This window comes from Pseudomonas cichorii, assembly GCF_003700275.1.
GTDB classification, from domain to species: domain Bacteria; phylum Pseudomonadota; class Gammaproteobacteria; order Pseudomonadales; family Pseudomonadaceae; genus Aquipseudomonas; species Aquipseudomonas cichorii_B.
In genome coordinates this window covers 1-110,920 of record NZ_RBRE01000069.1, presented here as the reverse complement: position 1 = coordinate 110,920, position 110,920 = coordinate 1, and the positions used below count along the sequence as shown (strand labels likewise).

Annotated in this window: 89 protein-coding genes and 2 pseudogenes; 34 read left to right on the top strand and 57 right to left on the bottom strand. The window is 59.3% G+C overall.

Annotated features, from left to right (window positions below; translation table 11 throughout):
* Positions 1-225 precede the first annotated feature (225 nt).
* Positions 226-1,653: a GntR family transcriptional regulator MpaR gene (gene mapR / locus ALQ04_RS19055; protein WP_122317299.1), complete on the top strand. Its 1,428-nt coding sequence runs from the start codon at positions 226-228 to the stop codon at positions 1,651-1,653.
* A 3-nt stretch (positions 1,654-1,656) separates the two neighbouring features.
* Here mapR and ALQ04_RS19050 read toward each other — a convergent pair whose 3' ends face one another.
* From ALQ04_RS19050 to ALQ04_RS19010, 9 genes and pseudogenes are all read right to left on the bottom strand, one after another.
* A complete protein-coding gene (locus ALQ04_RS19050; RefSeq protein WP_122317298.1) occupies positions 1,657-2,403 on the bottom strand; it encodes an SDR family oxidoreductase in 747 nt (248 codons plus the stop codon).
* Between the two features lie 259 nt (positions 2,404-2,662).
* Positions 2,663-4,726, bottom strand: a pseudogene (locus ALQ04_RS19045) (putative bifunctional diguanylate cyclase/phosphodiesterase); the annotation flags it as partial.
* 180 nt (positions 4,727-4,906) lie between these two features.
* Complete coding sequence (locus tag ALQ04_RS19040; RefSeq protein ID WP_122317296.1) at positions 4,907-6,367, bottom strand: efflux transporter outer membrane subunit; 1,461 nt, start codon at positions 6,365-6,367, stop codon at positions 4,907-4,909.
* Positions 6,364-9,468, bottom strand: a complete 3,105-nt coding sequence (locus ALQ04_RS19035) for a multidrug efflux RND transporter permease subunit (RefSeq protein WP_122317295.1) — start codon at positions 9,466-9,468, stop codon at positions 6,364-6,366. The genes ALQ04_RS19040 and ALQ04_RS19035 overlap by 4 nt, the downstream gene beginning before the upstream one ends.
* Positions 9,465-12,563, bottom strand: coding sequence for an MdtB/MuxB family multidrug efflux RND transporter permease subunit (locus ALQ04_RS19030; protein WP_122317294.1), 3,099 nt, complete (start codon positions 12,561-12,563; stop codon positions 9,465-9,467). The genes ALQ04_RS19035 and ALQ04_RS19030 overlap by 4 nt, the downstream gene beginning before the upstream one ends.
* Complete coding sequence (locus ALQ04_RS19025) at positions 12,560-13,873, bottom strand: MdtA/MuxA family multidrug efflux RND transporter periplasmic adaptor subunit (protein ID WP_122317293.1); 1,314 nt, start codon at positions 13,871-13,873, stop codon at positions 12,560-12,562. The genes ALQ04_RS19030 and ALQ04_RS19025 overlap by 4 nt, the downstream gene beginning before the upstream one ends.
* Before the next feature lie 151 nt (positions 13,874-14,024).
* Positions 14,025-14,525: a thiol peroxidase gene (tpx, locus tag ALQ04_RS19020; protein WP_122317292.1), complete on the bottom strand. Its 501-nt coding sequence runs from the start codon at positions 14,523-14,525 to the stop codon at positions 14,025-14,027.
* 102 nt (positions 14,526-14,627) lie between these two features.
* On the bottom strand, positions 14,628-18,308 hold the full coding sequence (locus ALQ04_RS19015) for a translocation/assembly module TamB domain-containing protein (protein WP_183142225.1): 3,681 nt from the start codon (positions 18,306-18,308) through the stop codon (positions 14,628-14,630).
* Between the two features lie 5 nt (positions 18,309-18,313).
* Positions 18,314-20,038, bottom strand: coding sequence for an autotransporter assembly complex family protein (locus tag ALQ04_RS19010; RefSeq protein ID WP_122317290.1), 1,725 nt, complete (start codon positions 20,036-20,038; stop codon positions 18,314-18,316).
* Between the two features lie 301 nt (positions 20,039-20,339).
* Between ALQ04_RS19010 and xthA the strand changes: the two genes are divergently transcribed.
* Together xthA and ALQ04_RS19000 are read left to right on the top strand one after the other, a co-directional pair.
* Positions 20,340-21,152 (top strand): exodeoxyribonuclease III, encoded by an 813-nt coding sequence (xthA, locus tag ALQ04_RS19005; RefSeq protein WP_122317289.1) that lies wholly within the window; start codon positions 20,340-20,342, stop codon positions 21,150-21,152.
* A 140-nt stretch (positions 21,153-21,292) separates the two neighbouring features.
* Entirely contained in the window at positions 21,293-22,636 is a 1,344-nt protein-coding gene (locus ALQ04_RS19000) for a substrate-binding domain-containing protein (RefSeq protein ID WP_122317288.1), read from the top strand.
* 25 nt (positions 22,637-22,661) lie between these two features.
* On the opposite strand, the gene ALQ04_RS18995 is transcribed toward ALQ04_RS19000, so the two are convergent.
* Positions 22,662-23,873, bottom strand: a complete 1,212-nt coding sequence (locus ALQ04_RS18995; RefSeq protein WP_122317287.1) for an acyl-CoA dehydrogenase — start codon at positions 23,871-23,873, stop codon at positions 22,662-22,664.
* Between the two features lie 164 nt (positions 23,874-24,037).
* On the opposite strand from ALQ04_RS18995, the gene ALQ04_RS18990 reads away from it, so the two are divergent.
* The 3 genes from ALQ04_RS18990 to ALQ04_RS18980 all read left to right on the top strand — a co-directional run bounded on the left by ALQ04_RS18990 (position 24,038) and on the right by ALQ04_RS18980 (position 26,441).
* A complete protein-coding gene (locus ALQ04_RS18990) occupies positions 24,038-24,976 on the top strand; it encodes a LysR family transcriptional regulator (protein WP_122317286.1) in 939 nt (312 codons plus the stop codon).
* 134 nt (positions 24,977-25,110) lie between these two features.
* Positions 25,111-25,524, top strand: a complete 414-nt coding sequence (locus tag ALQ04_RS18985; protein ID WP_122317285.1) for a MerR family DNA-binding transcriptional regulator — start codon at positions 25,111-25,113, stop codon at positions 25,522-25,524.
* Between the two features lie 17 nt (positions 25,525-25,541).
* Complete coding sequence (locus ALQ04_RS18980; RefSeq protein WP_122317284.1) at positions 25,542-26,441, top strand: hydroxymethylglutaryl-CoA lyase; 900 nt, start codon at positions 25,542-25,544, stop codon at positions 26,439-26,441.
* A gap of 282 nt (positions 26,442-26,723) precedes the next feature.
* On the opposite strand, the pseudogene ALQ04_RS27500 reads toward ALQ04_RS18980, so the two are convergent.
* Positions 26,724-26,974 (bottom strand): annotated as a pseudogene (locus ALQ04_RS27500) (hypothetical protein).
* Between the two features lie 176 nt (positions 26,975-27,150).
* Here ALQ04_RS27500 and ALQ04_RS18970 point away from each other — a divergent pair.
* The 6 genes from ALQ04_RS18970 to ALQ04_RS18940 all read left to right on the top strand — a co-directional run bounded on the left by ALQ04_RS18970 (position 27,151) and on the right by ALQ04_RS18940 (position 34,937).
* Positions 27,151-28,314: an isovaleryl-CoA dehydrogenase gene (locus ALQ04_RS18970; protein WP_122317283.1), complete on the top strand. Its 1,164-nt coding sequence runs from the start codon at positions 27,151-27,153 to the stop codon at positions 28,312-28,314.
* A 15-nt stretch (positions 28,315-28,329) separates the two neighbouring features.
* Complete coding sequence (locus tag ALQ04_RS18965) at positions 28,330-29,937, top strand: carboxyl transferase domain-containing protein (RefSeq protein ID WP_122317282.1); 1,608 nt, start codon at positions 28,330-28,332, stop codon at positions 29,935-29,937.
* A 14-nt stretch (positions 29,938-29,951) separates the two neighbouring features.
* Positions 29,952-30,773, top strand: a complete 822-nt coding sequence (locus ALQ04_RS18960; RefSeq protein ID WP_122317281.1) for a gamma-carboxygeranoyl-CoA hydratase — start codon at positions 29,952-29,954, stop codon at positions 30,771-30,773.
* Positions 30,770-32,734, top strand: coding sequence for an acetyl/propionyl/methylcrotonyl-CoA carboxylase subunit alpha (locus ALQ04_RS18955; protein WP_221033411.1), 1,965 nt, complete (start codon positions 30,770-30,772; stop codon positions 32,732-32,734). The genes ALQ04_RS18960 and ALQ04_RS18955 overlap by 4 nt, the downstream gene beginning before the upstream one ends.
* Before the next feature lie 442 nt (positions 32,735-33,176).
* Positions 33,177-33,722 (top strand): DUF4880 domain-containing protein, encoded by a 546-nt coding sequence (locus tag ALQ04_RS18945; protein ID WP_122317279.1) that lies wholly within the window; start codon positions 33,177-33,179, stop codon positions 33,720-33,722.
* Positions 33,723-33,800: 78 nt separating this feature from the next.
* Positions 33,801-34,937, top strand: a complete 1,137-nt coding sequence (locus tag ALQ04_RS18940; RefSeq protein WP_122317278.1) for a M14-type cytosolic carboxypeptidase — start codon at positions 33,801-33,803, stop codon at positions 34,935-34,937.
* A 44-nt stretch (positions 34,938-34,981) separates the two neighbouring features.
* On the opposite strand, the gene ALQ04_RS18935 is transcribed toward ALQ04_RS18940, so the two are convergent.
* Positions 34,982-36,199, bottom strand: a complete 1,218-nt coding sequence (locus ALQ04_RS18935) for an MFS transporter (protein ID WP_122317277.1) — start codon at positions 36,197-36,199, stop codon at positions 34,982-34,984.
* A 105-nt stretch (positions 36,200-36,304) separates the two neighbouring features.
* Here ALQ04_RS18935 and ALQ04_RS18930 point away from each other — a divergent pair, with 105 nt between their 5' ends.
* A complete protein-coding gene (locus ALQ04_RS18930) occupies positions 36,305-36,850 on the top strand; it encodes a TetR/AcrR family transcriptional regulator (RefSeq protein ID WP_122317276.1) in 546 nt (181 codons plus the stop codon).
* A gap of 70 nt (positions 36,851-36,920) precedes the next feature.
* Positions 36,921-38,225 (top strand): leucine-rich repeat-containing protein kinase family protein, encoded by a 1,305-nt coding sequence (locus ALQ04_RS18925; protein WP_122317275.1) that lies wholly within the window; start codon positions 36,921-36,923, stop codon positions 38,223-38,225.
* 21 nt (positions 38,226-38,246) lie between these two features.
* Here the strand turns inward: ALQ04_RS18925 and ALQ04_RS18920 are convergent, their stop codons facing one another.
* Positions 38,247-38,951, bottom strand: coding sequence for a YebC/PmpR family DNA-binding transcriptional regulator (locus tag ALQ04_RS18920; protein WP_122317274.1), 705 nt, complete (start codon positions 38,949-38,951; stop codon positions 38,247-38,249).
* A 310-nt stretch (positions 38,952-39,261) separates the two neighbouring features.
* Between ALQ04_RS18920 and ALQ04_RS18915 the strand changes: the two genes are divergently transcribed.
* On the top strand, positions 39,262-41,184 hold the full coding sequence (locus ALQ04_RS18915; protein WP_259645049.1) for a type VI secretion system Vgr family protein: 1,923 nt from the start codon (positions 39,262-39,264) through the stop codon (positions 41,182-41,184).
* Here ALQ04_RS18915 and ALQ04_RS18910 read toward each other — a convergent pair.
* Together ALQ04_RS18910 and ALQ04_RS18905 are read right to left on the bottom strand one after the other, a co-directional pair.
* Complete coding sequence (locus tag ALQ04_RS18910) at positions 41,171-41,944, bottom strand: enoyl-CoA hydratase (protein ID WP_122317272.1); 774 nt, start codon at positions 41,942-41,944, stop codon at positions 41,171-41,173. The two genes, ALQ04_RS18915 and ALQ04_RS18910, sit on opposite strands and share 14 nt — an antisense overlap.
* Before the next feature lie 74 nt (positions 41,945-42,018).
* On the bottom strand, positions 42,019-43,224 hold the full coding sequence (locus ALQ04_RS18905; protein ID WP_122317271.1) for an acetyl-CoA C-acyltransferase: 1,206 nt from the start codon (positions 43,222-43,224) through the stop codon (positions 42,019-42,021).
* A gap of 150 nt (positions 43,225-43,374) precedes the next feature.
* Here ALQ04_RS18905 and ALQ04_RS18900 point away from each other — a divergent pair, with 150 nt between their 5' ends.
* Positions 43,375-43,854 carry an LEA type 2 family protein gene (locus ALQ04_RS18900; RefSeq protein ID WP_122317270.1) on the top strand — a complete coding sequence of 160 codons (480 nt, stop codon included), beginning with the start codon at positions 43,375-43,377 and terminating at the stop codon, positions 43,852-43,854.
* 3 nt (positions 43,855-43,857) lie between these two features.
* Here the strand turns inward: ALQ04_RS18900 and ALQ04_RS18895 are convergent, their stop codons facing one another.
* Positions 43,858-44,784, bottom strand: a complete 927-nt coding sequence (locus tag ALQ04_RS18895) for a carbon-nitrogen hydrolase family protein (RefSeq protein ID WP_122317269.1) — start codon at positions 44,782-44,784, stop codon at positions 43,858-43,860.
* A gap of 83 nt (positions 44,785-44,867) precedes the next feature.
* On the opposite strand from ALQ04_RS18895, the gene ALQ04_RS18890 reads away from it, so the two are divergent.
* The gene (locus ALQ04_RS18890) at positions 44,868-45,773 is read left to right on the top strand and encodes a LysR family transcriptional regulator (RefSeq protein ID WP_122317268.1); all 906 of its coding nucleotides are present in this window, start codon (positions 44,868-44,870) and stop codon (positions 45,771-45,773) included.
* A gap of 2 nt (positions 45,774-45,775) precedes the next feature.
* Here the strand turns inward: ALQ04_RS18890 and ALQ04_RS18885 are convergent, their stop codons facing one another.
* A complete protein-coding gene (locus ALQ04_RS18885) occupies positions 45,776-46,030 on the bottom strand; it encodes a hypothetical protein (RefSeq protein WP_122317267.1) in 255 nt (84 codons plus the stop codon).
* 182 nt (positions 46,031-46,212) lie between these two features.
* Here ALQ04_RS18885 and ALQ04_RS18880 point away from each other — a divergent pair, with 182 nt between their 5' ends.
* On the top strand, positions 46,213-46,530 hold the full coding sequence (locus ALQ04_RS18880) for a YqjD family protein (RefSeq protein ID WP_122317266.1): 318 nt from the start codon (positions 46,213-46,215) through the stop codon (positions 46,528-46,530).
* 50 nt (positions 46,531-46,580) lie between these two features.
* On the opposite strand, the gene ALQ04_RS18875 is transcribed toward ALQ04_RS18880, so the two are convergent.
* Positions 46,581-46,931, bottom strand: a complete 351-nt coding sequence (locus tag ALQ04_RS18875; protein ID WP_122317265.1) for an SPOR domain-containing protein — start codon at positions 46,929-46,931, stop codon at positions 46,581-46,583.
* A 381-nt stretch (positions 46,932-47,312) separates the two neighbouring features.
* Here ALQ04_RS18875 and ALQ04_RS18870 point away from each other — a divergent pair, with 381 nt between their 5' ends.
* From ALQ04_RS18870 to ALQ04_RS18850, 5 genes are all read left to right on the top strand, one after another.
* A complete protein-coding gene (locus ALQ04_RS18870; protein ID WP_409077276.1) occupies positions 47,313-47,924 on the top strand; it encodes a paraquat-inducible protein A in 612 nt (203 codons plus the stop codon).
* Positions 47,921-48,535, top strand: coding sequence for a paraquat-inducible protein A (locus ALQ04_RS18865; RefSeq protein ID WP_122317263.1), 615 nt, complete (start codon positions 47,921-47,923; stop codon positions 48,533-48,535). The genes ALQ04_RS18870 and ALQ04_RS18865 overlap by 4 nt, the downstream gene beginning before the upstream one ends.
* Positions 48,528-50,204: an intermembrane transport protein PqiB gene (locus ALQ04_RS18860; RefSeq protein WP_122317262.1), complete on the top strand. Its 1,677-nt coding sequence runs from the start codon at positions 48,528-48,530 to the stop codon at positions 50,202-50,204. The genes ALQ04_RS18865 and ALQ04_RS18860 overlap by 8 nt, the downstream gene beginning before the upstream one ends.
* On the top strand, positions 50,201-50,824 hold the full coding sequence (locus ALQ04_RS18855) for a membrane integrity-associated transporter subunit PqiC (protein ID WP_122317261.1): 624 nt from the start codon (positions 50,201-50,203) through the stop codon (positions 50,822-50,824). The genes ALQ04_RS18860 and ALQ04_RS18855 overlap by 4 nt, the downstream gene beginning before the upstream one ends.
* A 325-nt stretch (positions 50,825-51,149) precedes the next feature.
* The gene (locus ALQ04_RS18850; RefSeq protein WP_122317260.1) at positions 51,150-51,590 is read left to right on the top strand and encodes a helix-turn-helix domain-containing protein; all 441 of its coding nucleotides are present in this window, start codon (positions 51,150-51,152) and stop codon (positions 51,588-51,590) included.
* Between the two features lie 69 nt (positions 51,591-51,659).
* On the opposite strand, the gene ALQ04_RS18845 is transcribed toward ALQ04_RS18850, so the two are convergent.
* The 8 genes from ALQ04_RS18845 to ALQ04_RS18810 all read right to left on the bottom strand — a co-directional run bounded on the left by ALQ04_RS18845 (position 51,660) and on the right by ALQ04_RS18810 (position 61,230).
* Positions 51,660-54,095, bottom strand: a complete 2,436-nt coding sequence (locus tag ALQ04_RS18845; RefSeq protein WP_122317259.1) for a TonB-dependent siderophore receptor — start codon at positions 54,093-54,095, stop codon at positions 51,660-51,662.
* 65 nt (positions 54,096-54,160) lie between these two features.
* Positions 54,161-55,135 carry a FecR domain-containing protein gene (locus ALQ04_RS18840; RefSeq protein ID WP_122317258.1) on the bottom strand — a complete coding sequence of 325 codons (975 nt, stop codon included), beginning with the start codon at positions 55,133-55,135 and terminating at the stop codon, positions 54,161-54,163.
* The gene (locus tag ALQ04_RS18835) at positions 55,132-55,650 is read right to left on the bottom strand and encodes a sigma-70 family RNA polymerase sigma factor (RefSeq protein ID WP_122317257.1); all 519 of its coding nucleotides are present in this window, start codon (positions 55,648-55,650) and stop codon (positions 55,132-55,134) included. Before ALQ04_RS18835 ends, ALQ04_RS18840 begins: the two co-directional genes overlap by 4 nt.
* A gap of 147 nt (positions 55,651-55,797) precedes the next feature.
* Positions 55,798-56,763 carry an L-arabinose ABC transporter permease AraH gene (gene araH / locus ALQ04_RS18830; protein WP_183142223.1) on the bottom strand — a complete coding sequence of 322 codons (966 nt, stop codon included), beginning with the start codon at positions 56,761-56,763 and terminating at the stop codon, positions 55,798-55,800.
* Positions 56,764-56,804: 41 nt separating this feature from the next.
* The gene (araG, locus tag ALQ04_RS18825; protein ID WP_122317255.1) at positions 56,805-58,331 is read right to left on the bottom strand and encodes an L-arabinose ABC transporter ATP-binding protein AraG; all 1,527 of its coding nucleotides are present in this window, start codon (positions 58,329-58,331) and stop codon (positions 56,805-56,807) included.
* 52 nt (positions 58,332-58,383) lie between these two features.
* Positions 58,384-59,388: a substrate-binding domain-containing protein gene (locus ALQ04_RS18820; RefSeq protein WP_122317254.1), complete on the bottom strand. Its 1,005-nt coding sequence runs from the start codon at positions 59,386-59,388 to the stop codon at positions 58,384-58,386.
* 122 nt (positions 59,389-59,510) lie between these two features.
* Positions 59,511-60,329: an SDR family oxidoreductase gene (locus ALQ04_RS18815; protein WP_122317253.1), complete on the bottom strand. Its 819-nt coding sequence runs from the start codon at positions 60,327-60,329 to the stop codon at positions 59,511-59,513.
* Positions 60,330-60,357: 28 nt separating this feature from the next.
* A complete protein-coding gene (locus tag ALQ04_RS18810; protein WP_122317252.1) occupies positions 60,358-61,230 on the bottom strand; it encodes an SMP-30/gluconolactonase/LRE family protein in 873 nt (290 codons plus the stop codon).
* Positions 61,231-61,438: 208 nt separating this feature from the next.
* On the opposite strand from ALQ04_RS18810, the gene ALQ04_RS18805 reads away from it, so the two are divergent.
* Positions 61,439-62,587: an aldose epimerase family protein gene (locus ALQ04_RS18805; protein ID WP_122317251.1), complete on the top strand. Its 1,149-nt coding sequence runs from the start codon at positions 61,439-61,441 to the stop codon at positions 62,585-62,587.
* Between the two features lie 69 nt (positions 62,588-62,656).
* Here ALQ04_RS18805 and ALQ04_RS18800 read toward each other — a convergent pair whose 3' ends face one another.
* The 12 genes from ALQ04_RS18800 to ALQ04_RS18745 all read right to left on the bottom strand — a co-directional run bounded on the left by ALQ04_RS18800 (position 62,657) and on the right by ALQ04_RS18745 (position 75,630).
* Complete coding sequence (locus tag ALQ04_RS18800; protein WP_122317250.1) at positions 62,657-63,541, bottom strand: metal ABC transporter substrate-binding protein; 885 nt, start codon at positions 63,539-63,541, stop codon at positions 62,657-62,659.
* A 12-nt stretch (positions 63,542-63,553) separates the two neighbouring features.
* Positions 63,554-64,423, bottom strand: coding sequence for a metal ABC transporter permease (locus ALQ04_RS18795; RefSeq protein WP_122317249.1), 870 nt, complete (start codon positions 64,421-64,423; stop codon positions 63,554-63,556).
* Positions 64,420-65,169 (bottom strand): zinc ABC transporter ATP-binding protein AztA, encoded by a 750-nt coding sequence (gene aztA, locus ALQ04_RS18790; RefSeq protein WP_122317248.1) that lies wholly within the window; start codon positions 65,167-65,169, stop codon positions 64,420-64,422. Before aztA ends, ALQ04_RS18795 begins: the two co-directional genes overlap by 4 nt.
* A gap of 280 nt (positions 65,170-65,449) precedes the next feature.
* Positions 65,450-68,209, bottom strand: coding sequence for a cystathionine beta-lyase (metC, locus tag ALQ04_RS18785; RefSeq protein ID WP_122317247.1), 2,760 nt, complete (start codon positions 68,207-68,209; stop codon positions 65,450-65,452).
* Positions 68,210-68,275: 66 nt separating this feature from the next.
* Complete coding sequence (locus ALQ04_RS18780) at positions 68,276-68,869, bottom strand: cysteine dioxygenase family protein (protein ID WP_122317246.1); 594 nt, start codon at positions 68,867-68,869, stop codon at positions 68,276-68,278.
* Between the two features lie 44 nt (positions 68,870-68,913).
* The gene (locus ALQ04_RS18775) at positions 68,914-69,750 is read right to left on the bottom strand and encodes an amino acid ABC transporter ATP-binding protein (protein WP_122317245.1); all 837 of its coding nucleotides are present in this window, start codon (positions 69,748-69,750) and stop codon (positions 68,914-68,916) included.
* Positions 69,737-70,525, bottom strand: coding sequence for an amino acid ABC transporter permease (locus ALQ04_RS18770; RefSeq protein WP_122317244.1), 789 nt, complete (start codon positions 70,523-70,525; stop codon positions 69,737-69,739). The genes ALQ04_RS18775 and ALQ04_RS18770 overlap by 14 nt, the downstream gene beginning before the upstream one ends.
* The gene (locus ALQ04_RS18765; RefSeq protein ID WP_122317243.1) at positions 70,515-71,249 is read right to left on the bottom strand and encodes an amino acid ABC transporter permease; all 735 of its coding nucleotides are present in this window, start codon (positions 71,247-71,249) and stop codon (positions 70,515-70,517) included. Before ALQ04_RS18765 ends, ALQ04_RS18770 begins: the two co-directional genes overlap by 11 nt.
* Positions 71,246-72,463 carry an aminotransferase class I/II-fold pyridoxal phosphate-dependent enzyme gene (locus ALQ04_RS18760; RefSeq protein WP_122317242.1) on the bottom strand — a complete coding sequence of 406 codons (1,218 nt, stop codon included), beginning with the start codon at positions 72,461-72,463 and terminating at the stop codon, positions 71,246-71,248. The genes ALQ04_RS18765 and ALQ04_RS18760 overlap by 4 nt, the downstream gene beginning before the upstream one ends.
* A complete protein-coding gene (locus ALQ04_RS18755; RefSeq protein ID WP_122317241.1) occupies positions 72,460-73,881 on the bottom strand; it encodes an FAD-binding oxidoreductase in 1,422 nt (473 codons plus the stop codon). Before ALQ04_RS18755 ends, ALQ04_RS18760 begins: the two co-directional genes overlap by 4 nt.
* Positions 73,878-74,717, bottom strand: coding sequence for a transporter substrate-binding domain-containing protein (locus tag ALQ04_RS18750; RefSeq protein ID WP_122317240.1), 840 nt, complete (start codon positions 74,715-74,717; stop codon positions 73,878-73,880). Before ALQ04_RS18750 ends, ALQ04_RS18755 begins: the two co-directional genes overlap by 4 nt.
* Before the next feature lie 70 nt (positions 74,718-74,787).
* On the bottom strand, positions 74,788-75,630 hold the full coding sequence (locus ALQ04_RS18745; RefSeq protein WP_122317239.1) for a transporter substrate-binding domain-containing protein: 843 nt from the start codon (positions 75,628-75,630) through the stop codon (positions 74,788-74,790).
* A 247-nt stretch (positions 75,631-75,877) separates the two neighbouring features.
* On the opposite strand from ALQ04_RS18745, the gene ALQ04_RS18740 reads away from it, so the two are divergent.
* The 4 genes from ALQ04_RS18740 to ALQ04_RS18725 all read left to right on the top strand — a co-directional run bounded on the left by ALQ04_RS18740 (position 75,878) and on the right by ALQ04_RS18725 (position 79,862).
* Positions 75,878-76,750 carry a LysR substrate-binding domain-containing protein gene (locus ALQ04_RS18740; protein WP_122317238.1) on the top strand — a complete coding sequence of 291 codons (873 nt, stop codon included), beginning with the start codon at positions 75,878-75,880 and terminating at the stop codon, positions 76,748-76,750.
* Positions 76,751-76,818: 68 nt separating this feature from the next.
* Positions 76,819-78,039, top strand: a complete 1,221-nt coding sequence (locus tag ALQ04_RS18735) for a putative DNA modification/repair radical SAM protein (RefSeq protein ID WP_122317237.1) — start codon at positions 76,819-76,821, stop codon at positions 78,037-78,039.
* Positions 78,036-78,875 (top strand): TIGR03915 family putative DNA repair protein, encoded by an 840-nt coding sequence (locus ALQ04_RS18730; RefSeq protein WP_122317301.1) that lies wholly within the window; start codon positions 78,036-78,038, stop codon positions 78,873-78,875. The genes ALQ04_RS18735 and ALQ04_RS18730 overlap by 4 nt, the downstream gene beginning before the upstream one ends.
* Before the next feature lie 129 nt (positions 78,876-79,004).
* The gene (locus ALQ04_RS18725) at positions 79,005-79,862 is read left to right on the top strand and encodes an NAD-dependent protein deacetylase (RefSeq protein WP_122317236.1); all 858 of its coding nucleotides are present in this window, start codon (positions 79,005-79,007) and stop codon (positions 79,860-79,862) included.
* An 18-nt stretch (positions 79,863-79,880) separates the two neighbouring features.
* Here ALQ04_RS18725 and ALQ04_RS18720 read toward each other — a convergent pair whose 3' ends face one another.
* Together ALQ04_RS18720 and ALQ04_RS18715 are read right to left on the bottom strand one after the other, a co-directional pair.
* A complete protein-coding gene (locus ALQ04_RS18720) occupies positions 79,881-80,627 on the bottom strand; it encodes a YkgJ family cysteine cluster protein (RefSeq protein WP_122317235.1) in 747 nt (248 codons plus the stop codon).
* Positions 80,628-80,641: 14 nt separating this feature from the next.
* Complete coding sequence (locus ALQ04_RS18715; RefSeq protein ID WP_122317234.1) at positions 80,642-81,739, bottom strand: Gfo/Idh/MocA family protein; 1,098 nt, start codon at positions 81,737-81,739, stop codon at positions 80,642-80,644.
* 91 nt (positions 81,740-81,830) lie between these two features.
* Here ALQ04_RS18715 and ALQ04_RS18710 point away from each other — a divergent pair, with 91 nt between their 5' ends.
* Positions 81,831-82,466, top strand: coding sequence for a TetR/AcrR family transcriptional regulator (locus ALQ04_RS18710; RefSeq protein ID WP_122317233.1), 636 nt, complete (start codon positions 81,831-81,833; stop codon positions 82,464-82,466).
* Positions 82,467-82,515: 49 nt separating this feature from the next.
* Here ALQ04_RS18710 and ALQ04_RS18705 read toward each other — a convergent pair whose 3' ends face one another.
* Positions 82,516-84,879 (bottom strand): DNA polymerase II, encoded by a 2,364-nt coding sequence (locus ALQ04_RS18705; RefSeq protein WP_122317232.1) that lies wholly within the window; start codon positions 84,877-84,879, stop codon positions 82,516-82,518.
* A gap of 262 nt (positions 84,880-85,141) precedes the next feature.
* On the opposite strand from ALQ04_RS18705, the gene ALQ04_RS18700 reads away from it, so the two are divergent.
* Both ALQ04_RS18700 and ALQ04_RS18695 read left to right on the top strand, forming a co-directional pair.
* Positions 85,142-87,646, top strand: a complete 2,505-nt coding sequence (locus ALQ04_RS18700; protein WP_122317231.1) for a TonB-dependent siderophore receptor — start codon at positions 85,142-85,144, stop codon at positions 87,644-87,646.
* A gap of 104 nt (positions 87,647-87,750) precedes the next feature.
* Positions 87,751-88,191 carry a CBS domain-containing protein gene (locus ALQ04_RS18695; protein WP_122317230.1) on the top strand — a complete coding sequence of 147 codons (441 nt, stop codon included), beginning with the start codon at positions 87,751-87,753 and terminating at the stop codon, positions 88,189-88,191.
* Between the two features lie 59 nt (positions 88,192-88,250).
* Here ALQ04_RS18695 and ALQ04_RS18690 read toward each other — a convergent pair whose 3' ends face one another.
* Together ALQ04_RS18690 and ALQ04_RS18685 are read right to left on the bottom strand one after the other, a co-directional pair.
* On the bottom strand, positions 88,251-88,784 hold the full coding sequence (locus ALQ04_RS18690; protein WP_122317229.1) for a DUF4174 domain-containing protein: 534 nt from the start codon (positions 88,782-88,784) through the stop codon (positions 88,251-88,253).
* Between the two features lie 126 nt (positions 88,785-88,910).
* Positions 88,911-90,113, bottom strand: coding sequence for an aspartate aminotransferase family protein (locus ALQ04_RS18685; protein WP_122317228.1), 1,203 nt, complete (start codon positions 90,111-90,113; stop codon positions 88,911-88,913).
* Between the two features lie 103 nt (positions 90,114-90,216).
* Here ALQ04_RS18685 and ALQ04_RS18680 point away from each other — a divergent pair, with 103 nt between their 5' ends.
* Positions 90,217-91,140: a LysR family transcriptional regulator gene (locus ALQ04_RS18680; protein WP_122317227.1), complete on the top strand. Its 924-nt coding sequence runs from the start codon at positions 90,217-90,219 to the stop codon at positions 91,138-91,140.
* Between the two features lie 45 nt (positions 91,141-91,185).
* Here the strand turns inward: ALQ04_RS18680 and tssM are convergent, their stop codons facing one another.
* The 14 genes from tssM to tssA form a co-directional block, all read right to left on the bottom strand.
* Complete coding sequence (gene tssM / locus ALQ04_RS18675; protein ID WP_122317226.1) at positions 91,186-94,698, bottom strand: type VI secretion system membrane subunit TssM; 3,513 nt, start codon at positions 94,696-94,698, stop codon at positions 91,186-91,188.
* A complete protein-coding gene (gene icmH, locus ALQ04_RS18670; RefSeq protein ID WP_122317225.1) occupies positions 94,695-95,576 on the bottom strand; it encodes a type IVB secretion system protein IcmH/DotU in 882 nt (293 codons plus the stop codon). The genes tssM and icmH overlap by 4 nt, the downstream gene beginning before the upstream one ends.
* The gene (gene tssK, locus ALQ04_RS18665; RefSeq protein WP_122317224.1) at positions 95,573-96,907 is read right to left on the bottom strand and encodes a type VI secretion system baseplate subunit TssK; all 1,335 of its coding nucleotides are present in this window, start codon (positions 96,905-96,907) and stop codon (positions 95,573-95,575) included. The genes icmH and tssK overlap by 4 nt, the downstream gene beginning before the upstream one ends.
* Complete coding sequence (tssJ, locus tag ALQ04_RS18660; RefSeq protein WP_122317223.1) at positions 96,900-97,394, bottom strand: type VI secretion system lipoprotein TssJ; 495 nt, start codon at positions 97,392-97,394, stop codon at positions 96,900-96,902. The genes tssK and tssJ overlap by 8 nt, the downstream gene beginning before the upstream one ends.
* 5 nt (positions 97,395-97,399) lie before the next feature.
* Positions 97,400-98,200: a type VI secretion system-associated FHA domain protein TagH gene (gene tagH / locus ALQ04_RS18655; protein WP_122317222.1), complete on the bottom strand. Its 801-nt coding sequence runs from the start codon at positions 98,198-98,200 to the stop codon at positions 97,400-97,402.
* An 18-nt stretch (positions 98,201-98,218) separates the two neighbouring features.
* Entirely contained in the window at positions 98,219-98,359 is a 141-nt protein-coding gene (locus ALQ04_RS18650) for a type VI secretion protein (protein ID WP_122317221.1), read from the bottom strand.
* Positions 98,360-98,410: 51 nt separating this feature from the next.
* Positions 98,411-99,928, bottom strand: a complete 1,518-nt coding sequence (locus tag ALQ04_RS18645; RefSeq protein ID WP_122317300.1) for a sigma 54-interacting transcriptional regulator — start codon at positions 99,926-99,928, stop codon at positions 98,411-98,413.
* Between the two features lie 10 nt (positions 99,929-99,938).
* A complete protein-coding gene (gene tssH / locus ALQ04_RS18640; RefSeq protein WP_183142224.1) occupies positions 99,939-102,524 on the bottom strand; it encodes a type VI secretion system ATPase TssH in 2,586 nt (861 codons plus the stop codon).
* 6 nt (positions 102,525-102,530) lie between these two features.
* On the bottom strand, positions 102,531-103,532 hold the full coding sequence (tssG, locus tag ALQ04_RS18635) for a type VI secretion system baseplate subunit TssG (protein ID WP_122317219.1): 1,002 nt from the start codon (positions 103,530-103,532) through the stop codon (positions 102,531-102,533).
* Positions 103,496-105,268, bottom strand: a complete 1,773-nt coding sequence (gene tssF, locus ALQ04_RS18630; protein ID WP_122317218.1) for a type VI secretion system baseplate subunit TssF — start codon at positions 105,266-105,268, stop codon at positions 103,496-103,498. Before tssF ends, tssG begins: the two co-directional genes overlap by 37 nt.
* Positions 105,269-105,377: 109 nt before the next feature.
* Positions 105,378-105,785: a type VI secretion system baseplate subunit TssE gene (gene tssE, locus ALQ04_RS18625; RefSeq protein WP_122317217.1), complete on the bottom strand. Its 408-nt coding sequence runs from the start codon at positions 105,783-105,785 to the stop codon at positions 105,378-105,380.
* Positions 105,786-105,811: 26 nt separating this feature from the next.
* On the bottom strand, positions 105,812-107,287 hold the full coding sequence (tssC, locus tag ALQ04_RS18620; RefSeq protein ID WP_122317216.1) for a type VI secretion system contractile sheath large subunit: 1,476 nt from the start codon (positions 107,285-107,287) through the stop codon (positions 105,812-105,814).
* A 26-nt stretch (positions 107,288-107,313) separates the two neighbouring features.
* On the bottom strand, positions 107,314-107,820 hold the full coding sequence (gene tssB, locus ALQ04_RS18615; RefSeq protein ID WP_122317215.1) for a type VI secretion system contractile sheath small subunit: 507 nt from the start codon (positions 107,818-107,820) through the stop codon (positions 107,314-107,316).
* Positions 107,821-107,853: 33 nt separating this feature from the next.
* Entirely contained in the window at positions 107,854-109,401 is a 1,548-nt protein-coding gene (gene tssA, locus ALQ04_RS18610) for a type VI secretion system protein TssA (protein WP_122317214.1), read from the bottom strand.
* 514 nt (positions 109,402-109,915) lie between these two features.
* Between tssA and ALQ04_RS18605 the strand changes: the two genes are divergently transcribed.
* A complete protein-coding gene (locus ALQ04_RS18605) occupies positions 109,916-110,431 on the top strand; it encodes an Hcp family type VI secretion system effector (protein WP_122317213.1) in 516 nt (171 codons plus the stop codon).
* 78 nt (positions 110,432-110,509) lie between these two features.
* A partial coding sequence (locus tag ALQ04_RS18600) for a contractile injection system protein, VgrG/Pvc8 family (RefSeq protein ID WP_259645048.1) occupies positions 110,510-110,920 on the top strand: 411 nt, incomplete at its 3' end.

Genomic DNA, 110,920 nt, shown 5'->3' with positions numbered 1-110,920 from the left:
AAAAAGTTGACCACTACAAACAGAGGTGGGCCTATATAGAATGAGGGCTTCGCAAATGAATTGGCTCTCACCCAGACGGTGTGGGAGCCAATTCATTTGCAATCAGACAGCGTGATGCAGTCTCTGTCACGCGGATGATCTGATCCGGCCTTCAGGCCACAACCTGCATCTGTTCTGAAAGCAGTCTCGCCTCTATAGTGCCGCTACCTGAACAGCGGTGATGCCATGAAGCGTTACGAGAAATATGCCGACGATGTAGCCGAGTTGATCCGCACTGGCGTATTGGGCCCGGACCAACGGGTGCCTTCGGTGCGCTATGCGAGTCAGACCCATGGCATCAGCCCTTCGACCGTGTTCCAGGCGTATTACTTGCTGGAGCGGCGCGGGCTGATCCGGGCGCGGGCGCGTTCGGGGTATTTCGTCAATAGCATTGTCGGCAAGACGCCCAAGCCATTCAACGAGCCACAGGCCAGCCAGCAGGTCAACGAATCCACCGAAGTGGACGTCAGTGAGCTGGTGTTTTCTGTGCTTGACTCGATCAAGGACCCCAATACCGTGCCCTTCGGCTCGGCCTTTCCCAGTCCGGTGCTGTTTCCGCTACCGCGGCTGTCCCGCTCGCTGGCCAGCGCCAGCCGCGAGATGGATCCGCGCATGGTGGTCACCGACATGTCGCCGGGCAATCCACAACTGCGGCGCCAGATTGCCTTGCGTTACATGGTCAATGGCCTGGTGCTGCCGATGGAGGAATTGCTGATTACCAATGGTGCCCTGGAAGCCTTGAACCTGTGCCTGCAGGCAGTCACCGAGCCGGGCGACCTGGTCGCCATCGAAGCTCCGGCCTTTTACGCCTGTCTGCAAGTGCTGGAGCGCCTCAAACTCAAGGCTGTGGAAATCCCCACTCATCCGCGCGACGGTATCGATCTGGACGCACTGAAGCAGGCGCTGGAGCGGCATCCGATCAAGGCCTGCTGGTGCATGACCACCTTCCAGAACCCGAGCGGCGCTCTGGTGCCCGAAGCCCGCAAGCAGCAACTGGTGGAGTTGTTGCGCGAGCATCAGGTGCCGCTGATCGAGGATGATGCCTACGCCGAGTTGTATTACGGGCCGCAGGCACCCAAACCGGCCAAGGCCTTTGATAGCGATGGCCTGGTGATGCATTGCGGCTCGTTTTCCAAAAGCCTTGCACCCGGCTACCGGATCGGCTGGGTTGCCGCAGGCCGTTATGCGCAGAAGATCGAGCGGCTGAAACTGATGACGTCCCTTTGCGCTTCGATGCCCGCTCAAGCGGCGATTGCCGATTATCTGCAACATGGCGGCTATGACCGGCATCTGCGCAAGCTGCGGTACGCCCTCGAAGACCAGCAGCGCGCCATGCTCGGCGCCATAGGTCGCTACTTTCCGGCGCAGACCCGAGTCAGCCAGCCGCTGGGCGGTTATTTTCTGTGGGTGGAGTTGCCGGAACCGCTCGACTCATTGAAAGTCTTTCAGGTGGCGCTGGCGCAGGGGATCAGTATTGCGCCGGGGCCGATCTTTTCGCCGACCCGCCGCTTCGGCAACTGCATCCGCCTGAACTACGGCAGCCCCTGGACCACGGCATCCGAGAAAGCCATGGAAACCCTGGGGCGCATCATTCGTTCGCTGCTGGATAATTGAGCCTCAGCGACCACCGGCCACATCGATGAATGTACCGGTGACATAGGAGGCATGGTCCGACAGCAGCCAGACGATGGTTTCGGCCACCTCTTCAGCTTTACCGCCGCGGCACATCGGCAAATCGCCTTCCAGCTTGCTGACCCGGAACGGATCGCCGCTCAGGGCGTGAAAGTCGGTGAAGATGAAACCCGGCCTGACCGCATTGACCCGAATCCCCTCGCCTGCGACTTCCTTGGACAAGCCGATAGTGAAGGTATCCAGCGCGCCCTTGGACGCTGCGTAATCGATATATTCACCCGGCGCACCCAGGCGCGCAGCCGCCGATGTCACGTTGACGATGCTGCCACCATGGCCCCCGTGACGCGGTGACATGCGCAGCAAGGCGTGCTTGCTGCACAGCATCGGGCCGACCACATTGGTCATCATGATCTTGAGCATGCGAAATTCGGAAATGTCGTCCAGTCGCGAGGTGTGCGCAATGGTCCCGGCGTTATTGACCAGATGGGTAATACGCCCCAACTCCGCATCCACCCGCGCATAGAGGCGAATGATCTCGTCCTCGTTGCTGACATCGGCCTGTACCGTAATGGCCTGCGCGCCCAGTTCCCGGACCCTGGCACATACCTTCTCGGCAGCGGAATGGTCAGACAGGTAATTGATGCAGATGCGATAACCTTGTGAAGCAGCAAGAAGCGCTGTAGCTGCACCGATCCCGCGGGAGCCACCAGTGATGAGGAGGACTTTTTCCATGAATGTCTCTCGTGCGTTTTCAGAGGCCAGGCTCTGTAGGGAAAGTTGGCGAGCGAAGGTCAGCCTGTTTTTAATGCAGCATCACCGAGCGCAACCACTTTTCGTACATAGCCTAAGGATAACGGTATGGTGTCATTGTTCATACAGAGCCTAGCGGACCCTGAGAGCCCGCATGCAGAATCGATCCTGCCAGCGTTTTGGCATGAACGCCATCCTGTATTTCCGTTATCGTTGCACTTACCCTCGATTGCGTACGCCCCTCAATTGAGTGGATATGACTCATGAATTGCTGTGCCGGCAACGGATGCCCCAACAGGAATCCCTGCAGAGCATTGCAGCCCAGATTGGTCAGGAAATTCTGCTGAACGCGATTTTCGACGCCTTCGGCAACAATGCGCAAATCGAGCGCACGCCCCACGGCCACAATGGCCGCGACTATGGCGGCGTCGTCGCTGTCATGGTCGAGATCACGGACAAAGCCCCGGTCGATCTTGATTTCATTGGCCGGCAGATGCTTGAGGTACATCAGGCTCGAATAGCCGGTGCCAAAATCGTCAATCGACAGGTCGACGCCCATTGCCGACAGCTTCTGCAGCACCCCCATTGTCACTTCGGCATTGCTCATTGCCGTGGTCTCGGTGATTTCCAGCGTCAGGCAATTGGGTGCAAGCCGATGTCTGGCCAGTGTATTGGCGACCGTAGTGACCAGCGAGGCGTGACAGAACTGCAAGGCCGACAGATTCACCGCAATGCGCCAATGGGTGTGACCCTGGGCATACCATTCGCTCATCTGGCGACAGGCTTCATCGAGGACCCACTCACCGATCGGGATAATCAGCCCGGTCTTCTCCGCCAGATCGATGAAGGTATCCGGCCCCAGCAGGCCTTGTTCCGGATGATTCCAGCGCAGCAAGGCTTCGGCGCCTACCGGTAAACCACTCACGGCATCGAACTTGGGCTGGTAATGCAGGCAGAAATGCGCATGTTTGATGGCGGCCCGCAAGCCCTGCAGGAGTTGCATCTGATTGCGGGCATTGGTGTTCATCGAGGCATCGAAGAAACTGTAGCCGTTCTTGCCCGCGGCCTTGGCGTGATACATCGCGGCGTCGGCATTGAGCAACAGTTCGTGCTGAGTCTCGCCATTGCCCGGATAAATGCAGATACCGATACTGACCGAAACCTGAAGGGTGTGCCCGGTGATATCGAACGGCTGGGCAATCACATTGACCTGGCGAGACGCCACGGCCAGTGCATCCTCGATATCCTGCAATTCCATCAGCAGCACGAACTCATCGCCACCGATGCGCGCCAGGGTGTCATGCCGATGCAGGTTTTCCCGCAGCCGCAATGCCACCTGACGCAGCAGTTGATCGCCGATATGGTGGCCGAACGCATCGTTTACCGGCTTGAAGCCATCCAGATCCATGAACATCAATGCAAAACAGCCACCATTCTGGTTGGCCTTTTTCATCGCCTGTTCGATACGATCGGCCAGCAGCACGCGGTTCGGCAGGCTGGTCAGGCTGTCATGCAAAGCCAGATGGGTCAGTTCGCGGTTGGCTTCCAGCAGCGAATTGGCCAGCACGGCGGTACGCGCTTCCAGGCGGGCATCGAGAATTGATGTCAGCAGCACAATCGTCAACACCGCCAGGCTGGTGACCAGCACCAGCTTGTCCAGCCCGTCGCTCATCAGGCCGTTGCCCACCGCACCACAGAAGCTGCCCTCGGGAAAACTGGCGGCCGCCATGCCGGTGTAGTGCATGCCGACAATCGCCAGGCCCATGACCATTGCGGCTCCCGCCCTGACTGAAAAGACATTGGAGGTCTGGTGGCGCAGGCGGAAAGCAATCCAGATGGCAACCGCCGAAGCGCCCACGGCAATCAGCAGGGAAAGAACGAACAGCAGTGGGTCGTACTCGATGCCCGGCTGCATGCGCATCGCTGCCATGCCGGTGTAGTGCATGGCGCTGATACCGCCGCCCATCAACAAGGCACCCAGCGCCAGGCGCGGCAAGGGCAGCTCGGGCAGGTTGACCAGCCACAAGGCAACTCCGGAAGCCAGCATGGCAATCAGCAATGACCACAGGGTCAGCGGGATATCGAAACCCAGTTCGATCGGCAGTTGGAACGCCAGCATCCCGATGAAGTGCATGGAGCAGATGCCGATGCCCATGGCAAAGGCGCCGCCGCTCATCCATATGTAGACGGCACGGCCTTTGGCAGAAGCGATGCGGCTGGCCAGATCGAGCGCGGTATACGAAGCGAGAATCGCCACGAAGATGGAAATGAAGACCAGCGTGGGCGTGTAATGACCAGTCAACATGGGCGCTCCTGTGACACGGATCGAGTTAACGCATCCATGCCAAACAGTTGCCGCCGAGTTTACGCAAAAACAGGAAAATGTCGCGTCAGAGTCACATAAAAATGGCTATTGGCCATATATAAAATATCTATTTCAGACGGACAGCACATTAAGCTCTCTCTGCCCGCCCCTGCAGCTCGATCAGTCCCTGATTTGCAAGCCGCTCTGCGCCTCCCAGCCGCCACCCAGCGCGGCAATCAACTGCACGCTGGCAATCAGCCGGCTTTGCAGCACATTCAGCACGCTGCGTTCGTTGCTCAGCGCGGTGGTCTGCACATTGACCACATCCAGATAACCGATCAACCCGGCCTTGTACTGATTGCTGGTCAGGCGCAGGGATTCGCGGGCGGCATCCAGGGCTTCCTGGCGCACCGCCGCTTCTTCTTCATAGACCTTGAGCTGGATCATGTAGTTTTCGACTTCCTGGAAACCGCTCAGGACCGTCTGCCGATACTGCGCCACGGTCTGGTCATAGACCGCTTCGATCCGGTCGACTTCCGCCGTGCGGCGGCCGGCATCGAACAGGTTCAGAGCCATCTGCGGCCCGACCGACCAGAAACGGTTCGGCAGGCTGATCCAGTTGGAAAACGAATTGCTGTTATAGCCGCCGCTCAGGCTCAGGGTGAAATCCGGGTAGTAAGCTGCCTTGGCGACGCCGATATTGGCGTTGGCGGCCATGATCGAGCGCTCGGCGGCGGCGATGTCGGGGCGGCGCTCCAGCAATTGTGAAGGGATTGCAAGCGGAATCTGCGGCAATTCGGGGATCGAAGTCGTGGCCGCCAGATTGAACTCGGCAGGTGCCATGCCCATCAGCACTGCGATGGCATTCTCGAACTGGGCGCGCTGCCATGCCAGATCGATCAGGTCGGCCTTGGTGGTCTTGAGCTGGGTCTGTGCCTGAGCCACGGCTTCGCGCCCGGAAATCCCGGCCTGGTATTGATTGCGGGTCATGGTCAGCGAGCGTTCGTAAGCCTCGACAGTCGACTCCAGCAAACGCTTCTGCTCATCCAGCACTCGCAATTGCAGGTAGTTCTGTACCAGTTCCGATTGCAGACTCAACTGCATGGCGGCCAGGTCGGCAAGGCTGGCCTGGGCACTGGCGGTGTCGGCTTCCAGGCCGCGGCGCAGCTTGCCCCACACATCGGCCTCCCAACTGACGCCCAACTGGGCATTGTAGGCGTTGTTGACGCTGCTGGAATTCGAGAGGTTATTGCTCGAAGAACCCTGGCTGGAGCGAGTCTTGCCGGTGGTCAGGTCCAGAGTGGGAAACAACGCACCCCTGGAGCTGCGCACCAGCGCCTTCGCCTGGCGATACTGGGCTTCATATTGTGCAACCGTCTGGTTGGAGCTGTTGAGGCGTTCCACCAACGCATTGAGTTCACTGTCGCCATACACCTCCCACCATGCACCACGCGCCATGGCATCGCTCGGCGTCGCCTGACGCCAGCCTTCGGCGGCCTTGAACTGCACAGGCGTGGTTACTGACGGCTTGTGGTAGTCAGGCCCCACGGTGCAGGCGCTCAGTAACAGGACACAAAGCCCTGTCGCCAGTGGCCGGACAAGCCACTGCGGGTTGGATTTGATTGCCAGAGGGTCGGTCATAGCGGGGTTTCCAGAGCAGCATCGGTGCGCACGCCGCGCCAACGGTTGAAACGATGGCGCAGGCTGTCGAGATAGAGATAAACCACGGGTGTGGTGTAAAGGGTCAGAATCTGGCTGAAGACCAGCCCTCCGATAATGGTCAGGCCCAGCGGACGGCGCATTTCCGCACCTTCGGCAGTGCTCAGCAACAGCGGCAAGGCGCCGAGGATCGCAGCCATGGTGGTCATCAGAATCGGGCGCAGCCTTTGCAGGCAGGCGCTGCGGATCGATTCCTGCGGCGTCATCCCGGACTCGCGCTCCAGATGCAGGGCCAGATCGATCATCATGATGGCGTTTTTCTTCACCACCCCGATCAACAGGAACAGTCCCAGCAGGGAAATCAGGCTGAATTCGCTGCCCAGCACATAGATGCTCAGCAAGGCGCCGACACCGGCCGACGGCAGGGTCGAGAGAATCGTCAGCGGATGAATGTAGCTCTCATAGAGAATCCCCAGCACCAGATAAACCGCCAGCAGCGCTCCGAGAATCATCCACGGCTGGCTCTTCTGGGTCGCGGCAAAGGCATCGGCGGCGCCGGCCATCTTTGAAATGACCTCCGAAGGCAGTCCGACCTTGGCAACGGCACGCTCGATTGCGACCGTCGCCGTGTCGAGGCTGGTACCTTCAGCCAGATCGAAGGAAATGCTCTCCGAGGCGAACTGGCCTTCATGGGATACCCGGTCGTTGGCCAGGCTGCGCTCATAGTGCGCAATGCTGGACAACGGCACTCGCTGCCCGTCGGCGGTGATCACCTGGACCTGCTCCAGCGTGGCCGGGTCCTGGGAATAGCGGGGATTGACCTCCATCACCACCTGATACTGGTTCAGCGTGTCATAGATGGTGGAAACCTGGCGCTGGCTATAGGCATTGTTGAGCACGGTGGTGACCATGTTCATATCGATGCCCAGACGCTTGGCTGCGTCGCGATTGACCACCAGCGTCACCTGCTGTGCGCCGCGGCCTTCGCGGGCGTCGATGGCGGTCAGTTCCGGAAGGGCCTTGAGCGCCGCCACGACTTTCGGATACCACTCGCGCAGGCTGTGCAGGTCACCGCTTTGCAGGATGTACTGATACTGCGAACTGGCCTGTTCACGCCCACCACCCAGTTGCAGGTCCTGATCCGGCGCCAGGAACAGACGCCCGCCCGGCACATGCGGCAGGTTCTTGCGCAGGCGCTCGACGACCTGGGTGGCCGACAGCTTGCGTTCGGAAACCGGTTTCAGGCGAACGATCATGAACGCATTGTTGGTACCGCTGCTGCCACCGATGAAACCGGCAACACTCTGGACCGCCGGGTCCTTCAACACAGCGCGGCGGAAGATTTCCATCTTGGGCTGCATCACGTTGAACGACAGACCGTCGTCGCCCCGAATGAAGCCCATCAGTTGTCCGGTGTCCTGCTGCGGCAGAAAGGTCTTGGGCACCACGACGTACAGGGCGACATTCACGACGATGGTAATCAGCAGGCTCAACAGCGTCAGGCGCGGATGACGCAGTACCCAGCCAAGCGTGCGGTCATAGCCGGCCACCATCCGCTCGTTGACCCGCTGGCTCCAGCGTTGAAAGGCCGTCTGCTCCTGGGCCTGGGGCTTGAGCCAGCGGGCGCAGAGCATCGGGGTCAGAGTCAGGGACACCAGCAGCGAAACGATGATCGCCACCGACAGGGTGATGGAAAACTCGCGGAACAGGCTTTCCACCAGACCGCCCATGAACAGGATCGAGATGAATACCGCCACCAGCGATACGTTCATGGACAGCAGCGTGAAGCCGACTTCCTTGGAGCCCAGATAAGCCGCCTGCATCGGCGGCACGCCCTCGTCGATGTGCCGGGAAATGTTTTCCAGGACCACGATTGCATCGTCCACCACCAGCCCGGTGGCCAGGATCAGGGCCATCAGCGACAGGTTGTTCAGCGAGAAGCCGCACAGATACATGATGGCGAACGTGCCTACCAGGGAAACCGGCACCGCCAGCGTCGGGATCAGCGAAGCCCGCAAGCTGCCCAGAAACAGGAACACCACCAGAATCACCAGCACCACGGCAATCAACAGGGTCATTTCGGCTTCATGCAGCGTAGCCTTGATGACCGGCGAACGGTCCATGGCGATGTTCAGTTTCACGCTGGCCGGCAATACGCCCTGCAAGGCCGGCAACTGCTCCTTGATCTGCGCCACCGTTTCGATGATGTTGGCGCCGGCCTGACGGTTGATGACCAGCAGCACCGCCGACCTGTCATTGAAGAAACCACTGTTGTAGCGGTTCTCCACGGCATCGCTGACCTTGGCCACATCCTTGAGGCGCAGTGCCGCGCCGTCCTGGTAGCGAATGATCAGTGGCGCGTAATCCTTGGCTTTTTCCAGTTGGTCATTGGCCTGCACCTGCCAGTTATGCTGGCTGTCTTCCACCGAGCCCTTGGGGCGGCGCACGTTGGAGCCGGTAATGGTGGTGCGCACTTCGTCGAGGGAAACGCCGTACTGATCGAGCAGGTTCGGTTCAAGCTCGATACGCACGGCAGGCAGCGAACTGCCGCCGATCTGCACCTCTCCCACGCCAGACACCTGGGACAGGCTTTGGGACAGGATGGTAGAGGCCAGATCGTAGAGCTGGCCCTTTTCCAGCACATCGGAAGTCAGGGTCAGCACCATGATCGGTGCCTGGGAAGGATTGACCTTCTTGTAGGTCGGCATGCTGCGCATGCCGCTGGGCAACAGGTTGCGCGAAGCATTGATCGCGGCCTGGACTTCGCGAGCCGCGCCGTTGATGTCGCGGTCAAGATCGAACTGCAGGATCACCCGGGTCGAACCCTGGCTGGAGCTGCTGCTCATGGTGGTGATGCCGGCGATGGAACCCAGCGAACGCTCCAGCGGCGTCGCGACACTGGAAGCCATGATCTCCGGGCTGGCTCCCGGCAGGCTGGCCGAAACCACGATCACCGGGAAATCCATGTTCGGCAGCGGCGCCACAGGCAATAGCCGGAAGCTGACCGCGCCCAGCAACATGATTGCCAGACTCAGCAGAACGGTAGCGACCGGCCTGCTGATAAAGGGTGCGGACAGATTCATGCTTCGACCTGTCTGGCGTCAGGCTTGCGAGCCCAGCGGCGGCCCAGGCGATCGAAGTACAGATAGATGACCGGCGTCGTGAACAGCGTGAGGACCTGGCTGAGCAACAGGCCGCCGACCATCACCAGCCCCAGCGGCTGACGCAGTTCGGCACCCGATCCGCTGGCCAGCATCAGCGGCACGGCACCGAACAGCGCTGCCAGGGTGGTCATCAGAATGGGCCGGAACCGCAACAGCGCCGCTTCGTAGATGGCCGTTTCGGGATCGATGCCGCGATTGCGTTCGGCGTCCAGCGCGAAGTCGATCATCATGATGGCGTTTTTCTTGACGATGCCGATCAGCAGGATAATGCCGATGATCGCGATCATGCCCAGATCGTTGCCGCTGATCATCAAGGCCAGCAATGCCCCGACCGCTGCCGATGGCAGGGTCGAGAGAATGGTGATCGGGTGAATGTAACTCTCGTAGAGCACACCCAGCACGATGTACATGGTCACCACCGCCGCCAGGATCAGCAACAGCGTGCTCGACAGCGAAGCCTGGAAAGCCGCGGCGGCACCCTGGAACTGAGTCTGCACGCCAATCGGCATGCCGATGTCCTTCTGCACCTGCTCGATGACCTTGACCGCTTCCCCCAGCGCCACATCCGGCGCGAGGTTGAACGACATCATGACTGCCGGGAACTGGCCCATATGGGCAATCGCCAGTTGTGCCTGACGCTGCTCGACCCTTGCCAGGCTCGACAGCTTGACCTGCGCACCGTCGGTGGTCTTGACGTGAATCTGCTCCAGCGCCCGCGGCCCTAGCTCACTGCCGGACGCGGCCTGCAACACCACCCGATACTGGCTGGCCTGGGTGTAGATGGTGGAAATCTGCCGCTGGCCAAAGGCGTCGTACAGCGCGTCGGTGATATTCGCCACGCTGACGCCAACCCGGCTGGCAGCATCGCGGTCGATCATCAGGTAGACCTGCAGGCCCTTGTCCTGCAGGTCACTGGCGACATCGGTGAGTTCCGGGCGCTGGTTCAGCGCATCCACCAGCTTGCCGCTCCACAGGCTGAGCATTTCGGCATCCGGTGACGACATGCTGAACTGGTACTGGGTGCGACTGACCCGGTCCTCGATGGTCAGGTCCTGGACCGGCTGCATGAACAGACGGATGCCCGACAGGCTGTCCAGTTGCGGTTGCAGGCGCTGGATGATCTGCATCGCGGTCAGGTCGCGCTCGCCATGGGGCTTGAGGTTGATCAGCAGGCGGCCGCTGTTGAGCGTGGCATTGTCGCCATCGACACCTATATAGGAAGACAGGCTGGCAACGTCCGGGTCCTTGAGGATGATGTCTGCCAGCGATTGCTGGCGCTCGCTCATGGACGCGAACGACACCGACTGCGGCGCCTCGGAAATACCCTGGATCACGCCGGTATCCTGCACCGGAAAGAACCCCTTGGGCACGGCCATGTAAAGCACCACGGTCAAGCCCAGCGTAGCGATGGCCACCAGCAGTGTCAGTGGCTGGTGCTTGAGCACCCAGCGCAGCTTGTCGGCGTAGATCCTGATCAGCCAGTCGATCCAGGCACCGCTGGCGCGATAGAAACGGCCCTGCTCTTCTTCCCTGGGCTCACGCTTGAGCAGCCGGGCACACATCATCGGGGTCAGGGTCAGCGAAACCACCAGCGAAATCAGGATCGCCACCGCCAGGGTAATCGCGAACTCGCGGAACAGGCGTCCGACCACATCGGCCATGAACAGCAGCGGAATCAATACGGCAATCAGCGACAGGGTCAGCGAGATCAGGGTGAAACCGATCTGCTTCGCGCCCTTCAAGGCCGCCTGCAAGGGTGTTTCACCCTCTTCGATATGCCGGGAAATGTTCTCCAGCATCACGATGGCATCGTCCACCACGAAGCCGGTGGCGATGGTCAGGGCCATCAGCGTCAGGTTATTGATAGAGAAACCGGCCAGATACATCACGCCAAACGTACCGATCAGCGACAGTGGCACGGCAATCGACGGAATGATGGTGGCGCTGACCCGGCGCAGGAACAGGAAAGTCACCAGCACAACCAGAACGATTGCGATCAGCAGCTCATGCTGCACGTCAGTGACCGAAGCGCGAATGGTCTGCGTGCGGTCGGTGAGCACCATGACATCCAGCCCGGCCGGCAGGTTGTCGGTGATACCGGGCAGCAGGGCCTTGATACGGTCTACCACCTCGATGACGTTGGCGCCGGGCTGGCGCTGGATATTCAGCAGCACGGCCTGGTTGCGGTTGGCCCAGGCGGCCAGACGCTCGTTTTCCGCGCCATCGACGATCTGTGCCACATCCTTCAGGCGCAGCGGCGCGCCATTGCTGTAGGCCAGGATGAGGTTGGCATATTCCTCGGGCGACTTGAGCTGGTCGTTGGCATCGAGCATCGATACCCGCGTCGGCCCGTCGAAATTACCCTTGGGCTGGTTGACGTTGGAGGCGCTGACCAGCGTCCGCACATCGGCCAGATTCAGGCCATTGGCGGCCAGCGCATCGGGGTTGACCTTGATCCGTACCGCCTGCCGCTGACCGCCGGCGATGCTGACCATGCCGACGCCGCTGATCTGCGAGATCTTCTGCGCCATGCGCGTATCGACCAGATCGTTGAGCTTGGGCAGCAGCATGGTTTTCGAGGTGATTGCCAGGGTCAGGACCGGCGTATCGGCCGGATTGACCTTGTTATAGACCGGCGGTGCCGGCAGGTCGTTGGGCAGCAGATTGGTCGCGGCATTGATCGCCGCCTGCACTTCCTGCTCGGCCACATCCATATTGATTTCAAGGTTGAAGCGCAAGGTAATGACCGACGCGCCACCGGAACTGGTCGAGGCCATCTGGTCCAGCCCCGGCATTTGCCCGAACTGCCGCTCCAGCGGGGCCGTCACGGCACTGGTCATGACCTGCGGACTGGCGCCCGGATACAGGGTCATGACCCGAATGGTCGGATAATCCACCTGCGGCAGGGCCGAAACCGGCAGCAAGGTGTAGGCAATCAGACCGGCCAGCACAATCGCCAGCATGCTCAGGGTGGTGGCTACCGGACGCAGGATGAACAGGCGCGACATGTTCATACTTGAGGTTTTTCCGCCTTGTCGACCGAAGCCGATTTGTCAGTGGCCTTGTCAGGCTTGCCTTGCAGTTGCTGACCCGGACTGGACGGCACGTCCTTGCTGTCACTGACCACTTCCACTTCGGCGCCGTCGCGCAGGCGGTCGGTGCCTTCGAGCACGACTTGCGAACCTGCGCTCAGACCTTCGAGAACCACGGTCGACGTCTCATCGCTCGGACCGGTCTTTAGCAGGTTGACCTTGACCTTCCTGTCGCCGTCCAGGGCATAGACGAAGGTGCCGTTGGTGCCGAACTGCACGGCGGCCGTCGGGACCAGCACTGCTTGCTTGAGGGTGTCGGCACGCAGTCGCACATTCACGAACTGATTGGGAAACAGCACTTCGTCGCGATTCTCGAAGCGAGCCTTGAATTTAAGGGTGCCTGTGGCGACATCGATCTGGTTGTCGAGGCTGGCCAGTACACCGGTGGCCTGCAGCTTGAGGTCACCGCGATCCCAGGCTTCCACCGGCAGTTTGTCAGCGCTGCGATAACGGCTGATGACCGCCGACAGGTCTTTTTCCGGCAGGGTGAAGTTGACCGAAATCGGCTGGGTCTGGGTAATCACCACCAGGGCGGTGGTGTCGTTGGCGGCGACCAGATTGCCGACATCCAGTTGCTTGAGGCCGACGCGCCCGGCAATCGGTGCCTTGATGCGGGTGAAGTCCATATTGAGCCTGGCTTCGGCCACAGCCGCCTGATTGGACTTGATGGTCCCCTGATACTGGTTCACCAGCGACTCGGCGGTATCCAGGGTCTGCTTGGCGATACTGTCTTCGGCGAACAGCCCGCGATAGCGTTGTACATCGAGCTGGGCGTTCTTCAGCAGCGCCTGATTGGTGGCGAGAGTGCCTTCGGCCTGCTGCAACGCTACCTGATAGGGACGTGGATCGATTTCCGCCAGCATGTCGCCGGCCTTGACCATCTGGCCTTCCTGAAAGTGGATCTTGACCAGTTCGCCAGCCACCCGGCTGCGCACATTGATGGTGTTGGTCGCGGTCACCGTGCCCAGTGCCTTGTAATAGATCGGGAAGTCGCCCTGGGTCACCGGTGCAACCCGCACCGGAACTGCCACCGCCGAACCGCCGAACCCGGGGCGCGCCATGCCTCTGCCAGGGGCCGCCGCAGATGCCTTGCCAGCCTCGGCTCCCTTGTCGGGCGAGGACGTCGGCCAGAACCACCAGCACGAAACGACGATAACCAACAGGACCAACAGACTGATCAGCCAGCGACGGGAATTACGGGGGCCAGACGATTGCATGAATAAATCAACCATTACGGGTGGGGCTTCTTCAGGAGGCTGAACAATAAGCACAGATGAGCTGCAAGCAAAGCGCCTTTACCAAGCGCTTACTTTTGTTAAACGGTTGAAGCACAAATAAAAAAACGGCCTGAACGGATTCAGGCCGCTTAAGTGTTGCAGCGTATTACTTCAGAACAGCCAGAGCGGCTTCATAGTTCGGCTCTTCGGCGATTTCCGAAACCAGCTCGCTGTGCAATACGTTGTTGTTTTCGTCCAGTACCACAACGGCGCGAGCGGTCAGGCCGGTCAGCGGACCATCGGCAATCGCGACACCGTAGTTCTTGCTGAAATCGGCGCTGCGGAAGGAGGACAGGTTGCTGACGTTTTCCAGACCTTCCGAACCGCAGAAGCGAGCCTGGGCGAATGGCAGGTCGGCGGAGATGCACAGTACAACGGCGTTGTTCACGTCATTGGCCTGGGCATTGAACTTGCGCACGGAAGTGGCGCAGGTCGGCGTATCGACACTTGGGAAGATGTTCAGCACTTTACGCTTGCCGGCGAAGTCGGCCAGAGTCACATCGGCAAGACCGGCACCAACCAGCGTGAAAGCCGGAGCAGCACTGCCGGTTTTCGGCAGGTCGCCAGCGATTTGTACAGGATTGCCTTTGAGTGTTACTTGAGCCATGGAACCAAGTCCTTTTTCAGAGTTTTGGAAGAACCGGAAGTTAACCACGAAAGTGTCCGACTACCTATATCGGATGTTTCTGAATCAATTGTGAAACCCGGCCTAAAAATCCCGTTTGTAGAAAATATCCAGTGAACTGGCAATCCCGCTGGCAGCCTCCAGATAGACCCTTTTGCTCAGCATGTAGCGCAACGCAATGGTATTGGCCGGCTCGAATACCCCGACGCCATAGCGCAGACTGAGCTTGTCGGTGATCTTGCCGCTGGCCACGACATTGGTCTTGTCGCCGGTGCCGGTGGTGTCCAGCTCGAAATCCTTGATCCCCAGGTTGTCGGCCAGCTTGCCGGTCGTCGATGCGCTCCCGGCCACACCCAGCGCCAGCGCTGCCTGGGCAACCATATTGTTGTCTTCCCCGTTATTGGCCAGCGGCCTGCCCATCACCAGATACGACAGCGCCTGTTCCTGACTCATGGCCGGCTCGGAAAACACTTCGGTGGTCGGCTGATCGGCACTGCCGGTCAGGCGGATACCGGCGATGATGTCGTCGGTCTGGCGAATCGCTTCGATGTCCAGATAAGGCTGATCGATGGGACCGGCAAACAACAGCCGGGCCTTGCGGATGGTCAGCCGCTGACCATAGGCGCGGTAACGCCCGTCATTGAGGTTCAGTTCGCCACGGGTATCGAGGTTATCGCCAATGTGCACGCGGCCGACAAGATTCGCCGTCAGCCCGAAGCCGCTGAACGCCAGTTGTTCCTGCCCGACCTCCACATCGATATCCATCGCCATGGCCATCGGCGGCGCGCCCTCTTCGGTCTGCTGCCCGACGATGACCGTATCGCCTGACAATTTCACTGTCGAGGGCGGCAACTCGCGCACCGTGATCGTGCCCTTGGGCACCAGCACCTTGCCGGAAATACCCAGCCGATCGTCATGCATGGAGATTTTCAGGTCGGGGGCCGCTTCCACGGCAACATAAGGCTCAACGGTGATCGGCAGGCGCGAGCCCTTGATATTGATATCCACCAGCAGCGCCTGCCCCCAGGCTACCTGACCGCTCACAGAGCCCTGCCCTGTCGCACCACTCTTCCAGCCGCCGTTGAGTTGCACGCTCTCGCCGGCGATCAGCGCCTGCACGTTCAGGTCCTGCAACTCCAGCGGCAGTTCGGGGCCGGACACCTCACCGCCGTCGAGGGCAAGGCTACCATTGACCTGCGGCGCCAGCAGGCCACCGGACAGTCGACCACTGCCACTCAGGCGGCCATTGAGCTTCTGCACCATGGGTACAAAGGGCCGCGCCACCGACACATCAAGGCCGGACAGGCTGAAATCGCCAGTCAGGTTCTTGTTGCGTGACAACGGATCGAGCTGCGCCGTGAGCAACAGCTTGCCCAGTCTGGCCCCCTCGAAATCCAGGCGCGTGTCGATACGACGAGGCTTCAGGGTGCTGCTGAGTTTCAGGCTCTGATAAGGGAAATCCAGCCACTGGTCCTTTTCCCGGATCCGCAGCGTGCCGTTGCTGGCATCGACCGTGATTTGCCCGTCAGGGCCGGCTGCGGGCAAGTCGAGTTTCAGATCGGCGTTGAGCGCGCCTTTCCAGGCAAAATCCCTGGGCAGCCATTGGGCCAGGCTTTCGAGCGGGAAGTTCTTCAGGTGATAGCGCAAGCGCGGCTCGGGCAGCAATCGCTGATCCTCGCCACACAGACTGGCCTGCCCGGATATCCAGCAATGCGCGCCGAAGTTGATCTTGCCGTCGGCCAGCCGCTCAAGCTTCGCCGGGCGCTGCAATTGCCAGTCCTGGCCTCCGCTCTGAATATCGCCGCTGGCCAGACGCCCTCGCCAGTTGCCCTGATCCAGCGCGCCATCCACTGCCAGGGCCAGTTTCAACAGCGGACCTTGCAGGTCGAGCTTCAACTGCTGGTTCCTGAGCGTGCCCTGGCCATTGACGGTCAAGGTTCCCAGCCCGGTATCACCGACCTGGATTGCGCTGCCTTTCAGATCGACCGTGGCCCGCTGGGCCTGATCGAGCTTCGCCGCCAGAGTCAGGTTCTGCAGGCGATTGTCCTGGAGCGCCAGTTGACTGCCCTGCACATCAAGCTGGCCTTGCGGAGCCTCAAGCGTGCCGGCCAGTGCCAGACGCCCGTTGATCCGGCCTTGCAGCCTTGGCCACAGTTGCCCAAGGCGCGGCAGGTTCAGGTCCAGTTGGCCATCGAGGCGCTGACGCAAGCTGCCACGCCCCTGAATCCGGTTATCACCCAGGCGTATCTCCAGCGCAGCGAGGTTCCATTGCTCGCCGCCACCATCGGCCTTGGCCAGCAACACGGCAGGTTGCCCGCGCAGACGTCCCTTGAGGTCCAGGTCGGCATTCAGCTCAAGCCGTTCATTGCGCAATTGACCCTTGCTGCGCAGCGCACCGGCCAGGGTGCCGGGCAACTCGGCGACCCAATAGGACGGATCCAGCGAGCCCAGCTCCAGCGCCGTGTCCCAGCCGATGCCATCGGCGAATTGCAGATTCAGATGACCGCTGGCCTTGCCCTGCCCGGCAACCAGTTCCAGTTGCGGCAGAAACACTTGCTGCAGATTGCCACTGAACGGGCTGCCCAGGCTGAATGCGCCGGCAGGACCATCCAGGTCCGAGCTGAAATGACCCAGGTACTGGCCGTCGGTGTAGGAAATCTCGCCATGGAACTTGCGCAGGCTGACCTGAGGCTCAGTCGCCAGCGGATAAAGCCGCTGCCAGGGAAAATCCAGCCAGTCGATTTTCGCATCGGCCTTGAAGCCGCTTTGCCAGTTCAACTGGCCGTTGAGTGTAAGACGTTGTTGATCGCTGGCCGTCAGTTGCAGCGCAGCAATATCTGCGCCCCTGGCATCGACCCGGCCTTGCAGCGCCAGGGCGACAGGCCCCTGTTCGGCTGGCAGGCTGGCGCTGCCGGTGATCCGATAGCCACTGTCGAGATTGCCTTCGGCGTTGAGCAGCAGTTGTTCGAGCTGCAAGGTATCCGGCAATCCGGCACTGGGCTTGAAACGTTCCGAGGTAATGCTGAGCCGGGCTGGCAGATGCTCCGCCAGCGGTTGCAGCTCACCGGTCAATTGTCCTTGCAGGTAACCGCTGCTGTCAGCCTTGAGCTGCAGGGTCTTGAGCAGCTCGCCCGAAATATCCAGCGCCAGCAGCCAGGCTTGCCCGTCCTGTGCCGGCAGTTGCAGTTGCCCCTTGGCCGTCAGCGGCCAGTCGCCTTCGGGACGCAAAAGGCCGGTCAGATCGAGAATCAACTCATCACGCTGCAGGTGGGCAGTGTCGATCTGCATACCTTCGGCGGTCCAGTGTGCAGACAGTTTCAAGTCGCTCAACTGCTCGACCCCATCCAGTTGCAGGCTGCCCAGCTTCACGTCATTCAGGCGAATCGCCAGCGGCAGCTTCAACTGCGGTAAACTCAGCGGGCCATCGCTGACCGGTTCTTCACTGGCGGCAAAGCTCATGCGAACCTGCCCGGCATGCAACTGCTCGACACACAGGGTCATCTTCAACAGACAGGCAGGCGACCAGTCGAACTCGGCAGCGCTGACCTCGACCCGATCACCACCCTGTTGCCAGAGCACCTGATCGGCGCGCCACTGCCCGGCCAGTCGTCCGCTGAAATTGTCGACCTGCAAACCCGGTATTCGCGCCAGCAGCCATTGGCTGCCGCCCTGGGTAGCCACTATCAGCCAGACGCTTAGCAGCAAGAACAGCATGAACGCCAGCAGGCTCAGGGCGGTGATCTTCGCCGTGCGTTTCATGTTCAGACGCTTCACAGTTCCGGTCCCATGGAGAAGTGCAGACGGATCCCGCCGTCATCGTCCAGCGCCTTGGCCAGATCGAGGCGCAACGGCCCGACCGGAGAAACCCAGCGCACCCCGAAGCCTACGCCGGTCTTCATGCTCGGCAGCTCAAGGTTATTGAAGGAGTTGCCCTGATCGACAAACGTCGCCAGCCGCCACTTTTCGGCGATCGAATACTGATATTCGGCGCTGCCGGCCACCATGTAGCGGCCGCCGATGCGGTCACCGTCGGAGTTGGTCGGCGACAGAGTCTGATAGTCGTAGCCACGCACGCTCTGATCGCCACCGGCAAAAAAGCGCAGTGAAGGCGGTATGGATTTGTAGCCATTGGTCAGGTTGCCACCGAACTGCAAGCGGCCGAGAAAGCGATGATTCTGCGCCACGGTGGTCAGGCCCTTGAGCAGTACGTTGCCATGGAACAGGTTGGCGTCCGACAACACACCTTCCTTGGCCACCTGCGCATCGAACTGCAGGCGATAGCCTTTGCTCGGATCGATGCGATTGTCACTGCGCAGGAACGAATAGCTGATGCCGGGCATCAGCAAGGTACTCAGGCCACTGTCATCGCCCAGGCGATACTCTTCGCGCTGCCACTTGAGGGAGATGACCCGCTCCCAGCCACTGGGCAACTTGCTGTGCCATTCAGGGCCGACCGTGAGCAGCTTGCTGAGGCTGTCGGTGCCGGCGATTTCTTCATATTGGTAGCCACCGGCATAGCGCAGTTTGTCGGTCAGCGGCGGATCGAGAGGCACGTCGTACCACAGCCCGACGTTCTGCCGGGGTGCGGACAGTTCGGTTTCAAAGCCATAACTGTGCCCTTGCGGGTTGGCCCAGTGCCGGGTCCAGTTGGCTCTGCCGCGCGGCCCGACGTCCGTGGAATAGCCCAGCCCCAGGCCCATGGTGCGCGGCTTGCGGATTTCCAGTTGCACGGTCACCGGGATGACCTGCGCCACGGCGGCGGTCGGTGCCGCATCCACCCGCACACCCTCGAAATAGCCGCTGGACTGCATGGCCTGATTGAGTTCGGCGATCAGTTGCGAGTCATAAGGCGTGTTTTCCTTGAACGGCACCATGCGCTTGAGCAGATCATCGTCGAGTGGCGTATCGCCGCTGAACTGCACCTTGCCCAGCGTATAGCGCGGACCGCTGTCATACACCAGTTCGATGTCAGCCACGCCGGCCCGCGGGTCAATCGCCAGACGCTGGCTGGTAAAGCGTCCGCTGAAGAAGCCGTAGCGTGACGCCTGATTCTGGATCAGGCGCTTGGCATCTTCATAATGACCATGATTAAGCACCGCGCCGGGCGCCAGCGTCTGACTCTTGGGTACCTGAAAGGCCTTGAGGGAAGCGGCCGGGCCGTCGATGCGCACCGTGACATTGCGCAGGCGGATCGGCTCGCCCGGCTGGATATTGATCACCAGCTTCGGGTCCTTGTCGCCTGTCACCTGGCTGTCGATCTGCGCCTGATAGTAGCCCAGCGCCTGCGCCGCCTTCTGCGCCTGTTCTTCGGCGCCCAGGCTGAAGTGCTGCAGGGCCTCGGCGTCACGCTCGCCAAGGCTGCCCACATATCCTTCGACGTTGGCTTTGAGTTGCGGATTCGCGGGCTTGATCCTGACATCCAGACGCGCCTGGGCAAAAGCCGTGGCACTCAGAGACATCAGCAGCACGCTGCTGAACGTTGTTAAAAGCTTCATATGGATACGGATGCTAACACGACCGACAGGCTTCACTGGAACCCGTCAATAGCTAGAACTTTCAATCCCTTACGTCATGATTGGTAATAAAACCTGAAGATCCGGTCAGAAAAAACCGGCTTTCGGCCAGGTCCTGCGGTGATTTCGGTGTTTCCTGTCATCCAGATCGTGCAAAGGTGAGAACAAAGGGATAAAGGACAGTTCCAGCCATCCATCCAGCGTAGCAGCCAACGGCAGGCTGGCCGTAAACCGGTCGGTCGGCTAGGATCGCTGTTTTGTATGACTTCAGGACTGCCGCTTTATGAAAATTGTCTCTTTCAACATCAACGGTCTGCGTGCCCGACCGCATCAGCTCGCGGCGCTGATTGAAAAACACCAGCCTGACGTGATCGGTTTGCAGGAAACCAAGGTCTCCGACGAGCAGTTCCCCCAGGCCGAGATCGAAGCCCTTGGCTACCATGTGCACTTCCATGGCCAGAAAGGCCATTACGGAGTCGCCCTGCTCTCGCGCAACATGCCGCTGGCCCTGCACAAGGGTTTCGAGGGCGACGACGAGGAAGCCCAGAAGCGTTTCATCTGGGGCACTTACGCCGACAGCAATGGCCAGCCGGTGACCATCATGAACGGCTATTTCCCACAAGGCGAAAGCCGCGACCATCCGACCAAGTTTCCTGCCAAGCAGCGCTTCTACAGCGATCTGCAGGCGCTGCTGGAAAGCCGTTTCAGCAATGACCAGCCGCTGATCGTCATGGGCGATGTGAATATCTCCCCGCAGGATTGCGACATCGGTATCGGCCCGGACAATGCCAAGCGCTGGCTGAAAACCGGCAAGTGCAGCTTTCTGCCGGAAGAGCGCGAATGGATGGAACGCCTGAAGAACTGGGGCCTGGTCGACAGCTTCCGTTACCTGCACCCGGAAGTCGCCGATCAGTTCAGCTGGTTCGACTATCGCAGCCGCGGCTTTGAAGACAGCCCCAAGCGCGGCCTGCGCATCGACCTGATCATGACCTCCAGCGGCCTGCAGCCGCGAATCAAGGCGGCCGGCGTGGACTACGAATTGCGCGGCATGGAAAAACCGTCGGATCACGCGCCTATCTGGCTGGAATTGAGCTGATAAATCCTGCGATAGCGGCTTGCCGGTAAATTCTCCGGCAAGCCGGATCATGCGAATCTTCAGCACCTTCGCAACTGTCATATTTCAGTAAACTTTCTGACTTATTCTGCCGTCACTTCCAGTTATACAAGGTGACGCAGATGCTGCGCGCTCTGCTTTCGGCGCTGACGTTGTCTTGTGCCCTGCTGCCCGGCCTTTCCCTCGCCGCGCTGCCAATACCCGCCGATGGCGCACCGGTCCTGCGCATCCAGGGTTCCAATACCATCGATGCACAACTGGGCCCGGCGCTGGTCCAGGGACTGATGCACGAGCAAGGCCTACAATCCCTGCGAATATTGCCCGGCGCACAGCCCAACGAAACCCGAGTGACCGGCCTGACTGCAGCCGGCCAAGCCGTTGGCGCAGAGATTGCCGCCCATGGTTCAGGCACCGGATTCAGCGCCCTGAGGGCAGGCAGCGCCGATATTGCCGCCTCTTCCCGGCCAATCAAGGATCAGGAAGCGCTGGAACTGAAGGATCTGGGCGACCTGAAAAGCCCTCAAGGCGAACAGGTGATTGCCATCGACGGCGTGGCGGTCATCCTGCATCCAGGTAACCCGTTGCGGCAGCTCAACATCCAGCAACTGGCGCGTATCTTTTCAGGTGAAATCCAGGATTGGGAAGAACTCGGCGGCAAGGCTGGCGCGATCCATCTGTATGCCCGCGACGAGAAATCCGGCACTTATGAAACCTTCAAGGAACTGGTCCTGACTCGCAACGGCAAGAGCCTGGCACGCAACGCCAGGCGCTTCGAGTCCAGCGAACAGCTTTCCGATGCCGTCAGCCAGGATCGCAACGGCATCGGCTTCATCGGCCTGCCCTATGTACGCCATGCAAAGGCTATCGCGCTGGCCGACGGTGATTCAAAACCGATGCTGCCCACCGCCAGCCTGATCGCAACCGAGGATTATCCGCTTTCACGCCGCCTGTATCTGTACCTGCCGCCCAGCAACAACCATGAATGGGCCACGGCACTGGTGCAGTTTGCGCAAAGCCCCGAAGGCCAGGCCATTGTGGCCAGCAGTGGCTTTGTTGCCCAGACCGTGCAGGCCATGAAAGTCCCGACCACCGCACAGATGCCCGAGGACTATCAGGCTCTGACCCGCCAGGCCGAGCGCCTGTCGGTCAATTTCCGTTTTGCCCAGGGCAGCGCCAGGCTGGACAGCAAGGCGCAACTCGACTTGAGGCGCGTGGTTGACTATCTCAAGGCCCATGACAAGCTCAATCAGCAGGTGACCCTGGTGGGCTTTGGCGATGCCAAGAACGATTCGGCACGCGCAACCCTGCTTTCCCGGCTACGCGCCATGGCGGTACGCCGGGAATTGCAGAAAAGTGGCGTGACCTTTCATGAAATCCTTGGTTTTGGCGATGAAATGCCGGTAGCGGGCAACGATGCCGACGATGGCCGGATCAAGAACCGCCGGGTCGAGGTCTGGGTCAACTGACCCGCGACCTCGATACCCTCACGCCCTACTTCTCGGGCAGATATTTGCCCAGCTCGAACTTGGCGACAGCCGCACGGTGCACTTCGTCAGGCCCGTCTGCCAGGCGCAAGGTGCGCTGCATGGCGTACATGTAGGCCAGCGGGAAGTCATTGGAGACCCCGGCGCCGCCATGCATCTGGATCGCCCGATCAATGACTTTCAGCGCCACATTCGGCGCAACCACCTTGATCTGCGCAATCTCGCTTTTGGCCACCTTGTTACCCACGGTGTCCATCATGTACGCGGCCTTGAGGGTCAGCAGGCGCGCCATGTCGATTTCCATCCGTGAGTCGGCAATCTTGTCGACATTGCCACCCAGCCTCGCCAGCGGCTTGCCGAACGCCACGCGACTGACCGCTCGCTGGCACATCAACTCCAGTGCCCGCTCCGCCATGCCGATCGAACGCATGCAGTGATGGATACGCCCCGGTCCGAGACGCCCCTGGGCAATTTCAAAACCGCGCCCTTCACCCAGCAGGACATTTCCATAAGGTACCCGGACATTCTCGAACAGCACTTCCGCATGGCCATGGGGCGCATCGTCATAGCCAAACACCGGCACCGGGCGAACGATTTTCACGCCGGGCGTGTCGGTCGGCACCAGAATCATCGAATGCTGCTGATGACGCGGCCCGTCGGGATTGGTCAGGCCCATGAAAATCAGGATTCTGCAGCGCGGATCACAGGCGCCCGAGGTCCACCACTTGCGGCCGTTGATCACCCACTCATCGCCATCCCGTTCGGCGCGGGCGGCCATGTTGGTCGCATCCGAGGACGCCACATCCGGCTCGGTCATGGCGAAGGCCGAACGGATCTCGCCGCGCAGCAGCGGCTCCAGCCATTGCTGCTTCTGCGGCTCGGTCGCATAGCGGACCAGCACTTCCATATTGCCGGTGTCCGGAGCCGAGCAGTTGAAGGGCTCGGGACCGAGCAGCGAGCGGCCCATGATCTCGGCCAGCGGCGCGTATTCGAGGTTGGTCAGGCCCGCACCCAGTTGCGATTCGGGCAGGAACAGGTTCCATAGGCCTTGCTGCCTGGCGCGGTCCTTGAGTTCTTCCATGATTGCCGTGGGCTGCCAGCGATCACCCTCCGCCACCTGGCGCTCGAACACCGGCTCGGCAGGATAGACATAGGCGTCCATGAATGCAGTGACGCGCTCGCGCAGCTCCTGCACCTTCGGGGAATATGCAAAGTCCATGGGGCAGTTACCTTCTCATCAGAGTCATGGCAAGGATGCTAGAGAACCCCTCGACATTTATCTAATCTATTCTCGGCGTATATAAACATTCATAACCAATATATGATCGAGCTACGCTGCGGCATAAGCAGCGATCCTACAAGAACGACAAGAGGCGCCCTCCAATGAACCTGAGCAAGGTTGATCTCAATCTTTTCATTGTCTTCGACGCCATTTATACCGAAGCCAATCTGACCCGCGCCGGACAGATCGTGGGCATTACCCAGCCCGCTGTATCCAACGCACTGGCGCGCTTGCGCGAAACCTTCAACGACCCGCTGTTCGTACGCACGGCCCAGGGCATGGTGCCGACGCCCATGGCCCAGAACATCATCGGCCCGGTACGCAATGCCCTGTCGCTGCTGCGGGTGTCAGTACAGGAAAGCCGCATCTTCAACCCGCTGCAGGCCAACAAGAACTACCGCATCAGCATGACCGACCTGACCGAGGCGGTGATTCTGCCGCTGCTGTTCCAGCGCCTGCGGCGCCAGGCACCTGCGGTGACCATCGAAAGCTTCCTGTCCAAACGGCGCGAAACCACCAAGGAACTGGCGGCCGGGCGCCTGGACTTTGCCGTCGACGCGCCGCTCAACACCGATCCTCAGGTACGTCACGTCAAGCTGATGGAAGACCGTTACGTGTGTGCGATGCGCAAGGGGCATCCACTGGCCGGCAAGAGCATGCTGAACCTGGATGACTATCTGGCGCAGGCCCACATTCATATCTCCAGTCGCCGCAGCGGGCTGGGTCACGTGGATCTGGCGCTGGGCAAGATGGGCATCCAGCGCAAGATAGCCCTGCGCTCCCAGCACTACCTGATGGCGACCCAGGTGCTGCAACAGACCGACATGGTCATGACCGTGCCGGAACGCTTCTCCCGACGTCACGACCTGCACTACGTGCAGTTGCCGGTCAATGATGTACCAGCGGTGGAAACCCATCTCTACTGGCACGAAAGCACCGATCAGGATCCGGCCAATCGCTGGATGCGCGAGCAGTTGATCGAGCTGTGCCAGCGGGTAACTGCGCAGGAAAACAAGCTTGAAAAAGAATTAACAATTTAAATTAAGATACTGAAATAAAAGAGTTTTTATATAAAACTTAAAGTCATTTCTAGATAACCCGCTCTCGGCACCGGCTTGACGTATACGTCAAGCCGGCCTTAGGTTAAACCACAGGTCTACTGCCGAGCCGCGCCATGAGCAACCCTACCTACAGCATCTCCGACCTCGCCCGCGAACTGGACATCACCACCCGCGCGATTCGTTTCTATGAAGAGCAAGGCATGCTCAGCCCCGAAAGACGTGGCCTGGAGCGCATCTACTCGGCTCGCGACAAGGTCACCCTCAAGCTGATCCTGCGTGGCAAGCGCATCGGTTTCTCCCTGGCCGAATGCCGGGAACTGATCGAGCTGTATGACCCGCATGGCGGCAATCAGAAGCAGTTGCATAGCATGCTGGGCAAGATCGAAGAGCGCCGCAGCCAATTGGAACAACAGCTTCTGGATATCCGGCAAATGCAGCTGGAACTGGATACCGCTGAAGAACGCTGTCGCCTTGCTCTAGGTAAAACCCTTTCATATCAAATAGTTGAAGATAAAATCTCGACATGACCTGAGGTTAAAGCACCATGTCATTACCGCAACGTGTTCGTCTGGTAGAGGTCGCCCCACGCGACGGCCTGCAAAACGAAGCCCGCCCGGTAAGCAGCGCGGACAAGGTGCAGCTGGTCGAAGACCTGGCAGCGGCCGGACTCAAGCACATCGAAGCCGGCAGTTTTGTATCCGCCAGGTGGGTACCCCAGATGGCCGACTCGGCACAGGTGTTTGCCCGCCTCCAGCAGCAGCCGGATGTGATCTATTCGGCCCTGACGCCAAACCTGAAAGGTTTCGAGAATGCGCTGGCGGCCGGGGTCAGGGAGGTCGCGGTATTTGCCTCGGCCTCGGAAACCTTTTCCCGGCGCAACATCAACTGTTCCATCAGCGAAAGCCTGGAGCGCTTCCTGCCGGTGATGGCCGCCGCCCAATTGCATGGCATCCGGGTTCGCGGTTATGTCTCTTGCGTGCTGGGTTGCCCTTATGACGGCTATATCGCGCCTCGCCAGGTTGCCAGCGTCGCCAATGAACTGATTGCCATGGGCTGCTACGAAGTTTCGCTGGGCGACACCATTGGCACCGGCACCCCCGAAGCCACCCGCGAACTGTTCAATGCCGTCGCCGGGCAGATTCCACGCGGCAGGCTCGCCGGACACTTTCACGACACTTATGGCCAGGCGCTGGCCAATATCTACGCCAGCCTGCTGGAGGGCATAGCGGTATTCGACAGTTCTGTCGCCGGCCTGGGCGGCTGCCCGTACGCCCAGGGCGCCAGCGGCAATGTCGCGACCGAGGACGTGCTTTACATGCTGAGCGGCCTGGGCATTGAGACCGGTATCGACCTGCAACGGCTGATTGTCGCCGGTCAGCGGATCTGCGCCGTGCTGGAGCGGCGCAACGGCTCCAAAGTGGCCACGGCCCGGCAGCCTGCATGAGCGCGGTCGTTGGTCGGCCAGTCGGTGCGACAAGTTGTCACAGAGTGTTACCCTACACACAAAGTATTAATGAAAACGGGTAACACGGAAACAATCAGCGACTGAAGGCTTCGCCTCTCTATCTGCCGAATGCCCTCAACACCCTGTTTTCAAAGGACTTGGCAAAACTGGCACGGGTCCTGCTATATCTCGGATACAACAAAAACAAGAAAATGCAGTAATCCAATAAAAACAACACGTACCGGCTCTGACATAACAAGAACAACACGTACAGAGGCGTAGCTAACAGATTTTTTTGGAGTGGATAGCTTTTCAGAGGCCTTGCAAGACCGGGCACTCGCAACCGGGCAGAGAACAATAAAACTGCTTTCAGGCAGCTCCCGTACTGGTTGGATCGACATGATAAAAGTGACATCAGCGCTCAAAAAAATACGTTTGCTCTTGATCCCGCATGGGGATCGCTCAAAAAAGATGTGAAGGGCCAGGTCGCCAAAAACAACAACAGGCCTCCCGACAAACAAAAAAGAGCATATGAAGAAACCTTGAAGGGGAGCCCAGGCTCCCCTTCGTGCTTTCCGGCATTCCCGCTCGCCACTCTCCTGCCTCCTCCTCGGTTGCCCTCCAACATTGACACCTGGCCAATTACAGGCTTACGTTAACGTAAAGGTCATAGCCAATCCGTCCAAGAATAAAACTGGGAGCGCTATTCATGATCTACCCCAGCCTCAACTTCGCCCTGGGCGAAACCATCGACATGTTGCGCGATCAGGTTCAGGCCTTTGTCGCAGCCGAACTTTCGCCCCGCGCCGCGCAGATCGACCGGGACAATCTGTTCCCTGCCGATATGTGGCGCAAATTCGGCGAAATGGGCCTGCTGGGCATCACCGTCAGCGAAGAATATGGCGGTGCCGGCCTGGGTTATCTGGCACATGTGGTCGCCATGGAAGAAATCAGCCGCGGCTCGGCTTCGGTCGCCCTCTCCTACGGCGCGCACTCGAACCTGTGCGTCAACCAGATCAACCGCAATGGCAGCCCGGCCCAGAAAGCCCGCTACCTGCCGAAGCTGATCAGCGGCGAACAGGTCGGCGCACTGGCCATGAGCGAGCCAAATGCCGGTTCCGATGTGGTTTCGATGAAACTGCGTGCCGACAGGCGCGGCGACCGTTTCGTGCTCAATGGCAGCAAGACCTGGATCACCAACGGCCCGGACGCCAACACCTACGTGATCTACGCCAAGACCGACCTGGAAAAGGCCGCGCATGGCATCAGCGCCTTTATCGTCGAGCGCGACTGGAAAGGCTTCAGCCGCGGTAACAAGTTCGACAAGCTCGGCATGCGCGGCTCCAATACCTGCGAGCTGTTTTTCGATAACGTCGAAGTCCCGGAGGAGAATCTGCTCGGCACGCTCAATGGCGGCGTGAAAGTGCTGATGAGCGGCCTGGATTACGAGCGCGTCGTGCTCTCCGGCGGTCCGACCGGGATCATGCAGGCCTGTCTGGACGTGGTCCTGCCCTACATCCACGACCGCAAGCAGTTCGGTCAGAGCATCGGCGAATTCCAGCTCATCCAGGGCAAGATCGCCGACATGTACACCCAGCTCAATGCCAGCCGCGCCTACCTGTATGCCGTCGCGCAAGCCTGTGAACGTGGTGAAACCACCCGCAAGGATGCCGCCGGGATCATCCTCTATAGCGCCGAACGGGCCACGCAAATGGCGCTGGACACGATCCAGATCCTCGGCGGCAACGGTTATATCAATGAGTTTCCGGCTGGCCGGTTGCTGCGCGACGCCAAACTCTACGAGATCGGCGCGGGCACCAGTGAAATCCGCCGAATGCTGATTGGCCGTGAACTGTTCAACGAGACTCGCTGATTTCCGGAGTGCCTCATGTCCCTTCTGCTCAGCCGCATCAATACACGCTCTGCCGAGTTCGCCAGCAATCACGCGGCCTTGCTGGAACAGGTCAACGACCTGCGCCGCCTGCTGGCCAGGGTTCATGAAGGTGGCGGCGCCAAAGCTCAGGAACGCCACACCTCACGCGGCAAGCTGCTACCCCGCGAACGTATCAACCTTTTGCTGGACCCCGGCTCGCCGTTTCTGGAAATCGGCCAACTGGCGGCCCACGCGGTCTATGACGAAGAGGTCCCGGCTGCCGGGGTGATCGCAGGCATTGGCCGGGTCGAAGGCGTCGAATGCATGATTGTCGCCAACGACGCCACGGTCAAAGGCGGCTCGTACTACCCCCTGACGGTCAAGAAGCACCTGCGCGCCCAGGCCATCGCCCAGCAGAACCGCCTGCCGTGCATTTATCTGGTGGACTCGGGTGGCGCCAACCTGCCACGCCAGGATGAAGTGTTTCCGGATCGCGAGCACTTCGGGCGAATCTTCTTCAATCAGGCCAACATGAGCGCCATGGGCATTCCGCAGATCGCAGTAGTCATGGGTTCCTGCACCGCCGGTGGCGCGTATGTGCCGGCCATGGCCGACGAAGCGATCATGGTTCGCCAGCAGGCAACCATCTTTCTCGCTGGGCCGCCGCTGGTCAAGGCAGCAACCGGCGAAGTGGTCAGCGCCGAAGAGCTTGGCGGCGCCGATGTGCATTGCCGGACTTCCGGGGTCGCCGACCATTACGCGGAGAACGATGAGCATGCGCTGCAACTGGCGCGCCGCAGCATCGCCAATCTCAATTGGCACAAGCAGGGCCAATTGACGCTCAGCACGCCGATTGCTCCGCTCTATGCCAGCGACGAACTGTACGGTGTGATCCCGCTCGAAGCCAAGCAGCCGTTTGATGTCCGCGAAGTCATTGCACGGCTGGTGGACGGTTCGGTTTTCGATGAGTTCAAGGCGCTGTTCGGCACCACGCTGGTGTGCGGCTTTGCCCGTTTGCACGGTTATCCGCTAGCGATCCTCGCCAATAACGGCATCCTGTTCGCCGAAGCCGCGCAGAAAGGTGCGCACTTCATCGAACTGGCCTGTCAGCGCGGTATCCCGCTGCTGTTTCTGCAGAACATCACCGGCTTCATGGTCGGCCAGAAATACGAAAGCGGCGGGATTGCCAAGCACGGCGCCAAACTGGTGACTGCCGTGGCCTGCGCCAGGGTCCCCAAGTTCACGGTCATCATCGGCGGCAGTTTTGGCGCCGGCAACTATGGCATGTGTGGTCGCGCCTACGACCCGCGTTTTCTGTGGATGTGGCCCAACGCCCGTATCGGCGTGATGGGCGGCGAACAGGCCGCCGGGGTGCTGGTGCAGGTCAAGCGCGAACAGGCCGAACGCAGCGGCCAGAGCTTCAGCGAACAACAGCAGGCCGAGCTGAAACAGCCGATCCTCGACCAGTACGAACAGCAGGGCCATCCCTACTATTCCAGCGCCCGCCTCTGGGACGACGGAGTCATCGACCCGGCACAGACCCGCGACATTCTGGCCCTGGCGCTTTCGGCCTCGCTCAACGCGCCCATCGAACCCACCACTTTCGGCCTGTTTCGCATGTAACCGGGGGATAGACCATGACGCCGTTCCACACCGTAACGCTGACTCATGACCCGCGCGGCTTTGCCACTCTCTGGCTGAACAGGCCGGAAAAGCACAACGCCTTCAATGCGCAGATGATTCGCGAACTGATCCTGGCGCTGGATGAGGTGCAAGCCAATGCCAGTTTGCGTTTCCTGCTGATTCGCGGGCATGGCAAGCACTTCAGTGCCGGCGCCGACCTGACCTGGATGCAGCAGGCTGCGGAACTGGACTACAACACCAATCTGGACGACGCCGGGGAACTGGCCGAACTGATGTACAACCTGGCCAAACTGAAAACGCCCACGCTGGCCGTGGTTCAGGGCGCGGCCTTTGGCGGCGCGCTGGGACTGATCAGTTGCTGCGACATGGCGATCGGGGCCCAGGAAGCGCAATTCTGCCTGTCCGAAGTGCGGATTGGCCTGGCTCCCGCGATCATCAGCCCGTTTGTGGTCCAGGCCATCGGTGAGCGTGCAGCCCGTCGCTATGCCCTGACCGCCGAGCGTTTCGACGGCCTGCGCGCCCGGCAGCTCGGCCTGCTTGCAGAGTGTTACCCGCAGGCGGAACTGGAGAGTGAAACCCGGCGCTGGATCGATAATCTGCTGCTCAACAGTCCGCAAGCCATGCGCGCCAGCAAGGACCTGTTGCGCGAAGTGGGCAGTGGCGAACTGACCCCGGCCCTGCGCCGTTACTGCAAAAACGCTATCGCCCGGATTCGTACCAGCGCCGAAGGCCAGGAAGGTCTGCGGGCCTTTCTGGACAAGCGCCAGCCGCATTGGCAGACAACCGCGGACAAGCACAAGGACGCGCAGTCATGAGTACCCTGGACAAACCTGTTCTGACCACCCTGCTGGTTGCCAATCGGGGCGAAATTACCTGCCGCATCATGCGCACCGCCAGGCAACTGGGGTTGACCACCGTGGCAGTGCACAGCGCCATCGACCGGGAATCGCGCCACAGCCGTGAAGCCGACATCCGCGTGGACCTTGGCGGCAGCAAGGCGGCAGACAGCTACCTGCAGATCGACAAGCTGATCGCCGCAGCCCGTTCCAGCGGCGCCCAGGCGATTCATCCCGGCTATGGCTTTCTGTCCGAAAGCGCCGAGTTTGCCCGGGCGGTTGAAGATGCCGGGCTGATCTTCATCGGCCCGCCCGCGTCGGCCATCGAAGCCATGGGCAGCAAGTCTGCCGCCAAATCCTTGATGGAAACCGCTGGCGTGCCGCTGGTGCCCGGCTATCACGGAGCCGATCAGGACCTGGAAACCTTCCGCGCCGCTGCCGGGCGCATTGGCTATCCAGTGCTGCTTAAAGCCTGTGCAGGTGGCGGCGGCAAGGGCATGAAAGTCGTCGAAAAGGACAGCGAGCTGGCCGAAGCCCTGGCCTCGGCGCAGCGTGAGGCGCAATCCTCGTTTGGCGACTCGCGCATGCTGGTGGAAAAGTACCTGCTCAAGCCGCGCCATATCGAGATCCAGGTGTTCGCCGACCGGCATGGCCACTGCCTGTACCTCAACGAACGGGACTGTTCGATACAGCGCCGCCACCAGAAAGTCGTCGAAGAGGCCCCTGCTCCCGGCCTGAGTGCAGAACTGCGGCAAATCATGGGTGAGGCGGCGGTACGCGCTGCACAGGCGATTGGTTATGTAGGTGCAGGTACTGTGGAGTTTCTGCTCGACTCACGGGGCGAGTTCTTTTTCATGGAAATGAACACTCGTCTGCAGGTCGAGCATCCGGTTACCGAATTCATCACCGGGCTGGATCTGGTGCAATGGCAGATTCATGTTGCCTGTGGCGAAGCGCTGCCGCTCACCCAGCAACAGGTCCCGCTGCACGGCCATGCCATCGAAGTGCGTCTATACGCCGAAGATCCGGACAATGACTTCCTGCCGGCAACCGGCACCCTCGAGCTTTATCGCGAATCCCTGCCCCGCTCCGGCCAGCGGATCGACAGCGGCGTGAGCGAAGGCGACAGCATCTCGCCGTTTTACGATCCCATGCTGGGCAAACTGATCGCCTGGGGCGAGAACCGTGAACAGGCACGCCTGCGCCTGCTGGCCATGCTCGACGAATTCGCAGTGGGCGGCGTGAAAACCAACCTGACCTTTTTGCGCCGCATCATTGGCCATCCGGCTTTTGCCGCGGCCGAGCTCGACACCGGCTTTATCCCGCGTTATCAGGAACAACTGCTGCCTGCTGCACAAGAACTGGCCGACGAGTTCTGGCAGGCCGCTGCCGAAGCCTTTATCCAGAGCGAGCCGGCGCGAATCCGCCGGGACGATCCCGGCTCTCCCTGGGCCGCGACCACTGGCCTGCGCCTTGGGCTGCCAGAACAGATCGACCTGCATCTGCAGTGCCAGGATCAGGCTAAGGTCATCCAGTTGCGGCGCAGCAGCGCGGCCCTACTGCAGTGGGCTGGCGAACGGCTCATCATCGAACACAATGGCGTGCGTCATCAGCATCTGGCAATCCGCCGTGGCGATACGCTGTATCTCAAGTGGCAAGGTGAACTACACACCATCAGGCGCTTCGATCCTGGCGCCGCAGCCTCTGCCAGTCACACGCAACAAGGCGGCTTCAGTGCGCCCATGAACGGCAGTATCGTGCGCGTGCTGGTCGAAGTTGGCCAACAGGTCGAGGCAGGTACTCAGTTGGTGGTACTGGAAGCGATGAAAATGGAGCACAGCATCCGCGCAGCACAGGCCGGCGTGATTACGGCATTGCACTGTCAGGAAGGAGAAATGGTCAGTGAGGGAATGCTGCTGGTGGAGCTGGATGCGCTGTAGGAAAGCGCTCCGATTATTTTTTTGAATGGATGCAGGAAAAACATTTGACTTGCAAATGATAATGATTATTATTGCATCAGCTGGTCGCGAGACTGGCGGATAACCCAGGAGTCTTAGGTCGACTTCCGGATTATCTCCTCATCAGGCTAATCACGGTTTTTGACCCGGCTTTTTCGCCGGGTCTTTTTTTTGGTTTCTTGCTGCTTCAGGCTAATGAAGTCTTTGTGTCTCTCAATGGCGCGGATCATAGCAAAACAATATCGGGCAAGGTCATAAGTTTTCACTTCTGCCTCTATTAAAAATAGTAATTGCTGTCACTTTTCACTTGAGAATGATTCTCGTATTCACTAGTCTGGTTAGCAGGTTCTGTACGAAATCAGTCACGGATGACGCCCTCACCGGCCAAGGAAGACATACATGGAAGATCAGCGAGCGATACATCATGAGTAGCCAGCTCTCTCCTCTGTTGCATTTGCCCACCCGGCAGCCCGAGGCTGCCGTAGCTCCCCACGCTGTCGAACTGAGTCGCAGCCTGAACAGGCTTTCGCGCCGCCGCCGGCAGATATTCCTGCTCAGCCGCCTCGATGGCGCCTCTTACGCTGAAATTGCAGCGTTTCTGGAAGTCGATCTCGACAAGGTGGAACGCGCCATGTTCCGGGTGTTGCAGCATGCCTACAAGCATGACGGCAGCCCTGCCGACTTTCCCGGCGACCTGGCTCAGGAACAGGCCAACCGCTGGTATGTGCACCTGCAAAGCCCGGCGACCACTGCCAGCCAGCGGATCGAGTTTCGGCACTGGCTGGATGCCGATCCGGCTCACCTTGCCGCTTTCCAGACCAGCGAACGTCTGTGGCGCCGTCTGCAAGCCCCGGCGTCCCTGCTGGGCAGTTCGGGCTGGCATCGTCGCAAACGCCGTACTTATCTGGGCTGGTGCCTGTTCACGGCTTTCGTCTGCGGACTGGTGATGACTGCCGAAGCGTTTTCCTGAGTATTTGCCCGGCGGCCAATCGTCATCCAGGCTGTCGATGGGTGTAAAGTACGGGCATTGCCTACACAGGAATCCACCGTGCCCCTCACCATCAGCAGCGACTTCGACAGCGGCAACATCAAGGTCATCGATGCCAGCAATCCGGCCCGCATCGAACTGGCAATTGCTCCTGACACAAAAAGCGGCCACTTCCAGTGGTTTCATTTCAAGGTCGAAGGCCTGAACGTCGGTCAGACCTGTGGTTTCAGCCTGAACAATGCCAGCGAATCCACGTTCAATCGGGCCTGGAGCGGCTATAACGCGGTCGCTTCCTACGATCACCAGAACTGGTTCCGCGTCCCTTCCAGCTTCGATGGCAAGGCCCTCAATTTCAGCCTGTCGCCCAGCGAGTCGCAAGTCTGGTTCGCTTACTTCGAGCCCTATAGCCGCGAGCGCCATGACTGGCTGATCGGTCAGGCACTGGCAAAAGCCGGTGCGCAATTGCTGGCGACCGGCAAGAGCGTCGAAGGCCGGGACATTCAACTGTTGCGCATGGGTAATGGCGATGAAGCAAAGCGCAGGATCTGGATGATTGCCCAGCAGCATCCCGGCGAACACATGGCCGAATGGTTCATGGAGGGCCTGATCGAACGCTTGCAGGAACAGCACGACCCGCTGCTCCGCCAATTGCTGGACATTGCGGATCTGTATCTGGTGCCAAACGTGAATCCTGACGGTGCGTTTCATGGTCACCTGCGCACCAATGCCCAGGGCAACGACCTGAACCGCGCATGGCAGGACAGCACCTCGGAGAAAAGCCCGGAAGTCTTTTTCATCCGCCAGCAGATGGACAAGTACGGCGTGGACATGTTTATCGACGTCCACGGCGATGAAGAGATTCCTTATGTGTTCACCGCCGCCTGTGAGGGCAATCCGGGCTATACATCGCAGCAACAGCAACTGGAAGAGCATTTCCGTCGCCGCCTGTGCGAAATCACCGTCGACTTCCAGACCCGCCATGGCTACCCGCGCAGCGCACCCGGCCAGGCCAATATGGCGCTGGCCTGCAACAGTGTTGGCGAACGCTTCAAATGCCTGGCGCTGACTCTGGAGATGCCGTTCAAGGACAACGACAATGCCCCCGACGCCCACACCGGCTGGTCAGGCAAGCGCTCCATGCAACTGGCCCGGGACGTACTGACCGTTACTGCCGAGATGGCGCCGATTCTGCGCTGAGCCGGTCTGCGCAAACATGCCCGCGCCTGTCGGGCATGTTTGTTTCAGGGTTGCGTATCCAGCATGCGCCGACTGGCCGATCTGCGAGCCATCAAACCCGCCAATGCCAGCAACGCCAGGACGATCACCGCTGAACCGTAGATATTGCTGGTGACGATCAGGCCAAGGGTTCGCGCGGAAAAACCGGCTATCAGCGCCGGAATACAGAAGGCCAGATAGCTGAGCACCAGAAACGCCGACATCAGCCCCGCTCGCTCATGCGCATGGGCCAACGGCATCAGCATGCGCAGCGAACCGAGAAAGCCTGATCCGAAACCGACACCCGCCACCACTGCGCCCATGAAAAACAGCCACAACAGACCGCTGTTGATGGCCGCCAGAATCACCGCGACGCCCATCGGCAGAAAGCTTGCACCGACCCACAGTCCCAACACCGGCTCGCGCTGGCGCAGGTTGAGGATTGCCAGCGCGCCACTGATGGTCAGTGCGGCGACCGCCAGCCCGCCATTGAGTGGCGAAGTCGCGCCAGTGGCGGCGGCCAGCAATGACGGGCTCAGCGACAGAAAGAAACCGCCCAGGGCCCAGGCCGCGATGTCCACCGGCAAGACCAGCAACAGCATACGCCGGGCCTGCGGCGGAACATGCAAGGACGGTCGCAGGGATTGCCAGACACCGGGCTGTGGACTGACGGTTTCGGCCGTGCGCCATACATAAATCGCCTGCGCAACGAATGCGGCCAGCAACACGCAATACGTCAGCAACAGCGGCTGCGGCGCAAACCGGACCAGCAAGGCCGTCCCCAGAGCGCCGACAGCCATGCCAAACATCGGCGAGATGCTGTTGACCAGCGGTCCCTGCTTCTGGTCGCTGTCCAATAACGCTGCTCCCAGCGCACTGGCCGCAATACCGGTGGCCAGGCCTTGCAGCATGCGAGCCAGCAGCAGCCATGTCACATCGCTGGCCAGAATGAAGAGCATCATCGAAAAAATCTGCAGCAGCAGCGCACTGAAAATCACTGGCCGGCGTCCCAGATAATCCGAGAGCGAACCCATGACCAGAAGCGCAAGCAACAGGCTGAAGGCGTAGACGGCAAAGATCAGGGTCAGCATGCCCGAGGAGAATCCCCAGGCGTCCTGATACAGATGATAAAGCGGTGTCGGAGCACTGGATCCGGCAAAGAAACACAAGGTCGTAAAAGCCAGGAACCCGAGATGGCTACGCTCTCGCTCAGCACCCTGCGGGTTCTTTAAAGAAAGGGACATGGCTACACTCTCCAATCACACAAACCATTAAAGCAAAAAATTAGCTTTACCGAGTGTGCTACTGCATGCCGCTTAAAGCAAATACTTTGTGTTAAGGTCCGCCTCATGGCTATTAAAGAAGCAGTACGCACAGGGGGCCGCAGCGCCCGGGTGCAGGAATCCATTCATCGCGCAATCCGCGAGCTGTTGCTGGAGCATGAGCGCTCGGCACTCAGCGTGCCGATGATCGCCGTACGCGCGGGCGTGACGCCTTCGACCATTTATCGACGCTGGGGCGACCTCACCAGCTTGCTGGCGGACGCCGCCGTGGAACGCCTGCGGCCGGACGAACCGGTGGATCGTGGCAGCCTGCGCGAGGACCTGCTGAGTTGGAGCGAAATGTATCTGGAAGACATGTCGTCAGCCCCCGGTCGGGAAATGATGCGTGACGTGATTGCCAGCACGACCGGTTGCACCGGCAAATGTGCAGCGATTGTCCGTGAGCAGTTGCAGACGATCATTGATCGCGCCCTGGAGCGGGGCGAAAGCAGCCCCTCGGCCGACGAACTGATCGATATCATCGTCGCGCCCATGATTTATCGGATCCTGTACTCCGAAGCACCACCGCCCCTTGCGTTGGTACACAAGTGGGTGGATCGCAGCCTGGGCTGAACGGGCCCATGCTGTTCCCGACAACAGCCGCTATCATGCGCCTCTTTTCGATCACTGGCCGAGCCCACTCATGCACTCCCTCGCAGATCTTCGCGCTGGCAAACTGTCGGGCATCACACGACTGGACCTGTCCTGCGGTCTTACCGGGTTTCCCAGGGAAATCTTCGATCTGGCCGATTCGCTGCAAGTGCTCAATCTCAGCGGCAATGCCCTTGATCGCCTGCCCGACGATCTGGGCCGACTCAAGCACCTGCAAGTGTTGTTCGCCTCCGACAACCAGTTCACCGAACTGCCGGAATGCATTGGCCAGTGCCAGCAATTGCGGATCGTCGGCTTCAAGGCCAACAGGATCAACCATGTCCCGGCCGCTGCGCTGCCGCCTCGGTTGCGCTGGCTGATCCTTACCGACAACCGGATCGAGTCGCTGCCAGAAGAACTGGGCCAGCGTCCTGACCTGCAAAAGCTGATGCTCGCCGGCAATCGCCTGCGCAGCCTGCCGGCCAGTCTTGCCGCCTGTCACCAGCTGGAATTGATCCGCATTGCCGCCAACCGGCTTGAGGAGTTGCCTGACTGGCTGTTGCGTCTGCCGGCCCTGGCCTGGCTGGCTTACGCCGGTAATCCGCTGTGCCCGCCACGCGAAGAGCAAACGATACGGCAGATCCCATGGACGCAACTGAGCATCGAGCAGCGCCTGGGTGAAGGCGCTTCCGGCATCATTCAGCAGGGTTCATGGCACAGCGAAACGGGCAGCCAGACGGTTGCCATCAAACTCTATAAAGGCGATGTCACCAGCGATGGATCGCCGCTCAATGAAATGGCGGCCTGTATCGCTGCGGGCAAACACCCGAACCTGATCGAGATAACAGGACAGATCAGCGAACACCCGCAAGGGAAACTGGGGCTGGTCATGCAACTGATTGCGCCGGACTTCAGCAATCTTGCCGGGCCGCCCAGCCTGGAATCCTGCTCCCGGGATATCTACCCGGAGCAGACACGCTTCTCGCCAGGCACCCTGTTGCATCTGGCCCGCTCGGTGGCCTCGGTCACCGCGCATCTGCATGCCTGCGGGATTACCCATGGCGATCTTTACGGCCACAACATCCTGTTGCGCGGCAATGGCGACAGCCTGCTGGGCGATTTCGGCGCAGCCTCGTTCCATCCTTCGCCTCAGCAAGGCGTGGCGCTGGAGCGCATCGAGACACGGGCTTTCGGGATTCTGCTGGGAGAGTTGCTGGAACGTTGCGAGGCAGCGCCGCACGAGCGGCCACTGATGGAGCACTTGCGGGCTCTGCAAGAGCGATGCATACAGGCCGAGGTCGGGCAGAGGCCGGCAATGCAGGATGTCGTGGAACAACTGCAGACGCAGGATGCCTGAGCATCCCGCGCTTGCGCGTCATCAGCCGGCCAGGCCTACATAGACGTTCTGCACGTCGTCATGGCTGTCGATCGCTTCCAGGAACGCTTCGACTTCGGCCATCTGCTCTTCGCTCAAACCGTCGACGGTGCTCTTCGGGCGATAGCCCAGTTGCGCCGACTGCACGGTAAAGCCGAATTCCGGCAGCTTCTTGCAGACCGCATCCATGTCGGTTGGCTCGGTCAGGAACAGGGTCGCGCCCTCTTCACCGGCCTCACAATCCTGAGCACCAGCTTCGATGGCCGCTTCATCGGGATCGGCATCAGGTGAAGTCGGAACGGCTTCGATCATGCCTTGATAGAGGAAATCCCAGGACACCGAACCGGCGGCACCCAACTGGCCCTTGCGAAACAGCACGCGGATTTCAGAAACGGTGCGGTTGATGTTGTCGGTCAGGCATTCGACGATGACCGGCACCCGGTGCGGAGCAAAACCTTCGTAGGTCAGGCGCTCGAATGTCACGCTTTCGCCCAGCAGGCCTGCGCCCTTCTTGATTGCACGCTCCAGGGTTTCACGCGGCATGGAGGCTTTTTTCGCCTGCTCGACCACCAGGCGCAGACGCGAGTTCATATCCGGATCGGCACCTGCGCGCGCAGCGATCATGATTTCCTTGGACAGCTTGCCAAAAACCCGCCCCTTGGCGTTGGCTGCCGCTTCTTTATGCTTGACCTTCCACTGTGCGCCCATGTGTGCTCTCTTGATCCGATTGCGCCTTGCCGCCTGGCTTGCCAGGCAAGCAGGCCGCAGGAATGGCAAAGCGCTGAAAAAATGGTTACCGATAATGACGCGCCTGTGACGCCGCGCGCATTTTATACCCGATAGCGCCAGATGAAACCCCTGATGCGGAATTCCGTACCGGCAACTACCTGAATCACACCTTGCCTTGTAGTCCTTTTCTGAAAAAACCTGCAACGATGCCCTTGAGGCTTTGCATTTCGTACCCTTCCCACCCTGAATGCCATGGTGAGAGAGCCCGCGAATGTGCGAAGACCCGCAAATGCCAATATTTCTGGAGATTGCCGACTGCCAGATGGATCTGCATGTCATCAGCTTTACCGGCCTGGACGCCCTGAACGAAGTCTATCGTTTCGACATAGATCTTATCTGCAGCGACCCGCATCTGGATTTTGCACAACTGCTCGGGCGCGACGCATTTCTGGGTTTCGGACCAGAGCGCCAAGGCGTACATGGCCGGATCGAGTATGCCAGCCAGCCATACGCTGGCACTTGCCTGAGTCATTACCGGGTCAGCCTGATGCCACGCCTGCAGATCCTCGCCCAACGCCAGCAACGTCGCGCCCATCACGATCTCAGCGTCCTGCAACTGATTGCCCGGCTTCTTGAAGAGCACGGTATCGAAGAAGATGCCTACCGTTTTGATACCATCGGCCTGTATCCGCCCCGCGCCTTGTGCATGCAGTACGATGAAAGCGATCTGCACCTGCTGCAGCGCCTGTGCGAAGAGGAAGGCATTCACTTTCGCTTCGAGCACAGCCTTGACGCTCATCTGCTGGTGTTTTCCGACGACCCGGCCAGCTTTCCCGAACAGCACCAGCCGATGCACTTCTGGACAGATGACACCAGCGGCTCTGTACAACCGGCAATCACCCATCTGGCCGAACATCTGTCGATTTTCCCCGGTTACAGCAGCCACACCCTGTTTCGGGATGGCTCGACCACTTTCTGCGGGCCGCCTCAACTCGACAACAGTACCGATAACGCAATCAACCAGCCTTTCGAGGAGTCCATCGCCTCACGCCCGAAAAACCACGAAGAAGCCTTCCAGCGCCAGCGCAGCGCCCGCAGGCTGGAACGCCTGCGTTGCGAGCGACGACATATCGAGGGATGCAGCGGACAGCCGGAACTGCGCAGCGGCCGGGTCATGCAGGTACTCGATCATCCCGAACCGGCACTCAATGATCACTGGCTGCTGACCGAAGTGGAGCATACCGGCATGCAGCGTCACCTCATGGAGGGTTGCGATCCCCACGATATTGCCGCCATCCTCAACACCTCGGCAGACACTGACAGATTCGATGACGGTTATCGCAATACTTTCCGCGTCATTGCCTGGGCCATGCCGTTTCGGCCGCCGCTCAAGCGCAACCGGCCGGTGGTCAGCGGTTTTTACACGGCGACCTTGATGGATGCGGCACCCGTAGATGAGCAAGGCCGCCTTGCGGTCCGCTTTGACTGGCAGACCCTTGCCCAGCCTGCTTCCGACATGCGCCGCTGGCCGCTGGCGCGTCTTGCCCGGAGCGACGAGTCGGGCCTGGATGACCTGCAGGCCGGAGCCAGGATACTGATTCGCAACCTGAACAATGACCCTGACCGCCCGGTGATCTGCAGCCTGCTGCCGGGCAGCGAAATCAATGCCACGCCACGCCTGCAACTCGACGGAGCGCCGCTGGACCCGGACGCCGAGAGCATTCGCCTGGGCAGTGGCCAACACTTGCATATCGATACCCGTCAGGACCTGACGCTGCATGGCGAACAGGGAGCGCTGCTGATCGACCCCCAGGGTATTTCAATCACCGGTCCGCGCAGCATGAAAGCGTCGCCGCCCGAATCCGCGGATGCCGTTGCACAAACGCTCACCGACCTGCGCCTGACGCAAATGCCGGGCTTGCAGGGCGCGCCGCTGGCACAGTGCGCCTGGTACATCGTGCGCATGCCAAGGCCTGGACTGGAATATCTGGCCCACATCGAACCCGATGACTTCCTGTTTGAGGGCAAGACCGATGAATGGGGCTATCTGGGGTTGAGCCAGGAGCAATTGCAGCAACTGGCAGTGCACTACAACAAAACGCCACACGCCTTGTGCCTGATCCATCCTGGCCAGTGCATCAGGCTGCAGGATTACCTGCAGCAGAACTGGAGCGAAGCACAGCGCAAGGCGTTCATGCTCAGCGGCCTTTGAAACCGGCCGGACGCTTTTCGATGAAAGCCTGCATGCCTTCCTTCTGGTCCTCGCTGGCAAAGGCGGCATGAAACACCCGTCGCTCAAAGCGGACACCTTCGGACAGGCTGACTTCAAATGCCCGGTTGACGCTTTCCTTGACCATCATTGCCACCGGAAGGGATTTATCGGCAATGACTGCAGCGACCGCCAGGGCCTCGTCAAGCAGTTGCTCGGTCGGCACGATCCGCGAGACGAGACCGGCGCTCTCGGCTTCACGAGCATCCATCAGGCGCCCGGTCAGGCACATTTCCATGGCCTTGGCCTTGCCCACGGCATGGGTCAGGCGCTGGGTTCCGCCCATCCCCGGCAGCACGCCAAGGTTGATTTCCGGCTGCCCGAACCTGGCATTTTCCGCAGCCAGAATGAAATCGCACATCAACGCCAGCTCACAACCCCCACCCAGGGCAAACCCCGCTACGGCGGCAATGATCGGCTTGCGGCGGGCCGCAATCCGGTCGCTCTGGACAAACAGGTCGTCGAGATAGATCTGCGGGTAGCTCAGCCCGGCCATTTCCTTGATATCCGCACCGGCAGCAAATGCCTTGCTGGAGCCGGTGAGGACAATGCAGCCGATCTCCCGATTACGCTCCAGATCGTCCAGCACGTGATTCAGTTCATCGATCAGTCGAGCATTCAGGGCGTTCAAGGCCTGGGGTCGGTTGAGGGTAATCAGCCCGACCTTTCCTCTAATCTCTGTCAACAATGTTTCATAATTCATTGATATATAACCTTTTTATTAATGAGCGAACCGATTCGCGAGAAGCGTTCGCGAATGAATTCGCTCTTACTCTGTTACATCAATTCCACAGCCATCGCTGTCGCCTCGCCACCACCGATGCAAATCGCCGCGACCCCACGTTTCAGTTGCTTACGGCGCAAGGCCGCCAGCAAGGTAACAATGATTCGCGCCCCCGATGCGCCCACCGGATGCCCCAGCGCACAGGCTCCGCCGCTGATATTGACCTTGTCATGGTGCAGTTCAAGGCGACTCATGGCTACCAGTGGCACCACGGCAAAAGCCTCGTTGATTTCAAACAGGTCCACATCGTCCACCGACCAGCCGGTCTTGCTCAGCAGGCGGTTGATCGCCCCTATCGGCGCCGTGGGGAACAGCCCTGGCACGTCGGCAAAGGCGGCATGGGCATGGATTTTCGCCAGCGGGCTCAGGCCGCGACGGCGGGCTTCGGAATGACGCATCAACAGCAGTGCCGCAGCGCCGTCGGAGATCGAGCTGGAGTTGGCCGCGGTAACGGTCCCGCCTTCACAGAAGGCCGGTTTCAGAAGTGGAATCTTTTCCAGGCGCGCCTTGGGCGGCTGCTCGTCGTGACTGATCTGGCGCTGTTCCTTGCCCATCGTTACCTGCAGCGGCACGATTTCGGTATCGAAGTGGCCTTCGGCAATGGCCTCCTGGGCACGACTCAGAGATGCCATGGCAAAGGCGTCCTGCGCCTCACGGCTAAAGCCGTTCGACTCGGCGCAATCCTCGGCATAGGTGCCCATCAGCCGACCCGGCTCGTAAGCGTCTTCAAGGCCGTCGAAAAACATATGATCGAGCACCCGGCCATGCCCCATCCGGTAGCCACTGCGGGCGCGGTCCAGCAAGTAAGGCGCATTGGACATGCTTTCCATGCCGCCCGCGACGACCACGCTGACACTGCCGCCAAGCAGTAGGTCATGGGCCATGATCGCAGTCTGCATGCCGGAGCCACACATTTTGTTGACCGTTGTGCACAGGGTCGAAGCGCTCAGCCCGGCACCCAGAGCAGCTTGACGGGCCGGTGCCTGGCCGAGCCCGGCAGGCAGTACGCAGCCGAACAGGACTTCTTCGACATCCTGCGCATCGATGCCCGCACGCTCGACAGCGCCACGAATGGCCGCCGAGCCCAGTTGCGGCGCCGTGAGGCTCCTCAAGTCGCCCTGAAAACCGCCCATGGGCGTGCGGGCGGCGCTGACGATGACGACAGGGTCGTGAGGTAGTGCTGAATTCTCGGTAGACATGGCAGATTTCCAGAATGCTGTTGTTATTGGAATAGCAGAAATCATCGACTTGTGGGGATTTCGGGGCAACGCCCGACTCCGGCGAATCTCTGGCAGAGCATGCGGTCTGAAACTGTATTGCCAACACAGCCTTGCCTGGAGAGGTCCCGGATGCTCTTACGCACACTGCGCAGCCTGCTCGCCAGCCTGCTGATTCTGACCTTGAGCGCCTGCGCCCTGTTCACGCCTCGCGATCCGCTCAATATCAATGTAGTCGGCATCGAGCCTTTGCCTGGTCAAGGGCTGGAAATGCGCATGGCGGTCAAGCTGCGCCTGCAAAACCCCAATGAAACCGCCATCGACTACAGCGGCGTGGCGCTGGACCTGGAGGTCAATGGCAAGCTGCTGGCCTCCGGTGTCAGCGATCAGCAAGGCAGCATCGGACGCTTTTCCGAAGCCGTATTGGTCGTGCCGGTAAGCATTTCGGCCTTTTCGGCGCTGCGCCAGGCCGTCGGACTGAGCCAGACCCAGGGCCTGGACAACCTGCCCTACACCTTGAGCGGCAAACTGGCGGGTGGCGTGTTCGGCACCATGCGCTTCAGGGACAGCGGCACCCTGAGCTTGCCTCAGGCCACCACTGGCGACTGGTAGGGTTCACTCCCTGATGAAACGCACGCCTGGCTTCGGCCGCTCATCCACTACCAGCTCGAAGACATCCGGGCGCGCATAGTGGCCGACCACATCGAAGTCATAACGCGCCCTGACCAGCTCATCGACATCGATCTGCGCCACCAGCAAGCCGGTTTCACCAACCAGCGGACCGGCCAGTACATCGCCCATCGGCCCGACAATCACGCTGCCACCATTGATCAACGGTCGCTCGGCTGGCCAGTTGGCCACCTCGATGCCCAGGGTTTGTGGTGAAGCCTGCACCTGACAGGCACTGATCACGAACATCCGCCCTTCATGGGCAATATGCCGCATCGAGGACTGCCAGATTTCCCGCTCGTCCACGGTCGGCGCACACCAGATCTGCACACCCTTGGCATACATTGCAGTGCGCAACAGCGGCATATGGTTTTCCCAACATACAGCGGTCCCCAGGCGCCCGGCCCGGCTCTGGATTACCGGTAGCGTCGAGCCGTCACCCTTGCCCCAGATCAGCCGCTCCGTACCGGTCGGCATCAGCTTGCGATGTTTGGCAACCAGCCCGCCTTCAGGCTCGAAAAACAGCACTGTGCAATACAGGCTGCTAGCGCAGCGCTCAATCACGCCGAGCACCAGGCTCGCCCCGGTGCGGGCCGACAGTTGCGCCAGTATCCGGGTTTCATCGCCCGGCACATCGATGGCGTTGTCGAAGTAACGGGCAAAGGCTTCACGTCCTTGCGGCAGGCGATAACCCAGTTGGGTGCCAAAGGTCTCGCCCTTGGGATAACCGCCCAGCAGCGCTTCGGGCATCACCACGACACTGGCGCCAGACTCGATGATGGCCTGCTCGTAGGAAAGAATCTGCTCCAGGGTGTCTGACTTGCCACCCGGCAGTGAGCCGATCTGCAAGGCTGCAACGATGGTTCTGGACATGATGGGGCTCCGCTGGCTAGTGAGGTTGCCAATTCTCGGCTGACCACCCAACATTGATAAAGCCCATCTCGCTGCTTAATGATATGAACAAAATGAATATCAGCACTCTCGATCTCAATCTGCTCAAGGTCTTTGAAGCCCTGCACGATGAATCCAGCGCCAGCCGCGCAGCGTTGCGCCTGGGTGTTACCCAATCGGCGATCAGCGCAGCCTTGAAACGTTTGCGGGAGGTGTATGGCGACCAGCTATTCGTCCGTACTGGCCGAGGCCTGGCGCCGACCTTGCGGGCCGATCAGCTCAAGCCGGTGGTCACCGATGCGCTGAATAAATGTCGCCAGAGCCTGGCCATGATTGCGCCTGCGCCCGGTCACTACGAAGGACGCTCGGTGGTGATCGGCCTGTCGGATGACTTTGAGATGGCACTGGCCAGGCGTCTAATGGCCGTAGTCAGGGAACAGGCTCCAGGATTACGGCTGATATTCCGCCAGACCCATAGCCAGATCGTCGCCACGGCGCTGCTGGAGCGTACGCTTGACCTGGCAATTGCCTCGGGCGGTTTCGCCAATCGCTTGCTGACGCGGCGGGTATTAGGCGAAGGCGATTATTCGTGCCTGGTCGATCCGGCAAGCCTGAAGCCCGGCCAGACGACGTTGAGCATCGAGGAATTCATCCAGCGCGAACACATTCTGATTTCCTCCGGCGGGCTGATCGGCATGGTCGACGAAGGGCTGGCCAGCCTGGGGCTGAGCCGCCAGGTCTGCGCATCGACCACGCATTTCGCGGCCTTGCCCTACTTGCTCAGCGGCACTCAGGCACTGTCGACGATCCCCACTCACGCGGCGCAGGCCATTGCGCGATTGACCCGGCTGGCACTTCTGCCTTGCCCGCTGGGCATGCCGCGCTATCCGATCGAGCTTGGCTGGCGTACCGGCGCCCTGCCCGACCCGGCGGTCGAGAGCGTGCGCGAAGCGATCATCGGGCTATTCTGAGTTTACTTGGCAGCGGCTACCAGGCGATTCAGCTCACTGCGCACCATGTTGGCGTATTCGGGCGGGCTCATGGTGTCCAGTTCGGCGCGAACCCATTCCGACCATTTTCCCTTGCGCTTGGACTTTTCACCAATCAGACGGGCCGCTTCGCCCTTGGCCTTGCCCAGGTTGCTCTGCCAAAGCTCAAACAGGCGGGACTTTTCATCTTCAATGGCTGCACGTTCAGGGAGCGACCGATTGGCCAGATTGAAACTCATATCGTTCACCTACTACCTACGACTAAAACGGCTGCATCTTACACCCCTCGGGTGAAAACTACCGCTGGCTTCGTTGAAAGCCGTGAAATGAAACAGTTTCACGTGTGAACAAGCAATTGCAACTTTCCGCAACACCCAGGACTCCATTGAGTGTTACTGCCATCAACTGAAAGGAAAACATCATGGCTCGTAGAAACGCTGCGCAAAATACTGCCGATCAAATCAAGGATCAGGCATTCAGCGACTTGCAGGCTCTGATCGAAGAATCAGACAAACTGCTCAAGGACAGCGCTGTACTGGTCGGCGAAGAAGCCGAAACCCTGCGCGCGCAATTGAGCCTGAAGCTCAAGCAGGCACTGGATTCGGTATCCAGCGTGCGTGATCGCACCAAGCCTGTGGTCGAAGCGACTGAAACCTACATCGGTGGGCATCCGTGGCAGACAGTGGCCATTTCTGCCGGCTTCGGCCTGGTGGTGGGATTGTTGCTGGGACGTCGCTGACAGAAGCTGGCGCGGTCAGTCATCACTGGCCGCGCTGACCACGTGACAGGTTACTGATTGCGCTCGATCACCACGGGCGCCGCCAGTCGATGAGACTTGGCAACCTTGGCCAACAGACCGGTTCGCTGCTCTTCTGCCAGCTCGGGACTCGCGAACGGGCCGATCAGCAATTGCTGCTTGCCATCGATGTTGGTCACCACCGGCGCATAGCCACGCTCCAGCAACCATGCACTGATATCGCTGACTGCTTCTCTGGAGTTCATTTGAATGAACCACTGCGGCGTGGACACTTGCGGAGCCTGAACGACAGGTTCAGCCTTTTCGCGAGCGGGTGGTCGCGAACTGCCTGCATCGCAGCCAGCCAGCGCCAGTACTGCCATAATCATTACCGTCTTGCGCACGTAAGTCTGCTCCTTGTCTGAAGTGGCGCGAGTCTAGCATCACTGCCTTGGGCTTTGAGTCGCTGTGGCGAGTTGACGCAGGCCGCCTGGAGCGTCATGAAAGCCCCGTTCACCGCTACAGGGCTGACTGGGCATGAGGCGCAACGCCCCACAGGATCATGTAATGAAATGTTTCTCCGGCACTGTGGAAAACCATCACGCTGTTACAAACTAATGGCGCAATGATATGGGAACGACCACCTATGCCTGCGGTCAATGCTTCATCCTCGATGTTTAAACAGAAAAGCATGCCGTAACGCCATTAACGAGGTATCTTCGCGTCCTCATTTTTTCAACCCGGCAAACTCTGTATCAACGGCGTCCATGACCACTGTGCATTCCATGAAACCTCTGTCGGACCTGATTATCTGCGAGCACTGCGACTCGCTATATGAAGCCCAGCCCCTGAAAGCAGGCGAATCGGCGCATTGCCTGCGCTGTCGTGCGCTGCTGGGCCGTGGTCATCGCCTGACCATCGAGCAGTTGCTGGCCCTGACCGTAGCCGCAGCACTGCTGTTTATGTTCGCCAACTTCTTTCCGGTCATCAGTATCAGCATGAAAGGCCTGACCAACGAGGTGACGCTCTGGCAATCGGTGGAAGCCCTGGCCCAGGGGCGTATCACACTGATTGCGCTGGTGGCCGGCCTGTCGATCATCTTTGCTCCGCTATTGCAGATAGCGCTGTTGTTCTGGGTGCTGCTGCACGCTCACAACGGCATCATCGCTCCAGGCTTCAAGGCCTGCATGCGCGCGCTGGAGCATTTGCGGCCGTGGAGCATGCTGGAGGTCTGCATGCTCGGGATTCTGGTTGCCATTATCAAGCTCTCGGGCATGCTCGATGTTCATCCGGGGCTCGGCTTGTGGGCCATGGCCATGCTGATGGTGCTGATCCTGCTGATCGCCAACAAGGATATCCGCCGCCTGTGGGATGAACTGGGAGTCCAGCCAGGATGAATGGCATTCCTTTCGCCCATGAGCAGCGCCTGTGCCTTTGCCATACCTGCGGCTATGCCTGCCCGGAAGATGTCCATCAATGCCCGCGCTGCGACTCGCCCGTGCATCGGCGCAAGCCCAACAGCATCGCGCGGACCTGGGCATTCCTGATCGCCGGCCTGATCTTCTATATCCCGGCCAATGTGCTGCCGGTGATGTACACCACCATGCTGGGCAACAGCAGCCAGAACACCATCATGAGTGGTGTGGTGGAGTTCTTCAAAGGTGGCTCATGGGACATCGCCCTGCTGATTTTCATCGCCAGCGTGGTCGTGCCATGCGTGAAATTCCTGGTGCTGGCCATGCTCCTGATCACCTGTCAGCGGCGCAGTCGCTGGGCCATGCTGGAGCGGGCCCGTCTTTATCGCTTCATCGAGCTGATCGGCTATTGGTCGATGCTCGATGTCCTGGTTGTTGCCCTGGTGGCCTCACTGGTGCAGTTCCGTGAACTGAGCACCATCGAGCCCATGATCGGCATTCTGTTTTTTGGTCTGGTAGTGGTGATGACGATGTTCGCCGCCATGAGTTTCGATCCCCGGCTTATCTGGGATGCAGAGGTTGAAGATGTCTGAGAATACCGTCCCGCCTTCGCCGGCGCTTCGTCCTGAAGTCAAACGCCGTCGCATGCGTGTTTCACTGATCTGGCTGGTGCCGATCGTGGCCGGCCTGATCGGCTTGTCCATGGCCTTCCATGACTGGATGAACGTGGGACCGCGCGTCACAGTAAGCTTTCAGACGGCTGAAGGCCTGGAAGCCAACAAGACCCAGGTCAAGTACAAGAACGTGGTGATCGGCATGGTCACGGCCATCACCCTGAGCGAAGACCGTACTCATGTGCTGGCGACCGTCGAACTCAACAACACTGCGACGCCGTTCACCCGGATAGACAGCCAGTTCTGGGTCGTGCGACCACGCATCGGTGCCCATGGCGTATCGGGTGTCGACACATTGCTGTCGGGCGCCTTCATTGGCGCCGACGCGGGCAATTCGCAGGAAACCAAGAACAACTTCACCGGCCTCGAGACCCCGCCGCCGGTGACCTTCGGCGAAAAAGGCAAGCGCTTCACCCTGCACACCGACGATCTGGGTTCGCTGGATATCGGCTCGCCGGTCTACTACCGGCGCATCCAGGTTGGCCAGGTAGTGGCTTATGAACTGTCCAAGGATGGCAAGGGTGTCGATATCCAGATCTTCATCAGTTCGCCCAACGATCAGTACATCACCACCGACACCCGTTTCTGGAATGCCAGCGGCGTGGACGTGACCGTCGGCACCGCAGGCCTGAAGATCAACACCCAGTCGCTGACTTCGATTCTTTCCGGCGGCATCGCCTTTCGTGAACCGAACTGGAGCCCGGAATCCAAGCCGGCCGATGAGAACGCCGAATTCAAGATCTTCGACGACCAGGCCACCGCGCTGGCCCCGCCCGACGGCGAGCCGCGCTACATCCGCATGCGCTTCAACCAGTCCCTGCGCGGGCTGGCAGTCAACTCGCCGGTGGACTTCCTGGGCGTGAACATTGGCAAGGTGGTTTCGGTGGACCTGGATTACGACCCTGTAACCAAGTCCTTCCCCAGCATCGTTGGCGCGGTCATCTATCCCAATCGCCTGGGTGCGGCCGAATCCAAGCTGCGCCAGCTGGGCGGCCGCGGAGACGAAGAAGAGCAATCGGCGCGCATCCTCAATGCCTTCGTCAATAACGGGCTGCGGGCCCAGGCGCGCACCGGCAACCTGCTGACCGGCCAGTTGTACATTGCGATGGAGTTCGATCCCAAGGCGCCGAAGGCGACATTCAATCCCAAGGCCAGGCCCCTGGAAATCCCGACCGTTCCTGGCAACTTCGACAAACTGCAGGAACAGTTGCAGGCATTCGTCGACAAACTCAGCAAAGTGCCGATCGACGAGCTGGCCAACAACCTCAATGGCAACCTGACTGAACTGCAGAAAACCCTGAAGCTGGTCAACGGCAGCGTATTGCCGCAAATGCGCGGCACTCTGAAACAGGCCGAAAAAACCCTGAGCAGTGCCAACGATACCCTGGGCGAAGACTCTCCGGGCCGTCAGCAACTGAGCCAGGCCATGGATGAAGTGCAACGCACTGCCCGCTCGGTCCGTGTCTTGACCGACTTCCTCAGCCGCCATCCGGAAGCGCTGATTCGGGGCCGATCCGGTGATGCCGCTCCGGGTTCCTATAAAGCCTCGTCTTCGTCCCGTGCAATCGATATGGAGCCAAAAGAATGACCCTGCGCCTGAAATTGATGGTATTGGCTGCGGCACTGGGCCTCAGTGCCTGTTCATCGACACCGACCCGTTACTACACGCTGATCGCGCCCATGGACTCGCACACGGCTGCCAGCGCCCAGCCTGCGCCGTTCCAGTTCGAGATGCTGCCGGTGCTGATGCCTGTGCAGGTAGACCAGCCGCCTCTGGTGGTGCGTCAGGGCGATGGCAGTCTGGCGATTCTGGATACCGAACGCTGGGGCTCGCCACTCGGTGACGAGTTTCACGATGCGCTGACCGCCCAACTGGAGCGCCGCTTCGGTAGCCGTGACATGGCAGGCCTGCCAAAAGACAGCAGCCAGCCCGTGCTGTCGTTGCGCACCGATGTCCGGCGCTTCGAGTCGGTTCCCGGCAATTACGCCCTGATCGATGTGGTCTGGAGCCTGAGCCTGCGCAACAGCAATGCCAATACCGGCAGCAAGCGGCTCAACCTGACGTGCAGCAGCGTGATTCGCGAACAGGCCGCACTCGGCATAGAAAACCTGATTCTGGCTCACCAGCAGGCAGTCGCGAAACTGGCGCAGGACATTGCCAGAACCGCGCAGGACTGGACGCAAAATCCTGCTTCACGCTGTCGCTGAAAACTGACCTGAAGGCCCCGTAACAGGGGCCTTTTTTATTGCCTCGGGCTTATTGCTTACACGGAAACAAGGAGAACTCTCACAGAGAATTCGTACAATTAAGTACAAAACGGAACAAAAAAAGTATCAAAAAGTTCCACTAGGCCATTACACTCACGTCCAGATGCTGCCTGTCTTGGCAATTATCCCGCTTGAAAACTGTAGCTATCTGACTGTAGTCAACATTTCGTTATTCATGCGTCGTGCTGGATATGCTCGTACGATTCTTTGTTTCTTCGCAATTCTGCCGTGAGCCTTGGGCAGACAATGATTTGAGGACCAACGAATGCCAGGCATTGGCCCCCGCCTTAAACGAGAGCGAATACGTCTCAAACTTTCACAAAGCGCCTTAGGCTCGATTGGAGGCGTCGAAACCAACGCTCAGGGCAATTATGAAAACGGAATACGTTCACCCCGGGCGGATTATCTTTCCCGTATTTCGAACGCCGGCATCGATGTAACCTATGTCGTCACGGGTTTCAGCCTGGAGCGGCCGGTTCCGCCCCTGGAAATCCATGACAATAGTGAACGCCTGGGTCGTGTGATAACCCGGCTGCACAAGAATCTGCACGAAGTCGCGCAGAATATTTACCACATGTCCCGCTTGCTCGAGACTCACGAGGATGAGGCTTTGCTCAAATCGCAACTGGACAACATCAAGGAAGAAGCAGAAACCATCACTCTCGCCACGGTGCGCTTGATCTACCTGAGTTCAAAATTGAGCTGATCGCTGCGCAAGTCCCGATTCCAGTAAAGCGGCATTCACTGAACGGAACACCGCTGCACCCAAGTACCTTTAAAACCCGACCGTCGCAGACACCAGATAAGTCCTCGGTGTCGATAGCGTCAGGCCTGCGGCACTGTCCGAGGACGTTGCCGCAGATGCCCAGTAGGTTTTATCCAGCACGTTTTCCACAGAGGCGCGCAAGGTGATCGGGTTTTCACCCAGCTTGAACGCATAACGGCCACCGACGTCGTAGCGCTCCCATGAGTCGATTTTCTGGTTATTGGCCGCGTCCAGATATTGCGAGCCGGTATGGATCGCCCGGGCGGTCAGGGTCAGGCCTGGCAGTCGGTTGATATCCCATTCCACGCCCAGGTTGGCGTTGACCACCGGCGAGCCGGTGCCCCGATTGCCATCGAAGGCGCCCTGTGCCGTCTTGGTCTGTTCACTGTCGAGCAGCATCACACCACCGAGCAGGCGTACATCCTGCAAAGGCTCACCGAACATGTTCAGCTCGACGCCCTGATTGCGCAGTTCGCCATCGGGCTTGAAGTTGCCCTGGGCGTCAGTGATGTAGGCTGGCTGTTCGATGCGAAACACGCTCAGGCTGGTGCCGAACGTGCCATGGTCATATTTGACGCCGACTTCAGTCTGTTTCGACTTGTAGGGCGCAAACACTTCATTTGCGTTGGTGGCCGTGGTCGGTGCCGTTTCACCCTGGCTCAGGCCTTCCATGTAGTTGGCGTACAGCGAGATCGAATCGGTGGCCTTGATGACCAGCCCCAGCGCCGGCGAGGTGGCACTTTCGTCGTAGCGCTGGCCCAGCGTGCCATTGGAGTAGCTGTCCACTTCAACCCGTTGCAGGCGTGCGCCGAGGGTCAACAGCACGCGATCATCCAGAAAGCTCAAGGTATCGGCCAGCGCGACACTGGTGAACAGGTTCTCGGTGTGCGTCGAAGCATCGAAGCGGGTTGCAGCGCCCGGATACGGTAATACGACCGGGTTATAGAGGTTGCTGGTACGTGGCTGGTAGCGCTCGCCTGCGTTATCGAACTCGAAATCGAAGCGGTTGAGGCTGATATTCAGCGTATGCCCCACCGGGCCGGTATTGAACCAGCTACGAGCGCCGACCGTGAAGGTCTTGACCTCCTCGTCGCGGCGGAAAGTGCGCGGAGTGACCGTAAAGTTGCCACTGCTGGTGGTCACCGGGACGGTATGGCGCAGGAAGTCGTAGTTACCCTTGCGCGCCCCGGCAGCGGCATACACCATCACCGAATCGCTCAGGTCGAACTCGCCGCGCAGCGCGCCAAAGGAGTCCTTGGAGTGAGAGTAGGTCCAGGGTTGGGCGAAATTGCGCCTGATATCCTTGGCTTTTGGCATGGCAATTCCGGCAGCGACTTCGACCCGCTCGATGGGCGCATCGGCGTAACGCTCCTGCTCACCGAGGTCCAGCGACATGCGCATGCGGTCCTCTCGCCAGTCGAGGCCAACCACCGAGGCCTCGCGCTCGACTTTCTGGTGATCCCACTCGGTATCGCCGGATTGCCGCACACCGTTATAGCGAATCCCGAAACGCTGGTTCTCGCCAAAACGCCGACCGATATCCACGTGCCCGCCGAATTGCCCGGCAGAAGCAAAGCTGCCGGTGAACTCGGTCAGTGGCTCGCTGCCAGCCCGCTTGGGTTCGATATTGATATTGCCGCCGACACTGCCACGCGGCACGATGCCGCCCAAAAGCGCCCCCGGTCCTTTGAGAATGTCTACCCGCTCGACCATTTCCATGTCGATGGAATAGGTCGGCAACACGCCATACAGCCCGCCGAACGACACATCGCTGTTGAACAGGCTGAAACCGCGGATGGAAAACTGCTCGAAACGCCCGCCTGCCGGGTTGGTGGTCCGAACAGAAGGGTCACTGGCCACCAGATCGCCCAGAGTCCGGGCCTGCTGATTCTTGACCGTAGTGCTGGTGTAGGAGGTCTGATTGAACGGGGTTTCCATGAAATCACGATCACCCAGCATGCCCTGATTACCGCTACGGGCCACCTGCCCGCCCGCGTACACATCGCCCTGCCCGTTCAAGCGGCTGCCATCGATGGACGTGCTGGGCAACAACATCGAACCGCTCTCGGCAGTCACAGCCGGCACCAGTGTGTAGGACTGTTCGCCGACCGCTTGCAGTTGCAGACCGGAGCCTTGCAGCAACAAGGCAAAACCTTCGTCCACCGGGTACTCGCCGTTCAGGCCCTTGCTGCTGCGACCTGCGACCAGTGCCGGATCGACGGAAAGACTGACGCCCGACAACGCGGCAAAGCGGGTCAAGGCTGCACTCAGGTTGCCGGCCGGGATCTGATAACTGCGTCGCACCGACTCCTCGGCCTGAACCGAAGTCACCAACAACGGCACGGCACCCAGGCCGATCACCACACTGGCCTGACAACTCATATGCAGCAACGGAGCCATGCCGAAACGGGCAAGACGCAGGCGTCGCAAGAAAACTACGGGCATTGGAGCACTCTCTTTTTGTGTTCGCTTGAGAGGGATGACAGGCGACGGCAAAAAAAGGGACACGATCAGGCAGAAATATTTCGCGGACCGAGGGTGATCCAGTAGCGGGTGCGTGCATGCACCTGTACCGGAAGGCTGGCCGCCAGCAATGCCAGGACCCGATCGGTATCGTCCAGACGGAACGAGCCGGTGACTCTCAGGGCTTCAAGCTCGGGTTCCCAGCGCAGGATGCCGGGTCGATAGCGGCCCAGTTCGGTCAGGAAACTTGCCAATGGCCGGTTCTCTACGGTCAGGACACCCTGGCGCCAATCCGGCTGCCGGGCATCGAAACGTTCAAGCGGAGTAATGCCTTGAGCATTCAGGGCCGCCCGCTCGCCGCCCTTGAGGCGCAGACTGGCCCCCTGGGCCGAGAGCAGGTCGACACTGCCGCTTGCTACCGAAACCCGGCAGCGATGCTGATCCTGGCGGATACACAGTTCGGCACCGCTGGCGATGATCCGGCCCATGCGGGTGTCGATGCTCACGGCCGGTGCATTGCCAGCCATGCTCAGGGCAATCTCGCCTTCGATCAACGCCAACTGACGCCTGCCGTCCAGAAAGTCCAGGTTCACGGCGCTGGCGGTATTGAGCTGCAGCTGGCTGCCATCGGGCAGACGCAGGCTCTTGCGCTCACCGGTTGCGGTGCGCAGATCGGCGCGCCAGGCGGTGATCGGCAACTGGCGGCTGATGATCCAGCCAGTGGGAATCAGCGCGGCAATCACCAGGGCGCGCTTGAGGATTGCCCGTCGTGACGGATCGTTGCGCTTCGAGTCGTGCCGGTCGAGGCTGGCCATCGCCAGTTCGGGCGGCAGTTCGGCAAAACGCTGGCGCAAGCCTTGTGCCCGTTGCCAGACCTGTTCGTGACTCGGGCACTGCTCGCGCCAACGCTGCAATTGCTCGTGTTCCTGAGCGCTGGCGGTCCCGGATTCCAGCAACGCCAGCCAGTAAGCCGCCGCATGGGCCACTTGCCGGGCCTGTTGGTCGCGCGCCATGTCACTCATAGCTCGGCCATCAGGCAATGCGCGTAGGCCTGCGCCATATAGCGTTTCACGGTGCGCTCGCAGACATCCAGCCTGACGGCGATCTGCGCGTAGCCCAGGCCTTCGAGTTGCGACCAGAGAAACGCCCGGCGCACCGCCACCGGCAAGTCGTCGAGCAGTTCATCCAGAGCCTGCAGGGTCTGCAACAGAATCCAGCGCTGCTCGGGAGAGGGCACCGCCTCTTCGGGCAGGGTCGCCAGGGCTTGCAGATAAGCCTGTTCGAGGCTGCGGCGCTGGTAGTGATTGATCAGAAGCCGTTTGCCAACGGTGACCAGATAGGCACGCGGTTCACGCAGGTTGGCCAGGGGCTGGCGCTCGGTCGCCAGGACCCGCAGGAACGTATCCTGACTCAGATCGGCGGCATCCCAGGCATTGCCCAGACGGCGGCGCAGCCAGTTTTCCAGCCAACTGCGGTGATCGCGATAGAAATTGTCCAGCCCCGGCTGCGCGCCCAATGGCCCTGCTGCATCACTCATTCAAAGGCCACCCATGCAGCGACTTAAAATGAGAATCATTCTATTTAATTCGGGTGAGCGCGCCAACCTGTTTGTGCTGACTGTATGAACACCGCCTGATGAGGTGGGAGCGAATCGGCGTCCGCTCATTCGCTCCCACTTAAACAGCTAGCGGCGTTTCAGGCGGTCGATAATTACTGCCAGCAGCAGGATCGTGCCGCGGATGACGTACTGGTAGAAGGTGTCGATGTTCTTGAGGTTCATGGCGTTCTCGATGATCGCCAGAATCAGCACACCGGCGATCACATGCCGAATCATGCCGATGCCGCCGCTCAAGGAAACACCGCCCAGTACACAGGCCGAGATGACCGTCAGCTCGAAACCCTGGCCGATCATCGGTTGCCCGGAAGTCATGCGCGAAGCCAGCACTACGCCGGCCAGGGCGCCAATCAGGCCATGCACGGCAAAGATGATGATCTTGGTCCGGTCGACATGCACGCCCGCCAGCAAGGCAGCTTCCTGGTTACCGCCGATGGCCATGGTGTTGCGCCCATAGGTGGTGTAGTTGAGCAGCCAGCCAAAGAACACGAAACAGGCGATGGTGATCAGGATCGGCACCGGCACGCCATAGAACTGGCCATTGCCGAACACGAAAAAGTCTTCGTTGGACACGCCCACGGCCTTGCCGTTGGAGAAGATATACGCCAGCCCGCGGACGATCTGCATGGTCGCCAGGGTTGCAATCAGGGCATTGATCCTCAGCTTGGCGATGACGATGCCATTGATCAGCCCCACCAGCAGGCCCATGGCCAGGGCCGCGCTGACACCGAGGAATACGCTGTCGGTGTCGCGAATCACGATCCCGGCAATCACTCCGGCACAGGCCAGCACCGAGCCGACCGACAGGTCGAAGTGCCCGGAAGCCAGGCAATAGAGCATGGTGCAGGCAGCAATGCCGACGGTGGAAATCGCCAGTCCCAGCCCGCGCATGTTCAGCGGCGAGAGAAAGTTATCGATGAACACCGCACACAGCATGAAAATGCCCAGGGCGGCCAGCAGCATGACCCATTCATCAAGGAAGCGGCGCATATTCACGCCCTGACGCGGAGCCCGCAGGCTGGTTTCGGTAGACATACGCACCTCTTTTTTATTTTTCATGGTCACAGACCAAAGGTTCAGCCGCGAGTACGGGGCAAGGCCAGTTGCAGGAGTCGCGACTCATCGGCTTCGTCGCGGTTGAGTTCGCCGGTGATCGCACCTTCGCTCATCACCAGAATGCGGTCGGAGATTCCCATGACTTCCATCAGGTCGCTGGACACCACAATCACCGCAATGCCCTGCGCCGCCAGGTTATGAATGATCTGGTAAATCTCGGATTTGGCACCGATATCGATACCGCGGGTGGGTTCGTCGAGTAACAGGACCTTCATCGGCATCGACAGCCAGCGTCCGAGAATCGCCTTCTGCTGGTTACCGCCGGAAAGAAACACGATCTGCTGGTCCGGCGAAGGCGTCTTGACGTTCATCGCACGGATCTGGGTTTCGGCGTTCTCGCGCTCCCAGCGCCCTTGCAGCAGACAGCCCAGGCTGACGTGCCGAGGTCTGGCACCGATATTGATGTTCTCGGCCACACTGGAAAGCGGTACGATGCCTTCTTTCTTGCGGTCTTCGGGGCAAAGCAATATGCCGGCGTCGATGGCATCCCGCGGGGATTTCAGGGTCAGTGGCTGACCTTCCAGTTGCAGGCTGCCCGCCTTGCTGCGGGTCAGCCCGGAGAGCATGCGGAACAGCTCGGTACGACCGGCTCCGACCAGTCCGAAGAAACCCAGCACCTCGCCCTTCTGCACCGCGAAACTGACCGGCTCCTGAAGCCCCGGGCCGAGCAGCCCGCTAACCTGCAGGCTCGTGCCTTGATGCTCGCGGGGCCGATAGTTGTAGATGTCCTGTATATCGCGCCCGACCATGCAGGTCACCAGTCGGTCGTGATCCAGCTCTTGCATATTGTCGAAGGTGCGCACGAAGCGCCCGTCCTTGAATACCGTCACCGCATCGCAGATACGGAAGATTTCTTCCATGCGATGCGACACGTAAAGAATCACCCGGCCTTCGTCGCGCAACTTGGCAATGATCGCCATCAGTCGGTCGATTTCCCGCGCCGACAGGCTGCTGGTGGGCTCGTCGAAGGCAATCACATGGGCATTGCGCGACATGGCCTTGGCGATTTCCACCAGTTGCCGCAGGCCCAGGGACAGATCGCCCAGGCGCATGCCCGGATCGATTTCATCGGCGAGCCCCTTGAGCAGCTCGCTGGCCTGGCGCAGCATGGCCCGGCGATTGATCAGCCCCAGCCGGTTCGGCATATGCCCCAGCAGCAGGTTCTCCGCGACGGTCATTTCCGGCACCAGATGCAGTTCCTGGTGAATGACCGCAACACCCGCCGCGATGCTGTCTGCGGTGGATTTGAACTGATGGGTCTGCTCACCGATCTGCAGGCTGCCGCTGTTGGGCTGGTAGGACCCGCCGAGTATTTTCAGCAGCGTGGACTTGCCTGCACCGTTCTCGCCCATCAAGGCGTGAACACTGCCGGGCTGCGCCTGGAAGCTGATGTCCGACAGTGCCTTGACTCCCGGGAAGACCTTGCCGATGCCATTGAAGCGCAAGGCTCCAGCGCCCGATTGCCGTTGTTCTATTGCCTGTTGCATGAATCCGCCCTCCTCACTCGCGAAGGGGCCTGAGCATCAGGCCCCCTTGAACTCACTTCCACAGACCGATCTTGGTCAGGACTTCCTGGAAGTTGGCGCGCGTAATGAGTGTTACGTCGTCCATGGCGGTGTACTTCGGCGGTTCTTCACCAGTGGTGACCCATTTGAACATCTGGTAGGCCGTGTCATAGCCTTCCTTGTCCGGGCTGGGCAGCATCGAGCCGAAGAAACCGCTTTCCTTCTTCTTCAGTTCGTCGATGGCGTCGGTGCCATTGATGCCGATCCCGATCACGTTGGCCGGCTTGAAGCCGTTGGTGGCAGTTGCACGCACGCCGCCGAGTACGGTGTTGTCGTTCATGCCGCCAATGATCAGGTTCCTGGCATTACCCGGCAGTTTCGGCAGCGCCGAGTTGGTGGCGTCCATGCTGCCCGGCACATCCAGGGTTTTCTGGGCGGTGAAGAGGATATGGCTTTCCGGCAGACCGGCTTTTTTCAGGGCATCAACCGAACCGTCCGTGCGTTTCTTGCCGGTATCCAGTTCGTTGTAGGTGTTGATGATGGCGTAGGTTTCCTTCCAGTCCCAGTTGCGATTTTTCGCCTCGGCAGCCATGGCTTCGCCCTGTTTCTGACCGACTTCAAAGGCGGCCATGCCCAGATACGGCACGTCTTCCATGAAATTGCCCTTGGCATCGACGAAGCGATCATCCACTGCCATGACCTTCAACCCGAGCGCCTTGGCCTTGGCCACGATGGCCGGGCCGAGCGATACATCGGGCGGGCAGATGACGAAGCCCTTGGCACCGTTGGCCGCGAGGCTGTCGATGGCCGCCAGGGTTTTCTCACCGTCCGGCACGGCAATTTTCAGCACGGTGAAGCCGTGCTCCTTGCCCGCCTTGTCGGCAAAGGCCCACTCGGTCTGGAACCAGGGTTCTTCGGGTTGTTTGACCAGAAAGCCGATTTTCACTTCTTCGGCGGCGTGGATGATGCCACTCATGCCGAGAATGGCAGTGGTGACAGCGGCGCAGCATAGGGAACGAATCCCGTGGCGACTCAACATAGCTAACTCCTTATTGTTATTGAATAGCTACAGCGTCCAGCAAGGTGGCTGTTTCAGGCCAGGAGCCGCGAACCAGCCAAATAGTCATACCATATTGCCGATGACGGCAATGTAACCGAGTGTCACTCGTGGTAGAGCACCGAGCGGCCGCCATCGATCATGATGCAACTGGCGTTGATGAATGGTGCCTCGTCCGTAGCCAGGAACAGGGCTGTCATCGCCACCTCGACAGGCTGGCCGATGCGTTTGGGTGGATGCAGGTCGAAGGCCCTCTGACGCTCGGCCTGCGGATCGTCGAAGCCATTCCAGTAGTCGACGTTGAGCTGGGTTTCGATATAGCCCGGCGCAATCGCATTGACCCGAATACCCCTGGGTGCGTACTCGATGCCCAGGGCGCGGGTCAGGCCCAGCAGGCCATGCTTGGCGACCGGATAGGGAAAGCAGCCGGGAATGATGTTGCTCGAATGGGTCGAGGCGATATTGATGATGTTGCCCGCGCCCTGTTCGAGCATCGTCGGCAAGACGCTGCGACAGCCATACCACGCGCCATCCAGATCAATGGCAAAACAGCGTTTCCAGTCCTCGTCGCTCATCTCCAGTGGGTCGCGGAATACATTCACGCCGGCGCAGTTGACCAACACATCCACCCGGCCAAAATGCTCGATGGCCAGATCGACCATGTTCTGCCAGTGATCCTGGCGGGTAACATCGGCCTTGAGCGCATGCACTTCGGCCCCCTGCCCACGCCACTTCGCCGCTACCTGTTCGACCTTTTCGCCCTGCACGTCGCTGATGACCAGCCGTGCCTGCTGTGCCTGGAAGCAGGCCACAATGGCCTCGCCTATCCCTTGGGCAGCACCGCTCACCAGCACCACCTTGCCTAGCAGACGCTCACCGCGAACCGGCTCGGGAACCGGAGGTAACGACAAGGGTATCGCCATATTCAACGCTCCTGGATGCAATGAAAGTTCAGCCTGCGAAACGCCGGCACGGCTGCCCGGAGACACCCACATTGCCCATGAGCAGCGCGCCATCCAACTGGCCATGGGCATCGGCCGGTGCGGCGCTGGTGACGTAGAGCGTGGCCAGATCGGGACCGCCGAACACACAACTGGTGGGGTGACTGACCGGCAGATCGACCACCCGGTCAACGCTGCCATCCGGAGCGAAACGGATCAGGCAACTGCCGCCCCAGCGCGCATTCCAGACATAACCTTCGGCATCCATCGCCGAGCCATCCGGAACTCCGCGTGAATGCTCCTGCGCCCAGACCTGGCGCGGGCCCAGTTCGCCATCAGCCAGGACCGGGTATCGATAGATGACGCCATCGAGGCTGTCGGCGCTGTAGAGCAAGGTGCCGTCCGCGTTCCACAGCAGGGTATTGACGATGCCCTGCCCGCTCAGCAACTGCGTGACGCTGGCATCGGCATCGACCCGAAACAGGCCGCCGGAACGGCGTACCAGCGGCAGGTCGCCGCCGTCGGCATCCAGATTGTTCTGCATGCTGCCCAGCCATAACCGGCCCTGGGCGTCGCAACGTGATTCGTTGGCACGATTGCCCGCGACCGGATCGGCCACGCACAGCAATGAAATGGAGGTTCTGGTCGAATTCAGGTCAAGGCGATACACGCCGCTGGCCAGAGTCACCAGGGCATCGCCCTGCTCGGTGGGAATGAACGCGGAAACCGCTTCGGGCAGACGCCATTGATCATGTTGCCCTTGAGCAAGGCGACAGGCCTGACGCGCGGCGATATCGACCCAGTACAAGGCTTGCTGTTCAAGGTCCCAGAAAGGGCCTTCTGCCAGTTTGAAACGCTGCTCGGAGAGAGGCTGCCAATGCATGAACGGTGTCCTTTTTTATTTTTCTTAGGAACTGCCTCTACTAAATAGTATTACGATTTATTTTTCAAGCGGCTTTTTATCGACTATAAATCCTTGCATCGGATTAAAACCGATCAAATAGTCTGACCAATTACCGTTTTTCGACGTACCCAGCGATGGATTGCGCAACCGTTCCCTTTCACAACAACAATAAAAGTGAGTAGAACAGATGAAAAATCACGCTCTTCTCAGCAGCCTTGGACTGTCACTGATGATCGCCACCCTGACCGCACAAGCCGCTACGCTGTCCAGCGAACAAGGCACCTTTGGCAAACTGCCCGATGGCACGACCATCGAGAAATACACCCTGCACAACAGCCATGGCCTGAAGGCCAGCATCATTACCTATGGCGCAACCCTGCAGTCGCTCATGGTCCCGGACAAGAACGGCAAGGTCGAAGACGTCGTGCTGGGTTTCGATGATGTGCAGGGCTACCAGAACAACGGCACGGTGTATTTCGGGGCAACCATCGGTCGTTTCGGCAATCGCCTGGCCGGTGGCACCTTCAAGCTGGACGACCAGACCTACCGCGTTCCGCTCAACGACAAGACCAATGCCCTGCATGGCGGCAATCAGGGTTTTGACAAGCGTATCTGGAAAGCCAGAAGCGTCCAGGGCGATGGCTGGGTCGGCGTGAAACTGAGTTATCTGTCGCCCGATGGCGAAATGGGTTTTCCCGGTGCGCTGCTGACCGAGGTCACCTACAGCCTCAACGAGCAGAACGAACTGAAGATCGACTATCACGCCAGCACCGACAAACCCACGGTGCTGAACCTGACCAACCATAGCTATTTCAATCTGGCGGGCGCCGGTAACGGCGATATTCTCCAGCAGGTGGCGACCCTGCATGCCTCGCATTACACGCCGGTCAACGACAAGCTGATCCCCACCGGCGAACTGGCCCCGGTCGCCGGTACGCCCATGGACTTCCTCAAGCCCACCGCCATCGGCAAAAACATCAAGGCCGACCATCAGCAGCTCAAATACGCCGAGCCCAAACAAGGTGGCTTTGACTTCAACTGGGTGCTGGACACCAAAGGCGACGCCAGCAAACTTGCCGCCGAAGTCAGCGATCCGCAGTCAGGTCGCCACCTGCAACTGTTCACCACGGAGCCCGGCGTGCAGTTGTACACCGGCAACTTCCTGGACGGCAGCATTCATGGCAAGGCCGGCAAGGTCTACCCGCACTGGGGCGCCTTCACCCTGGAAACCCAGCACTACCCGGATGCGCCGAACCAGCCGAAATTCCCCAGCACCCGCCTGGATCCCGGCAAGGCCTATACCCAGACCACCATTTTCAAGTTTGTGAATCATTGAACCTGATTCGCGGATGAATCCGCTCCCTCACATTGTGTGCAGGAGCGAATTCATTCGCGAACAGCATCATCACTTTCCTTTCATCGCCGCCGTCAGCTTGTCGACGTTATAGCGGAACATCTGTGCATAGCTGGCTGCCGGGCCATCCGGCGCCGACAGTGACTCGACGTACAACTCGCCACCCGGTTGTGCGCCGCTGGCGTCGGCGATCTGCTTGACCAGCCGCGGGTCACCGGAGTTCTCGAAGAAATAGGCGCTGACGTGCTCGCTCTTGATCTGGCGGATCAGTTTTGCGACATCCGCAGCCGAAGCTTCCGATTCAGTGGAAAAGCCCAGTGGCGAGAGGAAGGTCACGCCATAGGCATCACCGAAGTAACCGAACGCATCATGGGAAGTGAGGATCTTGCGTTTCTCCTCGGGCACCGACTGGATCTGGTCGCGGGCATAGAGGTCCAGTTGCTGCAACTGCAGGATATAGCGCTGGCCGTTGGTCTCGTAGACGCTGGCCCCTTCCGGATCGGCCTTCTTGAGTGCGGCGATGATATTGCGCACATAGATCACCCCGTTGGCAGCACTGTTCCAGGCATGCGGGTCGGTGATGAGCTTGCCGTCTTCCTGCATGTGCCGGGTCTTGATCCCGTCGGACAGCACCACCGGCTGGCCCTTGTAGCCGGACGCCTTGATCAGGCGATCCATCCAGCCTTCCAGATGCAGGCCGCTGACGAAGGTCAGGTCCGCATTCTTCAAGGCCTGGGCATCGCCTGGCGTCGGCTCGTAGACATGCGGGTCGCCATTGGGGCCGATCAATGATGTTACATGCACCCGATCACCACCGACGTTGCTGACCATATCGGCAATCACTGTGAACGAAGCAACCGTCTCCAGCGGCCTGGCCTGGGCAAGACCAGACAGCATGATCGCCGCCATTGCACTCAACATCATCAATCGTTTCATGACACGTCCTTTTCAATTGGCCAGGTGAGGTTTGGGAAACAGTCGACGCAGGATCCCCGTGCGTCCGAACAGCAGGGAAAAGCCATAGAAGGCACTGGCGGTCAGGACGATGGCCGGTCCGGAAGCAACGCCAAGGTGATAGGAAACGATCAGGCCGATCAGGCCGGATGCAGTGGCCAACAAGGTCGAAATCAGCATCAGGGCGCTCAACGAGCTGGCCCAGAACCGCGCCGCCGTAGCCGGCAGCATCATCATGCCCACCGCCATCAATGTGCCGAGCGCTTGAAAGCCGGCCACCAGATTCAGCACCACCAGCAGCAGGAACAACACGTGATACAGCGAACCCAGCCCGCCCACCGCGCGCAGAAAACCAGGATCGAAACACTCCAGCACCAGCGGCCGGTAGATCACCGCGAGCAGGATCAAGGTGAATGAGGCAATACCGCCGACCATGTAGATGGCACTGTCATCGATGGCCAGGATGGTACCGAACAGCACATGCAGCAGGTCGACGCTGGAACCGTGCATGGACACGATCAACACACCGGCGGCCAGGGAAGTCAGGTAGAAACTGGCAAAGCTGGCGTCTTCGCGCAAGGCTGTCAGCCGGCTGACCAGCCCTGACAACAGGGCCACCGCCAGACCGGCAATCAGCCCGCCAAAACCCATGGCCGGCAACGACAGCCCCGCCACCATGAAGCCCACTGCCGCGCCCGGCAATACCGCGTGACTCATGGCATCGCCCACCAGGCTCATGCGCCGCAGCATCAGCAACACGCCCACCGGACCGGAACCGATGCCCAGCGCCAGGCAGGCCACCAGGGCCCGGCGCATGAAGCCGAATTCGACAAAGGGCTCGACCAGCATGCTGTAGAGCGTCATGGGCGCTCACCATCGCTCTCGCACACCCGGGCATCGGCACTCCAGAACTCGGCCATATTGCGCGCCCGCCGCAGGTTGGCATCGCTCAGCACCTCGGCCGTGGCTCCCCAGGCAATTGCTTCGCGGGCCATCAGCAAAGTCTGCGGAAAATGCTGACGAACCTGATCGATATCGTGCAACACCGCGATGACCGTACGGCCCTGGCCGTGCCAGCTGCGCACCAGTTCCAGCAGGTCGCGAGTGGTGCGGGCATCGATGGCAGTAAAGGGTTCGTCCAGCAGAATCACCGAGGCATCCTGCAACAGCAACCGGGCAAACAGCACCCGCTGGAACTGCCCGGATGACAGCGAACCGATGCTGCGGCCCTCGAACCCTTCCAGGCCCACGGTGTTCAGTGCCTCCTGGGTGAGCCTGGCATGCTCGCGGGTCAGGCTGCGAAACGGGCCGATGCTGCGCCAGGCACCCATGGCCACGGTATCGGCCACGCTCAGCGGGAAACTCCGGTCGATTTCGGCCGCCTGGGGCAGATAGCCCAGCGTACGGGTCGCCAGTTGTCCGCGATCGACATGCCCCACCGCTGGCTTCATGGTGCCGGCAATGGTCTTGATCAGCGTGGATTTGCCTGCGCCATTGGGGCCGACAATCGCGGTCAGGCTCCCGGCCTCGAAACGGCCGCTGATGTGATGCACCGCCGCATGGCGATCATAGGCGACCGTCAGGTTGTCCAGAGCAATCGCAGCGCTCATGGAATGGCCACCGACCAGGCGATGGCCAGCCATAACAGCAGCAATATGCCTAGAGCCAGCAGAACCCGCTTCAAGGCCGATTGAGCCAGTACGGAACCTGCGACAGAGGAAGTATGAGGAGCTTTCACAGAGGGGTGACCTGCAACGATTCGTTACAGTATTACATGCCAACCCTGTATTTTGTTATGAAATAACATTTACACAAGGCATCACCCGATAGAGACCGCCTTGCCCTGCCGCGGGCAAGCCCTCTGCCACAGGCCTGACGGGTCCCGGACAATCAATTAGCTGCAAAGCCGCGCTGCAAATCCTCGATCAACGCCGCTACATCCTCCAGGCCGATATGCAGACGCAGCACCGGATTGCGCGCTTTGTCAGTTTCATTATCGCGATCACTGACATCGGCTACCGTGATCAGGCTTTCATAGCCGCCCCACGAAGCGCCGAGGCCGAACAGTTGCAAGGCGCCGATAAAGCGCTCAAGTCGTGGTTGATCTGCCGACTCAAGCTCGAAGGACAGCAGGCCGTTACTGCCGGCGAAATCCCGTTTCCACAGTTCGTGACCGGGATGCTCCGGCAACCCCGGATGGAATACACGCCTGACCTGTGGATGCCCGCTCAGCCAGTGCGCAATCTCAAGGCCCTGGCGTTCATGAATGTCCATGCGCGCAGCCAGAGTGCGGGCGCCGCGCAGAATCAGATAGGCGTCGTCGGGGCTGACCGCGCAGCCAAAGGTGTCACTCATCCTGCCCAGCGGCTGCCAGACTTCTTCGCGGGTACAGACACTGCCCATCACCACATCACTATGGCCGCACAGGTACTTGGTCAAAGCCATGATGGAAATATCCGCCCCCAGCTCCAGCGGCCGATACAGATAGGCGGAACCCCAGGTATTGTCCACCGCCAGCAGGATATTTCGCGGTCGGCACAGCGCGGCAATCGCGGGCAGATCACACAATTCATACAGCAATGAACCCGGCACTTCGGCATAGACCATTCGGGTATTGGCTTGCAGTTGCGCCTCAAGGCCCTGCCCGTCGGCCCGGAAATAACTGACTTGAATGCCGAACGGTTCAAGAAACTCCCGCGCCACCCGCCGCACCGGCGAGTACACCGCATCGGTGAGCAACACATGGTCACCAGGGCGCAGATAGGCCAGAAAAGTCTGGGCCACCGCCGCCAGCCCGGTGCCGAACAAGCGGGTGCGATAGCCGCCCTCCAGCTCGGTCACCAGGTCTTCCAGCGCGAAGGCTGTCGGATTTCCGCGGGCGCCATAACTCAACAGTCGCTCGCTGTCGCGCCGCTTGCGGATATCCCGCATCTGTCCGAGGCTGTCGAACAACACCGTGCTCAAGCGCGTGACCGGCACATTCACCCCACGCCCGCCACTGCCTGCGCAAGTCCGCGCAGCATGCACCAGGCGCGTTCTGACCAGAGGCGCCGATGACGGGCGCTCAGGCTTTTCTGTCGACAGTGGCTTGAGGCTGGCGATTTCCTGTTCGGTCATCTGTCCCAGCAGGCCGATTTCCCAGGCCAGGTACTGGCGTGCGGCGTCCTTGTTACCGGAATGCCGGTCATGGGTGAAGAACAGAAAGTCGATGCATTGCTCGTCCGCCAGGCTCGCGGCATCTTCGCGCAAGGGCCGTCCGGCGGCCAGCCAGGCGTTGATCCCGCCGTCCAGCAAGCGCAGGTTCTGACGTTGCGCCTGCGGCAATTCCTGCGCAGCCAGTTGCGCCAGAGCCGGGTCATCGGCAATCAGCACCAGAGGCCGCGACTCATCACGCACGGCAGCGGCCAGCAGCGGGCGTATCGACCAGCGCGAGCCTTCGATATGCCCCTTGCGAAAAGCTGTACTCGAACGCAGATCCACCAATGCCACCGCACGATCCTGCAAGGCATCGACCAGCGACTGCACGCTGATACCCGGCAAGTCCGGCTGTACATCCGGCTCGGTGACCGCCAGTGACAAGCCGCTGCCGACACCTGCGGCCAGCACATAGGCATCGTGCCCCAACTGCCGAAGCCAACTGGCGACAATCGGCGCACGGATACCCTCGTCGTCCACCAGCACCAGACGCGCCTGACGCACGCCGACATACAGGTCCGTGGCCTGAATCAACTGGCCACCCGGCGTATGTTGCGCGCCGGCCAGACTGCCTGCCGCAAACTCCTCGGCAGTGCGTACATCGCAGAGGAACAGACTGCGCTCGCCATCCGCCGCCCAACGGCCGACCTGCCCGGCACTGACGCTCTGCACTCCGGCCCGTTCGGCCAGCGCCCGGGCGGCCTGCCGCTGGCGAGTCAACGAGGCCGGCGATACATCATCCGGATAGCGTCGGCTGCTGCCGTGTTCCAGTTGCAGATCGGCCAGATACCAGCCCTGAGTGCCGTTTTCCAGGGCATAGACCGGGTTCCTGACGCCCAGATCAATCAGCGTCTGCGCCCCGATGATGCTGCGAGTGCGTCCGGCGCAGTTGACGATGATTGGCGTACTTTCGTCCGTCACCAGCTCCGCCAGTCGATAGCCCAGCTCACCATTGGGGCAACACACCGAACCCGGAATGGTCATCTTGCGGTATTCGTCGAACGGCCTGCCGTCCAGCACCACCAGTCGCTCGCCCTGCGCCTGTCGCTGCGCCAGTTGCGTGGCGCTGATATGCGGCGTATGCCGGGTCTCTTCCACCAACTCACCGAATGCCTTGGACGGCACGTGCACACCCGCGAACAGTTGCAGGCCTGCGGCCTGCCAGGCATCGGCGCCACCTTCAAGAATGTGCACCTGGCGATAGCCGAGCGCTTGCAGCCGTGCAGCGGCACGGGCTGCGACATCGCCGCCATTCTGGTCATGGATCACCAGGCGCACGCCGGGATTGGGTGCCAGACGGCGGATATCCAGCTCCAGCCGGCTATAGGGCAGCGTAACGGCATGGAACAGATGGGCTTCGCCGTACTGGCCATGTTCGCGCAGGTCGAACAGGGCAATTTCCTGCCCGTCGAACAGCCATTGTTGGAGTTGGGCCGCGGTGGTGGTCTGGCTCATGGGATGGCTCATGAAGTAAAAGGAAAACAGGCAGCGAGCCGATAACGGCTGGCTTGTCGGGGAATCTCAATACGCCTTGATCGACGGCGCCATCTGTGAGGCGTTGTAGTTCAAGACCCGGCCTTCTTCGTTGACGCCAAACCGCCCGTTGAGCGACTCCAGCGGCCGGCCATACAGATGGAAGTGCAAGGTCGGCTGTTCGCCGACGACCTTGATGCCGTGCAGGTCATCGCCCAGGAACCCGATCGGCGTACCGGGCTGGACGATGACTTCCTTATCCAGCTCCAGGCGGGCGAACGCCGGGTCGCTGCCATCGTCGGTACGCGCCCAGACGTAATTGATTTCCTGCCCCTGCACGGCAACGATCACCGCCCAGGTTTCGTGGTTGTGCGGCAAGGTGCTTTTACCCGGCAGCAGCGAGTTCATGTACAGGGTCGGGGTTTCGCCATCATCGTTCAGGCGATAGCGAAAAGCGGTATCGCCCTGCCCCGGGATCGGCGCAGGAAACGCAGCGAAGTTGAACAGGTCATGGCGAGCGGCGAGGCCTTCCAGCTGGACGATGATTTCCTTCAGGGCTTCGCGGTCTACGCCGCGCTGATTGATCTCACGGATCTGTTGCAGAAAGTCTTCGATCACTTGGGTTCGGTTTGCGTTACTCATTCAGGTGGCTCCCGGGCTATTCAAGGTTTTTATGGTGGTTTTGCTCAGACAGACAGGCTGTAGCGGCTGATCTTGCCCAGCGCGAACGGATCGACAGGAACTGGCGGACGACGCCCGGCATCGCCAAGGGCATGGCGCAGAAACTCGCGGGTGCGCTCGCTGTGCGGGTGCTGGAATATCTGCCCGGCGCTGCCGTGTTCGACGATCAGGCCGTTCTCGGTGAAATACACCACGTCGCTGATTTCTTCGGCGAAGCGCATTTCATGGGTCACCAGCACACAGGTCATGCCTTCTTCGGTCAGTTCGCGGATCACGGTCAGCACTTCCCCGACGGTTTCCGGGTCGAGCGCCGAGGTCACTTCATCGAACAGGATCAGCTCCGGACGCATCGCCAGGGCCCGGGCAATCGCCACCCGCTGCTGTTGACCACCGGATAATTGGCCCGGATAGGCATCGGCCTTGTGCTCCATGCGTACCTTGGCCAGCAAGGCACGCGCCTGCTTCTCGGCTTCGGCACGTTCGATCCCCAGTACCTTGCGCGGCGCAATCACCAGGTTCTCCAGCACCGACAGATGCGGAAACAGGTTGTACTGCTGGAACACGAAGCCCACGCGCTTGCGCAGCTCGATACGCTGCGCCTCGTGGGTCAGCGCATGCACATCGGTGTTACCCACGCGGATGCTGCCGCGCTGGGTCTGCAACAGGCCGGTGATGCAGCGCAGGATGGTCGACTTGCCCGAGCCGGACGGGCCGATGATCGACACTGCCTGGCCGCGCTGCACATCCAGGTCGATGCCCTTGAGCACCAGGTTGCTGCCGAACGACAAGTGCAGGTCGCGCAGGCTCACCAAGGGTTCAGCGCCAGAATCAATAGAAGGCATAACGTCGCTCCAGGCGTTGGGTCAGACGGGAAATCGGGTAGCAGTAGGCAAAGAACAGCACCAGCAGGCTGCAATAGATGATCACCGTGAAGCCGGTCTGGTTGACGGTGTTGCTGGCGATCTGTGCGGTGTCGATCACGTCATGCACACCCACCAGCGAAGCCAGTGCCGTGCCCATGGTGATCACTGCATACAGGTTCATCCACGGCGGCAACATGCGCTTGAAGCATTGCGGCAGGATGATCGAGCTGAATATCTGCCTGCGGGTGAAGGCCAGCGAACGTGCAGCTTCCCACTGGGTGCTGGGGATCGAGGCCACCGCGCCCCGGAAGATTTCCGCGACATTGGCACTGGCCGGCAAGGCCAGGCCGATAGTGACTTTCACCCAGTCGGGGAACGAGATATATGAGCTGCCGATCCTGACCTCGAACGGAAACACATAGGTCGTGAAATATATCAGCACCAGCCAGGGCGCATTGCGAAAGACCTGCACCCAGATCCGCGCCGGCAGGCGCAGCAGCCGGAAAGGCGACAGGCCCAGCGCACCGACCAGCAGCCCGAAGAGCGTGCCCAGACCGATGGCCACCAGACTGATCAGGATGTTCTGGCCAAACCCCATGGCCAATGCCGGCGACCACTGCATCAAGGCCAGGAATACCGGGCTGTGCGGCGCACCGAAAATCAGCCAGGCAACCGCCAGGACCAGCAGAATCAAGGCCAGCGCATGGCGGCGCGGCCACGCGACGGGCGCGGCAACCGATGAATCAATGGCCATAGCCGGGCATCCTCAGGCGTGCTTCCAGCGCACGCCCTGCACAGTTGACGACAAAGCTGAGCAAGCCGAAGAAGCTCAGAATCAGGATCATCAGTTCCAGCACGTTGTCGCTCTGGGTCCAGATCATGATCGCCGCATAGGTGATATCTCCCACGGCGATGGCCGAAGCCACGGCGGTCATTTTCACCAGATCGATCAGGTTGTTGATCAGCGACGGCAAGGCAAACCGCAGGGCCAGCGGCAACTGCACGTTCCACAGCAACTGCCGACTGTTGAAGGCCAGTGAACTGGCGGCTTCCAGAGTCACGGCAGGCACCGCTTCGATCCCGGCCCGCAAGGCCTCGGCATGAAACGCGCCCTTGTGCAGGGAAATCACGATCACCACCCAGGCAAAAGGCGTCAGCGGGTTGGCCGCACCGATGGCCTGGGTCAACAGCATGTTCAGCACCAGAAACGCGCAGTACAACTGCACCAGCGTCGGCGTATTGCGCGTGACCTCGATGAACACTCGGGCAGGCGAACTCAGCCAGGCCTTGCCCGAGGTGAGCATGGCCGCCAGGGCGACCCCCACCAGCAAGCTGCCAATGATCGTCAACAGGCACAGCAGCAAGGTGGTCAGCGCTCCGTCGAGCATCGAACCGCGTTGATAGGCATCGAGCAGAAAGGCGTAGTTCAGGCCAAAGCCAGCCGTCCATTGCACGAACAGTTCCAGCCAGTGGCTCATGCCCCAACTCCCGCACGCAACTGCGTACAGGCCAGGGCAATCCGCCGTCCGGCTTCATTCACCGTTTCAGTTGCCGTGGCAATCGACAGGCGAAACCACGGCGACAAACCGTAGGCACTGCCCGCAACCCCAGCCACACCGGACTCCAGCAGCCAGGCGACCACATCGGCATCGTTTTCCAGGCGCTGGCCGTCCGGGCGATAGCGTCCCAGCAACCCGGCGCAACGTACAAAGACAAAGAAACCGCCTTGCGGCACCAGCACTTCAAGGCCGTCCACCGCACTCAGGGTTTCGAGCAGCAGATCGCGGCGCTGCCGATAAGCCGCCAGCTGTTGCGGCAGAAACTCCAGGCCGCCCTCGAACGCGGCCAGTGCTGCGGCCTGCCCAACTGATGAGGCACCGGAAGTCGATTGCGATTGCACCACCGTCATCGCCGTGGCCAGTTCCTGCGGCCCGGCGCCAAAACCGACCCGCCAGCCGGTCATGGCATAGGTCTTGGACACGCCGCCCACCAGCAGGCAGCGCGCTTGCAGATCCGGTGCGACATTGAGCAGGCTCTGTGCCGGATGGCCGTCGAAGCGAATGTGCTCATACAGCTCGTCCAGCAGCACCAGCACCTGCGGATGGCGCCGCAGGACCTGCGCCAACGCCAACAGCTCCTGCGCGCTATACACCGCGCCGCTGGGGTTGCCTGGCCCGTTGAGTATCAGCCAGCGCGTGCGCTCGCCGATATGCTGCTCCAGTTGCTCCGGCGTCAGCTTGCAGCCCTGCTCCAGGCCACACTCGATAAACACCGGCTCGCCACCATTGAAACGCACGCTGTCGGGAAACGATGGCCAGTACGGCACCGGCACCAGTACCTGGTCGCCATCATTCAGGGTCGCAGCGAACGCATTGAAGATGACCTGCTTGGCGCCGTTGGCAATCACGATGGATGCCAAGTCATAGTCCAACCGGTTTTCGCGCTGCAGCTTGCCTTGCACGGCCTCGCGCAAGGCCCGCACGCCGGGCGTCGGCGTGTATTTGGTAGCGCCAGCGGCAATTGCGCTGCAGGCCGCCTGCCTGATGTGTTCCGGGGTATCGAAATCCGGCTCGCCGGTGGTCAGGTCGAGAATATCCAGCCCGGCATCGCGCAAGGCGCTGGCACGGGATTTTGCAGCCGCATTGGCCGATAAAGAGACGCGCTGTACGCGCCTGGACAGGACGATGCTCATGTGCGGACCTCCAGTACCTTGCCCGGATTGAGCAGATTGTGCGGGTCGAGTGCCTGCTTGATGCGGCGCATCAGGTCCAGTTCCAGCGGGCTTTTATAACGGGCCAGAATCTCCAGCTTGCGCTGGCCGATGCCGTGTTCGGCACTGATCGATCCGCCATGGGCCTGAACGCTGTCGTGGACCCGCTCGCTCAGCTCGGCGTAACGGGCCATGTGCGCCTCGACCGTGGAGCCCGGCGGGTGCGCGACGTTGTAGTGCAGGTTGCCGTCGCCCAGATGGCCGAAGGTGAAATTGCGCACGCCGGGAAAGTGCTGTTGCAGCAAGGCATCGGTATGGGTGACGAATTCCACGACTCGGGAAATCGGTACCGAGATATCGTGTTTCATGTTGCGCCCGGCACGCTGCTGCGCCTCGCTCATGTTCTCGCGCAACTGCCACAGCGCCTGGCTCTGGGCCAGGCTCTCGGCAATCAGGGCATCGGCCAGCAAATCGATTTCAAAGGCATCGCTCAATACATCTTCAAAAGCCTGACGGGCATGGCTTTCACTGTGGTTGTCAGACAGCTCCAGCAAGGCAAACCAGGGATGGGCCGCATGCGCGAACGGTTGTGGCCCTTGCGCAAACTGCTCGCGCAACAAGGCCAGGCATTCGGCCGAAAGCAACTCGAAGGCCGTCAGGCTTGCGCCAAACCCGGCGCGGGCATGGGACAGGAAATCGACCGCGTGCTGCAGCGACTCGAATGCCAGAAACGCCGTGAGCTGTGCCTTGGGCAGCGGAAACAGTTTCAGGGTCGCAGCAGTGATGATACCCAGCGTGCCCTCGCTGCCGATGAACAGGTCGCGCAGGTCATAACCGGTATTGTCCTTGCGCAATCCTCGCAGCCCGTTCCAGATTTCACCCTGGGCGGTCACCACTTCGAGCCCCAGCGTCAGCTCGCGGGTATTACCGTAGCGCAGCACTGCATTGCCACCCGCGTTGGTGCCCAGATTGCCGCCGATGGTGCAACTGCCCTGCGCACCCAGACTCAACGGAAACAGCCGATTTGCCTGACGGGCCACGTCCTGCAGGTTTTGCAGGATGCAGCCGGCCTCGACGGTCAGGGTATCGTTGTCGGTATCGATCTCACGCACACGATTCATACGGTCCAGCAACAACAGCACTGCCGTGCCACTGACATCAGGTGTCGCGGCCCCCATCAGGCCGGTATTGCCGCCCTGCACCACCACCGGTGCATCATGGGCAGCGCACAGGCGCACCACGGCAGCGACCTGTTCGGTGTCGGCCGGATGCACCACTGCAACCACCTGGCCGACATAGCGACGCTGCCTGTCGGTCAGGCGTTCGGCGGCCTGCTCGCCGGTCTGCACATGCCCGGCGCCCAGCAGTTGCTGCAATCCCTGGAATAACCTTTCAGTCATGGCGTGACAGCCAGCGGCGCGGCGTTGCGATACTGCTCATGCAAGTCATGCAGAGCCTGGGACGGTGCCATGCCGGTGCGCTTGCCCAGTTCGATCAGCCAGCCGCTGCGATGCCAGTCACGAACAATGGCATCCAGACGGGCCTGGGTATCCTGCTCGCCCTTGCGCAACCAGATCACCGATTTGGACGGGATCAGGTCTGTCGACAATGGCGTCTCGAAACCCGACCACTCCGCTTCAGCCAACAAAGCATGCATGGTCGGACTCACATGCACCGCCGCCACACAACCATTGCCGCGCAACGACAGCAGCGATTCGGACTGACTGCGGAACGCCTTGATCTGCGCGCCGTAGGCTTCCTGCAATGGCTTGATGAAGTTACTGCCCTGGGACACGCACACCGGCTTGCCCTTGAGGTCTTCCCATTTACTGATGCCTGCGCCCTTGCGGATCAGCGCCGCGCCGCCCACTTCTTCGTAAGGCGTGGGCACGTAATCGAGGATCTGCGCCCGCTCTTCGGTGAGTTGCATGTTGGCGATCAACAGATCGACCTTGCCCTGCTGCAGAAACTGCACACGATTGGGAGCCAGCACCGAAACGGTTTCCAGTTCGACATTCAAGCGTTTGGCGATTTCCTTGGCCAGCTCGACGTTGTAGCCCAGGTGCTCGCCGGTCGCAGGATCAATGGTGCCGAACGGCGGGCCGCTGAGAATCACGCCGATGCTGATCTTGTGGCGTTGTTCAATCCGGTCCAGCGTTGCGTCGGCCTGGGCCCAGCCGGCAAACAGCAGCAAGCCGAGGGCCGTCAGGGTCTTGCCGGTAAAAAAACTGCTCATGGGAGCCTTCCTTGTTGGCCGACGCTGTGCGCGTCGGCATGGGAAACGGAGCGCACGGGTATCGCGGGGATCAGGCGCCCTTGGCCTTGAACTGTTCATGCAGCTCGACCAGCGCCGCAGATTCAGGCGTGATGTTGTGGCGCTTTTCAAGCTCGATCAGCCAGCCGCTGCGATGCCAGTCCTGGACAATGCTGTCCAGACGCTTCTGGGTGTCGGTTTCACCGGAACGGGTCCAGATCACCGAAGGTGCCGGATTGAGTTCAGGCGTGATGGCGCGATAGCCCTTCCATTCGTCGTTGCTGGCCAGCAACGGATTGATCAGCGTGGCGTCATGTACTGCTGCCACGCAGTTATTGCCACGCAAGGCCAGCAAGGACTCCGCCGAAGTCTTGAATGCCTTGAGTTCAGCGCCGAACCCGGTCAGCGCCTTGATATAACTGCTGCCCTGGGAAGTGCAGACCGGCTGATCCTTGAGGTCTTCCCAGCGGGTGATCGGACTGTCCTTGAGCACCGCGGCCGTGCCGCCGACACGATAGAACGGTGTCGGCACCGAACCGAGAATCTGACCGCGCTCAGGTGTCCACTCCATATTGGCGATCAACAGATCGACCTTGCCCTGTTGCAGGAATTGCACGCGGTTGGCCGTCAGTACCGATACCAGCTCCACCTCGACCCCGAGACGCCGCCCGAGGTCTTCGGCCAGATCGACATTGACGCCCTTGGGCTTCTGAGTGGCAGGATCGATGGAGCCGAACGGCCCGCCGGAGAGCAATACGCCCACTACCAGCCGATGACGCTCCTGGATCTTGTCCAGCGTGGCATCGGCCAGTGCTGCACCGCTGAGCGCCATGCCAGCCAGAGCCCCCAGCATGGCCGGAAGAAAACGTGAAACGGATGAGCGCTTGTTCGGCATGCAAATTCCCCTGGCTAATGATCGGTGTGCCCCGATCCGATGTCGGGACACTACGGGTTCGTTGCCGATGAACGGAAATGCAAATATCAAATATGGTTATAACTTTCTGTGTAGCTGCATATTGGCAAGTGCTGTAAGTGCCGCATTTACTGGATCAAATCGGAATCCAGATAAAAACCACCACGCCAAACATAAAATTACGTAATGTATTTACCTCACCTCCTGATATGAATCCGGCCGAGACACCATGCCCGACACCTCAAGCCCGACCTCGACTCTTGACCTGGAACTGCTGCGCACCTTTGTCGCGGTGGTCGACCATCACAGCTTTGCCGAGGCCGGCATGCAGTTGTCGCGCACCCAATCCTCGGTCACCCAGCACATGCAGCGTCTGGAGCAGCAAGTGGGTGTCAGCCTGTTTCAGAAACAGGGGCGCCAGAAGCAACTGACCGATCCGGGCCGACAGCTATTGCGTCATGCACGGCAGATGCTGTCGTTGAATGATGAGGCCCTGAATTCCCTGCGCGACAGCAGCCTGAGCGGCGTACTGCGCATCGGTTCGCCCCACGACATCGCCGATACCATTCTGCCGCCGCTGCTGAGCCATATCGCTCGCTCGGCACCGCGCCTGCGCCTTGAAATCGATGTGGGTCGCAGCCCGTTCCTGATGGAAGACCTGCATCGCGGCAAGGTCGACATGGTGATTTCCACCCGTGAGGATCCGGCCCTCGAAGGCTTTGCCTTGCGCACCTCGCCAGTCTGGTGGATCTGCTCGGCGCAATACATCCATGTGCCGGGCGAACCCTTGCCGCTGATTCTGGTGGATGAGCCGAGCATCTATCGGCGCTATGCCCTGCAAGCCCTGGAAGCAGCGAACATTGCGTGGCGGCAGGCCTATCTGGCGTCCAATCTGATCGGCATCAAGGCTGCGACCCGCGCAGGCCTGGGCGTGACGCCGCGCAGCATGGAAATGCTCGGCCCGGACATGCGCGTGCTGGGGGAAAACGATGGCCTGCCACGCCTGCCGGACGTGACCTATCACTTGTGGATCCGGCCAAATACCGTGAACCCGCTGGCCCGCAAGGCCTATGAGTTGATTCGCTCCAATCAGGGTTTGTAGGCGCATTCGGAGCTTGTAGTAGGTAACCGAACTCTATACTGTATATAAAAACAGTATCGGTATTTTCCATGCAGCTCATCGACAAACTCAGCATTCTGGCGGATGCCGCCAAATACGATGCGTCGTGCGCCAGCAGCGGCGCGCCCAAGCGCAGCTCGCAGGGCAAGTCCGGGCTGGGTTCGACCACCGGCATGGGCATCTGCCACAGCTTTACGCCCGATGGTCGCTGCGTCTCGCTGCTAAAAATCCTGCTGACCAACTTCTGCCTGTATGACTGTCAGTACTGCGTCAACCGCCGCTCCAGCGATGTGCCCCGCGCCCGCTTCAGCCCGGAGGAAGTCGTCACCCTGACCCTGGATTTCTATCGGCGCAATTGCGTCAGCGGGCTATTCCTGAGTTCCGGCATCATCCGCTCGGCCGACTACACCATGGAGCAACTGATACAGGTTGCCCGTCTGCTGCGTGAGAAACACGAGTTTCGCGGCTATATCCATCTCAAGACCATCCCCGATGCCGACCCGGCCCTGATCGAACAGGCCGGGCGCTATGCCGATCGCCTGAGCGTGAATATCGAACTGCCAACCGATGCCAGCCTGCAGACCCTGGCGCCGGAAAAGAACGTGGTGTCGATCAAGCAGGCCATGAACACCATCCACACCGGCGAACAGACCGTGCGCAACGAACCGCGTGCACCGCGTTTCGCGCCTGCCGGGCAAAGCACGCAGATGATTGTCGGCGCCGACGCCACCGATGACAGTACCATCCTGCACAGTGCCCAGTCGCTCTATAGCAACTTCAAGTTGCGCCGGGTGTATTACTCGGCGTTCAGCCCGATTCCCAACAGCCCGAACAGCGTACCTCTGGCCGCCCCGCCGCTGTTGCGCGAGCATCGCCTGTACCAGGCCGACTTCCTGTTGCGCGGCTATGGATTTACCGCCAGCGAACTGCTCAAGGGCCCCGGCGACCTGGCGCTGGATATCGATCCCAAACTGGCCTGGGCGCTGAACAACCGCCAGGTCTTTCCGCTGGATCTGAATAAAGCTGAACCGGCCTTGATCGCACGCATTCCAGGGATCGGCATCCGCACCACCCAGCGGCTGGTGGAACTGCGCAGGCAGCGGCGGATTCGCTACGAAGACCTGACCCGACTGCGTTGCATCCTGGCCAAGGCCAAGCCGTTCATCATCACCAGCGATTACCACCCGTCACAGGCCGACAGCAGCAGCGAACAACTGCATCACCAGTTGCGTGATCGGCCACAACCCCAACAACTGGGGCTATGGGGATGATCTGCCTGGATTGCGACGACCTGTTCGATACCTGGCGTCAGCAGGCACGCTGGCTGTTGAGCCATGAGGTGGACCCCAGCCGGGTCAGCTGGAAGGCAGACAGCGCTGCCGATCTGTTCTCCAGCGACGAAGACCTTCCACAACAACCGGGGCCCTTTCAGGCGCGCGTTCCCCTGGAGTTGCTGGAACTGCTGCAAAAAGCGGCCTGCTATCGCGGCGATCAACGCTGGAGCCTGTTGTATGAAGTGCTCTGGCGAGTCAGCCATGGTGACCGTACTGCCATGCTGGCCGGCGACCGGTTGGGCAGCGAACTGCATCGACGGCTCAAGACCATTGGTCGCGAGGCCCACCATTTGCACGCTTTCCTGCGCTTCGTGGCGCTTCCCGCCTCAAACGCAGCCTGCGAATTGCTGCAGCCCGAATATGTGGCCTGGCATGAGCCGGCCCACGACATCCTGCACAGCGCCAGCCAGCACTTCATCGGCCGCATGGGGCAACACCGCTGGCTGATCGCCACGCCGCAGGACGGGGTTTACTACGACGGCACGCAACTGATTCATGAACGGCGCTGCCCTGAAGTCTGGCAAAAACTGGCACGTCAGGTGGATGATCCCCACGGCGACCTGTGGCTGACCTATTACAGCCATATCTTCAACCCGGCGCGCCTGAACCCCAAGGTCATGCAAGGCCACATGCCGGCCCGCTTCTGGAAAACCCTGCCCGAAGGCCCGCTGATCCCCGCCCTGATCACCCAGGCCCGCACCGGCAAGCAACGCGATGGCCAGGCCAGCGATATCGGAGCAAGACCGGGCAAAAGGATTGCCCGGCCCGTGTAGGAGCCAATTCATTCGCGAAGGCGGCATACAAACAGACAGAGCCAATGAATTCGCTCCTGCCGGCCCGCTATTGGCGCTTGTGCTAATGTCTCGATCTTGAGTCTCCAACCATCCGGTAGAGGTCCGAAAATGCTCGACAATCCGACCCGCAATCTACTCGATACGCTTCAGCAGAGCCTGGCCGACAAACCTTTTCTGGTTCTTACCGGCGCGGGCATCAGCACCGCTTCGGGCATTCCCGACTACCGTGACAAGGACGGTGTGCGACGCGGCAAGCAGCCGATGATGTATCAGGAGTTTCTCAAGGCCCACAGTGCCCGCCAGCGTTACTGGGCCAGGGCAATGCTGGGTTGGCCGCGGATTCTGCAGGCCGCGCCGAATGCCGCACATCGGGCACTGGCAAGCATGCAGGCCAGCGGACACATAAGCGGGCTGATTACCCAGAACGTCGATGCGCTTCACGACCAGGCGGGCAGCCATGGCGTCATAGAGCTGCACGGCAGCCTGCATCGCGTGCTGTGTCTGGATTGCCACAAGCGCAGCGACCGCACAGCGATCCAGGACATCATGCTTGCGCAGAATCGCTATCTGTCCGGCGTCGATGCCATTCAGGCGCCTGATGGCGACACCCTGCTGGATTCGTCTTTCGAGACAGATTTCCAGGTCCCCCATTGCCCGCATTGCGCTGGTCAGCGGCTGAAACCGGATGTGGTGTTCTTTGGCGAAAACGTCGCAACCGACACTGCCGCCAAGGCAATGCAAAGCGTCGAACAGGCCGAGGGGCTGTTGGTCGTCGGCACTTCATTGATGGCCTGGTCGGCCTTTCGGCTGTGCAAGGCGATGGCCGAACACGGCAAGCCCATCATTGCCATCAATCAGGGCAAGACCCGGGCAGACGACTTGCTGGACATGAAGTTCGAGGTTTCGTGCGAGCAGGTGTTGCCCATGCTTGCCGAAAATCTGCATCGGAGTGGCGCTGCCAACTGAAGCCAGCGCCTTGTTGCTCTACAGCTTGTGAAAGATATAGTCGGCAGTCTCCCGGTCGGCCAAGTGGATATTGTGGACCGCCAGTTGCTCACTTAGCTGAAGATCATCGACTCGTACTTTCCAGCCGTCGGCCCAACCTTCGATAACCTCTGTCTTGCTGTCGCGTATCGCCTCGATCAATTGCAAACGCTGCGGAAAATAGACGGCAAACGCATTCTCTTTCCAGCTCGCAACCTTGATCCCCAGTTGCGCGCAGAGCGCTATTTTGGCAGCAGCATCGCGTACATCGGCTTGCGGGGACTGATTGACCAGAGCCTGCAGCTCTGGATTGGCCACCCCATCGGTACAAAGAATCTCTCCGCTGCCCCATGACTCGGGTGGACAGATCTTGTTGTCCTGACTCACTTCAATGAACGGATTGATTTCCATCGGATAAATCCGACAGACCAGCGGGCGCTCTTCATAAATGCCGCACAAGTTATCCGCGCGCAGGTTCGGACACTGTTCAAGCGCATTGCCAACGAGCACCGCAATGACCCGCATGCTGCCCTCTGCGCTATTGACCGCAACCGACCTGCCGGCGCTGTGCGCATATTGCCTGGAGTCGAGCGGCCAGGTCAGCTCGTTGAACGCCTCCAGCACCACGGCTACATCATGCCCACGCGCCAGCCATTGTTCGGCCTCGACCAGCGTCAAGGGTACCAGCCGGCCTTTGCAACAGACTCCACAGCCCACACAGTTATAGCGAATGACAGAACTTTGCATATTCCACACCGAAGCTACAGAGTTCTGTTATCAGACGATAACCGCTCACGAATACCCGATTTCGCCGAGCGCTCGACAGCTGCAATCAGGCGGCTGTTATGTGCGGCGGCCTCAAGTCCAGGCGTTGTAAAGGAACCGGAAATAACGTCACGAGCCAGGCTGGCATAAACTTCACCGATGTTTATCGCGGCCCCCTCCCATCCGCCTGTCGCGACCGGCTCGTCCACCGGCTCGAATTCTGCACTCGAAGTCAGAACCAGATCGCCCGCCTGCACGCCGGCAGGATGCCCGCCTTCAAGCCTCAGCCAGCCCTGTGAACCCCGAATCTCAAAAAGAAACCGGGCATCTTCCTGGGCAATACCGGCTGCCACTTGAGCGCAGAACACCGCCCCGGAACTCGTCTCTGCTATCAGGTCGACATGGTCGGCAACCTCACGCTGTGTGCTGGTTCCCAGGTCGGTTATTTCGACTTCCGGCCAGAGCAGCCTGGTACGGGCTTCGATCTCTGTAATGCGACCAAGCACGGATTCCACCAAGTCCAGCACATGCCCTGTCGAAATCGTCAGCAGGTTCGCTCCTGACGCGGCCTTGTCGAAATACTCATAGGCACTGACGGTCTGCGGGCCGAAACCGAAGGTTGTCGCGAACACCCGGGCCGACAGCGGACGGCCGATTTTCCCCGAGGCAATGATCTGCGCCGCTCTGCGCACAGAAGGATTGAAACGTCCCTGCAACCCGATAGCCGTGTGAGCGGACCTTGCTGCTGCTGCCATTTCCTCTGACTCGGCAACCGTCGCCCCAAGCGGGGATTCACAATAGACCGCCTTGTTGGCAGCCAATGCTGCCAGCACAAGTTCTCTATGGGCTGGAACCTTCACGGTGACCGTCACGATGTCTATCGTCTCGTCACGGATCAACTCGTAAGGGTCGCCATACCAGCGTTCGGCACCGAAGACTTGTGCCGCCTCACGTGCGGACTCTTCCCTTCTCGTTGCAACGGCTGCCAGCTCCAGAGTGCCTTGTGCCTTGATGGCAGGAATGTGGGCAAGACCGGCCCAACTGGCCTGTGTGTCCGCGCCGATCACTCCAACCCGCAGTCGCTTCTGTGACATAATTTCCTGGCCTCTATATTTCGTAACAGTCATTACGAAATACTTATAAGCCAGTTATATTGGTGCCGTCAAAGGTTTCGTATCGATCATTATGAAAACTGTCGAACCCAAAAAATCCGGACGTCCCCTGTCTTTCGACCGCGATGCCGTGCTTGAAAAGGCAATGCTTGCTTTCTGGGAGCACGGCTATGAATCCACCTCCATGGCCGAGCTGACCAAAGCCATGGGAGTCACCGCGCCCAGCATCTATGCCGCCTTCGGAGATAAAAAACAGCTTTTTCTGGAGGCTGTGGATCGGTATCTCAATGCGGGACTGGCTTCCAGAAAGGTGCTTGATTCCCAGGCAACAGCACGTGAACAGGTTCTGAATTCGTTGCGCCATGCGGTCACTTTATTTACAGCGGACACGACTCCAGCAGGGTGTCTGCTTGCCACGGCAGCGATCAGTTGTTCGCAGGCCGCCGCAGATGTACGCGAACATCTGGCAGCAATTCGCCAAGGCATGGAGGCCGGCCTCGTCGAAATGATCGAAGCAGGCATTCAGTCAGGCGAACTGCCGCCAAAAACCGACGCCTCGGCTCTGGCGGGTTTTTTCATGGCAACCACTCAGGGTCTGGCCACACTGGCCCGCGACGGCGCCGACCAGAAGAAGCTGTTGCAAATCGTCGATTTATCCATGGCAGTCTGGCCAGTTTCTGCTGTCGACTGCGCAGCCGTTGCAAATTGACGCTGCCGTTTGAAAAGCTGCGTATAAATCCGCAAGGCGGGTGATCCCCCTAGAACAACCCCAGTTGCCCACCGATCAAGGTACTGAAATCATCGTCGACAAACGGCAGGATGGCGTCTGCCAGAGGTTGTAGCTGCCGGGTCACGTAATGGTCGTAGTCGATACGTGCCTGACGGACTTCCAGTGGCTCCGGTCCGGCGACACTCATGACATAGCTGATCCAGCCACCGTTCTGATACTGAAGCGGTCGTCCCTGCTGTTGGTTGTATTCGTCAGCGAGGCGCGCCGCCCGCACATGAGGCGGCACGTTGCGCTGGTAGTCGTCCAGCTTGCGACGCAGGCGCTTGCGGTAAATCAGCAAGCCGTCGAGTTCACCTGCCAGGGTGCGTCGCACATAATCGCGCACATACTCCTGATAAGGCTGGCGCTTGAAGATCCGCAGGTACAGTTCCTGTTGAAATTGCCGGGCCAGCGGCGACCAGTCGGTGCGCACGGTTTCCAGCCCTTTGTAGACCATTTCCTCGCTGCCATCGGCACGTGTTACCAGCCCGGCATAACGCTTCTTGCTACCCTCCTCCGCGCCACGAATGGTCGGCATCAGAAAGCGCCGGAAATGCGTTTCATACTGCAGCTCCAGCGCACTGTGCAGGCCATACTCGTTGTGCAGATGCTCACGCCACCACTGGTTGACCTGCTTGACCAGAGCCCGGCCAATATCCGCAGCCTCTTCCTGCTCGTGGGTGCGCCCCAGCCAGACAAAGGTCGAGTCGGTATCGCCGTAGATCACCGTGTAACCCTGGGCCTCGATCAGCTCACGGGTCTTGAGCATGATTTCGTGGCCACGCATGGTGATCGACGACGCCAGGCGTGGATCGAAGAAGCGGCAGCCACTGGAACCCAAAACACCATAGAAGGCGTTCATGATGATTTTCAGTGCCTGGGACAACGGCGCATTGTGTTCGCGCTTGGCGGTTTCACGGCCTTGCCAGACCCGCTCGACGATTGCCGGCAGGCTGTGCCGCGTGCGAGAGAAGCGCGCGCCGCGAAAGCCGGGTACGGAATGCTCGTCATCCGGCTGACGCATGCCTTCGATGAGTCCCACCGGGTCGATCAGGAAGGAGCGGATGATCGATGGGTACAGGCTCTTGTAATCCAGCACCAGCACCGACTCGTAGAGCCCCGGCTGTGAATCCATGACGAAACCGCCGGGGCTGGCTTCCGGCAGCCGCTCACCGAGATTGGGAGCGACAAACCCCTGACGATGCATCAGCGGAATATACAGGTGACAGAACGCGGCCACCGAACCACCGCTGCGGTCGACAGGCAGGCCGGTGACCGTGGCGCGTTCCAGCAGAAAGGTCAGTAACTCGGTCTTGGCGAAGATCCGCGTCACCAGTTCACAGTCCTTGATGTTGTAACGGGCCAGCGCCGGTTTGTCCTCGGCGAACATGCGGTTGATTTCGTCCATGCGCTGGTAGGGCGTATCGATGGCCTTGCCTTCACCAAGCAGGGTCTGCGCGACATTTTCCAGGCTGAACGAAGGGAAATTCCAGGTGGCGGAGCGTAGTGCCTCGATACCGTCGATCACCAGGCGGCCACTGATATCGGCAAAGTAATGATTGTTGCGACTGCCGTGCTCACGCCAGCCCATGGGTTCACTGCCACGCCCCAGCATCAGCGGGACTTTCAGGCGCTGGGCATGTTCATGCAGGACCCGCAGGTCGAACTGCACCACATTCCAGCCGATGATTGCATCCGGATCATGCACGGCCAGCCAGTGGTTCAGCTTTTCCAGCAGTTGTGCCCGGGTGGTGCAATATTCCAGCTGGAAATCCAGCCCGTCATTGTTGCCATTGGCAGGACCCAGCATGTAGACCTGATGCTGGCCGCAGCCTTCCAGACCAATCGAGTACAGCTCGCCTCGGGAAGTGGTTTCGATATCCAGCGATACCAGTTTCAACTGCGGTCGATAACCGGGCTCGGGCTTGATCACGGCATCGCACAACACACCCTCGGCATTCGGTGTACCGCCAAACAGCACCGGCGCGGTGATGAAACGCTCCATCAGGTAGCGCTCGGGAGGACGGATATCGGCCTCATACATGTCTACATTGCCTTTGCGCAGCAGTTTCTCGATATTGATTAACTGGCGATGCTGCTGGCAGTAGACACCCAGCACCGGGCGATGGCGGAAATCACACAGTGCCAGCGGACGCAACTCCACACCACGCTCCCGGCGCAGTAACGCCTCGGCACGCTCGCGCTGCTCGGCAGGGACGAAGGCAACGGAAGGCTGGCAAGGCAGGCGGATATGTCTGGGGCCATTATCGGTGGCCAGCCAGAATTCGACTTCAGTCCCGGCAGGCGTATCACGCCAGTGTCGACTCAGGATAAAGCCCTGCTGTAAATCCAACGCGCTGACCTCAAAAGAATGTTTCCGAAAATCATTCTACCCTCCACGCCCGGATCTCGCCCGATATGCAGTTCTTCGCGGATCAGGCGGCGCTCCGCTTATCCGGGAATCCGCGAGTAAATCGCTCCTGCGCAGCCTGCATATGCCTAACCACAATCAACGTAAATGCTACCGATAATAAAAATGTTTCCCACTCGCTGTCCGTATTCCATTCTTGTACGTCATGGCTAAGGAAACCCGCCATTTACACCAAGGATCTTTCATGTCCCGCCCTGCCAGTTCGCTGCACCCATTGGCACTCGCCACTCTCATGGCGTGTGCCGCGGTGCCTCTGCAAGCCGCCGAATCCTCCGCAACCGATCAGCAGACCAGCGCAGTCAGCAGGTTCTCGATCCCGGCCGGAGACTTGAGTGAAGCGCTCAACAACCTTGCAGAACAGGCGCAACTGGTGCTGGCGTTCGATCCGGCACTGACCCGCGGCAAACGCAGCAACGGGCTTGAGGGACAATTCGGCACCCACGAAGCCATCAACCGCCTGCTCAGCGGCACAGGCTTGCAGGCCCTGGCGATATCGGCCAATCGATACCGCATCGAACCGGCTCCCGAAGCTGCCGAAGGGACCATGGAGTTACAAGCCACCAGCATCATCGGCGCCTCACAGATCGAAAGCGCCAGCGGCCCGGTGTCCGGCTATGTGGCGACCCGGAGCCGCACCGGCACCAAGACCGACACCGCACTGATCGAAACGCCGCAGTCGATATCGGTGGTCACCAGGGACCAGATGAAAGCCCAGGGCGCGGCGAGCCTCAACCAGATCCTGCGCTACAGCGCGGCAGTGGTTCCGGAAACCCGCGGTTCTACCGCGTCACGCCTGGACCAGATGAGTATTCGCGGGTTCTCTCCAGCCACTTACCTCGATGGCCTGCGCATGCCGGGCAACCGTGATGCGTCACCGCAGAAAGATGCATTCGACCTGGAACGGGTGGAAATCCTCCGCGGGCCCTCCTCCGTGTTGTACGGCCAGGCCAGCCCCAGCGGCGTGGTGAACATGGTCAGCAAGCTGCCGACCGAGACACCCTTTCACGAAATCGGCCTCACCTACGGCAACTTCAACAAGAAGCGCACGACCTTCGACTTTGGCGGGCCGCTTGACGATCAGGGCGTGTACTCCTATCGCCTGTCCGGGCTGTATGACGATGCAGACGGTCAGATCGAACACACCGAGACTCGCCGCCAGTCAATTGCCACTGCCTTTACCTGGCGGCCGAACGACGACACTTCGCTGACCCTGCTGGCCAATTATCAGAGCGATCCCAAAGGTGCTTCATATGGCTCGATTCCGGCCTACGGCTCGCTGCTGAACAGCCCGACCGGACGCGATATCGATGTCGACTTCTATGATGGCGAGAAGAGTTTCGAGAAAAGCGACCGTGAATACCACGCCGTCGGTTACTTGTTCGAGCATCACTTGAACGATGTCTGGACCTTGCGCCAGAACGCCCGCTACCTGCGCAGCGAAGGGATCTATCAGAGTATCTACAACGGCACCGATGCCCTGCAGCCCGACTACCGCACCATGGGCCGCTATACCATCGGCAGCGATGTCAACATGGATTCCTACACCGTCGACAATCAGCTCCAGGCCAGATTCGATACCGGTCCGTTGCAGCACACGCTGCTGTTCGGTGCCGACTATCAGAACACCAGCACCGATACCAAATCAGGGAATGGCAATGGCCCGTCGCTGGATCTGTTCGATCCGGTATATGGCAGCCCGATTGCTCCGATCATCTACAGTGCTGATGCCACCGCCCGCAGCCAACAGAAAGGCCTGTACCTTCAGGAGCAACTGAAGTGGGACAAATGGGTATTGCTGATGGGCGGACGTTACGACTGGGCCGACAGCACCAACACTTCCAGGCGAATTGCGACCGGGGTGAAAACCAAAAGCTCGGTGCAGAGCGAGGCTTTCACCGGACGCCTTGGGCTGGTCTATCTGTTCGATAACGGTGTGGCGCCTTACATCAGCTATTCCGAGTCATTCGAGCCCCAATCGGGCACCGGCCTGGGTAACAAGCCCTTCGAGCCGACCGAAGGCAAGCAATACGAACTGGGCATCAAGTATCAGCCACCGGGTAGCAACAGTTTCATCAGCGCCGCGATCTTCGACCTGCGGCGCAGCAATGTGCTGACCCCCGATCCGGTCGCGAGCAATATCTGTAACGGTGCGCGCTGCCAGGTGCAGACCGGTGAAGTTCAATCCCGCGGTTTCGAGCTGGAAGGCAAGGCCAGCCTGAGCGACAACCTGGATATCACGGCGGCTTATGCCTATCTGGACAACCAGATCAGCAAGTCCAACAGCACCGTCAGGGTCCAGCCGGGCATCGTCGGTCAGGCCAATGGCCCGGCGCTATCGGCTGAAGGCACCACCCCGCCGGCGATTCCTCGACACACCGCTTCGGCCTGGATCGACTACACCTTTCGCGAAGGGCAGTTGAAGGGCTTTGGTGTCGGCGGCGGTGCGCGCTATATCGGTTCGACCTGGGGTGATGAGGCCAACACTCTGAAAGTACCGGGCTACACCCTGTTCGACGCAGCAGCACACTACGACATTGCCAATATCAACAGCCCGATGGATAACCTGCGCCTGGCGCTGAACATCTCCAACCTGGCCAACAAGGAATACGTAGCGTCCTGCTATTACTACTCATGGTGCTGGTACGGTGCGCAACGCACGGTACAGGCCAGCGCGACCTATCGCTGGTAAGCAAGTCCCACACAAATACTTGCCTGAACTCTCCGATCCCGTGATTCTGTAGTCCCCCCATCCGGGGACTACAATCATTCAGGTCCTCATCCACGGAGAGCTCCATGAAAACCGTCGCCGAACTGTTGAAGCTGAAATCCGAACAACACCAACAGGTGCATACCATCGGTCCTGACCAGATGGTGCTCGATGCACTCAAGCTGATGGCCGAGAAAAATATCGGGGCGCTGCCGGTCGTGGCAGGAGGCGCGGTAGTGGGCGTGGTCAGCGAGCGTGATTACGCGCGCAAGATGATTCTCAAGGGCCGCTCTTCGGTCGGTACGCCCGTAAGCGCCATCATGAGCACCAAGGTGATCACGGTCGACTCACAGCAGAATGTGGAAACCTGCATGGGCATCATGACCGACAATCATCTTCGCCATCTGCCGGTCGTGGAGCACGGGCAATTGCTGGGACTGCTATCGATTGGCGACCTGGTGAAAGAGGCCATCGGGGAACAGGCCAGCCTCATTCAGCAACTGGAACAGTACATTCGCGGCGACTGAGTTTCGGCGGACACTCAAGGCTGGCGTCAGCACATTGCCTGACGCCAGCCTGTCATCCATCAATCGTCCAGGGTCTTGCCCGGAGCGCCCGCCTTGGTGGGCTTGACTGCCTTTTCGGCAGGCCCCGGCCTGGCTTCCGGCTCAGGTGGCGCCACAGCCGCTTCGCGCTCGCGCATCGGCATCTGATCAATGGTGGCGAAGATTTCCTTGGGATCGATTGCACCGGCCTTCTCGATCTTCTTCTCGCCGTCCTTGCCCACCAGAATCACCTTGGTCTGCACACCGGCACCCAGCTTGAGTTCACGGATCAAGGCCATGGTCGACTGGGCATCCATAGTCTTGCCGTTACGCTCGCCGATGGTATTGACCACCGTATACAGGACCATATTGCGCTGGGCAAAAGCTTCGCGATTGGCGGGTTCCTCAAGGGCCTTTTTAAGGTTGATCAGGGTCGGATCAACCGTGCTCGGAGCAATGATGATCAAGGGACGTGTCTTGCCGCGCTCCTGCGCCAGCGGAGCATCGCTGTCGGCCGCGAACGACGGGCCGGCAGCGATCAGCAGGGTGGCGAGGGTCAGGGTCCGGATAAACATGGTGGGCTCCTTTGAAATCCATGGGGGTGAGCATTACGCCTAGAGACTCGTAATTCCCGCCTTTGTTCTACCGCATCTGCATCATCACGGTATAGCCCAGGATTCGCTCGACTCCCACCCATGAGTTCATGCGCGTTGCTGAACTGGCTTGCAGCCATCACCCTGCAAGGTGTTGACGATTCCCTGCACAATCGTTTCAATTTCTGTCCGTTCGATCACCAGCGGCGGTAACAGGCGGATGGTCTTGCCCCGAGTCACATTGATCAATAACCCATGATTACGTGCCGCCAGCGATACCAGATCAGGAATTGGCCTGTGCAGTTCGATGCCGATCATCAAGCCCAGGCCGCGTATCGCCGCGACCTCGGGATGCCCTTCCAGCTCTTCGCGCAACCTGTCCAGCAGCAACTGCCCTTGCTCCCGGGCCTGCTGCACCAGACCTTGCTGCTCGATGATATCCACCACCGTACATGCTGCGCGGCAGGCCAGTGGATTGCCGCCAAACGTGCTGCCATGGCTGCCGGGGGTAAACAGTTGCGCAGCCGGGCCTTGCGCCAGGCAGGCACCGATCGGCACGCCATTACCCAGGCCTTTGGCGAGGGTCATGACATCCGGCACGATGCCTTCATGCTGAAAGGCAAACCATTGCCCGGTACGACCCATGCCAGTCTGGATTTCGTCGAGCATCAACAGCCAGTTGCGCCGTGTGCAACGCTCGCGCAAGGCTTGCAGGTAACCCTTTGGCGCGACCTGCACACCGGCTTCGCCCTGCACCGGTTCGACGAGCACCGCAGCGATCCGCGAGCCATGGGTTGCGCAGGCCCGGTCGAACGCCGCCAGATCGCCGAACGCCACCTTGATGAACTCCCCCGGCAACGAGTTGAAACCCAGCCGCACCGCCGGGCCGTCACTGGCCGACAAGGTCCCCAGCGTGCGGCCATGGAAGGCGTTTTCCATGACCACCACCAGCGGCTGCTCGATCCCTTTGTACCAGCCATGCAAACGTGCAAGCTTGAGCGCCGTTTCGTTGGCCTCGGCGCCGGAATTGTTGAAAAACGCGCGCTCCATGCCGGATAACTGCGTCAACTTATGCGCCAATCTTTGCTGCCAATCAATGCAGTACAGATTGGAGGTGTGTAACAGTAGGCCGGCCTGTTCACTGATAGCGGCTACCAGCAAGGGATGGGAATGCCCGACATTGGTTACCGCAACGCCCGCCACGGCATCCAGATACTCGCGTCCCGCCTGATCCCACAGTCGGGTACCCAGGCCACGAACAAAATTCAGGGCAAGGGGTTTGTAAGTGGTCATCAGGCAATCAGCAGTCATGGCGTAAAGCTCCAGGGTCATCCGTGGTTTTTTGCAGTATCGTTAACCACGTGAGCTAGATAAACACTGAAACTCTTCAATCATTTTAAACTTGGACTTGATAATGGATTTGCTCCAGGCAATGTCGGTGTACGTAAAGGTCGTGGAAGCAGGCAGCATGACGGGCGCCGCCCAGGCCTGCTCGATCTCCACAACCATGGTCGGCAATCATCTGCGGGCACTGGAACAACGTCTTGGGGTCAGCCTGCTAAAACGCACGACCCGACGTCAGCGGCTGACCGAATTCGGCACGGCCTATTACGAACGCTGCCTGGAAGTACTGGGCCTGGTGGCCGCCTCCGAGCGACTGGCCGAACAGGTTCAGGGCGAACCTACAGGCACGCTGCGCATTACCGCGCCGCTGACATTCGGCTCGGAAGTACTGGCGCCGTCCCTGTGCGAATTCTCGCTGCAGTTTCCCAAGGTAAAGCTGGATCTGGTCCTGACCAACCAGCGCCTGGACCTGCTCGATAATGGTTTCGATGCCGCCATCCGCATGGGCAGCGTTCCGGAAAACTCCCGGCTGATTGCCAGGCCCTTGCATGACTACACCCTGACCATCTGCGCGTCACCGGACTATCTGGCCCGGCGCGGCATGCCACTGCGGCCGGAAGATCTGCAACTGCACGACTGCCTGGCATTCGCCTACCCGGCGGGCGATGACTGGAGCGGCGTGGAAAAGCACTGGCGCCTGACCGGGCCGGAAGGTGAAGTCACGGTGCAGATCAGCGGCCCGATGGTGATGAACAGTTCTTCGGGCCTGTACCGCAGCGCCAGAACCGGCGGAGGCATCGTCATGCTGCCCGATGCCTTCGTCGAGCAGGATCTGCGTGACGGTCGCCTGATAGCATTACTGCCTGACTATCACTTGCCCAGCAGGCCGATGCACCTGATCTACTCCCCGGACCGTTATCAATTGCCCAAGCTGCGCAGCTTTGTCGACTTCACGATGGAACGCTGGGGCAAACAGGTGCCGCCCACGGAGTAAATGCATGACCGGGCAGCACCGCCCTGCTCGCCCGGCCATATGAAATCAGAGCTGCGCCGGCAAGCGGAAGCCGCGGATTACGGCAACATCGAAAGGGTTTGCAGAGCGCTGGGCGAGCAACAGATAGTTGGCGCGCAGCCCGCCCACATCTGCCTTGAGCAGCATGACATCCCGGCCCTGAAGGTATTCGATCTGCATCAGGTCGAGCAACCGGAACAGCGACCATGGCCCGCTGCTCTGCTCGATGCCGATGGGCCGTTCTGCCATTCGCTCCAGCACCAGACTGGCGCGGCCATTATCGGCATCGCTCGGCCACTTGAACGCGACCGGCACAATCGGACCGTGGCGATACTCCATCACCTGGTTGCCCAGACGGAACTCGGCACGACTCGCGCCAGGATCGAGCGTGTAAGGCTCAAGCGTGAACTGCACCTGGGGCTGCTCGGGGTTGTGAGCAAAGAAACTCTTGCGAATGGTCTGCACGCTGGCCATCTTGTCCAGATAGGCGCGACTGGCCGGCAAGCCCAGGCCATCCAGCGTGCGCAGACGATACTGCCCCGGATCGCCGCTGACAAAAGGCTTCATGTAGCTGTCGAAAAACCGTTCGGCCAACCCTTGATGCCTGAAGAACTCGCGGAAGTCTTCGATGGCTACATCACTGCTGGCATGGGCATGGAACGGGTAGCGTTTATCGAGGGACTGCTCATAGAAACTGTAGAGCTCGCTCTTGTAGCGCTGGTTGATGTAGCGATAGGCCTCGCGCAGCAACAATGACCAGGCATCCTCGGCCAATGTGTTGAACCAGCCGGCAACCGGTTGCGGCAATTGCACAGAGGCATTGCGCAGGTTGCTCAGTTCATCGCGCTGCCCGGTCATGCGGTGTCTGGCCATCTCGAAAGCCTGCAACTCGGGCTGACCGGAGCGCCCCAGCCTGGCGAACTGCAGTTGTACCCCATTCAGCGCCTGCAATACCTCAAGTAGTTCCGCAGACGGGCCGTTGTGCTCGTCCAGCAAGCGATGCAGCGGTTCAAAACGGCGCTGTAGCGATTTCTTCGCTGTGTCCGGCAATTTTGAGCCAAGGTTGCTGGCCTGTTCAGCCGCCATGGAGGCCACGGCATTCAGGGCACCGGGCTTTGTCCCTGCCTTCTCGGCAATGGCTGCTGCGTCGTCCAGGGTTTCAGCTACTGTCGGAAACAGGGTGTTGTCACGCACTTGCGCGAGCAGTTGCAGCAGCGGTGAATGGGCGGCGCTCAAGCCAGCCATTTGCATCGCGCCATGCTGGGCGTCTTCGAGTGGCTGCAAGGCGACCTGAGCGACGGCTTCGCTCCAGTGATTGGCATAGTCGTGAAAGTACAGTTGCTCCAGCTCGACCAGCAACTGACGCAACTGCATGCCATTCAGGCCTGTAGTGTCGCCCAGCACCCAATTGTCGCGCAGGATGGCATTGACCGTGCCAACCCCTTGAGTCACGAAGAACTGTTGATAGCCCTTTCGGGTATAGAAACCGGGAATGCTGTATTCGCTGCCGGCCAGCAGACTGGCTTGGGTACCGATATGTCGGGCCAGACGATAGTCAGGAAGACTGCGGGCCTGCTCGCGCAATGCCCGATAGACAATGCTCCCCAGCGATTCGCTGCGAAGCGCCTGACGGGCCTGAGCGACCAGTGCATCGTTGAGCGGGTAAACGAAAGGCTGTCCGAGCAGGCGCTGCAGGTGCCCATCCAGGTCGCTCTGCTCCTGCGGCTGCCCGGCATAACGCAACGACCAGTCAGCGGTCATCCGCTCCTGCAACCATGAAGAATCCCGGCGCTCGGGCAAATGCAGCATCAGGTAAGCACGCAAGCTGTCCAGCAGTTGCTCGCGGTCCTTCATGCTGGCTCGTATCTGTGCTTCCAGGGTGCCAGCCACACGAGGCAGCAAGCGGCTTTCCAGTTCGACCTGATAGGCACTCAGCAGTACCTTGTTGCTCGGCTCGCCCTGATAAAGGCCGTTGCGCTCACGAACGGCAACCTCTGCGTTTTCGGGAAAGACATGGCTGGCTGCATGACTGAGGTTCAAGGATTGGAGTATCGCCAGGGTATCGGACTGCTCAACCAGGACCGAACGCTGCTGTGCCCATTGCTGAGCCAACAGACGAATACGCTCGAAGCGATCATGATTGCTGGTAAAACCGTTCGCCCACAACCCACCGAACAACATCAGGATCATCAGGGCCGCGCCATACACCGAGCGCCGAACCCAGTTCATTCTGCGCCGCTCGCCCTTGTCCACGATGGCCAGCGCCGCTTCGGGAAAGATGACCCGACTCAGCAACTGACGAATGAAGCGGGCACGCCCCGCAGGCAGGCCTGGTAATGCTCTGTGGCTTACCGGCTGTTCGCCAGCCTGCTCTGCACTGGCGGCTTGAGCATTTCCGGGCAGATGAGGCGCACGGGTCAGATAAAAACCGCGCAACCGGGTCGCGCGCTGGTAGCGACTGCCGCTGAAAGCCATTTCCGCAAACATGCACAGCCGATGCCCGATGACCCCGAGCCGATCAGGAAAGCCGAGCATCAGCCCGCGACGCTGGATGTCATGTTCCTGATGAATGCGCATGATGACCTGGCTGCCCAGACGGCGCAGCAGCTCTTCAAACTCATGCCTGAGTTCATCGGAATCACTGCCCTGCCGATCCTGGCGAAACGTGGCGCCAAGCACCTGTTCCCCCTCTTCCCTGGACAGATGCTCGAAGAACTCATCGAATCCCTGCAGCGCATCGGACTTGGTCAACACCAGATACACCGGCACATCGACACGCAACGTGCGATGCAGTTCATCCAGGCGATTACGGACCTCTTCGGCGATGATTTCCAGACGGGTTTCCTCGGCATTGAGCAGGACGTCGACCGGTAATGTCACCAGTACACCATTGAGCGGACAGCTACGCCGACGCTTGCGCAGCAGGCCCAGCAACGTCAACCAGACGCTGGCATCGACTTGCGCCCGGGGCTGTTCGAGATAACGGCCCGGAGTATCGATAATTACCGCCTGATCGGCAAAGTACCAGGCGCTGTTGAGCGTGCCTCGAGTGTCGCGAGTCAATTTGCGCCCGGTTTTATTGAGCGGAAAGTCCAGGCCGGAAAAGTCCAGCAGACTGGTTTTACCGCTTCCTTCGGGACCGATCAGCAAGTACCAGGGCAGACGCTCACCTTTACCGTCATACAGACTGGAAAGCTTGATGACTCGCATTGCATCGCGGAAGCGCTCAAGTAGTGTCTTTTGCTCTGCCTCCAGCAAGGCCTGCTGGCGAAGCCGCTCCTGAATGGCCGTATCGGCTTCTGCCTGCCTCTTGCGTACGCCGTTGCGCCAACTGACGAAGACCATGCCCAGCCCCCACAGCAGAAACACCAGGCTTATGGACAAGAGACGGGAAGTCGGACTTGCCCAGAACCGGTAATCGGAGACCGCCAGCAACGGCCCGACAAACCATATGAATAGCGTGACAGCCAGTGCAGCCAGCAGCGTCCAGACCCATGTCCGGCAAAACAGGGCGGCCAGTTTCTTGAAGAGGTTTTTCATTGCAGGTCTCTGTTGGCATCGGGGGACTTGAGGGCTGTCGAAATGAACTGTCGGTAAGACTCAAGCACCGTTTCGCGCTGCTCGGCCAACACCCAGGCGAACCCCGAATACATCACCGTCAGACTCACAAGGGTAAACAGCCCCACCAACCACCAGGGAACGCTGCGAATGGCAGAATCCTGTCGGCCCTGCAGTCCATGCCAGTGTGGAGACAACTCGGCACTGACCTCCCCGCGCAATTGCCTTATCTGTCGGTAAAGGCCGCCACGAATCATTTCCAGCTCTGCATTGCCGCGCTTCATGACCCGGTACTTGCCCTCAAACCCCAGTGACAGGCACAGGTACATCAACTCCAGCATCGGTAAATGCCTGACCGGATTGCTCGACAGGCGCTCCAGCAACTGGAAGAACTTTTCCCCGCCAAAGGTCTCCTTGTGGAAACGGCTCAACAGACTCATCGTCGACCACTCATTGCCCCAGTCTGTGGTCAGCACGGTTTCATCGATCACTGTGCAGAGGACATAGCGGGCGGCCAGCAATTGATCGTTCTCGATGCCGTTTTGTCGGGCTCGCACCTCGAAAAGCCTTACAGCCTGGGCAAGGTTGCGGTTAAGAGAGTGCAGATCGCCCTCTGCCCCGTTACGTGCCAGATTGACGATCTGTACCAACAGATCACTCGCGGCTGTAACCAGCGGGTTGATATTGATGCTGAACGCCTCTTCCTGTGTCAGGCGGGCGCTGTAGATCAATTGTTCTTCAAGCTGCTCAAAACCGGGCGCCCGGCTGAAGTCGCCGAGCGCGCCATGTAAGGCAGTCTCTGGCCGATGCTCGTCAGAGAGCAGGCTGTCATCCTGATGATTTTCCATGCGCATGTTCATGAGTTCCTGATGGCCCAGAATTTCAATTCGAGCCCGTCAAACTCACCTGAAACATGGAAAGCAAAACCACCGCAAGCATCTACCCGGGCTTGCTCCTGATCAGTGAGTTCAAGGATGAAATAGGTCTTGCTGGAGTGAAACGGAATCTGCCTGGGCGCTACCGGCAGCGGTCTGAGGCGGATGCCCGGCAGATGCAGATTGACCAGCTCGCGGATGCTCTCTACGGATCCGACCTTGAGATGGGATGGCAAGCGATGGCGCAGTTCTTCACTATCGCAATGGGCACTGGCAGCCAGCACAAACGACGCCGAGCCAAGCAATTGCTGGTCGACACGGGGCGAAACCAGTACGCCATACTGGCGAGCCTGTAGCTCCAGCTCGGTGGCATGCTGTTCAAGAACCATCGACAACACCTGGCGGATCTCGGCCATCAAGGCCTTGAACGTCGCGCATTGATCGCTGTGCCGATAAGCACTGTTCAAGCGGGGACGCCTGCTGTCGCTACCGAAAGTGGCAAGTTCGCCAAGCATGCTCAACAGCACGCGGTACAACTCTTCGGGGTGTACGTCCTCGATGTTCAGATAATGCTTGAGGACCAGTTCGGTGCGATTGATCAGTTGCAACATCATGAAGTCGCCAACTTCGGCCCCCCCGACCTTGCCGCTGGCACGTATGCGCTGGGCAATCGCGTCGCCGCGATATCCAAGCAATCCCACGACCTCCTTGAGACACGAAGCCAGATAGGCCGAGCCGCGAACATTGATGAAGGTCGCGGTGAAATCGGGGGCAAGCGTGATTGCCTGATCAGATGAAACCGACAGTACGTGGCACACCTTGAGTTTCACATGGGTCTGATCGCTCTGCTGCTCCCCCACAAACAGACGAAATTCAGGACGCGCGCAAAGAATCTCTGCCGCGCTGTCTTCTCCGGCATTGGAGTCGGCAATCCTGCGCGTATAGGAGGTATAGCGGGCAATCACGTCCGGCTGTTCGGGCCCCCGTGCTTCAATGTAGTTGCCGGTCACCAGCGGCAGGGCAAGATAGACCGGCATATCGGTGATATTCGGTGGTATATCCAGGGCCAAGGGCTTGTCGCGATCGCGGAGGTCGAAGAGACTGCCATCGGCAAGAACACCCGATGCCCGGGCAATCACTATCTGCCCCGAGGCCAGAAACTGCGGGTCGATCACCAGTTCCATGAAGCCCCACAAATAGGCACCGGCCAGGCGGGTGCGCAGCTTCATCTGTTGATCGTAATAACGGTCGTTATGCTGGAAATGCTGCGGGCGCAATAACATGCCTTCGCGCCAGATGACTTTATGCTCATTCATGACCGGTCATTCGCTCTGGCTGATGCTCATCGCTGCGATGAATACCGTTTTCATCGAGAGTCAATTCGGTCCGGGTATGCCCTTCGGCCATGAGCGGAATGACATGCCGCCAGCGGGCTTCAGGCAGGTTTCGATAAGCGGCCAGAATCCCGACATAGTGACTGCCCTTGCCGGCCTTGAGCTTGAGCAACACACGTTGTCCGGGTTGCAGTTCCCGCTCCTCACTGGCCACCAGGTCATGATTCAGGGATTCTCTGGCTCGCCCATACAGACTGAAAAAATCCAGGTTCTCGAAGGCAACCGGCTGCCTCAATTCCAACAGGCGCAGGACGATGGGAGAAGATCGACCGTTGATATCCGGATTGAGGGTTTCACTGGCAGTCAATTGCAGACTCAAGCGGGTTTGAGTCGAGTAAGGCGACAATGTCGAACAACTGCCAAGTGCCAACAGCACTGTCAGCATGATCGGACTCTTGAGGCGCAACATAAGTATCATCCTTGGCTATCGAGGTGGAGGGTATTTATCAAGCGAACCTGCTCTTCATACGCATGAGAAAAGTTGTGCAACAACAGGTGCTCCTTCCATTCATCCTGTTGTTCCAGACTGTGGTAATGGCGTATATAGGCACGCCAGCGGCTGCCCGCCGTTCGCAATAACGACGTGTTGTCATTTCGTTCAAACTGCCAGATCAGTTGCTGCGGTGAAAAGTGCCCGAGAGTGGCCTGCAATGTACTTCGACCGGCAACGAACAAGCCGACCTGATGCGCCTGCAAGTTCCGAAAACCTTGAACAATCAATGATCCGGATGATGCACAGTGCAATACGTGCTCAATGGCTGCGCTGGTATCGGCGGCCTCTTCAAGTGGATGGACAGTTTCAGGGGCTGACTGCAACGCGCGCTTCAGCTCATTACGGGTGTGCAGGTTCTTGCGCAAGCCAGCGATACATTGTCTGAACAAGCGAGCGGCATTGAGCGCCAGGGCTTCACGCTCGGGCGGTTCAAGGCTGTCGAAGGGGATGCCCAGCGCATTGCCGAATGCTGTCCAGAATGTTTCAGAGAACGGCTCCGGCTCGCCAGGACAGGCTGATGACTCGACCGAAGGAGTTTCGATCAACCCAGGCAGCAGCAGGTTTTCGCTGCCTGCCGGTACCTGCCCCGAATACTGTCCGAGAGAGGCTGATTCATTCAACATTGACATGACATCATCGATAGCTGAATAAGCATGGTTTCCATGTTCCATTGCAGCAAGAGGGTCCAGCAAAGTGTTCACTCTTTCAAAATCCGGCTCCATAAATCCATCTCCTTGCAATTACTTGCCACGATTTATTGCGCCGGGATCACCCAACGATCGATAGTCGTCATCATCAAACTTGAAGCTGCCACTACAACCAGGCAAAACAGCAATAACTGCCAGAATAAAAATAACGGACAGCCAGCAGCGAATACTCATGATTCCTCCGTGAGCATGGATATATACAGAATTAAAAACGTACTCTAATGATCAGGCCGGTAATTCATCACGCCGGATTTTCAAGTGCGCCATACGATAAAGCAGCGTTCGGCGGGCCAGCCCCAGTTCGCGAGCCGCCAGACTGCGATTACCGCCACTCTTGCGCAAACTGTCGAGTAATACACTGCGCTCGACTTGCTCAAGACGCTCGCGCAGATTGAGGCTGGTATCACGGGCCAACAGTTTTACATCGAAAGAAAAATGCTCAGGCAACAGTTCCTCGCCTTCGCACAACAGCACAGCGCGCTCGACCAATCCTTTCAACTCACGGACATTGCCGGGAAAGTTGCGTTTGCATAGCAGGAGCAGCGCCACTTCAGACCATTGAACCGGGGCCCGCTGCAGAAAGTCGCAGGCCTTGTCAGCAAAGTGCCGTGCCAGTGCCACAATGTCACCTTCACGATGGCGTAACGAAGGCAGCTCGATGGGGAATTGTGCAAGGCGATAGTAAAGGTCTTCCCTGAACAGCCCTTCGGCGACCAGAGCCAGCAGATTGCGGTGCGTTGCGGCGATGATGCGCACATCGACCTTGCGGGTATCACTTGAGCCCAGAGGACGGATTTCTCCTTCCTGCAGGACCCGCAACAGCTTGGCCTGCAAGGACAGCGGCATATCGCCAATCTCGTCCAGCAGCAGCGTGCCGCCATTGGCGGCATCGAACAGCCCCATGCGATCACGATCCGCTCCGGTAAATGCACCTCTTCGGTAGCCGAACAACTCGCTTTCCAGAAGACCTTCAGGGAAAGCCGTGCAGTTCTGCACGACAAAAGGCCTGGAGCGGCGCGGACCATGGTCGTGTATGGCACGGGCTACCACTTCTTTGCCGGTGCCCGTTTCGCCAGTCAGCAGCACGGTATAGGAGCTGTGCAGGACCTTGCCGATCAAATGACAGGTCTGCTGCATGATCTCGCTTTGGCCGATCAATCCATACCTTGTTTCGCGAGGAGTCATTTCAAGTGCCGGAACCAGCGGCGCCTGCGGGTTGCGCAGTCGTTGCAGCAACTGCAACTGTGAAAGTACGAACGCCCCGAGCGCGCCCAGTGATTCGGCATAACCGTCCAGAACCCGGATATTCACGCCTGCACAAACCAGCAGGCCGACAACCCTCTGTTGCGGATTGACCAGAGGCACACATAGCAGCGACTTCCAGGCCTTTTCATGACTCGGCAAAAAGCGCGTGTCATACAAGCCTGGGCTCAGTTCAGCCACACTGACCACCTGGTTCTGGCAGAGACAGAACTGCAATAACTGCTCATCGTGGCAGTCCACAGCAAGACGTGCAGGTAACTGCGGTGTAACCGCTGGGTCCAGAGACTCTGCACACAATTTCAACCGGGTATGGGTAGCATCGAGCAGATATAACCGGGCCAGCTCGCAACCACTCAGCTCAGTGGCAGCACGCACAAAACCCTGCAACAGCGTTTCACTGTCGCAGAACCGCGAAAGCGCTGCGTATTGAGCACAAAGGTTTCCGGCATAGTCGAGCGGCTCTTCCATGGAGGCAAACATCAGCGTCATCTCACATACACTCGCAGATGACGGTGTTGGTGTCGTCGAGGGTGACATGCACTTTTTCCAGTCTGTCGCCCCGTGCCATGGCATCCAGTACGCGGTCGGCGATCAGCGGCAGTACATGCAGATCGAGCAGGGAATCCACCAGCCGGGCACCACTGTCGCTTTGCGTACAACGCTCAGCCAGGTAAGTGACCAGCGCCTGACAATGACTGAACAATAGTTGTCGGCCTGACAAACGTTCGCCCAGCCGCAGAAGCTTGAGTTCAACCAGCTCACGCAGCAATGCATCGCAAATCGGGTAGTAAGGCACCACTTTCATCCGCGCCAGTAACGCCGGTTTGAAGTGCGCACTGAGTACCGGGCGCATGACCTTGTCCAACTCATCAACTGTCGGGCGTTTACCGTTCCGGCAAAGTGCATTGATTTCAGCGCCTCCCAAGTTGGAGGTCATCAGGATCAAGGTATTGCGGAAGTCTATTTCCCGGCCTTCGCCATCGTTGACCATGCCCTTGTCGAAGATCTGATAGAACAGATTCAATACATCCGGATCGGCCTTTTCCACTTCATCCAGCAACACCACCGAATACGGTTTTTGCCGCACAGCTTCGGTCAACATTCCACCCTCGCCGTAGCCGACATAACCCGGTGGCGCTCCGATCAACCGGGAAACCGTATGTTTCTCCTGGAATTCGGACATGTTTATCGTGATCAGGAAGCGCTCGCCACCGTAGAGCAGATCGGCGAGAGCCAGAGCCGTCTCGGTCTTGCCGACCCCGCTGGGTCCTGCCAGCAGAAAGACCCCGACTGGCGCATCGGCTTTGTTCAGGCCTGCCGCCACCGCCCGCATGGCGGGATCCAGTACCTGAATGGCTTGCTCCTGACCACGAATAGACAAGCGCAGACCCGCAGCAAAATCAGCAACCCTGGCGCTGTACTCACGGGCCAGTTGGGAAAGGGGAATGCCGGTACAGGCGCTGACGACCTCGGCGACAAGACGTGGACAGACCTCGAAGCTGACCAGCCGATCAATTGCCTGAGCCTGTATAAGGCGCTGATGGGCGATCTGTAACTCATGCTCAAGCGAGACAGGAATTTCGTGGCCCTGACAGTGGCGCGCGCTGGCCAGTTGCTGACGCAGTTCAAGGACACGTTCAGCAATTTCTCGCTGCTCGAACCAGCGTTTCTCCAACTCGGTCTGTTCCTCGCAAAGCTGCGCCATACGAGCTTCCAGCGCATACAGCAAGCAGGCATCAACCGTCAGACCGGCATCCGCATCACGTCGCAAGGCAGCAAGCTGGCGTTGACCTTCAGCCAGTTCGGCGCGCAAATGTTCCAGTGCTGCAGGCGCCGCGGCGAGGCTGATCCGGACGCGAGCACAGGCCGTATCCAGTACATCAACCGCCTTGTCCGGCAACTGTCGTCCAGTCAGGTAACGGGCGGATAGCTGTGCTGCCGCGACGACCGCATCATCGCGCAGATAAACCCCGTGACTCTTTTCATAGACCGGCGCCAGCCCGCGCAGAATGGTGATGGCCTCATTGACCGCAGGCTCATGTACCTGCACCGGCTGAAAGCGTCGCGACAGCGCCGGGTCTTTCTCGAAATACTTCTTGTACTCTGTCCAGGTCGTTGCTGCGATGGTGCGCAGCTCTCCCCTGGCCAATGCCGGCTTCAACAGATTTGCCGCATCGGAACTGCCCGCCTGGGCTCCAGCACCGATCAGGGTATGGGCTTCGTCGATAAAAAGAATGATTGGCTCGGGAGAAGACTTCACCTCATCGATGATGCCTTTGAGGCGGCGTTCAAATTCGCCCTTGAGGCTCGCGCCGGCCTGCAGCAAGCCCATGTCGAGCGACAGCACCTCGACACCTTTCAAGGGCTGCGGAACTTCACCGCGGGCAATTCGCAACGCCAGACCTTCAACGATGGCCGTCTTGCCGACACCCGCCTCGCCCACCACAATCGGATTGTTCTTGCGGCGCCGTGCCAGGATATCGATCATCTGACGAATTTCAGGATCCCGGCATAAAACCGGGTCAAGCCCGCCATCGCGAGCCTGACGAGTCAGGTTATGGGTAAAACGGGCCAGCAGGGACTCATCATTCCCTATAGAGGCGCTGGCGCTGGAAAGGCCTTGCTCGTCGAGCACGAAATCACGCAGGCGATCGATATTGATCTTCGCCAGCAATGGTTGATAGCGGCTACCGGCGTAGCGGATCGGATTGCGCAGCAAGGCCAGGATCAAGGCGGCCTGCCCCACCTGGCTCTGGCCCAACTCCAGATTGGCAACCAGCAACGCATCCTGAAGCCACTGTACCAGTTCCGGCGTGAATACCGGATTGCGGCAGGAACTGTGCTCCATGGCGAGCTGCAATGTAACCGCCAGATCTGCCGGCTCGACTTCGGCATCCTGCAAGGCTCGCAACAAAAGGCCTTGCGGACGTTCAAGCAGGGTCAACAGCAGATCCTCGACCAGAATCCGGCTTCCACCTCTTGCCACACAACGTTCAGCAGTGCCCTCAAGGTCTCGGCGGGTTGTTGCATCCAGTGCATTGACCAGTTGTTGCAGGTCTACATTGATCATGAATATCTGTCCTTAATGGCTATTCAGAGTAACCAGGCCATCAGCCCTTTCATGCCCGAGCCAACTGCTCCAGCCGAGGCGACAACGGTTCGACTCGGCGATACGCAACTCTCTGATTTCGTCCTGGCGCAATTCCAGGCGGATGTCGTAATCCAGTGGGTCACGCAGGGTGAAACGCACCAGTGCACAAAGCGATGCAAAGCCGGATCCTGTAGGCAAGAACTCGTGAAAGCGTCCCCAGTCCAGCTGTTTGACATGAATGCGAAACTTGCCACCGCGATCACGAACGCTTTCACCGAGGACCACATTTTCGCCCAGGCGGTTATTTACTCGTCCCAGACAATTACGTTGCCGTTGAATGACAACTACCGAACGCTCCATACACTGTTCAATAAATACGTGTGAATGTTTGAAGTAGTAGCGCAGAACAGACTCGATCAACGCCGCCGAATGCGCCCGCAGACTCAGTAAACCCAGATAGGGCAACAGACGTTTCCAGTTCAGTTCCCCGGTGCTGCGAATCTCCTCGCCCGCCAACCCGATCAGCGCAAAAAGTTGCCCTGAAAACGGATCCTGTGCGCCACTTGTAAAGCTGGCGCTATACCGATATTTGGACCAGGTCGGGAAAATAAGTCGCTGCAAGCGATGATGGAAAACATCAAGAAACGAACGTGTGGTCTTCGCTTCATCGCTATCGCCCAAGGCATATTCACTATAAAACGCCGGCAATGGAGAACTGGCGCCAGACAACCCCAGCAGGTTGAGTCCCAGCCGCGCGCGTTGCCGCCCATGCTCCTCAAAAAACTGTAGGTATTCGATATCGCTACCGGGAAATCCCAGGCTCGGATTGGCCTCAAACTCCAGCAGGTCCTGAATGTCTTCTTCATTTACTCCAGGGTTTGTGTCTCGTAACAGCTCAATAATCAAAGGTATTGCCTGAAACAGGGAATACCCACGTATCATTTGACTCAAATCTTCTAGAGCAGAGGTTGAAGCCCCATGCGCGGCGTCCATTCGTATCGTTCTCCCTGGGTACTCTTGACATGCAACTCGTGAAAGGAATTAAGACTGGCGTAAAGGGCAAAGAACTCGTTGAGTACCGAGGCGAAGACAAACAGTCCTCCTTCGCCGCTACACCCTTGCGCATCAATCAGTAATTCGGTTTTTAATCCGCGAATCGGAAGACCTCGATATAAATGATCAACCGGCTCATGACGAATGGACTTGAGCCCATCCAGAAGCAACTTGCTGACCTTTTCCGCCTGCTGGTCGTAGTAGCTTGGAAAATCGTAGGTTTCCAGAATCGACTTGAGTGCCGCCACATTGTTCAATGACAAATAGTTAAGAGACATATTGCTTATGATCCGCCACAGAAACTCTTTATGCAGAGGCGGTGCAAAGCTCCGGGTAGCCGAGGTTATATTCCTGAATGTCAGGAAATCGGGAGTCTCTTCACAAGGTCGGCAAATGCCACCTTCCTTTATCTGCAATGGAAGATCCTGACTGGTACAGGTCAACTCCACAGAAACTGTTTCATGCAGACCGGCCTGACGACCGTCAAAACTCAAAAACGTATCCAGACCATCATGCACGGGTGAAGGATGCTGGCGAATGCTGTAGTGGGGCCTTGGCTGCTGCACATCGAAACTGGAGTCGTGCTCGAATGACTCGAACAGCACAAACTCCTGATATCCCTGACCTCCTGGCTGCCAGCCGGTAACCTTGTCGACCGAAAAAATCCCGCATTGCCCTGCTCCCTTGCCCGGCAGCAACAGGTATTCATCCTGAGTTCCTTCGAGACGAACGGGTTGCGCATCCTGCTCGAACAGATTGACGATGGGAGTGCAATACAGCCTGATATTCTGAAGCGTGGGACGCAGGCGCTGAATGTCATCCCTGGCAATCGCAAATGACAGCTCTACACCCCGGACACGTGCCATGACTTCCCTGGCAAGGGTATTCAGCACATCAAGCCCAAGTACGTCGACAAACAGGTACTTTTCCTTGAAGACAAAATACTCCTGCAGATACCGGTAACCACGGAAGGTATTCAATGGATAGGGAATCAATGCCTCATCTTCAGCAAACCCCACAGCTTGTATGTTGTCGAGCGATATATTGAAAGGCATGACATCGGCTAGGGGATTACCCTCTGCATCCAGTGGCGTCAAACTGACCTTTTCAAGATCGCGCATCAATCCCAGATAGAGCATCTGACTGACATGGGGCTCCCCGGCAAGATGCAGGCGCAAGCGCTTCAGTTGCAGGCAATCAATAGCTCCATCACCATTCATCTCCAGGCGCAACCCCAGCAATACACCATTGCCATTGGCCGAATAACTCAATGCACTCAACCTGAGTGGTAATACTTCGGTCTGGTAGCAGGTCCGGAAACGACAGACAGAACCTTCCACGGGAATACTTTCCACCGGTGTTCCACGCGCAACGACGACAGCGCAGCCTGAGTGCTCCAGTGGATCGAACTGCAACATGCTGACCGCAGGAAAGGGGCGCATGTAGTTCGGCCATAACAGTTGCATCAGCGAGTGCGTCAACTCCGGTAACTCATCATCGAGCTTTTGCCGCAGACGCCCGGTCAGGAAGGCAAAACCCTCCAGCAACCGCTCAACATCCGGATCACGTCCGGCCTGCCCCAAAAAAGGTGCCAGTGCGGGATTACGCTCGGCAAAGCGACTCCCCAGTTGACGCAATGCCGTCAACTCACTTTGATAATAGTTATTGAAAGACAACGTTATCCACCTGATTCGAGCCGGACCGGCACGACGCTATAAAACAGTTAAACCCGGTAATGACCAGACGCTGACAAACTTGAATGATCCGCAGAAAACCACTTGATACTCAGGCTATATTGACCTTTCCTCCGCCTTCCAGACTTGCAACAAAACTTACCGTACGCTTTATACTTCCCACCGTTAAACAACCCTCAATGGAAAACAGCAACTTCAGACTTTCGTCTTCAGGTGGCAGAGACGTCACGCGCACCTCGCATAAACGAGGCTCGTAAGCCTTGATGAAGCCTTCGATTGCCAGGCGAGACCGGGCAAGCGTGTCGTGCAGGCTCAGGCGCATGTCATTCAGATCCGGCAGCCCATAGTCGGGCAGAGTCTGCGCACTACCGGCCCGGGTGCTGAGCATCCTGGCAAGATGAGCAGCAACCGAAGCAATGACACACTCCTCATGGCTTGCGCCCTTGCGTTTTGCGGCTTCACCGGCAAGACGCTCAAACAGACTGCCATATGGACTCACGGCAAGATGCCTGCAATACGCATGAGTCAATCCTTGTCCAGCTTGCCAACCAGGGAAAGCGTAAAGTCCGCGCCCATGTATTTGAAATGAGGCCGAACGTTCAGGCTGACCCTATACCAACCAGGCTCTCCCTCTACGTCACTGACACTAATCTGCGCAGAACGTAATGGCCGCCGACCGCGAACTTCCGCACTGGGTTTTTCCTGATCTGCAACGTACTGACCGATCCATTTATTCAGCTCAAGCTCAAGATCAGTGCGCTCCTTCCAGGACCCCAACTGTTCGCGCTGCAGCACCTTGAGGTAATGCGCCAGGCGGTTGACGATCATCATGTAAGGAAGCTGAGTACCCAGTTTGTAGTTCAGCTCTGCCCTCTTCCCCTCTGCGCTGTTACCAAAGAATTTGGGCTTCTGCACTGAGCTGGCCGAGAAGAAAGCGGCATTGTCGCTGCCCTTGCGCATGGTCAGGGCAATGAAGCCTTCTTCGGCAAGTTCATACTCGCGACGATCGGAAACCAACACCTCCGTAGGAATCTTGGTTTCGATCTCGCCCATGCTCTGGAAGTGATGCAACGGCAGGTCCTCGACGGCACCGCCACTTTGCGGACCGATGATGTTCGGGCACCAGCGAAACCTGGCAAAGCTGTCGGTCAGGCGGGAGGCAAATGCATAGGCCGTATTTCCCCAAAGGTAGTGCTCATGGTTGCCCGAGACATTCTCTCTGTAGACAAAGGTCTTGACCGGGTTCTCTTGCGGATCATAAGGATTGCGCAACAGGAAACGTGGCACTGTCAGGGCACAGTAGCGGGCGTCTTCCTGCTGACGAAAACTCTGCCATTTGGCGAATTGCGGTCCTTCAAAGTGATCTCTCAGGTCCTTGAGGTCGGGCAGACCAGTAAACTGTTCAAGGCCAAAGAACTCCGGACCCGCAGCTGCAATGAAAGGAGCATGGGCCATGCAGGCCACACTCGACACATACTGCAGCGTCTTCACATCGGGCGAATTTGGCGAGAAAAAGTAGTTGGCGATGATCGCGCCGACCGGATTACCACCAAACTGGCCATATTCCGCCGTGTAGACATGCTTATAAAGGCCTGACTGCATGACTTCCGGCGAATCTTCAAAATCTTCCAGCAAGTCTTGCCTGGATACGTTCAGTATCTCGATCTTTATGTTTTCACGAAAATCAGTGCGATCAACCAGCAATTGGAGGCCTCGCCACGACGCTTCCAGGGCCTGGAAGTGTTCATGGTGCAGAATTTCATCCATTTGCAGGCTAAGCCGGGTATCGATCTCGGCGATCATGCGATCAACCAATGCCTTTTTCACCGGCTCCTTGCTGTTGTGGGGTTTCAGCAGTTCCTCGATGAACGCAGCAACGCCACGCCTGGCAATATCATAAGCTTCATCCCCGGGAGTCAGCCTGGTTTCGGCGATGATCTGGTCAAGCAGTCCATACTCTACCGGGTTGTCATTTCCTGACTGCAGCGCTTTGGCACTCATTACATTGATTTCCTTATACTCAGAATTCAGGCATTTTCCGAAGTTGTAACATCCAGTCCCAACTCACCCAGCACACGGCTGCGTGACTCGGCATCGGCAAGCACACTTTCAATGGCCTTGCGAAACGCTGGCGCATTTCCCAGCGGTCCTTTAAGCGCCATAAGGGCATCGCGTAACTCCATGAGCTTTTGCAACTCGGGAATTTGCTCGACAAGACTGGCCGGATTGAAATCCTTGATTGAGCCGATCCGGATATCGACACCCAACTCTTCACTGCCACCAGAATCCTGCAGACGATTTGGCATATTCAGCGCAAGTGTCAGTTCCTGCTTTGCCAGCACCGCATCGAAACTGTTTTTATCGATGTTTATGGACTTGCGATCCTCAAGCTTTCGAGAATCAAGACGCTGAGTAAAGTCTCCCAGCACCAGAAGCTTCAACGGAAGTTCGATTTCTTCCTGAGCGCCACCAATAGCGGGTTTGAAAGTGACATTTATACGTTCCTTGGGTGCTACAGAGCCATCTTTTGCCATATCGTTCTCCTTTTACCATTAGCTGTTCAACACTTACTCAAGCAGCACCTCGATATCGAGATGACAAAGCCGACGGTGTATTTCATCCCTGCGCTCCCTTACCACATGGCTTTGCGGCAACGCCTCATAACAACTATTCAATGCATGCAGCACTTTCAAGGAGAGCTCCGGCTCCCAGGTATGGAAGCCTGACCCCTGTAAGTATTGATCCAGTATCTCCAACTGACTTTTAGCCAACTCATGTTTCTTGGCGCTATAACATAGCCGCGCCAACGCGAACTGCCAGTAGAAACGATCCCGTTCGCCCTGAGCGCTCTGCAACTTCTTCTTGAGCAGTTGAACCGCAACCTTGAGGCCTTCATTACGCAAAAGCAGAAGTGCTTCCTGTAACACCAGCTCCCATTCAGGCAGCGCAACACGCTCTTCAATAACGGGAGCGGGGTTCTCGACTTTCACATGAGGCATTATCTTTTCATTAATCCAGTTTCGCGTACCCTCATCGGCAAAAGGTGAACCGTCATGAAATTTCAATTCGGAAATACCTGAGAGTCTCAGCAGGAACCGGGATAACAGAATTTCCACTTCCAGCATCGCCTTGTCAGCTTTCAATGCCCGCAAGCACTCCCATACCAAACGATGACCATCGAACCAGAAAGGTGTACGGACAAGACCGGCCTCAATATCAACGACCAGATCCGCATAGTGACCCTGCTGGAAACGCTCAGCGTATTTTTTCAACCGGTCCGCAGGCGGGCCATGCAAAGCGGTTATCTGCCTGCAATCGCTCTCGGGCACCCGGTCTATCGATAGCCATGACACCGTACGGTTAAGGCGCAAGGCACGCACATCGGTCGCCTTCTGGCGTAACCACCAGGCACACAGTGCCTGCGCACTTTCCTGATGTTCCTTTAATACCTTTTGCGCATCCTTTTCGTTTTCTATAGTTGGATCGCTTTTAAAAATCCTGCTGGCGGCCTGTTTAACCTGAACGGCCAGTTTTTCCGGCTCGGGTTTATGTTCTTTTACGCGCTGAATCATGCCTGCAAGTCTACGACGGACGGGCAAAAGCAACGGCGCTTCATCACCCAGATAATTCGTCAGTTCATTATCCAGACCTTCAAGTTCTTCAAGCAGCTTTTGAAAAAGAGGCAACTGCGTCGCTACGGAAACATCTTCGCCAAGTACCTGCTCAAGTCGCGGCAACAACCAGCCCATTGCCGCTGCCCGGGTTCTGGACTTGCGAGGATGAAGCACTTGCCAGTGATGACTGCATAAATGGTGCAGCAGATTCACACCCGCCAGCAAACCAGGAAATGATTCACATTGATACAAGGCCCAGGTCAACCAGACAGCAACACGCAGGTCACGGGAGCAGTCAAGCAGGATATGCTCACTGCACTCACGAACTTTCAACCAATCGACCGGCGTACTTTCGTATAAGGTATTTGCCTTGGCCAATTCGGCTTCCAGCGTCTCGAACTCGCATGAAAAACGAACATCTTCACCTGCATAATCCTGCTCGGAAAGCGGGCGACTGACAAGCTCAAGATAACGACTGGAAAGTGCGTCCGGATAACTCATAGATCCACCTCCAACCCCGCAGTTGCCCGCCAGACAACGAGCGCAAAATGTGCCAGAAGCCGGAAAGAACGCCATACAGAAATCACGATGCGGACATTAACGTCGAAAAAACTGCTTAACAAGCTGAAAAGCCTCACTTGAAAACTTTCAGAATTTTCCTACAATACTCTCAGGCGGAATGTATAAATTTATAACACCTTCCAAAAACAAATCACCCCACAAGCACAAAGTAATCGTGCGCAAATATTTGCGCAGCAATAACCGAAACATTATCGCAAACAACACATTCACCTCTGCAAACAAACGACCAAATCGGCATGCGCAAACAACTGCACACCCACGCAAGCTTTTGCGCACTTAACAGCATAAAACTCGGAACTCTTTAACATATCAAAACGCCAACAGTCTGTTTTAAAAAGAAAAACAAAAACTGGCATGCTTATTGGTATTAGTCCTTCTGCACCCCTCGGCAAAACTTCCGCAGGGCGCTTATTTTTTTGCAAGGAGAGTATCAATGGCTACACCCGCTTACATGTCCGTCACTGGCGTCGAACAAGGCCTGATCACTGAAAATGCCTTTACTCCGTCTTCCGTTGGCAATGCCTATCAGGAAAATCATAAAGACCAGGTCATGATTCAGGCGCTCAGTCATGTGGTCACCAAACCTTGTGATCCACAGTCAGGCCAGCCTACCGGTTCGCGCATACACAAACCCCTTTGCATCACCAAAGGCTTCGACAAGGCCTCTCCGCTTTTGCAGGCAGCACTGAGCACCGGCGAACGCTTGCTGAAAGTGGAAATCCAGTGGTATCGCACAGTCGATGGCAAAGAGGTGCACTACTACACCACGTGCCTGGAAGATGCCTACATAGTGGAAATCAAGGATTACATGCTCAACTGCCAGGACCCGGCCAACGCGCACTTCACCAATATGCAGGATGTGCACTTCTCCTATCGGCAAATATCCTGGACCCATATAACCTCCAAGACCTCCGGCTCTGACGACTGGCGCAAGCCAATCACCGGCTAAGTCTGAACAACAGCCCTGTCGACACATAGCCATCGACAGGGCTCAATTCTCGTTCATTCAGACATGGAGTCCCAAGGCATGCCCACACCCGCCCATCAGGCACGGTTCAGCCTGCACCTCGAAGGCATCCGGCATGACTTCCAGGTGCTGGCCTTCACTGGCACAGAAGCCATCAGCCAGCCCTTCTGCTTCGAGCTCGAACTGGTCAGCGAACACCCCGCTCTGGACCTGGAAAGCCTGCTGCACCGCCCGGCCTTTCTGCAGTTCGGCCCCGACAACAAGGGCGTGCACGGGCTGATCGATCGCATCGCCCAGGGCGATACCGGCAACCGCCTGACCCACTACGCCCTGACCCTGCGACCACAACTGGCCTATCTGGACCATCGCACCAACCAGCGTATTTTCCAGCAACAGTCGGTGCCGCAGATCATTGGCGAAATCCTGGAAGAGCACGGCATCCTCGCCGACCGCTATCAGTTCCAGATCGGC

Bases quoted from the DNA above. Each gene is read 5' to 3' on its own strand.
- mapR (WP_122317299.1), top strand. From the start codon at position 226: ATGAAGCGTTACGAGAAATATGCCGACGATGTAGCCGAGTTGATCCGC.
- ALQ04_RS19050 (WP_122317298.1), bottom strand. From the start codon at position 2,403: ATGGAAAAAGTCCTCCTCATCACTGGTGGCTCCCGCGGGATCGGTGCA.
- ALQ04_RS19040 (WP_122317296.1), bottom strand. From the start codon at position 6,367: ATGACCGACCCTCTGGCAATCAAATCCAACCCGCAGTGGCTTGTCCGG.
- ALQ04_RS19035 (WP_122317295.1), bottom strand. From the start codon at position 9,468: ATGAATCTGTCCGCACCCTTTATCAGCAGGCCGGTCGCTACCGTTCTG.
- ALQ04_RS19030 (WP_122317294.1), bottom strand. From the start codon at position 12,563: ATGAACATGTCGCGCCTGTTCATCCTGCGTCCGGTAGCCACCACCCTG.
- ALQ04_RS19025 (WP_122317293.1), bottom strand. From the start codon at position 13,873: ATGGTTGATTTATTCATGCAATCGTCTGGCCCCCGTAATTCCCGTCGC.
- tpx (WP_122317292.1), bottom strand. From the start codon at position 14,525: ATGGCTCAAGTAACACTCAAAGGCAATCCTGTACAAATCGCTGGCGAC.
- ALQ04_RS19010 (WP_122317290.1), bottom strand. From the start codon at position 20,038: ATGAAGCTTTTAACAACGTTCAGCAGCGTGCTGCTGATGTCTCTGAGT.
- xthA (WP_122317289.1), top strand. From the start codon at position 20,340: ATGAAAATTGTCTCTTTCAACATCAACGGTCTGCGTGCCCGACCGCAT.
- ALQ04_RS19000 (WP_122317288.1), top strand. From the start codon at position 21,293: ATGCTGCGCGCTCTGCTTTCGGCGCTGACGTTGTCTTGTGCCCTGCTG.
- ALQ04_RS18995 (WP_122317287.1), bottom strand. From the start codon at position 23,873: ATGGACTTTGCATATTCCCCGAAGGTGCAGGAGCTGCGCGAGCGCGTC.
- ALQ04_RS18990 (WP_122317286.1), top strand. From the start codon at position 24,038: ATGAACCTGAGCAAGGTTGATCTCAATCTTTTCATTGTCTTCGACGCC.
- ALQ04_RS18985 (WP_122317285.1), top strand. From the start codon at position 25,111: ATGAGCAACCCTACCTACAGCATCTCCGACCTCGCCCGCGAACTGGAC.
- ALQ04_RS18980 (WP_122317284.1), top strand. From the start codon at position 25,542: ATGTCATTACCGCAACGTGTTCGTCTGGTAGAGGTCGCCCCACGCGAC.
- ALQ04_RS18970 (WP_122317283.1), top strand. From the start codon at position 27,151: ATGATCTACCCCAGCCTCAACTTCGCCCTGGGCGAAACCATCGACATG.
- ALQ04_RS18965 (WP_122317282.1), top strand. From the start codon at position 28,330: ATGTCCCTTCTGCTCAGCCGCATCAATACACGCTCTGCCGAGTTCGCC.
- ALQ04_RS18960 (WP_122317281.1), top strand. From the start codon at position 29,952: ATGACGCCGTTCCACACCGTAACGCTGACTCATGACCCGCGCGGCTTT.
- ALQ04_RS18955 (WP_221033411.1), top strand. From the start codon at position 30,770: ATGAGTACCCTGGACAAACCTGTTCTGACCACCCTGCTGGTTGCCAAT.
- ALQ04_RS18945 (WP_122317279.1), top strand. From the start codon at position 33,177: ATGAGTAGCCAGCTCTCTCCTCTGTTGCATTTGCCCACCCGGCAGCCC.
- ALQ04_RS18935 (WP_122317277.1), bottom strand. From the start codon at position 36,199: ATGTCCCTTTCTTTAAAGAACCCGCAGGGTGCTGAGCGAGAGCGTAGC.
- ALQ04_RS18930 (WP_122317276.1), top strand. From the start codon at position 36,305: ATGGCTATTAAAGAAGCAGTACGCACAGGGGGCCGCAGCGCCCGGGTG.
- ALQ04_RS18925 (WP_122317275.1), top strand. From the start codon at position 36,921: ATGCACTCCCTCGCAGATCTTCGCGCTGGCAAACTGTCGGGCATCACA.
- ALQ04_RS18920 (WP_122317274.1), bottom strand. From the start codon at position 38,951: ATGGGCGCACAGTGGAAGGTCAAGCATAAAGAAGCGGCAGCCAACGCC.
- ALQ04_RS18915 (WP_259645049.1), top strand. From the start codon at position 39,262: ATGCCAATATTTCTGGAGATTGCCGACTGCCAGATGGATCTGCATGTC.
- ALQ04_RS18910 (WP_122317272.1), bottom strand. From the start codon at position 41,944: ATGAATTATGAAACATTGTTGACAGAGATTAGAGGAAAGGTCGGGCTG.
- ALQ04_RS18905 (WP_122317271.1), bottom strand. From the start codon at position 43,224: ATGTCTACCGAGAATTCAGCACTACCTCACGACCCTGTCGTCATCGTC.
- ALQ04_RS18900 (WP_122317270.1), top strand. From the start codon at position 43,375: ATGCTCTTACGCACACTGCGCAGCCTGCTCGCCAGCCTGCTGATTCTG.
- ALQ04_RS18895 (WP_122317269.1), bottom strand. From the start codon at position 44,784: ATGTCCAGAACCATCGTTGCAGCCTTGCAGATCGGCTCACTGCCGGGT.
- ALQ04_RS18890 (WP_122317268.1), top strand. From the start codon at position 44,868: ATGAACAAAATGAATATCAGCACTCTCGATCTCAATCTGCTCAAGGTC.
- ALQ04_RS18885 (WP_122317267.1), bottom strand. From the start codon at position 46,030: ATGAGTTTCAATCTGGCCAATCGGTCGCTCCCTGAACGTGCAGCCATT.
- ALQ04_RS18880 (WP_122317266.1), top strand. From the start codon at position 46,213: ATGGCTCGTAGAAACGCTGCGCAAAATACTGCCGATCAAATCAAGGAT.
- ALQ04_RS18870 (WP_409077276.1), top strand. From the start codon at position 47,313: ATGAAACCTCTGTCGGACCTGATTATCTGCGAGCACTGCGACTCGCTA.
- ALQ04_RS18865 (WP_122317263.1), top strand. From the start codon at position 47,921: ATGAATGGCATTCCTTTCGCCCATGAGCAGCGCCTGTGCCTTTGCCAT.
- ALQ04_RS18860 (WP_122317262.1), top strand. From the start codon at position 48,528: ATGTCTGAGAATACCGTCCCGCCTTCGCCGGCGCTTCGTCCTGAAGTC.
- ALQ04_RS18855 (WP_122317261.1), top strand. From the start codon at position 50,201: ATGACCCTGCGCCTGAAATTGATGGTATTGGCTGCGGCACTGGGCCTC.
- ALQ04_RS18850 (WP_122317260.1), top strand. From the start codon at position 51,150: ATGCCAGGCATTGGCCCCCGCCTTAAACGAGAGCGAATACGTCTCAAA.
- ALQ04_RS18845 (WP_122317259.1), bottom strand. From the start codon at position 54,095: ATGCCCGTAGTTTTCTTGCGACGCCTGCGTCTTGCCCGTTTCGGCATG.
- ALQ04_RS18840 (WP_122317258.1), bottom strand. From the start codon at position 55,135: ATGAGTGACATGGCGCGCGACCAACAGGCCCGGCAAGTGGCCCATGCG.
- ALQ04_RS18835 (WP_122317257.1), bottom strand. From the start codon at position 55,650: ATGAGTGATGCAGCAGGGCCATTGGGCGCGCAGCCGGGGCTGGACAAT.
- araH (WP_183142223.1), bottom strand. From the start codon at position 56,763: ATGTCTACCGAAACCAGCCTGCGGGCTCCGCGTCAGGGCGTGAATATG.
- araG (WP_122317255.1), bottom strand. From the start codon at position 58,331: ATGCAACAGGCAATAGAACAACGGCAATCGGGCGCTGGAGCCTTGCGC.
- ALQ04_RS18820 (WP_122317254.1), bottom strand. From the start codon at position 59,388: ATGTTGAGTCGCCACGGGATTCGTTCCCTATGCTGCGCCGCTGTCACC.
- ALQ04_RS18815 (WP_122317253.1), bottom strand. From the start codon at position 60,329: ATGGCGATACCCTTGTCGTTACCTCCGGTTCCCGAGCCGGTTCGCGGT.
- ALQ04_RS18810 (WP_122317252.1), bottom strand. From the start codon at position 61,230: ATGCATTGGCAGCCTCTCTCCGAGCAGCGTTTCAAACTGGCAGAAGGC.
- ALQ04_RS18805 (WP_122317251.1), top strand. From the start codon at position 61,439: ATGAAAAATCACGCTCTTCTCAGCAGCCTTGGACTGTCACTGATGATC.
- ALQ04_RS18800 (WP_122317250.1), bottom strand. From the start codon at position 63,541: ATGAAACGATTGATGATGTTGAGTGCAATGGCGGCGATCATGCTGTCT.
- ALQ04_RS18795 (WP_122317249.1), bottom strand. From the start codon at position 64,423: ATGACGCTCTACAGCATGCTGGTCGAGCCCTTTGTCGAATTCGGCTTC.
- aztA (WP_122317248.1), bottom strand. From the start codon at position 65,169: ATGAGCGCTGCGATTGCTCTGGACAACCTGACGGTCGCCTATGATCGC.
- metC (WP_122317247.1), bottom strand. From the start codon at position 68,209: ATGAGCCAGACCACCACCGCGGCCCAACTCCAACAATGGCTGTTCGAC.
- ALQ04_RS18780 (WP_122317246.1), bottom strand. From the start codon at position 68,869: ATGAGTAACGCAAACCGAACCCAAGTGATCGAAGACTTTCTGCAACAG.
- ALQ04_RS18775 (WP_122317245.1), bottom strand. From the start codon at position 69,750: ATGCCTTCTATTGATTCTGGCGCTGAACCCTTGGTGAGCCTGCGCGAC.
- ALQ04_RS18770 (WP_122317244.1), bottom strand. From the start codon at position 70,525: ATGGCCATTGATTCATCGGTTGCCGCGCCCGTCGCGTGGCCGCGCCGC.
- ALQ04_RS18765 (WP_122317243.1), bottom strand. From the start codon at position 71,249: ATGAGCCACTGGCTGGAACTGTTCGTGCAATGGACGGCTGGCTTTGGC.
- ALQ04_RS18760 (WP_122317242.1), bottom strand. From the start codon at position 72,463: ATGAGCATCGTCCTGTCCAGGCGCGTACAGCGCGTCTCTTTATCGGCC.
- ALQ04_RS18755 (WP_122317241.1), bottom strand. From the start codon at position 73,881: ATGACTGAAAGGTTATTCCAGGGATTGCAGCAACTGCTGGGCGCCGGG.
- ALQ04_RS18750 (WP_122317240.1), bottom strand. From the start codon at position 74,717: ATGAGCAGTTTTTTTACCGGCAAGACCCTGACGGCCCTCGGCTTGCTG.
- ALQ04_RS18745 (WP_122317239.1), bottom strand. From the start codon at position 75,630: ATGCCGAACAAGCGCTCATCCGTTTCACGTTTTCTTCCGGCCATGCTG.
- ALQ04_RS18740 (WP_122317238.1), top strand. From the start codon at position 75,878: ATGCCCGACACCTCAAGCCCGACCTCGACTCTTGACCTGGAACTGCTG.
- ALQ04_RS18735 (WP_122317237.1), top strand. From the start codon at position 76,819: ATGCAGCTCATCGACAAACTCAGCATTCTGGCGGATGCCGCCAAATAC.
- ALQ04_RS18730 (WP_122317301.1), top strand. From the start codon at position 78,036: ATGATCTGCCTGGATTGCGACGACCTGTTCGATACCTGGCGTCAGCAG.
- ALQ04_RS18725 (WP_122317236.1), top strand. From the start codon at position 79,005: ATGCTCGACAATCCGACCCGCAATCTACTCGATACGCTTCAGCAGAGC.
- ALQ04_RS18720 (WP_122317235.1), bottom strand. From the start codon at position 80,627: ATGCAAAGTTCTGTCATTCGCTATAACTGTGTGGGCTGTGGAGTCTGT.
- ALQ04_RS18715 (WP_122317234.1), bottom strand. From the start codon at position 81,739: ATGTCACAGAAGCGACTGCGGGTTGGAGTGATCGGCGCGGACACACAG.
- ALQ04_RS18710 (WP_122317233.1), top strand. From the start codon at position 81,831: ATGAAAACTGTCGAACCCAAAAAATCCGGACGTCCCCTGTCTTTCGAC.
- ALQ04_RS18700 (WP_122317231.1), top strand. From the start codon at position 85,142: ATGTCCCGCCCTGCCAGTTCGCTGCACCCATTGGCACTCGCCACTCTC.
- ALQ04_RS18695 (WP_122317230.1), top strand. From the start codon at position 87,751: ATGAAAACCGTCGCCGAACTGTTGAAGCTGAAATCCGAACAACACCAA.
- ALQ04_RS18690 (WP_122317229.1), bottom strand. From the start codon at position 88,784: ATGTTTATCCGGACCCTGACCCTCGCCACCCTGCTGATCGCTGCCGGC.
- ALQ04_RS18685 (WP_122317228.1), bottom strand. From the start codon at position 90,113: ATGACTGCTGATTGCCTGATGACCACTTACAAACCCCTTGCCCTGAAT.
- ALQ04_RS18680 (WP_122317227.1), top strand. From the start codon at position 90,217: ATGGATTTGCTCCAGGCAATGTCGGTGTACGTAAAGGTCGTGGAAGCA.
- tssM (WP_122317226.1), bottom strand. From the start codon at position 94,698: ATGAAAAACCTCTTCAAGAAACTGGCCGCCCTGTTTTGCCGGACATGG.
- icmH (WP_122317225.1), bottom strand. From the start codon at position 95,576: ATGAACATGCGCATGGAAAATCATCAGGATGACAGCCTGCTCTCTGAC.
- tssK (WP_122317224.1), bottom strand. From the start codon at position 96,907: ATGAATGAGCATAAAGTCATCTGGCGCGAAGGCATGTTATTGCGCCCG.
- tssJ (WP_122317223.1), bottom strand. From the start codon at position 97,394: ATGTTGCGCCTCAAGAGTCCGATCATGCTGACAGTGCTGTTGGCACTT.
- tagH (WP_122317222.1), bottom strand. From the start codon at position 98,200: ATGGAGCCGGATTTTGAAAGAGTGAACACTTTGCTGGACCCTCTTGCT.
- ALQ04_RS18650 (WP_122317221.1), bottom strand. From the start codon at position 98,359: ATGAGTATTCGCTGCTGGCTGTCCGTTATTTTTATTCTGGCAGTTATT.
- ALQ04_RS18645 (WP_122317300.1), bottom strand. From the start codon at position 99,928: ATGTTTGCCTCCATGGAAGAGCCGCTCGACTATGCCGGAAACCTTTGT.
- tssG (WP_122317219.1), bottom strand. From the start codon at position 103,532: ATGGACGCCGCGCATGGGGCTTCAACCTCTGCTCTAGAAGATTTGAGT.
- tssC (WP_122317216.1), bottom strand. From the start codon at position 107,287: ATGAGTGCCAAAGCGCTGCAGTCAGGAAATGACAACCCGGTAGAGTAT.
- tssB (WP_122317215.1), bottom strand. From the start codon at position 107,820: ATGGCAAAAGATGGCTCTGTAGCACCCAAGGAACGTATAAATGTCACT.
- tssA (WP_122317214.1), bottom strand. From the start codon at position 109,401: ATGAGTTATCCGGACGCACTTTCCAGTCGTTATCTTGAGCTTGTCAGT.
- ALQ04_RS18605 (WP_122317213.1), top strand. From the start codon at position 109,916: ATGGCTACACCCGCTTACATGTCCGTCACTGGCGTCGAACAAGGCCTG.